This is a genomic window from Paraburkholderia sp. BR10936 (assembly GCF_040965735.1).
Taxonomy (GTDB): Bacteria; Pseudomonadota; Gammaproteobacteria; order Burkholderiales; family Burkholderiaceae; genus Paraburkholderia; species Paraburkholderia nodosa_A.
Window position 1 is genome coordinate 55,539 of sequence record NZ_JBFRCM010000008.1, and the last position, 114,562, is coordinate 170,100.

Annotated in this window: 93 protein-coding genes and 1 pseudogene (1 of these 94 running past the window's edge); 44 read left to right on the plus strand and 50 right to left on the minus strand. The window is 65.6% G+C overall.

The features are described 5' to 3' along the window. The 5 genes from secF to queA form a co-directional block, all read right to left on the minus strand. Window positions 1–801 carry the 5' portion of a protein translocase subunit SecF gene (gene secF / locus AB4Y36_RS18310; protein ID WP_069268461.1) on the minus strand. It extends 150 nt beyond the left edge of the window, so the window shows 801 of its 951 coding nt (coding positions 1–801); it begins with the start codon at window positions 799–801; its stop codon lies off the left edge, out of view. 15 nt (window positions 802–816) lie between these two features. Further along, window positions 817–2,880: a protein translocase subunit SecD gene (secD, locus tag AB4Y36_RS18315; protein ID WP_368683744.1), complete on the minus strand. Its 2,064-nt coding sequence runs from the start codon at window positions 2,878–2,880 to the stop codon at window positions 817–819. Between the two features lie 167 nt (window positions 2,881–3,047). Further along, window positions 3,048–3,377 (minus strand): preprotein translocase subunit YajC, encoded by a 330-nt coding sequence (yajC, locus tag AB4Y36_RS18320; RefSeq protein WP_042262488.1) that lies wholly within the window; start codon window positions 3,375–3,377, stop codon window positions 3,048–3,050. A 233-nt stretch (window positions 3,378–3,610) separates the two neighbouring features. Then, entirely contained in the window at window positions 3,611–4,810 is a 1,200-nt protein-coding gene (gene tgt, locus AB4Y36_RS18325; protein WP_368683745.1) for a tRNA guanosine(34) transglycosylase Tgt, read from the minus strand. Window positions 4,811–5,007: 197 nt separating this feature from the next. Further along, on the minus strand, window positions 5,008–6,081 hold the full coding sequence (gene queA / locus AB4Y36_RS18330; RefSeq protein ID WP_368683746.1) for a tRNA preQ1(34) S-adenosylmethionine ribosyltransferase-isomerase QueA: 1,074 nt from the start codon (window positions 6,079–6,081) through the stop codon (window positions 5,008–5,010). A gap of 237 nt (window positions 6,082–6,318) precedes the next feature. On the opposite strand from queA, the gene recG reads away from it, so the two are divergent. From recG to ubiA, 6 genes are all read left to right on the plus strand, one after another. Beyond that, a complete protein-coding gene (gene recG, locus AB4Y36_RS18335) occupies window positions 6,319–8,610 on the plus strand; it encodes an ATP-dependent DNA helicase RecG (RefSeq protein WP_368683747.1) in 2,292 nt (763 codons plus the stop codon). A 174-nt stretch (window positions 8,611–8,784) separates the two neighbouring features. Next, on the plus strand, window positions 8,785–9,744 hold the full coding sequence (locus AB4Y36_RS18340) for a hydrogen peroxide-inducible genes activator (RefSeq protein ID WP_368683748.1): 960 nt from the start codon (window positions 8,785–8,787) through the stop codon (window positions 9,742–9,744). A 387-nt stretch (window positions 9,745–10,131) separates the two neighbouring features. Next, the gene (locus AB4Y36_RS18345) at window positions 10,132–11,571 is read left to right on the plus strand and encodes a catalase (RefSeq protein ID WP_368683749.1); all 1,440 of its coding nucleotides are present in this window, start codon (window positions 10,132–10,134) and stop codon (window positions 11,569–11,571) included. Window positions 11,572–11,659: 88 nt separating this feature from the next. Further along, on the plus strand, window positions 11,660–11,836 hold the full coding sequence (locus AB4Y36_RS18350) for a hypothetical protein (protein ID WP_176732993.1): 177 nt from the start codon (window positions 11,660–11,662) through the stop codon (window positions 11,834–11,836). 170 nt (window positions 11,837–12,006) lie between these two features. Continuing rightward, complete coding sequence (locus tag AB4Y36_RS18355) at window positions 12,007–12,495, plus strand: Dps family protein (protein WP_042262475.1); 489 nt, start codon at window positions 12,007–12,009, stop codon at window positions 12,493–12,495. Between the two features lie 158 nt (window positions 12,496–12,653). Then, on the plus strand, window positions 12,654–13,517 hold the full coding sequence (gene ubiA / locus AB4Y36_RS18360) for a 4-hydroxybenzoate octaprenyltransferase (RefSeq protein WP_368683750.1): 864 nt from the start codon (window positions 12,654–12,656) through the stop codon (window positions 13,515–13,517). Window positions 13,518–13,589: 72 nt separating this feature from the next. Here the strand turns inward: ubiA and proC are convergent, their stop codons facing one another. The 6 genes from proC to AB4Y36_RS18390 form a co-directional block, all read right to left on the minus strand. Then, a complete protein-coding gene (proC, locus tag AB4Y36_RS18365) occupies window positions 13,590–14,405 on the minus strand; it encodes a pyrroline-5-carboxylate reductase (protein WP_368683751.1) in 816 nt (271 codons plus the stop codon). A 22-nt stretch (window positions 14,406–14,427) separates the two neighbouring features. Beyond that, window positions 14,428–15,126 (minus strand): YggS family pyridoxal phosphate-dependent enzyme, encoded by a 699-nt coding sequence (locus AB4Y36_RS18370; protein WP_368683752.1) that lies wholly within the window; start codon window positions 15,124–15,126, stop codon window positions 14,428–14,430. A 177-nt stretch (window positions 15,127–15,303) separates the two neighbouring features. After that, window positions 15,304–16,533 carry a glycolate oxidase subunit GlcF gene (glcF, locus tag AB4Y36_RS18375; protein ID WP_368683753.1) on the minus strand — a complete coding sequence of 410 codons (1,230 nt, stop codon included), beginning with the start codon at window positions 16,531–16,533 and terminating at the stop codon, window positions 15,304–15,306. A 14-nt stretch (window positions 16,534–16,547) separates the two neighbouring features. Further along, window positions 16,548–17,636 (minus strand): glycolate oxidase subunit GlcE, encoded by a 1,089-nt coding sequence (glcE, locus tag AB4Y36_RS18380; protein WP_368683754.1) that lies wholly within the window; start codon window positions 17,634–17,636, stop codon window positions 16,548–16,550. A 141-nt stretch (window positions 17,637–17,777) separates the two neighbouring features. Then, window positions 17,778–19,283 carry an FAD-linked oxidase C-terminal domain-containing protein gene (locus AB4Y36_RS18385; RefSeq protein ID WP_368683755.1) on the minus strand — a complete coding sequence of 502 codons (1,506 nt, stop codon included), beginning with the start codon at window positions 19,281–19,283 and terminating at the stop codon, window positions 17,778–17,780. A gap of 48 nt (window positions 19,284–19,331) precedes the next feature. After that, window positions 19,332–20,747, minus strand: coding sequence for an FAD-binding oxidoreductase (locus AB4Y36_RS18390; RefSeq protein ID WP_368606754.1), 1,416 nt, complete (start codon window positions 20,745–20,747; stop codon window positions 19,332–19,334). A 194-nt stretch (window positions 20,748–20,941) separates the two neighbouring features. On the opposite strand from AB4Y36_RS18390, the gene AB4Y36_RS18395 reads away from it, so the two are divergent. Next, on the plus strand, window positions 20,942–21,517 hold the full coding sequence (locus AB4Y36_RS18395; protein ID WP_368606753.1) for a cob(I)yrinic acid a,c-diamide adenosyltransferase: 576 nt from the start codon (window positions 20,942–20,944) through the stop codon (window positions 21,515–21,517). A gap of 261 nt (window positions 21,518–21,778) precedes the next feature. Beyond that, window positions 21,779–22,981 carry an NO-inducible flavohemoprotein gene (gene hmpA / locus AB4Y36_RS18400; protein WP_069267812.1) on the plus strand — a complete coding sequence of 401 codons (1,203 nt, stop codon included), beginning with the start codon at window positions 21,779–21,781 and terminating at the stop codon, window positions 22,979–22,981. Between the two features lie 119 nt (window positions 22,982–23,100). Here the strand turns inward: hmpA and AB4Y36_RS18405 are convergent, their stop codons facing one another. The 3 genes from AB4Y36_RS18405 to AB4Y36_RS18415 all read right to left on the minus strand — a co-directional run bounded on the left by AB4Y36_RS18405 (window position 23,101) and on the right by AB4Y36_RS18415 (window position 26,851). Continuing rightward, the gene (locus tag AB4Y36_RS18405; protein WP_342947677.1) at window positions 23,101–24,105 is read right to left on the minus strand and encodes a helix-turn-helix domain-containing protein; all 1,005 of its coding nucleotides are present in this window, start codon (window positions 24,103–24,105) and stop codon (window positions 23,101–23,103) included. Between the two features lie 321 nt (window positions 24,106–24,426). Further along, window positions 24,427–24,879, minus strand: a complete 453-nt coding sequence (locus AB4Y36_RS18410) for a GDP-mannose mannosyl hydrolase (RefSeq protein ID WP_342947678.1) — start codon at window positions 24,877–24,879, stop codon at window positions 24,427–24,429. Window positions 24,880–25,069: 190 nt separating this feature from the next. Continuing rightward, the gene (locus AB4Y36_RS18415; protein WP_368683756.1) at window positions 25,070–26,851 is read right to left on the minus strand and encodes a hypothetical protein; all 1,782 of its coding nucleotides are present in this window, start codon (window positions 26,849–26,851) and stop codon (window positions 25,070–25,072) included. 805 nt (window positions 26,852–27,656) lie between these two features. On the opposite strand from AB4Y36_RS18415, the gene AB4Y36_RS18420 reads away from it, so the two are divergent. The 7 genes from AB4Y36_RS18420 (at window position 27,657) to AB4Y36_RS18450 (ending at window position 37,739) form a co-directional block, all read left to right on the plus strand. Next, window positions 27,657–28,661 (plus strand): GlxA family transcriptional regulator, encoded by a 1,005-nt coding sequence (locus AB4Y36_RS18420; protein WP_028202002.1) that lies wholly within the window; start codon window positions 27,657–27,659, stop codon window positions 28,659–28,661. An 89-nt stretch (window positions 28,662–28,750) separates the two neighbouring features. Further along, complete coding sequence (locus tag AB4Y36_RS18425; RefSeq protein ID WP_069267808.1) at window positions 28,751–30,286, plus strand: mannose-1-phosphate guanylyltransferase/mannose-6-phosphate isomerase; 1,536 nt, start codon at window positions 28,751–28,753, stop codon at window positions 30,284–30,286. Window positions 30,287–30,329: 43 nt separating this feature from the next. Beyond that, a complete protein-coding gene (locus AB4Y36_RS18430; protein WP_069267807.1) occupies window positions 30,330–31,721 on the plus strand; it encodes an undecaprenyl-phosphate glucose phosphotransferase in 1,392 nt (463 codons plus the stop codon). A 62-nt stretch (window positions 31,722–31,783) separates the two neighbouring features. Continuing rightward, a complete protein-coding gene (locus tag AB4Y36_RS18435; RefSeq protein ID WP_069267806.1) occupies window positions 31,784–34,015 on the plus strand; it encodes a polysaccharide biosynthesis tyrosine autokinase in 2,232 nt (743 codons plus the stop codon). 98 nt (window positions 34,016–34,113) lie between these two features. Then, window positions 34,114–35,232 (plus strand): GDP-mannose 4,6-dehydratase, encoded by a 1,119-nt coding sequence (gene gmd / locus AB4Y36_RS18440; protein WP_342947976.1) that lies wholly within the window; start codon window positions 34,114–34,116, stop codon window positions 35,230–35,232. Window positions 35,233–35,236: 4 nt separating this feature from the next. Further along, the gene (locus AB4Y36_RS18445; protein WP_342947682.1) at window positions 35,237–36,196 is read left to right on the plus strand and encodes a GDP-L-fucose synthase; all 960 of its coding nucleotides are present in this window, start codon (window positions 35,237–35,239) and stop codon (window positions 36,194–36,196) included. 178 nt (window positions 36,197–36,374) lie between these two features. Further along, window positions 36,375–37,739, plus strand: coding sequence for a glycosyltransferase WbuB (locus AB4Y36_RS18450; RefSeq protein ID WP_368683757.1), 1,365 nt, complete (start codon window positions 36,375–36,377; stop codon window positions 37,737–37,739). A gap of 62 nt (window positions 37,740–37,801) precedes the next feature. Here AB4Y36_RS18450 and AB4Y36_RS18455 read toward each other — a convergent pair whose 3' ends face one another. Beyond that, window positions 37,802–38,458: a hypothetical protein gene (locus tag AB4Y36_RS18455; protein ID WP_368683758.1), complete on the minus strand. Its 657-nt coding sequence runs from the start codon at window positions 38,456–38,458 to the stop codon at window positions 37,802–37,804. Between the two features lie 225 nt (window positions 38,459–38,683). Here AB4Y36_RS18455 and AB4Y36_RS18460 point away from each other — a divergent pair, with 225 nt between their 5' ends. Next, window positions 38,684–39,385, plus strand: coding sequence for a putative colanic acid biosynthesis acetyltransferase (locus AB4Y36_RS18460; RefSeq protein WP_368683759.1), 702 nt, complete (start codon window positions 38,684–38,686; stop codon window positions 39,383–39,385). 96 nt (window positions 39,386–39,481) lie between these two features. On the opposite strand, the gene AB4Y36_RS18465 is transcribed toward AB4Y36_RS18460, so the two are convergent. Next, window positions 39,482–40,624 (minus strand): polysaccharide biosynthesis/export family protein, encoded by a 1,143-nt coding sequence (locus AB4Y36_RS18465; protein WP_256094969.1) that lies wholly within the window; start codon window positions 40,622–40,624, stop codon window positions 39,482–39,484. Between AB4Y36_RS18465 and AB4Y36_RS18470 the strand changes: the two genes are divergently transcribed. Continuing rightward, window positions 40,614–40,913 (plus strand): hypothetical protein, encoded by a 300-nt coding sequence (locus AB4Y36_RS18470; protein ID WP_342947686.1) that lies wholly within the window; start codon window positions 40,614–40,616, stop codon window positions 40,911–40,913. The genes AB4Y36_RS18465 and AB4Y36_RS18470 overlap by 11 nt on opposite strands. On the opposite strand, the gene AB4Y36_RS18475 is transcribed toward AB4Y36_RS18470, so the two are convergent. Both AB4Y36_RS18475 and AB4Y36_RS18480 read right to left on the minus strand, forming a co-directional pair. Then, entirely contained in the window at window positions 40,910–42,139 is a 1,230-nt protein-coding gene (locus AB4Y36_RS18475; RefSeq protein ID WP_342947687.1) for a glycosyltransferase, read from the minus strand. The genes AB4Y36_RS18470 and AB4Y36_RS18475 overlap by 4 nt on opposite strands. Beyond that, window positions 42,136–43,533 carry a hypothetical protein gene (locus AB4Y36_RS18480; RefSeq protein WP_368683760.1) on the minus strand — a complete coding sequence of 466 codons (1,398 nt, stop codon included), beginning with the start codon at window positions 43,531–43,533 and terminating at the stop codon, window positions 42,136–42,138. The genes AB4Y36_RS18475 and AB4Y36_RS18480 overlap by 4 nt, the downstream gene beginning before the upstream one ends. 313 nt (window positions 43,534–43,846) lie before the next feature. On the opposite strand from AB4Y36_RS18480, the gene AB4Y36_RS18485 reads away from it, so the two are divergent. Then, window positions 43,847–45,010 carry an acyltransferase gene (locus AB4Y36_RS18485; protein ID WP_069267800.1) on the plus strand — a complete coding sequence of 388 codons (1,164 nt, stop codon included), beginning with the start codon at window positions 43,847–43,849 and terminating at the stop codon, window positions 45,008–45,010. A 63-nt stretch (window positions 45,011–45,073) separates the two neighbouring features. Here AB4Y36_RS18485 and AB4Y36_RS18490 read toward each other — a convergent pair whose 3' ends face one another. Next, the gene (locus AB4Y36_RS18490; RefSeq protein ID WP_368683761.1) at window positions 45,074–46,387 is read right to left on the minus strand and encodes a glycosyltransferase; all 1,314 of its coding nucleotides are present in this window, start codon (window positions 46,385–46,387) and stop codon (window positions 45,074–45,076) included. A gap of 421 nt (window positions 46,388–46,808) precedes the next feature. Between AB4Y36_RS18490 and AB4Y36_RS18495 the strand changes: the two genes are divergently transcribed. Beyond that, on the plus strand, window positions 46,809–48,056 hold the full coding sequence (locus AB4Y36_RS18495) for an oligosaccharide flippase family protein (protein WP_368683762.1): 1,248 nt from the start codon (window positions 46,809–46,811) through the stop codon (window positions 48,054–48,056). A 29-nt stretch (window positions 48,057–48,085) separates the two neighbouring features. On the opposite strand, the gene AB4Y36_RS18500 is transcribed toward AB4Y36_RS18495, so the two are convergent. Beyond that, a complete protein-coding gene (locus AB4Y36_RS18500) occupies window positions 48,086–49,282 on the minus strand; it encodes a glycosyltransferase (protein WP_368606744.1) in 1,197 nt (398 codons plus the stop codon). A gap of 405 nt (window positions 49,283–49,687) precedes the next feature. On the opposite strand from AB4Y36_RS18500, the gene AB4Y36_RS18505 reads away from it, so the two are divergent. Continuing rightward, window positions 49,688–50,623: a glycosyltransferase family 2 protein gene (locus tag AB4Y36_RS18505; RefSeq protein ID WP_368616780.1), complete on the plus strand. Its 936-nt coding sequence runs from the start codon at window positions 49,688–49,690 to the stop codon at window positions 50,621–50,623. Window positions 50,624–50,679: 56 nt separating this feature from the next. On the opposite strand, the gene aroG is transcribed toward AB4Y36_RS18505, so the two are convergent. The 4 genes from aroG to AB4Y36_RS18525 all read right to left on the minus strand — a co-directional run bounded on the left by aroG (window position 50,680) and on the right by AB4Y36_RS18525 (window position 59,189). Next, complete coding sequence (gene aroG / locus AB4Y36_RS18510; RefSeq protein ID WP_069267830.1) at window positions 50,680–51,753, minus strand: 3-deoxy-7-phosphoheptulonate synthase AroG; 1,074 nt, start codon at window positions 51,751–51,753, stop codon at window positions 50,680–50,682. Between the two features lie 426 nt (window positions 51,754–52,179). Beyond that, the gene (gene tldD, locus AB4Y36_RS18515; RefSeq protein WP_069267797.1) at window positions 52,180–53,646 is read right to left on the minus strand and encodes a metalloprotease TldD; all 1,467 of its coding nucleotides are present in this window, start codon (window positions 53,644–53,646) and stop codon (window positions 52,180–52,182) included. A gap of 149 nt (window positions 53,647–53,795) precedes the next feature. Further along, on the minus strand, window positions 53,796–54,623 hold the full coding sequence (locus AB4Y36_RS18520) for a carbon-nitrogen hydrolase family protein (protein ID WP_069267796.1): 828 nt from the start codon (window positions 54,621–54,623) through the stop codon (window positions 53,796–53,798). Between the two features lie 87 nt (window positions 54,624–54,710). Next, a complete protein-coding gene (locus AB4Y36_RS18525; protein ID WP_368683763.1) occupies window positions 54,711–59,189 on the minus strand; it encodes a YhdP family protein in 4,479 nt (1,492 codons plus the stop codon). Window positions 59,190–59,373: 184 nt separating this feature from the next. Here AB4Y36_RS18525 and glnE point away from each other — a divergent pair, with 184 nt between their 5' ends. Continuing rightward, window positions 59,374–62,328, plus strand: coding sequence for a bifunctional [glutamate--ammonia ligase]-adenylyl-L-tyrosine phosphorylase/[glutamate--ammonia-ligase] adenylyltransferase (gene glnE / locus AB4Y36_RS18530; protein WP_368683852.1), 2,955 nt, complete (start codon window positions 59,374–59,376; stop codon window positions 62,326–62,328). Here glnE and AB4Y36_RS18535 read toward each other — a convergent pair. From AB4Y36_RS18535 to AB4Y36_RS18550, 4 genes are all read right to left on the minus strand, one after another. After that, complete coding sequence (locus AB4Y36_RS18535) at window positions 62,325–62,645, minus strand: type II toxin-antitoxin system RelE/ParE family toxin (RefSeq protein WP_069267793.1); 321 nt, start codon at window positions 62,643–62,645, stop codon at window positions 62,325–62,327. The two genes, glnE and AB4Y36_RS18535, sit on opposite strands and share 4 nt — an antisense overlap. Continuing rightward, a complete protein-coding gene (locus AB4Y36_RS18540; protein WP_069267792.1) occupies window positions 62,642–62,923 on the minus strand; it encodes a type II toxin-antitoxin system Phd/YefM family antitoxin in 282 nt (93 codons plus the stop codon). Before AB4Y36_RS18540 ends, AB4Y36_RS18535 begins: the two co-directional genes overlap by 4 nt. Before the next feature lie 100 nt (window positions 62,924–63,023). After that, a complete protein-coding gene (gene recN / locus AB4Y36_RS18545; RefSeq protein ID WP_069267791.1) occupies window positions 63,024–64,703 on the minus strand; it encodes a DNA repair protein RecN in 1,680 nt (559 codons plus the stop codon). Between the two features lie 95 nt (window positions 64,704–64,798). Further along, window positions 64,799–65,710 (minus strand): NAD kinase, encoded by a 912-nt coding sequence (locus tag AB4Y36_RS18550; RefSeq protein WP_069267790.1) that lies wholly within the window; start codon window positions 65,708–65,710, stop codon window positions 64,799–64,801. Window positions 65,711–65,970: 260 nt separating this feature from the next. Between AB4Y36_RS18550 and hrcA the strand changes: the two genes are divergently transcribed. From hrcA to pabB, 7 genes are all read left to right on the plus strand, one after another. Beyond that, window positions 65,971–66,990: a heat-inducible transcriptional repressor HrcA gene (gene hrcA / locus AB4Y36_RS18555; RefSeq protein ID WP_028202023.1), complete on the plus strand. Its 1,020-nt coding sequence runs from the start codon at window positions 65,971–65,973 to the stop codon at window positions 66,988–66,990. A gap of 193 nt (window positions 66,991–67,183) precedes the next feature. Next, complete coding sequence (gene hemH / locus AB4Y36_RS18560) at window positions 67,184–68,251, plus strand: ferrochelatase (protein ID WP_069267788.1); 1,068 nt, start codon at window positions 67,184–67,186, stop codon at window positions 68,249–68,251. 47 nt (window positions 68,252–68,298) lie between these two features. Next, complete coding sequence (locus AB4Y36_RS18565; RefSeq protein WP_069267787.1) at window positions 68,299–68,706, plus strand: RNA-binding S4 domain-containing protein; 408 nt, start codon at window positions 68,299–68,301, stop codon at window positions 68,704–68,706. Window positions 68,707–69,255: 549 nt separating this feature from the next. Continuing rightward, entirely contained in the window at window positions 69,256–69,843 is a 588-nt protein-coding gene (gene grpE / locus AB4Y36_RS18570) for a nucleotide exchange factor GrpE (RefSeq protein WP_368683764.1), read from the plus strand. 249 nt (window positions 69,844–70,092) lie between these two features. Further along, complete coding sequence (dnaK, locus tag AB4Y36_RS18575; RefSeq protein WP_069267784.1) at window positions 70,093–72,051, plus strand: molecular chaperone DnaK; 1,959 nt, start codon at window positions 70,093–70,095, stop codon at window positions 72,049–72,051. A gap of 294 nt (window positions 72,052–72,345) precedes the next feature. Beyond that, a complete protein-coding gene (gene dnaJ, locus AB4Y36_RS18580; RefSeq protein ID WP_069267783.1) occupies window positions 72,346–73,482 on the plus strand; it encodes a molecular chaperone DnaJ in 1,137 nt (378 codons plus the stop codon). A 53-nt stretch (window positions 73,483–73,535) separates the two neighbouring features. Then, entirely contained in the window at window positions 73,536–75,419 is a 1,884-nt protein-coding gene (gene pabB, locus AB4Y36_RS18585; RefSeq protein WP_368683765.1) for an aminodeoxychorismate synthase component I, read from the plus strand. Between the two features lie 92 nt (window positions 75,420–75,511). Here pabB and panB read toward each other — a convergent pair whose 3' ends face one another. The 6 genes and pseudogenes from panB to hda form a co-directional block, all read right to left on the minus strand. Then, window positions 75,512–76,327 carry a 3-methyl-2-oxobutanoate hydroxymethyltransferase gene (panB, locus tag AB4Y36_RS18590; RefSeq protein ID WP_069267781.1) on the minus strand — a complete coding sequence of 272 codons (816 nt, stop codon included), beginning with the start codon at window positions 76,325–76,327 and terminating at the stop codon, window positions 75,512–75,514. A gap of 65 nt (window positions 76,328–76,392) precedes the next feature. Then, window positions 76,393–77,085, minus strand: coding sequence for a deoxynucleoside kinase (locus AB4Y36_RS18595; RefSeq protein ID WP_069267780.1), 693 nt, complete (start codon window positions 77,083–77,085; stop codon window positions 76,393–76,395). Beyond that, entirely contained in the window at window positions 77,082–77,627 is a 546-nt protein-coding gene (gene folK / locus AB4Y36_RS18600) for a 2-amino-4-hydroxy-6-hydroxymethyldihydropteridine diphosphokinase (protein ID WP_342947698.1), read from the minus strand. The genes AB4Y36_RS18595 and folK overlap by 4 nt, the downstream gene beginning before the upstream one ends. Before the next feature lie 72 nt (window positions 77,628–77,699). Beyond that, window positions 77,700–79,334 (minus strand): polynucleotide adenylyltransferase PcnB, encoded by a 1,635-nt coding sequence (gene pcnB, locus AB4Y36_RS18605; RefSeq protein WP_342947699.1) that lies wholly within the window; start codon window positions 79,332–79,334, stop codon window positions 77,700–77,702. Next, the gene (locus tag AB4Y36_RS18610; protein WP_069267777.1) at window positions 79,331–80,017 is read right to left on the minus strand and encodes an HAD family phosphatase; all 687 of its coding nucleotides are present in this window, start codon (window positions 80,015–80,017) and stop codon (window positions 79,331–79,333) included. The genes pcnB and AB4Y36_RS18610 overlap by 4 nt, the downstream gene beginning before the upstream one ends. Window positions 80,018–80,658: 641 nt before the next feature. Then, window positions 80,659–81,336 (minus strand): annotated as a pseudogene (hda, locus tag AB4Y36_RS18615) (DnaA regulatory inactivator Hda); the annotation flags it as partial. Between the two features lie 283 nt (window positions 81,337–81,619). Here hda and purM point away from each other — a divergent pair. Then, a complete protein-coding gene (gene purM, locus AB4Y36_RS18620; protein WP_342947701.1) occupies window positions 81,620–82,693 on the plus strand; it encodes a phosphoribosylformylglycinamidine cyclo-ligase in 1,074 nt (357 codons plus the stop codon). Window positions 82,694–82,769: 76 nt separating this feature from the next. Here purM and kynA read toward each other — a convergent pair whose 3' ends face one another. From kynA to kynB, 3 genes are read right to left on the minus strand one after another with little or no spacing between them, the layout of a single operon-like run. Further along, window positions 82,770–83,738, minus strand: coding sequence for a tryptophan 2,3-dioxygenase (kynA, locus tag AB4Y36_RS18625; RefSeq protein ID WP_368683766.1), 969 nt, complete (start codon window positions 83,736–83,738; stop codon window positions 82,770–82,772). A 10-nt stretch (window positions 83,739–83,748) separates the two neighbouring features. Next, window positions 83,749–84,999 (minus strand): kynureninase, encoded by a 1,251-nt coding sequence (gene kynU, locus AB4Y36_RS18630; protein WP_368683767.1) that lies wholly within the window; start codon window positions 84,997–84,999, stop codon window positions 83,749–83,751. 34 nt (window positions 85,000–85,033) lie between these two features. Then, window positions 85,034–85,678, minus strand: a complete 645-nt coding sequence (kynB, locus tag AB4Y36_RS18635) for an arylformamidase (protein ID WP_342947703.1) — start codon at window positions 85,676–85,678, stop codon at window positions 85,034–85,036. Window positions 85,679–85,852: 174 nt separating this feature from the next. Here kynB and AB4Y36_RS18640 point away from each other — a divergent pair, with 174 nt between their 5' ends. Then, window positions 85,853–86,359: an Lrp/AsnC family transcriptional regulator gene (locus AB4Y36_RS18640; RefSeq protein WP_069267772.1), complete on the plus strand. Its 507-nt coding sequence runs from the start codon at window positions 85,853–85,855 to the stop codon at window positions 86,357–86,359. A 31-nt stretch (window positions 86,360–86,390) separates the two neighbouring features. Here AB4Y36_RS18640 and AB4Y36_RS18645 read toward each other — a convergent pair whose 3' ends face one another. Beyond that, complete coding sequence (locus AB4Y36_RS18645) at window positions 86,391–86,903, minus strand: flavin reductase family protein (protein ID WP_069267771.1); 513 nt, start codon at window positions 86,901–86,903, stop codon at window positions 86,391–86,393. Between the two features lie 191 nt (window positions 86,904–87,094). Here AB4Y36_RS18645 and msrA point away from each other — a divergent pair, with 191 nt between their 5' ends. Next, the gene (msrA, locus tag AB4Y36_RS18650) at window positions 87,095–87,643 is read left to right on the plus strand and encodes a peptide-methionine (S)-S-oxide reductase MsrA (protein ID WP_368683768.1); all 549 of its coding nucleotides are present in this window, start codon (window positions 87,095–87,097) and stop codon (window positions 87,641–87,643) included. A 41-nt stretch (window positions 87,644–87,684) separates the two neighbouring features. Here msrA and AB4Y36_RS18655 read toward each other — a convergent pair whose 3' ends face one another. The 3 genes from AB4Y36_RS18655 to pdxH form a co-directional block, all read right to left on the minus strand. After that, on the minus strand, window positions 87,685–89,097 hold the full coding sequence (locus AB4Y36_RS18655) for a DUF72 domain-containing protein (protein WP_368683769.1): 1,413 nt from the start codon (window positions 89,095–89,097) through the stop codon (window positions 87,685–87,687). A gap of 120 nt (window positions 89,098–89,217) precedes the next feature. Continuing rightward, window positions 89,218–90,432 carry a cyclopropane-fatty-acyl-phospholipid synthase family protein gene (locus AB4Y36_RS18660; protein WP_342947705.1) on the minus strand — a complete coding sequence of 405 codons (1,215 nt, stop codon included), beginning with the start codon at window positions 90,430–90,432 and terminating at the stop codon, window positions 89,218–89,220. A 183-nt stretch (window positions 90,433–90,615) separates the two neighbouring features. Beyond that, window positions 90,616–91,257, minus strand: coding sequence for a pyridoxamine 5'-phosphate oxidase (gene pdxH, locus AB4Y36_RS18665; RefSeq protein WP_368683770.1), 642 nt, complete (start codon window positions 91,255–91,257; stop codon window positions 90,616–90,618). A 176-nt stretch (window positions 91,258–91,433) separates the two neighbouring features. Here pdxH and tcdA point away from each other — a divergent pair, with 176 nt between their 5' ends. Next, window positions 91,434–92,306 carry a tRNA cyclic N6-threonylcarbamoyladenosine(37) synthase TcdA gene (gene tcdA, locus AB4Y36_RS18670; RefSeq protein WP_368683771.1) on the plus strand — a complete coding sequence of 291 codons (873 nt, stop codon included), beginning with the start codon at window positions 91,434–91,436 and terminating at the stop codon, window positions 92,304–92,306. A 90-nt stretch (window positions 92,307–92,396) separates the two neighbouring features. Here tcdA and AB4Y36_RS18675 read toward each other — a convergent pair whose 3' ends face one another. Further along, a complete protein-coding gene (locus tag AB4Y36_RS18675; protein ID WP_069267766.1) occupies window positions 92,397–93,131 on the minus strand; it encodes a Crp/Fnr family transcriptional regulator in 735 nt (244 codons plus the stop codon). Between the two features lie 743 nt (window positions 93,132–93,874). On the opposite strand from AB4Y36_RS18675, the gene AB4Y36_RS18680 reads away from it, so the two are divergent. After that, complete coding sequence (locus tag AB4Y36_RS18680) at window positions 93,875–95,413, plus strand: mannose-1-phosphate guanylyltransferase/mannose-6-phosphate isomerase (RefSeq protein WP_368683772.1); 1,539 nt, start codon at window positions 93,875–93,877, stop codon at window positions 95,411–95,413. Window positions 95,414–95,463: 50 nt separating this feature from the next. On the opposite strand, the gene trxA is transcribed toward AB4Y36_RS18680, so the two are convergent. Together trxA and AB4Y36_RS18690 are read right to left on the minus strand one after the other, a co-directional pair. After that, window positions 95,464–96,312, minus strand: a complete 849-nt coding sequence (trxA, locus tag AB4Y36_RS18685) for a thioredoxin (RefSeq protein WP_342947709.1) — start codon at window positions 96,310–96,312, stop codon at window positions 95,464–95,466. Between the two features lie 91 nt (window positions 96,313–96,403). Then, the gene (locus tag AB4Y36_RS18690; RefSeq protein ID WP_368683773.1) at window positions 96,404–97,285 is read right to left on the minus strand and encodes a pirin family protein; all 882 of its coding nucleotides are present in this window, start codon (window positions 97,283–97,285) and stop codon (window positions 96,404–96,406) included. A gap of 221 nt (window positions 97,286–97,506) precedes the next feature. On the opposite strand from AB4Y36_RS18690, the gene AB4Y36_RS18695 reads away from it, so the two are divergent. Further along, window positions 97,507–98,403 carry an EamA family transporter gene (locus tag AB4Y36_RS18695; protein WP_368683774.1) on the plus strand — a complete coding sequence of 299 codons (897 nt, stop codon included), beginning with the start codon at window positions 97,507–97,509 and terminating at the stop codon, window positions 98,401–98,403. 84 nt (window positions 98,404–98,487) lie between these two features. Here the strand turns inward: AB4Y36_RS18695 and AB4Y36_RS18700 are convergent, their stop codons facing one another. Continuing rightward, entirely contained in the window at window positions 98,488–100,035 is a 1,548-nt protein-coding gene (locus tag AB4Y36_RS18700) for an N-acetylmuramoyl-L-alanine amidase (RefSeq protein ID WP_342947712.1), read from the minus strand. Next, entirely contained in the window at window positions 100,017–100,607 is a 591-nt protein-coding gene (gene tsaE / locus AB4Y36_RS18705) for a tRNA (adenosine(37)-N6)-threonylcarbamoyltransferase complex ATPase subunit type 1 TsaE (protein ID WP_342947713.1), read from the minus strand. Before tsaE ends, AB4Y36_RS18700 begins: the two co-directional genes overlap by 19 nt. A gap of 137 nt (window positions 100,608–100,744) precedes the next feature. On the opposite strand from tsaE, the gene queG reads away from it, so the two are divergent. The 7 genes from queG to AB4Y36_RS18740 all read left to right on the plus strand — a co-directional run bounded on the left by queG (window position 100,745) and on the right by AB4Y36_RS18740 (window position 105,832). After that, window positions 100,745–102,004, plus strand: coding sequence for a tRNA epoxyqueuosine(34) reductase QueG (gene queG, locus AB4Y36_RS18710; RefSeq protein WP_368683775.1), 1,260 nt, complete (start codon window positions 100,745–100,747; stop codon window positions 102,002–102,004). 116 nt (window positions 102,005–102,120) lie between these two features. Further along, window positions 102,121–102,606 (plus strand): methylated-DNA--[protein]-cysteine S-methyltransferase, encoded by a 486-nt coding sequence (locus AB4Y36_RS18715; RefSeq protein WP_342947978.1) that lies wholly within the window; start codon window positions 102,121–102,123, stop codon window positions 102,604–102,606. Window positions 102,607–102,616: 10 nt separating this feature from the next. Continuing rightward, on the plus strand, window positions 102,617–103,591 hold the full coding sequence (gene xerD / locus AB4Y36_RS18720) for a site-specific tyrosine recombinase XerD (RefSeq protein WP_069267826.1): 975 nt from the start codon (window positions 102,617–102,619) through the stop codon (window positions 103,589–103,591). Window positions 103,592–103,633: 42 nt separating this feature from the next. Next, a complete protein-coding gene (ybaK, locus tag AB4Y36_RS18725) occupies window positions 103,634–104,125 on the plus strand; it encodes a Cys-tRNA(Pro) deacylase (protein WP_342947716.1) in 492 nt (163 codons plus the stop codon). A 200-nt stretch (window positions 104,126–104,325) separates the two neighbouring features. Beyond that, entirely contained in the window at window positions 104,326–104,946 is a 621-nt protein-coding gene (gene plsY / locus AB4Y36_RS18730) for a glycerol-3-phosphate 1-O-acyltransferase PlsY (protein WP_069267759.1), read from the plus strand. Window positions 104,947–105,027: 81 nt separating this feature from the next. Next, window positions 105,028–105,351: a helix-turn-helix transcriptional regulator gene (locus AB4Y36_RS18735; RefSeq protein ID WP_069267758.1), complete on the plus strand. Its 324-nt coding sequence runs from the start codon at window positions 105,028–105,030 to the stop codon at window positions 105,349–105,351. Continuing rightward, on the plus strand, window positions 105,344–105,832 hold the full coding sequence (locus AB4Y36_RS18740; RefSeq protein ID WP_368616806.1) for an SRPBCC family protein: 489 nt from the start codon (window positions 105,344–105,346) through the stop codon (window positions 105,830–105,832). Before AB4Y36_RS18735 ends, AB4Y36_RS18740 begins: the two co-directional genes overlap by 8 nt. An 84-nt stretch (window positions 105,833–105,916) precedes the next feature. Here AB4Y36_RS18740 and AB4Y36_RS18745 read toward each other — a convergent pair whose 3' ends face one another. Next, on the minus strand, window positions 105,917–106,402 hold the full coding sequence (locus AB4Y36_RS18745; RefSeq protein WP_028209548.1) for a YajQ family cyclic di-GMP-binding protein: 486 nt from the start codon (window positions 106,400–106,402) through the stop codon (window positions 105,917–105,919). 278 nt (window positions 106,403–106,680) lie between these two features. On the opposite strand from AB4Y36_RS18745, the gene murB reads away from it, so the two are divergent. After that, the gene (murB, locus tag AB4Y36_RS18750; protein ID WP_069267825.1) at window positions 106,681–107,736 is read left to right on the plus strand and encodes a UDP-N-acetylmuramate dehydrogenase; all 1,056 of its coding nucleotides are present in this window, start codon (window positions 106,681–106,683) and stop codon (window positions 107,734–107,736) included. Between the two features lie 42 nt (window positions 107,737–107,778). Here murB and AB4Y36_RS18755 read toward each other — a convergent pair whose 3' ends face one another. Then, on the minus strand, window positions 107,779–108,606 hold the full coding sequence (locus AB4Y36_RS18755) for an EAL domain-containing protein (protein ID WP_342947720.1): 828 nt from the start codon (window positions 108,604–108,606) through the stop codon (window positions 107,779–107,781). Between the two features lie 244 nt (window positions 108,607–108,850). Between AB4Y36_RS18755 and hmgA the strand changes: the two genes are divergently transcribed. Both hmgA and fahA read left to right on the plus strand, forming a co-directional pair. Beyond that, complete coding sequence (gene hmgA / locus AB4Y36_RS18760) at window positions 108,851–110,200, plus strand: homogentisate 1,2-dioxygenase (RefSeq protein WP_368683776.1); 1,350 nt, start codon at window positions 108,851–108,853, stop codon at window positions 110,198–110,200. Then, window positions 110,197–111,510, plus strand: coding sequence for a fumarylacetoacetase (gene fahA / locus AB4Y36_RS18765; protein WP_368683777.1), 1,314 nt, complete (start codon window positions 110,197–110,199; stop codon window positions 111,508–111,510). Before hmgA ends, fahA begins: the two co-directional genes overlap by 4 nt. A gap of 454 nt (window positions 111,511–111,964) precedes the next feature. Here the strand turns inward: fahA and AB4Y36_RS18770 are convergent, their stop codons facing one another. Together AB4Y36_RS18770 and AB4Y36_RS18775 are read right to left on the minus strand one after the other, a co-directional pair. Then, on the minus strand, window positions 111,965–113,122 hold the full coding sequence (locus AB4Y36_RS18770; protein WP_368683778.1) for an MFS transporter: 1,158 nt from the start codon (window positions 113,120–113,122) through the stop codon (window positions 111,965–111,967). A gap of 112 nt (window positions 113,123–113,234) precedes the next feature. Further along, the gene (locus AB4Y36_RS18775) at window positions 113,235–114,419 is read right to left on the minus strand and encodes an MFS transporter (protein WP_368683779.1); all 1,185 of its coding nucleotides are present in this window, start codon (window positions 114,417–114,419) and stop codon (window positions 113,235–113,237) included. Window positions 114,420–114,562: the final 143 nt, after the last annotated feature.

Consider the following 114,562-nt stretch of genomic DNA (forward strand, 5'->3'; position numbering starts at 1 on the left):
CGCCAGGGCGAAGTAGTGCAGCGTCGGGCCGCCGAAGAAGAACATCGAGAGCACCATCATCTGCGTACAGCCGTGGGTGATGATGGTTCGCGACATCGTACTGGTGATCGCGTGGTTGATGACTTCGGTCACGCTCATCTTGCGCTCGCGCCGGAAGGTCTCGCGAATCCGGTCGAAGATAACGACCGATTCGTTGACCGAGTAGCCGAGCACGGCGAGCACGGCCGCGAGCACCGAGAGCGAGAACTCCCACTGGAAGAACGCGAAGAAGCCCAAAATGATCACGACGTCGTGCAGGTTCGCGATCACGCCGGCCACGGCGTACTTCCATTCGAAGCGGAACGACAGGTAGATGACGATGCCCGCCACCACGCAGGCGAGCGCGAGCAGGCCGTCGGTGGCGAGTTCCTTGCCGACCTGCGGGCCGACGAACTCCACGCGCTGCAGCTGCACCTGCGGCTCAGCCGCCTTGAGCGTGGACATCACCTGGTCGCTCTGCTGCGCGGAACTGAGGCCCTGCTTGAGCGGCAGGCGGATCAGCACGTCGCGCGAAGTGCCGAAGTTCTGCACCTGGGCGTCGCCGTAGCCGATCTTCGTGAGCGAGTCGCGCAGCGGCTCGAGCGGCACCGCCTGCGGATACTGCACTTCAATGACCGTGCCGCCCGTGAATTCGATCGACAGGTGCAGGCCACGGTGGAAGAGGAAGAACACCGCCGCGATGAAGGTAAGAAGCGAGATCGCGTTGAAGATCAACGCGTGCTTCATGAACGGGATGTCCTTGCGGATGCGGAAAAATTCCATGTTCGTGACTCCGTATCAGCGGGACGAGCCGGTGTTGTTGCCGGAGCCGCCAGTGCCGCCCTGGGCATCGCGGCGGCGTACGACCGGTTTGGCGCGTGCGGCGCCCTTCGCGCCGGCCTTGGCCGGTTCGCGCCGGGCGGCGCCGGTGGTGGCCGCGACGGCGCGGCCCGTGTCCGTGCCGGCATCGGCGCCGGCGAGCGCGGGCGTGCCTTCATCCGGCTCCGGACGCCACACCTGACCCACCGCGAGCGACTTGAGCTTCTTCTTGCCGCCGTACCAGAGGTTCACGAGACCGCGCGAGAAGAACACGGCCGAGAACATCGACGTGAGAATGCCGATACAGTGCACGATCGCGAAGCCCCGCACCGGGCCCGAACCGAACGCGAGCAGCGCGAGACCGGCGATGAGCGTGGTCACGTTCGAGTCGAGAATCGTCGCCCAGGCGTGTGCGTAGCCGTTCTGGATGGCGAGCTGCGGCGGCGCGCCGTTGCGCAGTTCTTCGCGCACGCGCTCGTTGATCAGCACGTTCGCGTCGATCGCCATACCGAGCGCCAGCGCAATAGCCGCGATACCCGGCAGCGTGAGCGTGGCCTGCAGCATGGACAGCACGGCGACGAGCAGCAGCAGGTTCACCGACAGGCCGATCATCGAGATCGCGCCGAACAGCATGTAGTACGCGATCATGAACACGGCGATGGCGGCGAAGCCGTAGATCACCGAGTCGAAGCCCTTGCGGATGTTGTCCGCGCCAAGGCTCGGGCCAACCGTGCGTTCCTCGATGATGTCCATCGGCGCGGCAAGCGAACCTGCGCGCAGCAGCAGTGCGAGGTCGGCGGCGGCCTGCGGCGTGGGCTGGCCCGTGATCTGGAAGCGGTCGCCCAGTTCCGACTGGATGGTCGCCACCGTCAGCACTTCGCCCTTGCCCTTTTCGAACAGCACCATCGCCATCGGCTTGCCGATGTTGTCGCGCGAAACGGCGCGCACCGCGCGGCCGCCCGCCGAATCGAGGCGGATGTTGACCGACGGACGCTGATGCTCGTCGAAGCCCGCCGAGGCGTCGATGATGCGGTCGCCGGTGAAGATCACCTGCTTGCGCAGGAGCACCGGCGCGGCATTGCCTTGCGTGAAGAGCTCGTCGCCCGGCGGCACCGGCGCGTTCACGTCCGGATGCAGGCCCATCGGGTCGGCGAGGCGCGCTTCGAGCGTCGCCGTGCGTCCGATGATGTCCTTCGCCTTGGCGGTGTCCTGCACGCCCGGCAGCTCGACCACGATACGGTCGTCGCCTTGCTGCTGGATCACGGGCTCGGCCACGCCGAGTTCGTTCACGCGGTTGTGCAGCGTCTGGATGTTCTGCTTGAGCGCGGCTTGCTGAACCGCCGTCTTCACGGCCGGCGTGAACGTGCCGACGAGCTGTACGCCGCCTTCGGGGTTGTTCTGCGAGGACCACTGCAGTTCGGTGATGCCGCCCGAGCCCGCGAGGACCTTGCGCGCCTGCTCGGCCGTATCGGCGTCGGCGAAATTGACGACCACCGACTGGTTGACGCGGTTCACGCCGCCGTCGCGGATGTTCTTGTCGCGCAGGAGCGTGCGCACGTCCGAAGCGTCGGAGTCGAGCTTCTTGTTGAGCGCGCCGTTCATGTCGACCTGGAGCAGGAAGTGCACACCGCCGCGCAGGTCGAGGCCGAGGTACATCGGCAGCGCGCGCAGCGACGTGAGCCAGCGCGGCGAGGCGCTCTGCAGGTTCAGGGCGACGATGTACTGCGGGTCGTTCAGGTCGGTGTTCAGCGCCTTGTTCAGCGCGTCTTTCAGGCGCAGCTGCGTGTCCGTGTCGGCGACGCGCACGCGGATGTTCGCGTTCATCGACGAGTTGTCGAACGTCACGTCGGTCGCGCGGATATTGTTCGCGGCGACCGCGGCTTCGACCTGGGCGAGCGTGCCCGAGTCGAGCTTGACGGTGGCTTTACCGCTCGACACCTGGACCGCGGGCGCTTCGCCGAAGAAATTGGGCAATGTGTACACGAAGCCGATGACGAGCGCCACCAGCATCACGACATATTTCCAGAGGGGATAACGGTTCATTGGTTGACCCAACGGGGGAGGGGAATGGCCTTAAGCGCTGCGTGCGCGTCCGGCGTTGCCTTCGGGGCGTACCTGCATTGACGTTTGCCGGTCAGTGGCTGCGAGGGCGGGTCGGATGCGCGAGGCCGTTCTTTCGGAGGCAACGGCCTCGGGGAAACCGTGAAGCTTTACAGCGACTTGATCGTGCCCTTCGGCAGGATGGTCGAGACCGACGACTTCTGCACGGTGATTTCCGTGCCATCGGCGATTTCGACGCCGACGTAGGCTTCGCTGACCTTGGTCACCTTGCCGACGATGCCGCCGCTCGTGATCACTTCGTCGCCCTTGGCCATGGCCGCGAGCATGTTGCGATGTTCCTTCTGACGCTTCATCTGCGGACGGATCATGATGAAGTACAGCACGGCGAACATCAGAATGAGCGGCAGGAAGCTCATGAGGCTCGATTCGGCACCACCTGCTGCACTGCCTTGCGCGAAGGCATTGGAAATGAACGACACGTTGGTCTCTCCGTTTTTTACGATCAAAAAGCGAGCCGGTTATTCTACCACCGGCATTCATCGCGACGATGACGCAAAATTGGCTTTGCGATCAAGTGCTTATCGCGGATCCCGCCCCGACGCGACATGCATGCGCGTGAAAACCGGGGCGGCGCGAGCGGACCGCATGCCTTGTCCGCACCATTGTCGCGAAAGGTTATTGTAATATTTTGCGGGCGGCAGGTAACACCGTCTCAGTCCACGCCGCGTGCGCGCTGCTCGGCGAAGCGCTGGCGGAACGCCGCGAACGTCTTCGTCTCGATCGCCGCGCGCATCTCGCTCATCAGCTCCAGGTAGTAGTGCAGATTGTGGATCGTGTTGAGCTGCGCGCCGAGGATCTCGCCCACACGGTGCAGGTGGTGCAGGTAGCCGCGCGTGAAGTTGCGGCAGGTATAGCAGTCGCATTGTTCGTCGAGCGGGCGCAGCGAGTTGCGGTGCACGGCGTTGCGGATCTTGATGTCGCCAAAGCGCGTGAAGATCCAGCCGTTGCGCGCGTTGCGCGTGGGCATCACGCAGTCGAACATGTCGACGCCCGAGGCCACGCCCGCCACCAGGTCCTCCGGGGTGCCGACGCCCATCAGATAGTGCGGCTTGTCGGCAGGCAGCTTCGGCGCGATGTGTTCGAGCACGCGCATCATGTCTTCCTTCGGTTCGCCCACCGAAAGACCGCCGATCGCGTAGCCGTGGAACGGCATCTGCGAGAGGCCGGCGAGCGATTCGTCGCGCAGGTCCTCGAACATGCCGCCCTGCACGATGCCGAAGAGTGCATTCGGATTGCCGAGACGGTTGAACTCGTCGATCGAGCGCTGCGCCCAGCGCATCGACATGCGCATCGAATCCGCGGCTTCCTTGTGCGTGGTGGGCACGCCGTTGGTCGCGTAGGGCGTGCACTCGTCGAACTGCATGACGATGTCGGAGTTCAGCACCTTCTGGATCTGCATCGACACTTCGGGCGAGAGGAACAGCTTGTCGCCGTTCACGGGCGAGGCGAAGCGCACGCCGTCTTCCGAGATCTTGCGCAGGTCGCCGAGTGAGAACACCTGGAAGCCGCCCGAATCCGTGAGGATCGGCCGGTTCCAGCCCATGAAGCGATGCAGGCCGCCGTGCGCCTCGATCGTTTCCAGGCCCGGGCGCAGCCAGAGGTGGAAGGTGTTGCCGAGGATGATCTGCGCCTTCATCTCTTCGAGCTCGCGCGGCTGCGTGGCCTTCACGGTGCCGTACGTGCCCACGGGCATGAAGATCGGCGTTTCGACCACGCCGTGATTGAGCGTGACGCGGCCACGGCGGGCGAGGCCGTCAGTGCCGAGCAATTCGAATTTGAGGCCGTTCTGCGGGCGTTCGCCCAGATACGTGCCGTGTTCGGCGCGTGCGTTGCTTTGATGACCGTCGGTCATGCGGTTGACTCCTGTGCCACCGAAAAATGCTTTGCATGGGACCGGAGTATGCGCTAAAGCGCCAACTCCGGATCGCGTGCTTTGCATGGGACCGGAGTAAGCGCTAAAGCGCCAACTCCGGATCGCAAGTCCGGCGCAGATGGTGAAAGGCCGCCGCGCGTTGGTTGTGTCGCGCGGAGGCTTGGGAAGCGCAAGTGTTACTTGTTGAGCGCGTCGTCGGTTCGGGTCAGCAGCATGGCGTCGCCGTAACTGAAGAAGCGATACCGTTCCGCAATCGCGTGACGATACGCAGCGCGTATCGTTTCGATGCCCGCGAACGCCGAGACGAGCATCAGAAGCGTGGACTTCGGCAGGTGGAAGTTCGTCACGAGCCGGTCGACCACGCGGAATTTGTAGCCAGGCGTGATGAAGATATCGGTTTCCGCCTGCGTTGCCGCGAGTGCGCGGTTCTCGTTCGCGGCGGCGCGCGCGGCGGCTTCGAGCGCGCGCATCGAGGTCGTGCCCACCGCAATCACGCGGCCGCCGCGCGCACGCGTGGCCGCGATCTTGTCGACGAGCGATTGCGGCAGTTCGTACCACTCGCTATGCATCTTGTGCTCGGCGATGTTCTCCACGCGCACCGGCTGGAACGTGCCCGCACCCACGTGCAGCGTGAGCGTGGCGCGCTCGACGCCTTGCGCGTCGAGTTGCGCGAGCAAGGCGTCGTCGAAGTGCAGGCCCGCCGTGGGCGCGGCCACCGCGCCCGGATTTTGCGCGAACACCGTTTGATAGCGCGTTTCGTCGCTCGCGTCGGCGTCGTGCGTGATGTAGGGCGGCAGCGGCAGACGCCCGTGCTGCTCGATCAGCGTGAGGCAGTCGTCCGGAAAGTGCAGCGTGTAGAACTGATCGACGCGCTCGCCCACCGTCACGTCGAACGCATCGGCGAGGCGCAGCACCGTGCCGGGGCCGGGGCTCTTGCTCGCGCGGATCTGCGCGAGCGCCGTGCGCGCGCCGATCAGGCGCTCCACGAGCACCTCGATCTTGCCGCCGCTCGCCTTCTGGCCGAAGAAACGCGCCTTCAGCACCTTGGTATCGTTGAAGACGAGCAAGTCGCCCGGCGCAATGCACGCGGGCAGGTCGGAAAAGCGGCGGTCGGTCAGACGCGCAGGTTGGCCTGGCAACTGCGTCGTGTTATCGACCTCGAGCAGACGGCTCGCGCTGCGCTCGGGCAGGGCGGTCTGCGCGATCAGTTCCTCGGGGAGGTCGAAATCGAAATCGGAAAGCTTGAACATGCGGCCTGAAGTAACGGAAATGCGCCGGAGGCCCGGCGCGCGGCGGCTTCGCGGAGCCGAACCGTCAAGCGGTTGTGCCCCAAAAAGCGGCTGCAATGGCCGTTCGTGCGTGACGAAAGGCTATGATTGCGGGACGTGCGCGATAGCGATGCGCGCGGCGTGCCCGATGGCAGAGGCCGTCGCGCTGCACGCGCCGCGCCATACCGGAAAGCCGATATTGTACTTGCGAAGCTGCCCATGCCCCCATCCGTTAGCCGATTGATGTCCGAAGCCGATTCCGCGAGCGAGGCGCCCGACGACGCGCACAAGCCCGAGGACGGCGAGCGCAAGCGGCAAGCGGACGCGACGCAAGGGGCCGCAGCGCCCGCGCGCAAACGCGCCGCGAAGAAGTCCGCGGACAAGGCCGTGGAAGAAGCCGTAGAAAAAGCCGCGGCCAAAGACAAGCCCAAGCTCACCAAAACCGCCGACCGGCTCGCCAAACTCGGTCTGCGCAGCGACATCGATCTCGTGTTGCATCTGCCGATGCGCTACGAGGACGAAACCACGCTCACGCCCATCGGCGAACTGCTGCCGGGCGGCATCGCGCAAACCGAAGGCGTGGTGTTCGACAACGAGATCGCCTACCGGCCGCGCCGCCAGCTCGTCGTGAAGCTGGAGGATCACAACGGCGACCAGCTTCATTTGCGCTTCCTGAACTTCTACGGCTCGCAGGTCACGCAGATGGCGATCGGCAAGCGCCTGCGCGTGCGCGGCGACGTGCGCGGCGGCTTCTTCGGCATGGAGATGGTGCATCCGGCGGTGAAGGTCGTAGAGGGCGACGCGCCGCTGCCGCAGGCGCTTACGCCCGTGTATCCGTCCACGGCGGGCGTGAGCCAGGCGTATCTGCGCAAGGCGATCGACAACGCGCTGTCGCGTGCGCATCTGCCAGAACTGCTACCGGATGCGGTGGCGCAAGAATTCATGGAGCCGCTGAATCTGCCGCCCTTGATGGACGCCGTGAAGACGTTGCACCACCCGCCCGTGAACGCCGACGAGCACGAGCTGATCGACGGCACGCATCCCGCGTGGACGCGCATCAAGTTCGAGGAACTGCTCGCGCAGCAACTGTCGCTCAAGCGTGCGCACGAAGAGCGCCGCACCCGCGCCGCGCCCGCGATGGCGCGCCACGTCGCAGGCCGCAAGAGCGACGAGACGCTGCTCGCGCGGCTGCGCGGCGCGTTGCCGTTCACGCTCACCGGCGCGCAGGAGCGCGTGGTGGCGGAAATCGCGCACGATCTCGAACAGCCGCACCCCATGCAGCGTCTGCTGCAAGGCGACGTGGGCAGCGGCAAGACCGTGGTCGCGGCGCTCGCGGCGGCGCAGGCCATCGACGCCGGCTACCAGGCCGCGCTCATGGCGCCCACCGAAATCCTCGCGGAACAGCACGCGCGCAAGCTGCGCGGCTGGCTCGAGCCGCTCGGCGTGCAGGTGGCGTGGCTCGCGGGCAGCCTCAAGGCGAAGGAAAAGCGCGCGGCGCTCGAAGCCGCGGCGCTCGGCACGGCGCAGCTCGTGATCGGCACACACGCGATCATTCAGGAGGCCGTGGAATTCGCGCGGCTCGGCCTCGTGATCGTCGACGAACAGCATCGCTTCGGCGTCGAGCAGCGGCTCGCGCTGCGTGCCAAGGCGCAGAACGCGAAAGCGCCTGGCGAGACGCATCGCGAGTTCCAGCCGCATCAGCTGATGATGTCGGCCACGCCGATCCCGCGCACGCTCGCCATGACCTACTACGCGGATCTCGACGTCTCCACCATCGACGAGCTGCCGCCCGGCCGCACGCCGATCCTCACGAAGCTCATTTCCGACGCGCGCCGCGAGGAAGTGATCGCGCGCGTGCGCGCAGCGGCGCTCACGGGTCGTCAGGTGTACTGGGTATGTCCACTGATCGAGGAAAGCGAGACGCTGCAGCTGCAAACGGCCGTCGAGACTTACGAAACGCTGGTAGCCGCGCTGCCGGAGCTCACCGTCGGGCTCGTGCACGGCCGCCTCGCTTCCACGGACAAGGCCGCCGTCATGGATGCGTTCTCACGCAACGAGGTGCAGCTGCTCGTGGCGACGACGGTCATCGAAGTCGGCGTGGACGTGCCCAATGCGTCGCTGATGGTGATCGAGCACGCCGAGCGTTTCGGCCTCGCGCAATTGCACCAGTTGCGCGGGCGCGTGGGGCGGGGCAGCGCCGCTTCGGTGTGCGTGCTGCTCTATACCGGGCCGTTGTCGCTCACGGGCCGCGCGCGCCTGCAAACCATGCGTGAGACCACCGACGGCTTCGAGATCGCGCGCAAGGACCTTGAAATCCGCGGCCCCGGCGAATTCCTGGGCGCGCGTCAATCTGGCGCGGCGATGCTTCGCTTCGCGAACCTCGAGACCGACGCATGGCTCATCGAGCCTGCGCGCGGCGCGGCCGATCGGCTGCTGCACGAGTTTCCGCTCGTCGTCACGCAGCATCTGAATCGCTGGCTCGGCGCCCGCGAGCAGTATCTGAAAGCGTAAAAAGTTCAACTGCGAGTCCAACTGCGAGTCCATTGCGCGGAACCTGCGCGCGCCTACGCCGTCTGACCCTTTTGTCGTGATCACGCCCCGCATAGGGGTGTTGATTATTGGCGAATCACCGCCATAGGTGTATAACTACAAACTATTGATTCACCTTTTTTGATTGGTCCCCGAATGACGCTCACTGAATTGAAATACATTGTCGCGGTAGCTCGAGAGCGCCACTTCGGACGGGCCGCGGAAGCCTGCTTCGTGAGCCAGCCGACCCTTTCGGTCGCCATCAAGAAACTCGAAGACGAACTGAACGTGCAGATCTTCGAGCGCGGCACGAGCGAGGTGAGCGTCACGCCCATCGGCGAGCAGATCGTCACGCAAGCCCAGCGCGTGCTAGAGCAGACGCTCGCGATCAAGGAAATCGCCAAGCAGGGCAAGGACCCGCTCGTGGGGCCGCTGCGCCTTGGCGTGATCTATACGATCGGGCCCTACCTGCTGCCCACGCTCGTCAAGCAGATGATCAAGCGCGTGCCGCAAATGCCGCTGATGCTGCAGGAGAACTACACGCTCAAGCTCATCGAGCTGCTCAAGCAGGGCGAAATCGACGTGGCGATCATGGCGTTGCCGTTCCCCGAAACCGGCCTCACGCTGCGCCCGCTCTACGACGAACCGTTCGTCGTGGCGCTGCCGTCGGGCCACGCGTGGGAACAGCGCCCGAAGATCGACCCGGACGACCTCAAGCAGGAAACCATGCTGCTGCTCGGCAGCGGTCATTGCTTCCGCGACCACGTGCTGGGCGTGTGCCCCGAACTGATGCGCTTCTCGCAGAACGCCGACGGCATCCAGAAGACGTTCGAAGGCTCGTCTCTGGAGACCATACGTCATATGGTCGCGAGCGGCGTGGGCATTACCGTGCTGCCGCGCATGTCGGTGACCGAGGTGAAGCCGCACGCGGGCGGCGTGGATTCCGGGCTGCTGTCCTACGTGCCGTTCGACGAACCCGTGCCGGACCGCCGCGTGGTGCTCGCGTGGCGCAAGAGCTTCACGCGCATGCCGGCGATCGAGGCGATCGTCGACGCCATTCACGCCTGCGAGCTGCCCGGCGTGAAGAAGATCGAGGTGCCTGCCGAGGCTGCCTGACGTATCTCGCGCCGTGCGCTTTCGGGCTGCGCGGCGCGTTTTCCTTTCGAGCGCGGCATCCGCCCGCGCCGCCATCCCCAGCCTTACGTTCCTTGCGACCCTAATAATCAACGCCTATTCGATAGATTGAATAAATCAAATTACAGATATCGATAGTCGTTGATAGAGTTTCCTCTAACCGATCTCAACCGGAAACCCCTGGAGGAAGCGATGCAAACCACCACCCCGAACACCCCCAGCACCTCGGCACGCGCCCATTCTGGCCTTCGCACCGTGTGGTTCTCGCTGCTCGTCGACCGCGCGCTGTCCGCCTGACGGCCTCGCGCCATCCCGAAGCAGATTTCACCGAATTCCAGAACACACACGCAAGCAAGGAAGGAATCCAGCATGACCGACCGTACTCTCACCTCGGCAGCCGGCGCACCCGTCGTCGATAACCAGAACTCGCTCACCGCCGGTCCGCGCGGCCCGGTGATGCTCCAGGACGTGTGGCTGCTCGAAAAGCTCGCGCACTTCGACCGCGAAGTGATTCCCGAGCGCCGCGTGCACGCGAAGGGCTCGGGCGCGTTCGGCACGCTCAAGGTCACGCACGACATCTCGCGCTATACGAAGGCGAAAGTGTTCGGCGAAATCGGCAAGGAAACGCCGCTCTTCATCCGCTTTTCGACCGTGGCGGGCGAGCGCGGCGCGGCGGACGCCGAGCGCGATGTGCGCGGCTTCTCGATCAAGTTCTACACGGAAGAGGGCAACTGGGACATCGTCGGCAACAACACGCCGGTGTTCTTCATTCGCGATCCGCTCAAGTTCCCGGACTTTATCCACACGCAAAAGCGCGATCCGCGCACCAACATGCGCAACAACGTGGCCGCGTGGGACTTCTGGTCGCGTCATCCCGAGTCGCTGCATCAGGTGACGATCCTCATGAGCGATCGCGGCATTCCGAAGAACTATCGCCAGCAGCACGGTTTCGGCTCGCACACGTTCTCGTTCATCAACGCGAACAACGAGCGCTTCTATGTGAAGTTCCACTTCAAGTCGGCGCAGGGCGTGGAGAACTACAGCGATGCCGAAGCCGCGCAGGTGATTGCTCAGGACCGCGAATCGGCGCAGCGCGATCTTTTCAACGAAATCGAAAAGGGCAATTTCCCGAAGTGGCATTTCCGCATTCAGGTGATGCCCGAGGCCGATGCCGCGAAGGTGCCGTACAACCCGTTCGACATCACGAAGATCTGGCCGCACAAGGACTATCCGCTGATCGACGTCGGCACGATCGAGCTGAACCGCAATCCGGAGAATTATTTCGCCGATGTCGAGCAGGCCGCTTTCACGCCGGCGAACGTGGTGCCGGGCATCGGCTTCTCGCCGGATCGCTTGCTGCAGGGGCGTTTGTTCTCGTATGGCGACACGCAGCGCTATCGCCTCGGTGTGAACCATCACCAGATTCCGGTGAATGCGCCGCGCTGCCCGTTCCACTCGTTCCATCGCGACGGCGCGATGCGCACCGACGGCAACCTGGGCGGCAACGTGAACTATGAACCGAGTCGTTTCGGCGACTTCGCGCAGCGTCCGCAGGCGGGCGAGCCGCCGCTCGCGGCCGGTGCGGTCGATCACTACGATCACCGCGAAGACGATGACTACTACAGCCAGCCGGGCGCGTTGTTCCGGCTGTTCGATGCGGGCCAGCGCGAGCGGCTTTTCGCGAACATCGCCCGGCATATCAACGGTGTGCCGGCTCAGATCGTGGAGCGTCAGATCGAACACTTCCGCCGCGCCGATCCTGCGTATGCGCAAGGCGTGATCGACGCGATCGCGAAGCTGGCGAAGTAAGGACGCAGGCGCGGATTGTTGTCACGACGTCAAGACAGCGAGCCGCGCCTGAAGCAGGAATTCGAGGAACGACCACAGGAGCATGATCATGACCCGAACGATGACGATGACCCTCAAGACGATGGGACCGGGAAATGCGGCCGCGATGGCGCGCACGCGTGCGCAAGGCACGCAGATCGTGCGCCGGATGGTGGGCTTTGCGATCGTGGCGAGCGGCTTCGTGGCGATCGCCACGCAAGCCTTCGCGCACCTGGCAGGGCGCTGAACGAGCCGGGCGCGTTGCTGCACAGTAGGGCCGGATGAGCGGGCTTTCTGAACTTTCCAGGCTACACTGACGACCGATCGAGCGCTCGCGCGCCAGCTTTTTTTAAGGCGCAGGCGGGCACAACAGGATCGTCAAGCACGCGTAGTCTCACTGCTACACAAGGAGTCGTCATGGCCAAAAAAGCAACCGTACAGCACGTGAATATCGGCATCAGCGACAAGGATCGCAAGAAGATCGCGGAGGGTCTCTCGCGCCTGCTCGCGGACACCTACACGCTGTATCTGAAGACGCACAACTTTCACTGGAACGTCACGGGGCCAATGTTCAACACGCTCCACCTGATGTTCGAAGGGCAGTACAACGAACTCGCGCTGGCTGTCGACGCCATCGCCGAGCGTATTCGTGCGCTGGGCGTGCATGCGCCGGGCAGCTACAAGGAATTCGCGAAGCTCTCGTCGATTCCCGAAGCGGACGGGGTGCCGGCCGCGGAAGACATGATCCGCCAGTTGGTGGAGGGCCAGGAAGCCGTGGTGCGCACCGCGCGCGCGATCTTCCCGTCGACGGAAGCGGCCAACGACGAACCGACCGCCGACCTGCTCACGCAACGCATGCAGACGCACGAAAAGACCGCGTGGATGCTGCGCTCGCTGCTGGCCTGATGCCGATGCGGCGCCCGGGCGCTGCGCCTGAAGCGCGATTAGCACGATGAAAGGGCCGCCGGATGTCCGGCGGGCCTTTGTTTTTGCGCGGGCGCGGCTCGCGGCGACGGCGCGCCGCCCTGGCCTACAATAGCGGCATCGCTTTTCCCGCCCCGATCATGTTCGCCCGACTCCCGCTCTATTTGCGGCTCGTCCGCATGGACAAGCCGATCGGCAGCCTGCTGCTGCTGTGGCCGACGCTCAACGCGCTGTGGATCGCCTCGGACGGCCATCCGCCCCTCTCGCTGCTGATCATCTTCACGGTCGGCACCGTGCTGATGCGCTCGGCGGGCTGCGCGATCAACGACTACGCCGACCGCGATTTCGACCGCCACGTCAAACGGACGGCCGAACGCCCCATCACGTCGGGCAGCATTCGCGCCTGGGAAGCGGTGGCGATTGCCGCGGGCCTCGCGCTCGTGTCGTTCCTGTTGATCCTGCCGCTCAATGCGCTGACGAAGCAGCTTTCGGTCGTGGCGCTGTTCGTAGCGGCGTCGTATCCGTTCACCAAGCGCTTTTTCGCGATTCCGCAGGCGTATCTGGGCATCGCGTTCGGCTTCGGCATTCCCATGGCATTTGCCGCCGTGCAGGACCACGTGCCGGCGCTCGCGTGGATCATGCTGGCCGCGAACGTGTTCTGGTCCGTGGCCTACGACACCGAATACGCGATGGTCGATCGCGACGACGACATCAAGATCGGCATTCGCACCTCGGCGCTCACTTTCGGCCGCTTCGACGTGCTCGCGATCATGCTCTGCTATGCGGCCACGCTCGGCATTTACGTGTGGGTGGGCGTGACGCTGGGCTTCGGCTGGCTCTACTGGCTCGGCTGGGCGGCCGCCGTGGGCTGCGCCATTTATCACTACACCCTCATCAAGAACCGCGAACGCATGCCGTGCTTCGCCGCGTTCCGCCACAACAACTGGCTGGGCGGCGTGCTGTTCGTCGGGATTGCTGCCCATTACGCCGTCGCGGGACTCTGAGGCGAGATCGATGAAAAAAAGCGCCGGGTGCATGACGCACCCGGCGCTTTTTCTATCTGGACTGCGGTGCGCTTACTGCTTGCCGAATTCCTCGCCCATTTCCTTCGCGCGCGCATCGGCCGCGAGCGCGCCCTTGACGATGGCGGCCTTCACGCCCGAAGCGTCGAACGATGCCAGCGCGGCGGCGGTCGTGCCGCCCTTGGAAGTCACGCGCTCGCGCAGCACGGCGGGCGGCTCGTCCGATTGCAGCGCGAGTTGCGCCGCACCCGCGAATGTGGCGATGGCGAGCGCGCGGCCTTGCTGCTCGTCCATGCCGAGCTGGCGCGCCGCTTCTTCGAGCGCTTCGATGAGGTAGAACACGTAGGCCGGGCCGCTGCCCGAGATGCCCGTGACCGCGTCGATCTTCGCTTCGTCGTCGAACCAGACCGTTTGGCCGACTGCGCCGAGCACATCCGAAGCGAGCTGGCGGCCCGCTGCGTCCACGCCGCTGCTCGCGACGAGACCGGTAGCGCCCATGCCGATCAGCGCGGGCGTGTTCGGCATCGTGCGCACGACGCGCGCGTGGCCGTTCAGCCAGCGGGAGAGATCGTCGATGCGAATGCCGGCCATGATGCTGATGACGACCTGATGCGCACCAAGGTACGGTGCGATGCCTTCGGCCACGGCCTTGGCGATTTGCGGCTTCACGGCGATCAGAACGGCGTCGTACGACGCGAGCGCGGCGTCCGCGGCGGCGCCGGTGCGCACGCCGAACTGCTCGGCGCTGCGCTTGCGGGCGTCCTCGTTCGGATCGATCGCGTAGAGGTTGTCGGCGGGAACGCCCTTGCGGATCAGACCGCCGATGAGTGCGGCGGCCATGTTGCCGCCGCCGATGAAGGCAATTTTCATGGTGATGGAATCGTTCAGTGAATCAGTGAGAGTAGTCGCGCGCGCCGAAAATCGCGGTGCCGACGCGCACGATCGTCGCGCCTTCGAGCACCGCGGCTTCGAGGTCGGCCGACATGCCCATGGAGAGCGTGTCGAGCGCGAGGCCATCTGCGCGTAGCGCTTCGAACAGCTCGCGTAGCTGGCGGTGCGGCGCGCGTTGCCCCTCGAGTGAGGTTTCCGGCTCGGGAATCGACATGAGCCCGCGCAGGCGCAGGTTGGGCAGGGCGGCGATCTGGCGCGCGACCTGCCGCGCTTCTTGCGGAGTGACGCCGCTCTTGCTGGCTTCGCCGCTCACGTTGACCTGCAGGCAGACGTTGAGCGGCGCCATGCCGGCGGGACGTTGCGCCGACAGGCGTTCGGCAATCTTCAGACGATAGACCGAATGGACCCAGTCGAATCGCTCGGCTACAGGGCGTGTCTTGTTCGATTGGAGCGGCCCGATGAAATGCCATTCCATGCTCGCGCGCAAGTCGGCGAGCGCCTCGATCTTGTCCACGGATTCCTGCACGTAGTTTTCGCCGAACGCGCGCTGGCCGACAGCGTGAGCGGCGCGCACGTCTTGCGCAGGAAACGTTTTCGAAACCGCGAGCAGCTCGACGCTTTGCGGGTCACGGCCGGCGTTGCGGGCGGCGGCGGCAATGCGCTCGCGGACAGCTTCGAGATTGTGGGAGAGATCGGTCATCGGGCTGAACGCCGGCGCGTGAAATGGCGCGCGCCGCTGTTTGGATCCAAAACGAACAGAACGAGGGCCATTATACGGACTGCGCACGGCGCGAAACACTGGCCGGAAAGGCTATACCGAATGGCCGACTGTTGGCGCGCCGCGCGTCTCGTTACGCTGGTTCTGTTCCCGATGGACTCAATTCGTCACCAGCATATGTTCGACCAGCTCAATCCAGTGCGTGACCGGAATTGCCGTGCCGCTTTGCAGGTGCGTAATGCAGCCTATGTTGGCGGAGACGATCAATTGCGGCTCCAGCGCCTGCAGCCGGTCCACTTTCTGGTTGCGCAGCGTGTAGGAAAGGCGCGGCTGCATGATCGAATAGGTGCCCGCGGAGCCGCAGCAAAGATGGCTGTCGGCCGGCAACCGCACATCGAGCCCGAGCGCGGTGAGCAGCCGTTCCACGCCGCCGCGCAACTGCTGGCCATGCTGCAGTGTGCAGGGCGGATGCCACGCTACCGTCTTGATGCTACGGCGCCTCGTGTTGGCCACGAGCTGTTCCTCGAATGCGGGCAGCAATTCCGAGAGATCGCGGGTGAGTTCGACCACGCGGCGCGCCTTCTCCACATAGGCCGGATCGTCGCGCAGCAGGTGCGCGTATTCCTTCACCGTCGCACCGCAGCCCGAGGCGTTCATCACGATCGCTTCCGCGCCTTGCTCGATGTACGGCCACCAGGCGTCGATGTTCGCGCGCACGTCGTCGAGCGCGTCATCGGCGTAGCCCATATGCAGGCGGATCGCGCCGCAGCAGCCCGATTGCGGCGTGACGATCGTTTCGATGCCGAGCGCATCCAGCACGCGCGCGGTCGCGATGTTGATGTTGGGCATCATCGAGGGCTGCACGCAGCCTTGCAGCATGAGCATCTTGCGCGCGTGCTTCGCCGTGGGCCAGGCGAGCGAGCGCTGGCGCACGGGCACCTTGTCGCGCAGGCGCTTGGGCAGAAGCGGCCGCACCTGCTGGCCGAGGCGCATCGCCGGCGTGAAGAGGGCGCGGCGCGGCAGCACGCCCGCGAGCAGGCGGCGCATGATGCGCTGGCGCAGCGGCCGCTTCACCATCTGTTCGGCATGCTTGCGGCCTACTTCCACGAGGCGTCCGTACTGCACGCCGGAAGGGCAGGTAGTCTCGCAACTGCGGCATGTGAGGCAGCGGTCGAGGTGCGTGAGCGTGCTCTTCGTGACCGGCGCGCCTTCCACCATCTGCTTCATGAGATAGATGCGCCCGCGCGGGCCATCCAGTTCGTCGCCGAGCAACTGATAGGTCGGGCAGGTCGCGGTGCAGAAGCCGCAATGCACGCACTTGCGCAGGATCGCGTCGGCTTCGTCGCCGTCGGGGGTGTTGCGTATGAAGTCCGCGAGGTTCGTCTGCATCGCCGCGTGTGTCGTCAGAAGTCGGAATACAGCCGGCCGCGATTGAAGATGCGGGCCGGGTCGAAGGCGGCCTTCAGGCCGCGATGGATCCTCATGAGCGGCGCGGGCAAAGGCGTGAAGATGCCCGCGCTGCGATCGTAGTCGCGTCCCGTGCGGAACATCGTGGCGTGACCGCCGGCTTGCTTCGCGCTGATACGCACGGTTTGTGCGTCGGTTTCCGTGATCCACCAGCGCTGCGCGCCGCCCCATTCCATGAGTTGCGCGCCGGGCAATTGCAGGGGCTCCGCGATCGAGGGCAGCGCGAGGCGCCAGAGCGCCGCGTTGGGCGCAATCGACGCAAAGAACGGATCGGTCTGCTCGCGCAGGCCCGCCCAGAAGCGTTCGGCCTCCACGGCGTCCACCACTTCGCCGCCCAGGCTCGCGCGGGCCGTCTTCACCGCGGCTTCCGCGCCCGCGAGGCGTACCGCGAGCGTGCCGTTGCGCCAGGCGCTCGCCGTCATCGGCAGCGGGCGGCCGCCCCATTCGTTGAGCTTGCGCACGGCGTCCGTGCCGTTCATGTCGAACTTGAGCGTGGTTTCCGCTTGCGGCGTCGGCAGCACCTTCACCGAAAGCTCCAGCAGCAGCCCGAGCGTGCCGAGCGAGCCCGCCATGAGCCGCGAAACGTCGTAGCCCGCCACGTTCTTCACGACCTGGCCGCCGAAATGCAGCACCTCGCCGTGGCCGTTCATGAGCACCGCGCCCAGTACGAAGTCGCGCGGTGCGCCCGCGCTCGCCCGCCGCGGCCCGGCAATGCCTGCGGCAATGCAGCCGCCCAGGGTGGCCTGCGCGCCAAAGTGCGGCGGCTCGAACGCGAGCATCTGGCTGTGGGCCGCAAGCGCCGTTTCAATGTCCGCAAGCGGTGTGCCGGCGCGCGCCGTGATCACCAGTTCTGCCGGGTCGTACGCGATGATGCCGCGGTGTGCGCGCGTGTCGAGAATCTCGCCTTCGAGCGACTGGCCGTACCAGTCCTTCGTGCCCCCGCCGCGAATGCGCAGCGCCCGGCCATCGGCGCTCGCCGCCCGGATGCGTTCGGACCAGTCCGAGACGATGTCGTCCTCTTCCATGTCGTGATGGTCGCGCTCGTTCGTTATATGGTTCGTTCGATTGTACTGAGCGAACCCCGCCTGACAACCCGGAGCGGACCCTCATTCGGGTCACGCGATATGCATAGACTGCGCGGTGCCGGGTGCGTGTTTGCGCGTCCGTCAGAAGCGCGGCAACTCGGGGTGTGGCAGCAGATTCCCGCGCACATGCATGCGTCCGTACTCGGCGCAGCGCGCCCGGGTGGGGATCCCCTTGTCGGGGTTGAGCAGCCTGGCCGGGTCGAACGCGTGTTTCACCGCATGAAACGCGTCGCGCTCCTGCGGCGAGAATTGCACGCACATCGAATTGATCTTCTCGATGCCCACGCCGTGCTCGCCCGTCACGGTGCCACCCAGTTCGACGCAGGTCTCGAGAATATCCGAGCCGAAAGCCTCTGCGCGGTGCCATTCGTCGAGGTCGTTGCCGTTGAAGAGAATGAGCGGGTGCATGTTGCCGTCGCCGGCATGGAACACGTTGATGCAGCGCAGTCCATACTGCTTTTCCATCTCGTGGATGCGCGCGAGCAGCGGCCCGATCGCGCGGCGCGGCACGGTGCCGTCCATGCAGTAGTAGTCGGGCGAGATGCGGCCCGCGGCCGGAAACGCATTCTTGCGGCCCGACCAGAAGCGCAGGCGTTCTTCCTCGGTGCGCGAGATCTGGATGCGCGTGGCGCCATGCTCGCGCAGCACCGTGGTCGTGCGCGCAATCTCGTCGGCGACTTCCTCGGGCGTGCCGTCGGCTTCGCACAGCAGGATGGCGGCGGCGTCGAGGTCGTAGCCCGCGTTCACGAACTCCTCCACCGCGCGCGTGGCCGGCTTGTCCATCATTTCCAGGCCCGCCGGAATGATGCCGGAGGCGATGATGCCCGCGACGGCGTCGCCGCCTTTCACGACGTCGTCGAAGCTCGCCATGATGACCTGCGCGGTTTGCGGGCGCGGAATCAGTTTGACGGTCACCTCGGTCACGATCGCGAACATGCCTTCGCTGCCGATCATCACCGCGAGCAGGTCGAGGCCCGGCGCATCGGGCGCGAGCGAGCCGAATTCGACGATCTCGCCGTCCATCGTGACGGCGCGCACCCGCAGCACGTTGTGCACCGTGAGGCCGTACTTCAGGCAATGGACGCCGCCGGAATTCTCCGAAACGTTGCCGCCTATCGTGCAAGCGATCTGCGACGAAGGGTCTGGCGCGTAGTAAAGGCCGAAGGGCGCCGCCGCTTCGGAAACGGCCAGATTGCGCACGCCGGGTTGCACGGTGGCCGTGCGCGCATAGGAATCGACTTCGAGAATGCGCTTGAAGCGCGCGAGCGAAAGCACGATGCCATGCCGGATCGGCATGGCGCCGCCCGAGAGGCCGGTGCCCGCGCCGCGCGGCACGACCGGCACGTCGAGGCGCCGGCAGATCTGCACGATGCGTTGCACCTGCGACTCGGTCTCCGGCAGCGCCACGGCGAGCGGCAGCCGCCGGTAGGCGGCGAGGCCGTCGCACTCGTAGGCGACGGTGTCCTCCTCGCGATGCAGCAGGCAATGCGCCGGCAGCACGGCCATCAACGCCTGGACTACCTCGCGCTGGCGTTGCGCGAGCGCTACCGGGCTCAGCTCGGGCAAGTTCGCCTCGGGTGCGTTCATGTCTCCTCCCGTCTGTTGCGCATGTGTGCGCTTCTCAGCGCTTGTCGGTTACACCGCCCAGCTGAAGATCTTGCCCGGATTCATCAGGTTGTGCGGATCGAGTGCGTGCTTGATCGCGCGCATCGTGTCGATGGTGTCCGCGCCGTGCTCTTCCACGAGGAAATCCATCTTGTGCAGGCCCACGCCGTGTTCGCCCGTGCAGGTGCCGTCCATCGCGATCGCACGCTGCACGATGCGGTGATTCAGGCGTTCGGCCTCCTCGATTTCCTCGGGCTTGTTCGGGTCGATCAGGATCGCCACGTGGAAATTGCCGTCGCCCACATGGCCGACGATCGGGCAGGGCAGCGGCGAGGCTTTGAGGTCGGTTTCCGTCTCGATCACGCATTCGGCGAGGCGCGAGATCGGCACGCATACGTCGGTCGTCACGGCGCGGCAGCCGGGCTTGAGCTGCAACATCGCGAAGTAGGCGTTGTGGCGCGCGTTCCACAGGCGGCTGCGGTCCTCGGGGCGCGTGGCCCATTCGAAGCCTTCGCCACCGTGCTGCGCGGCAAGCTCTTGCACGAGCTGCGCCTGTTCCGCGACGCCCGCCTCGGTGCCGTGAAATTCGAAGAAGAGCGTGTGCTTCTCGCGCAGCGTGAGGTTCGAATGCTTGTTGATCGCGCGCACCGCGAGCGAGTCGATGAATTCCACGCGCGCGATCGGCACGCCGATCTGGATCGTCTCGATCACCGTGCGCACGGCCTCCGCCATCGAAGGGAACGCGCACACCGCCGCCGAGACTGCCTCGGGCTGCGGGTAGAGTCGCACCGTGATTTCGGTGATCACGCCGAGCGTGCCTTCCGAGCCGACGAAAAGGCGTGTGAGGTCGTAGCCCGCCGACGACTTGCGTGCGCGCGTGCCGGTTTTGACCACGCGGCCGTCGGCGAGCACGGCGGTCAGGCCGAGCACGTTCTCGCGCATCGTGCCGTAGCGCACGGCGTTGGTGCCCGAGGCGCGCGTGGCCGTCATGCCGCCGATGCTCGCATCGGCGCCCGGATCGATCGGGAAGAACAGACCCGTGTCGCGCAGCGCTTCGTTGAGTTGCTTGCGCGAGATGCCGGGCTCGACGGTCACGGTGAGATCTTCGGCGTTGATCGAGAGCACGCGGTTCATCTGCGAGAGGTCGATCGACACGCCGCCCTGCACGGCCAGCAAGTGACCCTCGAGCGACGAGCCGTTGCCATAGGGAATGATCGGCACGCCGTGACCGGCGCACAGCTTGACGATGGTCTGGATATCTTCGGTGCTCTGCGCGAACACCACGGCGTCGGGCAGTTGCGGATCGAAGGGCGATTCGTCGCGGCCGTGATGGGCGCGTACGGCTTCGGAGGTGGAGACGCGTTCGCCGAACGCGCTGCGCAGCTGATCGAGGAGTTCGGCGGGGAACGGGCGGCGTGCGAGGGCCGGCGGCGCGGGGTGATTCACGCGGGTGTCTCCTTCGTATGGGTATGACTTCTGGCTCAGACCATTTTACGCTGAACATCCGCGCCGCAAAGCCGCGCTCCGTATGCTGCAGTGCACGAAACCTATAATGGGGCCGGCAGGTGTGGACGCCGTACCCGGCGCCGGGTGCGCGTGATGCGCGACCTGCGCGAATTTACAGCTTTGGAGAGCACCAGATGGGCAATCGCCTGAGCAAGATTGCAACGCGCACCGGCGACGACGGTTCGACCGGCCTCGGCGACGGCAGCCGCGTACGCAAGGACGACGCGCGCATCGTCGCGATCGGCGACGTCGATGAGCTGAACTCGCAGATCGGCGTGTTGCTGTGCGAAACGCTCCCCGATGATGTGCGCGGGGCGCTCGTCGCAATCCAGCACGACCTGTTCGATCTCGGCGGGGAGCTGTGCATGCCGGGCCACACGCTCGTGACCGACGAACACCTCGCGCGGCTCGATGGCTGGCTCGAGCACTACAACGCCACGCTGTCGCCGCTCAAGGAATTCATTCTCCCCGGCGGCTCGCGGGCGGCGGCGCTCGCGCACGTGTGCCGCACCGTGTGCCGGCGCGCCGAGCGCGCGGTGGTCGCAGTGGGCGCGTCGGCGAACTCGGGTCCGCTGCTCGCCGATACGCCTCGCCGCTACGTCAACCGGCTCTCCGACCTGCTCTTCGTGCTCGCGCGCGTGCTCAACCGGGCCGCGGGCGGCAGCGACGTGCTCTGGCGGCACGACCGGGGCGCGGGCAAGCGCGAGTAAGGCATAAAAGGGCGCGAGCGCGCGGCGCCGTCCGGCCGACGTGCGCTCCGAGGTGGCGTCTAGCGTCCAACCGCACCGCCATCATCCGAAAAAGACTGTTTCCCGCACCGCAAAAACCCCGCCGAAGCGGGCTCCACGGCCATGCGCCGCGCGTCCCGGGCGACCGCAGTCGGGAAATTGCTGGGTGCGACAAAATGCCTGGGTCGGGCTGTCGCATTAAAGATGTATCGTGTGTGCATCTTTATCACGGAGAAGCCGTAAATGACTGCGCTCACCGCCGACCAGATGGCCCGCGTGAAGGCCACTGCGCCTGTTTTCGCCGAGCACGGCGCCACGATCACCAAGCATTTCTACAAGCGGATGTTCGCCGCGCACCCCGAGCTCAAGAACATCTTCAACCAGACGCATCAGCAAAGCGGCAGCCAGCCCGAAACGCTCGCCCGCGCGGTGTACGCGTACGCGGCGAACATTGACAATCTGGGCGCGCTCGGCGGCGCGGTCACGCACATCGCGCACAAGCATGCGAGCCTGAACATCCGTCCGGAGCACTATCCGATCGTCGGCCGCCATCTGCTCGGCGCAGTCGTGGACGTGCTCGGCGACGCCGTGGACCAGCCCACACTCGACGCCTGGGCCGTGGCCTACGAGCAGCTCGCGAACATCATGATCGGCACCGAGGCGAAGCTGTACGAAGGGGCTTCGTGGAGCGGCTTCCGTCCGTTCAAGGTGATGCGCAAGCAAGTCGAAAGCGACGAGATCACCTCGTTCTATCTCGCGCCGGCCGACGGTGCATCGGCAGGCGGCTTCGAGCCGGGCCAGTATGTGAGCGTCACGCGCTTCGTCGACAAGCTCGGCGTGGACCAGCCGCGTCAGTACAGCCTCTCGGACGCGCCGCACGGCAAATGGCTGCGCATCTCGGTGAAGCGGGAGGCTGGCCGCGGCGAAGCGCAGCCGGGCCACGTATCGAACCTCATGCATGACGGCGTGGAAGAAGGCGCGGTGGTGCACGTGAGCGCGCCGATGGGCGAGTTCACGCTCGATCGCAAGAAGACGTCGCCGGTCGTGCTGATGAGCGGCGGTGTGGGCATTACGCCGATGAAGTCGATGCTCTCCACGCTGATCGCCGAGCGTAGCGAGCGCAAGGTGACCTTCGTGCACGCATGCCGTAACGCGAAGGTGCACGCATTCCGCGACTTTCTGCGTCACGCGGTCTGCGAGTACCCGAACGTCAAGCGTGCCGTGTTCTACGAAGAAGTCGGTACAAACGACCGCCAGGGCGTTGACTACGACTTCGAAGGGCGCATCGATATCGGCCGCATCGAAGCGGATGCGTTGCTGCCCGACGCCGATTACTACCTGTGCGGCCCCGTGGCATTCATGCGCGAACAGCGCGAGGCGCTGATTGCCCGCGGCGTCGATGCTTCGCGTATCCACACGGAGATTTTCGGCTCCGGCATGCTGTAACGTTGCACACGAGGCGTGCCGAAATTACACGCTGAGTACGCCGAATGAAAAAGACGCCGCGCGTAAGCGCGGCGTTTTGCGTATGCAGCGGTAAAACATGTATCGAATTGCGACCGGGATCACTCACCCGAAGCCCGCCGGTTCACGGCGCGATACCCCGATGGCGAAATCGAGAGCCTGCGTCGGAAGATCCGCGCAAGACGCTCGCCGCGCGGCACGCCGCAGCGTTGCGCGATCTCGTCGATGGGAAGATTGGTTTGCGCGAGCAGGAGGCAACTGGCATCGAGCCGGGTACGCAGCAAATATTCGGACGGCGTGAGTCCCGTTTGCGTCTTGAAGTGGCGCAGGAAGTTTCGCATGCTCATCTGCGCGACGCGCGCCGCATCGGCCACCGAAATCGGCTGATGGTAGTTCTCGCGCAGCCAGTGCGCAGCCGAACTGATCTTGCCGTTCGCGCTGTCCGCTTCGCCATCGTCGAGCATGGGGCCGAGCCGCTCCCACGAGCCCGGCATCGAGTCCTCGGAGACGCGCTGCGCGAGCGCCACGCCGTGATTGCGCTTGACCACCTTGAGCGCGGCGACGAGCGCCTCGGAAGGCGTCACGACAGAAGCGCCGGCGTTGCGCGCTTCCAGCGCCCGGCGTAGCCGCTGCGCCGAGCTTGCCGTATTGCCGCCCGTGCGCAGGAAAGGCACATCGGCGGCGGCGAGTACGGCGCGTCCCTCGCCGAGTGCGCGGATGATTCGCACTTTCGGTGCGAGCATCTGCAGCCGCGTGATGAGCCGCGCGTTGTCGCGCGCTTGCATCGCACCAGGGCCGCCGGCGATGAACAGGGTGTCGAAGCCGCTGCGCAGCGGGCCATGCAGGCTCTCGGACCATATCCGCAGGCCGCAGCCGCTGGCCACGTTGCCGCCAGGCTCGGAAAGCATGACGATCGAATAAGCAGGAAGCGTGTCGGCGCAGGCATCGTTCGCGAGACGAAACACATCGGCGAGCAAGGTCACATCCCCGAGCGGGAAGCCCTCGAAAACCAGGATGCCGATGCGTTTGGCCACGTGTCCGAACTTCAAGTGAGCGCCGCGCGGCTGGAAAGCGGCTTGCCGGCAGACCACCCTGTCGATATACATGGCCGGTTCCTCGCGCAGAAAGGATTCGCAGGAGTACGTTGCGCTTTTGCGCCGCGTGCCCTGATCCGGCTGAGTGGGGCTGTTACATGCGGTCACATCACGCTCTCGGGATTCATGATAGGCCCGTGGGGTGCTGACGCACGCCGCAGTCTGAAAATGCCGAGAACTTGGCAGAATGGCTCGGTATGGTGGGCAAGGCGGAGCGGTCCTGGCGCGGCGTTGCACCGGGCTCCGCGGGCACATGCAAGCGTGCGGCGTGAGCTTGATGAAAGCCGCGTGGACCATGCATGAGACGCGCGTGTGCCTGCCAGTTGGCCGTTTTCAACAGAAATATTGTTTCGTATTGTTGTGCACGTCGGCGCGCGTGAGTAGCTCTTCGGGCCAGAGCCAAGCGTACTGGCTATGCTGGTCGAAGCGCCCAACGGGTACCGTGCTATCCAGCATGAACGCATAGGCAAGCACCACATAGTGCGTGCCGATGCCGTTCTCCGCCGCGAAGTTGTCGGGATAGTGGTGTTCGTATACGCCGACGAAGCGAGCTGCGGAGCGTTGCATGCTCGCAATGCCGAGTTCCGTTTCGACGATGCGGGTGAATGCAGCGTCCAGCCGTTCGTCCTTGCGGATGCGTCCGCCCGGAACGAACCAGGTGCCGCGTGCGGGGCGGTTGCGACGCTGGCCCACAAGCACGCGGCCGTCGGCGTCGGCGACGATCAGGTCCATCGCGATGAGCGGTGCGAGCCGCACCACCTCCAGGAATTCTGTAGGCGACAGCATGGACGAGCGTATCCGCGGGGTGTCGGTCGTTTCGATTAGATGGTCCGAAGCGCAGTCGCTGCGCACACGGCGCGTGTGAAGCACGCGGCACGTTCATCAGCAGTCTAGGCGGCTCAAAAACGCGTTGCACTGTCCAGAGCCGCCTAAGTCTCGCTATCGTGGGCCAAGATGCGAGCCCTGGCCCTCGCCCTCAAGGCTTCGGCGCGACGTAGCCCGCAGGCGTGACGGCATTCGATCTGGCGATCTCGGCGTTGTCCGACACTACGTATACAGGCGATTCGGTCAGGCGCAGCGGGAGCATGCCGTCGTTGTAAGTCATGGTGGTCGGGTTCCCCATCATGTCGAACACGCTTACCTTGCCCGAGCGCCCGCGCGCGTCCACCTGAAGCGTGTAGTTCGTCGCGCGCGTCGCGTCGTACCCGGTCTTCGCGCTCCAGCGCGCGTTGTCGTGGCTCCACAGCGCCGTGATTGCCTTGCCGCCGCCCGGACGCGCGAACGCGTAGGCGTAAACGCCTGCGGGCGTGCCCCGCAACGGCCCGAGTGTATACGTACCGTCGATCAGCCGCGTCATGGTCGCGACCGCAAGCGCGGCCGGCTTCGGGCTGATGTTCGAGGCGCCGTACATGCCCTTCGGATGCTCGAGTTCGAAAAACACGCCGTAGCCGGGTGTCGTCTCTGGCATGTCCGCGCCATAGAAGATGAACGTCGTGTCCGCGCCTTCGCCCAGCAGGATCAGATGCGAGCGCGCGACGACCGCGCCCTGCGCGTAGAGCGTTTGTGCGTCGGGATAGTTCGCTGCGTAATTCGTACCGATGTCGTAACTAATACCCGTTTCGGTCACGACGAGCGGGGCGCCCGGCTTGAGCAGGTCGCGCATCGTCGTGCGCAGCTCGCGCATGGCTTCGGGTAGCGAAAGCGTGCCTCTTTCGGGGGCGCCATACAGACGCTCCGGCGGATGCGAAGGGCTAGTGCCGAAATCGTAGTAGCCGTGGATCGTCACGCCATCGAGATATTTAGCAATCCCAAGCGGTGCGAACTTCTTGAGCCACTCGGTGTTGCCCTGCACGCCTGCATAGGTCGGGCCCATCACGATCGCCGCCGGGTCGGTGGCGTGTATGCCCTCGTAGACGGTCTTGTAGAGATCGACGAAATGCGCGTCCGTATCTTTCCATGGCAGCCCGCCGTCCTTGTCGGGCTCCCACGTGACCTGATAGTAGTCGTGCGTCTGGCGCGGGAAGACGCGTGCCCGGATGCGCGCGGACTCCGCGCCTACGCGCGACATGTATTCGCGCAACTGGGGTAAGGACGAAGGCACGTAGCTGTGGGTCTCTTCGCCGTTCGGACTCGCCCACCCGGGAAAGCCGTCGAGCGTGATCAACCGCATGATGTCGCCGGGCTTGAACTGTAGATCGAGCTGGGGGGAGGCCGCGTCGAACGTATTCGGACCCTTGGGTTCCATGACGTACCAGCCCCGCTTGTCGTTGGCCCACGCCAATCCCAGGTCGGTGTAGAGCGGACGCAGGCCATCACCGCCGCAGCAGTGCTGTCCGGGCGCGATATATGCTGAGCCTTGGCCACCGAAGCGGTGCAGGTCCTGGCGCGCGAAGGTGGGTGCGGGAAGTGCTGCACTCACGTCGGGCAGCAGGCCGAACGTGGTGATTCCGGCCGGCCGGGTGCCGCGCTGGGGCAAACCCGTAGAGGGCTGCGAAGCCAGCGACGCCGAAAACGCGAAGTAGCCCGCCTGCGGCAGCGTGCAGGTGAGCGACGTGACGCGCGGGCCGGCTGCCACCGTGAAATTGCCGCTTGCTTGCGGGCGGCTCCAGGTATCCGTGATCTGCCATTGCACCTTGTCGTCGCCCGTCGCGCGTGTGGTCACATCGATACGCACGCTCTTGCCGCGGGGAAAGAGGCGTGTGCCGTCGCTGCCGGGTGTATCGGCGGAGATAGGATCGTCGCCCGTGTCTGTTGCCATGCGGCTGGCCGCGCTCCTGCAAACGGGCGCGTCGGCGGCGTGACAATTCAGCACCGGGAGCAGCACGCCGAGGACGCTGAGCACGAGCGTGGCGGCCGGCACCCATGAAAAAGCGCGCGATCCGCGCGCCGGAGGAGGGTTCACAAGTGCAGATGCAAGGGCTGGTCGCAATGTCATTGGCAGGTTCCTCACAGCATGAAAGGGTAAGACTAGTTGTTCGAGCAAGTCATTTGACGCCAGCCTCCAGGCATTGTGCGCAATTTCTCCGGGAAGCGGCGCGACGGAGTTGTGCAGTGCTCGCGGAGCCCGATCATATAAAGCGGCTTTTTGTGAATTTTTTTATTGTGCGGCGCAAACAGGATTTAACGGGTTTAAAATGCGCCTGGCATGCTCGAAATCGGAACTCAAAGCTTCTTAAACATCATTTAATCAGACGAATAGACGCGCGGTCTTTAATTGCCCGTTTCGCTTCCATCCCGTGCGTACGCATCGATCGGAAGGCGTCAAACGATTTTGTAGTAACAAAGGCGAATATACCTGCCTGTAACGGTTATCAGGCACTTTTGGCCAATTCGATGTAATCGAACCAATTGCCTTTCACGTAGTTTGCTTTTTGTCATTTGATTTGGCGCCCAACCATCTAATCGGTCCTCGACCGGACTAAATGCGCCAATGTCTCGCCAGTTTCGGTCAGTCATCGTTGCGGGAATTTTTCTCTGCCTATGATGCACTGCACATGGAATGCTATCGAAATGCTATTACCGGGACTTTTCGCTTGGTACGGGGGATTGTTTAGGGGAAAAGCATGGCGTACGCAAGTCTGGATTTGCCGTCGTTCAGTCGCCCGCATCTAGTCACCGCGGGCATCAGTCGAGAGGTGCGTCATATCGCAATTCTGCTGTTCGATGGTTGTTCGCTCCTCGGCGCCGGTATCGTGGCTGAAGTGTTTCATGTAGCGAACGAGCTCTCGACAGACACCGCTCGTAGTTCGCCTTACGATGTAAGCATCCTTTCGGCCGACGGCGGCAACGTGACGTGCTCGTCGTCGGTACGGGTCTGGACAGATGGACTCGATGCGCGCCACTACGTCGGTTTCGACGCGCTGTTCGTGGCGGGTGGAAAGGGTGCCTTCGCGGCCGCCAACGACGAACGTCTCGTCGCATGGTTGCGTCGCGTGCATGCGAATACCGGCACTATTCGTCCGATTGGTGAAGGCCGTTCACTGCTCGAAGCAGCGAGTCTGTGCGGCCAGCGCACGCAGCACGAGTTCGGCTCGTATGCGATGCAAACGGGACGCGAGGAAGCGGGCGGTGACGCCGGCGACCGGCTCGAGTCGATGAAGAGCGCGCTCACGCTGGTCAAGCGAGACCTGGGCGTGGATGTTGCGCGCGCGGTGACTGAGCGGCTCATGCCCGATTCGGGCGGCAACCTGTTGCCATTCCTCGGCGATGCGCTGGGTAGTGCGCCAGCTGACAAAGTGCGTGCAGCTGCGCGCTGGCTGCAGGAAAACTGTCAGCGGGCCATTTCGATAGCGGACGCTGCGCAGGTTGCCGCGATGAGCGAGCGTAACTTTCTGCGCCGCTTCAAGCTCGAGATGGGCATCACGCCATCTGATTACTTACTGCATGCGCGGCTTGCGATTACCTGCAGCCTGCTCACCGATTCGGAATTGCCGGTCGACAAGATCGCGCGCCGCACCGGCATGGGCAATGGCGATCGCCTCGCCAAGATCTTTCGCAAACGCATGATGATTTCGCCCACCGAATACCGCGAGCAAAGCCGCCGCGAGGCCGGCGTCGCTGTATCGTAACGCCGCGGTAACAACGGTCGCACTTCGTTACAAACGGGGTCGCTGTTCGCGACCCGAGGTGATCCTGCCCGATATGAAGGAGTCCGAAGATGAATGAAAGGTCATCGATTCACGAAGGACAAAGTCAGGCCCGTGCGCAAAGCGAGCCGCGTCCAGCGCGCGAAGACGCCACACCTTGCACGCGCATCGTGCCCGTGGTACTGGCGGGCGGTTCCGGTACCCGCTTGTGGCCGATGTCGCGCGAACAATTCCCTAAGCAGCTAATTGGTGTGGTGGGCAGCGATACGCTGCTGCAGGCAACTGTGCATCGCCTCGACGGCTTTTCGTCAGAGTGGGAGGTCTCGAGTTCGCCAATCGTCGTATGTGGTGAAGAACACCGCTTCGTGATCGTCGATCAGTTGCGTGCATGTGGCATGGACGCGCGGCTCGTCGTCGAGCCGGCGCGGCGCGACACGGCGCCGGCGCTCACGCTCGCTGCGGCGCTTGCGTGCGCAAACGGCGACGACGCGATTCTCATCGTCATGCCGTCGGACCATGCGATCGCCGACGTGGACGCCCTGCAGCGCGCGCTCGAATGCGCAGCGCGCCACGCGCAGCGCGGCGCGATCGTCACGCTGGGCGTGCCGCCGCGTTCGCCTGAAACGGGGTTTGGTTACATCCGCGTCGGCGAGGCGCTTGCCGACGGCGCGCATCGTATCGACGGTTTCGTCGAAAAGCCCGCGCCGGAACTCGCTACGCAGTACATCGCGCAGGGCGGCTACTGGTGGAACAGCGGCATCTTCGTGATGCGTGCGAGCGTGTGGCTCGATTCGCTGCGCGCGCTGCAGCCCGATATGCATGCGGCGTGCCTTGCCGCGTTCGTCGATGGCCAGCAAGACGGCCCTGCGTTCCGACCGGCCGCCGATGCCTTCAAGCGTGCCCCGTCCGACTCGATCGACTACGCGGTCATGGAGCGGCTGTCGGCCAGCAACGGCTGGACGCCCGAGGGCGTGGTGGTCGCGCTCGACGCGGGCTGGTCCGACCTCGGCTCGTGGGACGCCGTATGGGCGGCAATGGAAAAGGACGAAGACGGCAACGTCGGACGCGGGCGCGTGGTATTCGAAGGAGCGGTCGCGACTTACGCGCACTCCGACGGCAGGCTCGTGGCTTGCGTGGGCACGTCCAACCTCGTGGTGGTCGAAACGGCAGATGCGGTGCTCGTCGCCGACCGCTCGAAGGTGCAGGACGTGAAGGGGCTGGTTGCACGAATCAAGGCGGAACACGCGCCCGAGGCGGCGTCGCATCGCAAGGTGCAACGTCCGTGGGGCTTTTACGATTCGATCGATTCGGGGGAGCGCTTCCAGGTCAAGCGCATCGTCGTCACGCCGGGCGCACGGCTCTCGCTGCAACTGCATCACCATCGCGCCGAGCACTGGACGGTCGTGCGTGGCACCGCGCTCGTCACTCGTGGTGAGGAATCCTTTCTTATGACGGAAAACGAGTCCACTTACATTCCGCTCGGTGTGCGTCACCGGCTGGAAAACCCGGGCAAGGTGCCGCTCGAAATCATCGAGGTGCAGTCGGGAGCGTATCTGGGAGAGGACGACATCGTTCGTCTCGACGATACGTACGGCCGCTGCGGTTGAGGCTGGCGGCACGGCTTGCAGGGAGAGAAAAAAGGGAGAAAGCATGCGCGAGCTACAAAACTTGATGGCGAGAGTGCTCGACGTATCTGCCGTAATGATCGGCGCGAGCGTGGCTTCGGAGATCCGCTTCGAAGATATCGTGCCGCGTGGCGTGAACGAAGCTTTCGTGCTGCTCTCCGCAGCCTTCGCGCTCGTGATCTTTCCGGCGTTCGAGCTTTACCAGTCGTGGCGCGGCCGCTCCAAAGCGTTGCTCGCGGGTCAGGTGTCGCTTGCCTGGCTCGTGGTGCAGGGTTGCGCACTGATCTCGATGTACTCGACGATGCACCATGTCGATGTCGTTTCGCGGCTGTGGTTCGCTTACTGGACTGCGCTTGCAGGCGGCTTGCTCATTACGTGGCGAGTTTTCGCGCACGGTGTGCTTGCGCACATGCGGCGCGCGGGCATGAACCTTCATCAGGTCGCCATTGCAGGTTCCGCGTCGCAGTGCGACGAGATTGTGCGGCGCATCGATGCGGAGCCGGGCTCCGGTTTTCGCGCGAGCGCGCTCTACAACACGATGCCGCAATCGGCGCGACCCGCGAGCGAGAAATACGCGCAGGTGTGCGAGACGATCGAGGCGTTTGCGCAGCACATCCGTGAGCATGACGTGCACGAATTGTGGCTCGCCCTTTCGCTTGCGGAGGAGCGCACGGTGGTGCGGCTCGTCAGCGAGTTTCGCAACGACCTCGTGAACATCCGCTTCATTCCGGATGTGCGCTCGCTGGCGCTGTTCGATACCAGTACGGTGATCGAGTTGCTCGGCGTGCCGGCGATCAACCTCGTTGCCTCGCCGCTGCCCGCGAGCGCGCAGTTCAAGAAGGCGTTGTTCGACCGCGTGTTCGCAGCGCTTGCGCTCGTGAGCCTCATGCCGCTTCTCATCGGCATTGCCATTGCGGTGAAGTGTTCCTCGCCGGGGCCGGTGCTGTTCAGGCAGCGACGCAAGGGCGCCGATGGCCGCGTGTTCACGATCTATAAGTTCCGTACGATGCGCGAGCACAAGGAGGCGCCCGGGACGGTGAGTCAGGCGACGCGCCACGACCCGCGCGTGACACGTCTCGGAGCGCTCCTGCGCCGCACGAGCCTCGATGAATTGCCGCAGTTCTACAACGTGTTGCGCGGCGACATGTCGGTGGTCGGACCCCGCCCGCATGCGCTCGAGCACGACGATCTCTATCAGAGCGTGGTGAAGGGTTACATCCATCGCTATCGCATCAAGCCCGGCATTACCGGCTGGGCACAGGTCAACGGATTTCGCGGCGAGACCGATCGCCTCGAAAAGATGGAAATGCGCGTAGCGCACGATCTTTATTACCTTGGCCATTGGTCGTTCTGGCTCGACATGCGCATCATCGCGGCCACGATCATTCACGGTCTGGTTGGCCGCAACGCGTATTGAGCGCAGCGGCGCATTCGAGCAAGCATCACCAGCAAGCAACACCAGGTTTCGGGAGAAGCAAGATGGCGATGAATTATGACGGCGCTTACTATGGCGCAGCAGGCGCCGACGAGCGATACCTAGGCGATTACCTGCAAACGATGGTGGCGAACTGGCGCGCCATCGCGATCGTGACGCTTGCCGTCACGCTGCTCGGCGCAGCCTATGCGTTTCTCGCCACGCCGACCTATCGGGCCGACGTGCTGTTCCACCTCGTCGACAAGGGCGACGCCAGCAAGAAGGAAAGCAGCCTGCCGCCGCTCACGGGCATGTTCGACGAGAAGTCGACCGCAAACGGCGTGATCGAAATGCTGAAGTCGCGCAACGTGACCGAGGAAACGGTGCGCAAACTGCACCTCGATATTTCGGCGCGGCCGCGCGAAATGCCCGTGATCGGCGGCATGCTCTCGGGCATCATGAGTGCGCCCTGGGCGCAGCACCTGCCCGGGTTCCTTCGGCCATCCGGCTACGCCTGGGGCGGCGGCGACATCAAGGTGTCGCGCTTCGATACGCCCGAGGCGATGTATGAGCGCGACTTCACGATCGTCGCCGGCGAAGAGCCCGGCACCTTCACGCTGCGCGACCCCGACGGCATTCCGCTCCTGCAGGGCCGCGTGGGCGAGGACGTGAGCGCGAACACGTCGGTCGGGCCGATCGCGCTGCACGTCGACAGTTTGAGCGGGCCGCCCGGAACGCCTTTCCTGCTCACGCGCGCCTCGACGCTCACCACCGTCGACCGGCTGGAGAATTCGCTGCAGATCCAGGAGGTCGGGCTGCAGTCCGGTGTGATCCGCGCGAGTCTCGAAGGCCACAACAGCAAGACGACGGCTGCGATCCTCAACAACGTGGCGCACGAGTTCATCAAGCAGGACATCGCGAGCCGTTCAGCGGAAGCGGAACACATGCTCGCGTTCCTCGACGATCAGCTGCCGCAATTGCGCTCGCAGGTCGATGCCGCCGAGCAGAAGTACAACAAGTTCCGTAACGAGCACGGCACCGTCGATCTCGGCGAAGAAAGCCGGCTGCTGCTCCAGCAGGTGAGCGACAACAAGATCCGTCTCGAAGACCTGCGGCAGCAACGCGCGGAACTCGCGCAGCGTTTCACCGAGCATCACCCGGCCGTTCAGGCGCTCGATGCGCAGATCGGCACGCTGCAAGCCGCACAGTCGCAACTCACGCGTAATGTGGCGCAACTGCCGGATACGGAACAGTCCGCCGTGCGGCTCTTGCGCGACGTGCATGTGAGTACGGAGCTTTACACGAGCCTCCTGAACAGCGCCCAGCAACTGCGTGTGGCGCGCGCGGGCCAGGTGGGCGACGTGCGCGTGGTCGATTTCGCCGAACCACCGGATGATCCCGTGCGTCCGAAGAAGCTGCTCGTGATCGCGATCGCGATCGGTGCGGGGCTCGTGCTGGGCGTGCTCGTCGCGTTCGTGCGCAAGTCGCTGTACGGCGGTGTGGAGCGTCCGGACGAGCTCGAAGCCGCGCTTGGCGTGCCGGTCTTCGCCGTGGTGCCGCGCAGTCCGCAGCAGCTGCGGTTGCAGCATCACGTGTCGTCGCGCCGGCGCGGACTGCACGTGCTCGCGCAGCAGAATCCGCAAGACGTCGCGGTGGAAGGCGTGCGCAGCCTGCGGACTTCGCTGCAGCTCACGCTCAACGACGCGCGCAACAACATCGTGATGCTTACGGGCTCACGGCCCGACATCGGCAAATCATTCCTCTCGGTCAATCTCTCCGCGCTGGTCGCCTCAGTGAACAAGCGCGTGCTGATCGTCGACGGCGACATGCGGCGTGGCGACGTGCACTCGCACTTCGGCATCGTGCACCAGCCGGGTCTCTCCGACGTGTTGCTCGGCGCCGATCTGGACCAGGCGATCCAGCACGAGGTGCTGCCCGGGCTCGACGTGCTCGCCAAGGGCTCGCTGCATTCGCATCCGTCCGAACTGTTGATGAGCCCACGCTTCGAGTCGCTGCTCGAAGAACTGGGGGCGCGGTATGACCTCGTGATCGTCGACACGCCGCCGGTGCTCGCGGTGACCGACTCGACGGTCATCGGGCGCTACGCGGGTACGACACTTCTCGCAATCCGCCATGGCCGCCACCCGATTTCGGAGCTCGAGGAAACGGTCAAGCGCCTGCGCATCGGCGGCGTGAATCTGCGTGGCGTGCTGCTCACCGACGTGCCGAAGACGGGCGCGTTCATCGGCGGCGGGTATCGCGGCGGTTACTACGGTTACGAAAGCATTGCAGGGTAGCAGCAGGTTGGCAGGAGATCCGCGGCCGGCCGGGGGGCCGCCGCGGATAGTGGAACCACCGAATCCCATTTCGCTCACGCGAGGAGAGAACGATGGCGATGGCTCGCAAGGTTGCGTTGATCACCGGTATCACCGGTCAGGACGGTTCGTATCTGGCAGAACTGCTATTGAACAAAGGCTACGAAGTGCACGGCATCAAGCGGCGCTCGTCGCTCTTCAACACGGACCGCATCGATCACCTGTATCGCGACGTGCACGACCCGGAACCCGGCATTCAGCTGCATCACGGCGAGCTGACCGATTCCACGGCCTTGCTGCGCGTGATCCAGCGCGTTGCACCCGATGAAATCTACAACCTCGCTGCGCAAAGCCATGTGGCGGTGTCGTTCGAGGAACCCGAGTACACCGCGAACGCGGATGGCCTCGGCACGCTGCGCATTCTGGAGGCCATCCGCATTCTCGGCCTCACGCAGAAAACGCGCTTTTATCAGGCATCGACCTCCGAGCTGTACGGGCTCGTGCAGGAAGTGCCCCAGCGCGAGACCACGCCGTTCTATCCGCGCAGTCCCTATGCGGTGGCGAAGCTGTTCGCGTACTGGACCACGGTCAATTATCGCGAGGCGCACGGCATCTACGCGTGTAACGGCATCCTCTTCAATCACGAGTCGCCGCAGCGTGGCGAGACGTTCGTGACGCGCAAGATCACGCGCGCCATCGCGCGCATCGCGGTCGGCCTGCAGAAGATGCTGTATCTCGGCAACCTCTCCGCCATGCGCGACTGGGGCCACGCACGCGACTACGTCGACATGCAGTGGCGCATGCTCCAGCAGGAGCAGCCCGAGGACTTCGTGATTGCAACGGGTGTGCAGTACAGCGTGCGCGACTTCGTGCGCGCGGCGGCTGAGGAGCTGGGCATCACCGTGCGTTTCGAGGGCAGCGGCGTGGACGAGGTCGGCATTGTCGACCATGTGGAATCGCGCGACATCCGCCTCGAACCGGGCGACGTAATTGTGCGCGTGGATCCTCGCTATTTCCGCCCGACCGAGGTCGAGACGCTGCTCGGCGACGCCTCGAAAGCCCAGGAGAAGCTGGGCTGGAAGCCGGTTACCACGTTCCAGGCGCTCGTCAAGGAAATGGTGCGCGCCGACTATCAGGCTGCCCGGCGCGACGCACTCGTCACGCTGGCCGGTTTCAGGGCCCTCGAACATCACGAGTGAACGCATGGACAAGAACTCCCGAATCTTCGTGGCTGGCCACCGGGGCATGGTGGGCTCGGCACTCGTGCGCGCGCTGCAGGCGAACGGCTACTGGAACCTCGTCACGCGCACACATGCCGAACTGGACCTCACGGACCAGGCCGCGGTCAACAGCTTCTTCGAAGGCGAGCACATCGACGCGGTGCTGCTCGCGGCCGCGCGCGTGGGCGGCATCCTCGCGAATTCGACGCAGCCCGCACAGTTCGCCTGGGACAATCTCGCAATCGAGACCAACGTGATCCGGGCCTCGTACAACGCGGGCGTGCAGCGCCTCGTGTTCTTCGGCTCGTCGTGCATTTATCCGCGCGAATGCCCGCAGCCGATCCGCGAAGACTATCTGCTCACTTCGCCGCTCGAGCCGACCAACGAGGCCTACGCGATCGCGAAGATCGCGGGCCTGAAGCTCTGCGAAGCGTACAACCGCCAGTACGGCACGCATTTCGTCTCGCTCATGCCGACCAACCTGTACGGCCCCAATGACAACTACGACCTCGGCAGCAGCCATGTGCTGCCCGCGCTGATCCGCAAGGCGCACGAGGCGCGCGGCAACGGCCAGCGCACGCTGACCGTCTGGGGTTCGGGCAGGCCGCGCCGCGAGTTCCTGCACGTCGACGATCTCGCCGATGCGACGATCTTCGTGCTCGAGCACGAGACCGGCGACGGCGTGTACAACGTCGGCGTCGGCGAGGACCTGTCGATCCGCGACCTCGCGCAGCGCGTGTGCGACGTGGTGGGCTTCGAAGGCGAACTGGTATTCGATTCGACCAAGCCCGACGGCACGCCGCGCAAGCTGCTCGACGTGTCGCGCCTGGGCGACCTGGGCTGGCACGCGCACATTGGCCTCCAGGAGGGGCTCGCCCGCACCTACGACGATTTTCTGCAAACCCATGCCGCGCCGGCGTACGAGGCGGGCATGCGGGCTTGACGTGGCCTGACGGGACCGATGGCTTTTAAACAATCGGCTCAACAGGACGAAAGGGAACAGGCGTCTGGTTGGTGGTGGGCGTCGTGCGCGGACCGGATGCACGACGCCCGCTTTTTTTCGCTCGGCGCGCGAGACGATTAAAAGCGGCACACAGCAGTTCAGGGACGGAAGCAACGCAATGAGAATCCTGATCTACGGACTTAATTACGCGCCCGAAGTCACAGGCGTCGGCAAATACACAGCCGAAATGGCGGAGCTGCTCGCGGCGCACGGCCACGAGGTGCGCGTGATCTGCGCGCCGCCTTATTACCCGCAATGGCGCGTGCATGAAGGCTATCGCGCGGGGCGTTATCAACGCGAAACGTTGCGCGGCGTGGGCGTCTCGCGAGCGCCGCTGTGGGTGCCGACCCGGCAGGGCGGCTTCAAACGCATCGTGCATCTGGCGAGCTTCGCGCTCTCGTCGCTGCCGCTTCTCGCGCGCCTCGCGGCGTGGCGGCCCGAGGCGGTCATGCTGATCGTGCCGACGCTCTTCTGCGCGCCCGGCGCCCTCATGCTCGCACGTGCCGTCGGCGCGCGCAGCTGGCTGCATATTCAGGACTTCGAAGTCGATGCGGCATTCGACCTCGGGCTGCTGCGCGGCGGCCAGGGGTCGCGTCTCGGGCGCGCGGCCCTTGCCGGCGAACGCTGGCTGCTGCGGCGCTTCGACGTCGTCTCGTCGATTTCGGAGCGCATGGTCGAGCGCGCCATCGACAAGGGTGTGGACGCCGCGCGCGCCGTGTGCCTGCCGAACTGGGTCGACACCCAGACGATCTTCCCGCTGCCGTATCCGAGCGCGTTCCGGCGTCGCCTCGGTATCCCGCAGGACAACACCGTCGTCCTCTACTCGGGGAACATGGGGGCGAAGCAGGGCATCGAAATTCTCGCGGACGTCGCAACGGCGCTCGCCGCGCGGCCCGACATCAGCTTCGTGTTCTGCGGCGACGGCGCGGCCAAGCGTGAGCTGATGGCGCGTTGCGAGCCGCTCTCGAACTGTCACGTGCTGCCGCTGCAGCCGTCTTCGATGCTCAACGAGCTGCTGAACGTGGCCGATATCCACGTGCTGCCGCAGCGCGCCGACGCTGCCGACCTCGTGATGCCCTCGAAACTCACCGGCATGCTCGCGAGCGGCCGTGCGGTGGTCGCCATGGCGCGGCCCGGCACGAGTCTCTTCGACGTGGTCTCGGACCACGGGATTGTGGTGCCGCCCGAGGATAGCGGGGCGCTCGCTGCGGCGATCGTCGATCTGGCCGGCGACCCCGCGCGCCGCGCCGAGCTTGGCCATGCCGCGCGTCGCTACGCGAAGCGCATGCTGTCACCGCAAGCGATCTTCGACGTGCTCGAAGCGAGACTTGCCGGGCTGGCAGGTGAAGTCGCCGAGCCGGCTGGCCAGACGCAGGTCGAGCCGCAGACCGCGGCAAGTGGCGCTGCATCGGCGCAGCAACCTGCGCGTCAGGCAGGCAAAGGCGGATCCACGTTGCCGGAGGTCGAGCAGTCCGATGTATGAGCGACTGCGCCCAAGGCCGCGATGATGGTGGCCTTGGGCTGTCCCGGACCGCTGGCGGAGGCTTACCAGGGCGACTTGTAGAGTTCGGAGTTGGACTGGTCCGGCGACCCGTACGGGCTGCCATACGGATTGCCATAGACCTGCGCAGTTGGCGAGGTCTGGCTGGCGCCGTAGTCATAGGCAGCCGTCGAGCGGCCTTTCCCCGCAGGACCCCCCGCACCGGCCCCAGCGGTGCTCCTCGCCACCGCATTGCCGGCGCGCGACATGCCGTTCGCGCCGATCCTGCCGTGGTTCGCGGCGCCCCTCCCGCCTGCGCTCGAAGTGCTGCTTCTGTCGCCCCTGCCACCGTTGGCGCTCACCGCGCTCGCCGCGTAATCGCCAGGCGTCACGACGTGCATGTGCTTTTCGTTCGTGAGCGCGTCTCGCGCGTCGTCTGGCGAAGCGCCATTGCTGCTGTAGGGGGTCACGCTGTACGGGTTGTCGGAAGTGCCCGGACCGCCGAGCAGGCGCTGTTCGTCTTGTTGCTGGCGCTGCACGGCGCCCGTGCGGGTGTCGCCCTGGCTGCCCTGGCGACTCTGGTCACTCGCGGTAGCGGGGGAGCCCCCGGCGCCGTACGGGGCGTTCTGCGCAAATGCCGCGTACGGCCAGGCGGCGCACGCAGCTTGCAGCGCGGCGGCGAGTACATAAGGCGCAAATCGATGATGAGAAAAACTGGACATGGCATTGATCCCGCGCGCCGCGAACGATGCGGCGTCAAGCCTTCATGTTGCCTACCGCGCGTCGCGCCGCTGCGCCAAAACCCCTGCCGTGTCGGCCACGCGTATGGGGCGATGCGGTGGCCGCCCGATAATGAAATCGTGGCCTGATGCGTCCCGTTATGCGGGCCGCCAGGCGCAATCCGCAGGAAGCCAACAGGAACCGACCCGGATGGGCAAGGAGCGTTCATGACGGAAGCGGTCGAAGGTCTAGGGGCCCGCAAAGGGAACGTCGGCGCGGCCGGCCGTAGGGATGGAGCGGGCGAAGCGCCGCCCGCAGGCGTCGTACCGCCACAAGCCGCAAACGACGCGCGAGCCGCGGAAATCCGCGTGATCGATTTGAGTCGTGCGGGCAAGGGCAACTTCGTCGCGCGCCGGGGCAAGCTCATGCAGGCCGCGTGGTATCTGGTCGAGGCCTGGGTGCTCGACAACCGTCTGCTGCCGCTCTCCGCGCTGCGCGTAGGCCTGCTGCGCCTGTTCGGCGCGAAGGTCGGCCAGGGCTGCCGCCTCGTCCATCCCATGCGCGTGAAGGCGCCGTGGAATCTGGAAATGGGCGACAACTGCTGGATCGGCGTGGACGTCTGGATCTACAACCAGGCGCCCATCCGCATCGGCTCGAACGTCTGCCTTTCGCAGGGCGCGTTTCTCAGCGCCGGCTCGCACGACATGCGCACGAACATGGACCTGCACGTCGCGCCGATCGTGATCGAGGACGGTGCGTGGGTCTCGTCGAAATGCGTGGTGCAGATGGGCGTGACGATTGGGCGCTCGGCGGTCGTGACGCCGCTCTCGGTCGTGCATCGTTCGCTGGAAGCCGGCGGCGTGTATGGCGGCAATCCGTGCCGCTTTATCCGCTGGCGTTTCGAGGAGGGCGAGCCGCCCAAGGCATAAGGGCCGCGCGAAGCTGGCTCGTTTCAAGCAGATTCATTCAACGCATGAGCAGGCCCGAAGGCCTGCTCATGCTCATACTCATACGAACCCCGCCGGCTAATATCCGCCGTAACCCACCGCCCGGCCCGCTGCGGCCGCCTGCGTACTCGGCAGGATCAGGTTGATGACGCGGCTCCACTTCACGAGCGCCGACGCGTCGACGAACACGACATCGTTCGGCTGCAACTCGAACTCGTCGGCCGTGGCCATGGCTTCCGGCGACGACGCGTCGAGGTGGAAGACCTGACGGTGTCCCTCCTTCTGCCCGCGCACGACGTACACCTGCGAGGCGTCGCCCGAACCCTGGCTGACGCCGCCTGCGTTGCCTAGCGCGTCGTTCAGCGAGAGGTGGCCGTTATCGAACGGCAAGGGCCCCGGGTGTCCGACTTCGCCGAGCACGAACACGCGGCTTTCGTTCGCCGAATACACGCGCACGAGGTCGCCGTTCTGCAGCAGGATCTTGTCCGGGTTCACGCCCTTCTTGATCATGTCGGGAATGTTCACCATGGTCGTCTTGTCGCCGCGCGTGACGCTAACCCGCGAGCGGTCGCCGTTCGCCGTGAAGCCGCCCGCGCGGTTGATCGCCTCGGGCAGCGACATCGTCATGTCGTTGAGCACCATGAGACCGGGCGTGCGCACTTCGCCGTCCACGTATACGCGCCGGCTGCGGTACGACTCGATGCGCAGCGTCACCTGGGGTTTGTTCAGGTAGTAGGCGAGCTTCTTCGACACGAGGTCGCGGGCTTGCATCTCGGTGAGCCCCGCCACGTGGATCGGACCCACGTACGCCACCTGGATCGCACCCGACGAGTCGACGGTATAGCCCGACTGCACCTGACTCGCGCTCTGGTCCTGCTGCCCGCTGCCACCGCCGCCGCCGCCGTTCGTCGGCAGATTCATCTCGGGGTGATCCCACACGACGATGCTCAGCACGTCGCCGGGCCCGAGCGTGTAGGGCTTGGGCGTGCCGAACAGCGTCTCGACGTTTGCCGGGACATTCGACGGTCTCGCTGCGGCTTCCTTCGCGACCAGTTCGTTGTTGATCTCGATGAGCGCGCCTGGCGGCGGTTGATCACCCTTTCCGCCTGAACGGGCGGCGTCGGTCGCGGCCTTCGCCTGCGTGACGCTCGACGGCGCCTGCATGCCAGGCGAGAGCGCGCAGCCCGCCAGCAGGGCCGCAGCCGTCACCATGGTCGCCATCGCCGCCAGGGCCGCCCGTGCGCGGCCCGCCGATAATCTGCGCAAACTGCGCGCGGGCTGCTTCACAGGCTGCGCCGCGGTTACGTCGACGGTCTCGCCGCCCGAACAATCAGGTCTGCTGTTTAACATAGTGTTGCCCCCTTACTCACAGGATTCGCACATCGCCACGAAAGTGCAACGCGGGTTCATCGTTCGACTCGTTATGACGCTTCAGCTGCGTTGCTTCGTCACCCCTGCCAATCCCTACCATTTCCGCTATCTGAATTTGATGCCGCTTTTTTCAATTTAATCAGCCTGTTCCGCGGGCTCGCCCTGCGCCATGGCGCTCATCGGGCGCCCTGGGCGAAATCGCGCGCCAGCGTGTAAAGGATGTTCCTGCAACAAGCCCAGCAGCGAGCGCACCATGCCATCCATCGCGAAGCGTGCGTCGAACGTGCGCCGGGCCTGAGCGCGCATCGCGTCGCGCGCGCGCTCGTCGAGCGCCCGCCATGAGGCAAAGTTGCGCTGCGTGCCGGCGACCGTGTCGGGCGCAACGAACCCGGCGCCGTCCTCGTCGATCTCGCGCCAGACGCCTACCTTGTCCGAAACCAGTGCGGGCAGTCCGCACGCCAGCGCCTCCGCCACGGAAACGCCGAAGTTCTCCTGGTGCGACGGCAGCACGAACACGTCGCTAGCAAAAAACGCGCCCCACTTCAGGTTGCCCTGCAGCATGCCCGGCCAGCTGATGCGATGTGCGATGCCGTGCGACTGCGCGATCGCCTGCAGCGCGGGTTGCCAGTTACCCTTGTCGGGCCCCGCGATCAGCAGATGCGCATCCGGCGTTTCGCGCGCATGTTCGGCGAACGCGTGAACCAGCACGTCGCAACCCTTCTTCGGGTGCAGACGCCCGAGAAACAGGACGATGCGCTTGTTGCGCAAATGCGGCGACTCCTGCAGGAAGGCTTCGCGCAACGTTTCCGGGTCCTCGCTGGGCGCATTGGTGCCGAACGGCACGACGCGCTCATTGGCGCGGTACAGCCAGAACGATTCGCGCGCAAGCAGGCGTTCTTCGTCGGTCGTGAAGATCACGGCGCAGGCGTCGCGCAGCACGCGGAAATCGGCCCATGGCCAGTACGCCCACTTCTTCAGATGCTTGACCGGATAGGTGGCCTTGAACCACGGATCGAGCATGCCGTGTGTGTACACGTAATACGGCACCTGCGCGTGGCGCAGCGCGCGCCACGCGCCGAAGCCGTGGTATTGCCAGAGTCCGTGCACGATCGCCGCGTCGAAGCGCGTCGCGTTCGCGCGCAGCCACGACACGTAGCCGGGGCAGTATCCGTAGTGCCCGCGGCCCGGCCCCAGCGCGTGCAGCGGGAGCGGAAATTCGCGCACATAGGGCGCGTCGATCGGATCGAGCGACGCCACTTCGATCTGGTGATCGAGCGCCGTCATCGCGAGACCGCTCTGGCGAACGCCCTCAATCGGGCCGCCCGAGCGGGGGTCGACCGTGGAAACGAGGTGCAGGATTTTCATCGGGGCTCCGGAGTCGCATACGTGTTGAGCGGCGCCGGCGCCGCCGCGGGCGCCGTGGGTTGGAAGGCCGGTTCGCGCCCGTAGGACGGATGCAGGCGCTGGCGCTTGCGTTGAAGGTCAATGCGGTAATGAAGCTGCGAATACAGCGCGACGATGAGCCCGAGCGCGAGGCCGTAGACGAGGCCCGAGAAACGCGTGCCGAGCGGATTGCCGCCGATCGACGCGCCCGGCAGCGCGGCGAGCACGAGCAGCGCCATGCTGAGCGGCATGAGCATCGGGTGACGCGGCGCGATGCGGCGCCAGCGTCTGAACGCGCGGCCCGCGACGATGAGCGCGACAATCACCGCAAGCGGCATGCAGCCTCCGAACACGATACCTTCGGCGTAGAGCTGGTAGACCCAGAAGTTGTGGCCCGCCACCCAGTCGCTGGTGTTGAAGTAATCGTCCTTGCTGAAGGTCTGGTTCACGTACTGGTAGTAAATCGGCGAGTAGCGGTAGAGGTGCCCATAACCCTTGCCGAACAGGACCGAATCCACCGATTCGGTGACCTGGTCGTACTGGTCGCGCATCTCCGCAATACGCGTGACCGTGGTCGGATCGCGGTCGGACTCCGCGTTCTGCGCGGCCGTCACGCGCTGCGTCCAGTGTTCGGTGATGGACGGGAAGAGCCACGCCGTTCCCACGCCCAGCGCGACAACGAACGAAAGCGCGATGCCCGTGCGGAAAAACGATTTGATCAGATGACTGAGCGACGGCGAGGCGAGCCACGCCGCAAACATGGCGAGCAGGATGGTCGCGATCAGCAAACTACGCGTGACGCTCAACAATTCGACGACGAGCGTGGCGAGGAACACGAGTACCATCGTCATGTTGAAGCGCCGGGCGACGATGAACTGGTGCAGCAGCATGGCCTGCAGCGCGAGCATGGTCGGCGAGACGATGCGAAACCGAATGTCGGCCAGCGGCCCGCCGACTGCCAGCAAGCCGAAGAAGAAGGTAAACACGAGGCCCATCACCATCGCGTAATAAAGCGCACGCTGCATCTGCATGACGCGCATGATGTGCCACGGGCGGCACATGGCCCAGTACCCGAGCGCGAACAGCAGGAACGGCAGCATCACGCGCAGGTACTGCCCGACAGGATTGTGCTGCAGCATTTGCGCAATGAGACTGCCGACGAGGCTGGCGACGAGCGCGCCCGTCACGAACGAGCGCAGCCGCGTCGGACGCGCGAAGCGCGGGCCGATCAACGCGAGAATGAGCGCGCCAGCCAGGGCCGGAACGACGGCCAGCCATTGCGCGCTGTGGCCGAACTGGGAGTCCGGTGCCTTATAGTCGAAAGCAAGAGGCACGAGGCACACCCAGAGCCAGAGTGCAGCATGTTTGTTTCGCATCGGCGTTTCTCCCGGTGCGGTGCATAGGGTCGCATACGTTGCGCAAAATACATGCGCGCCGCACGCGTTGGCTCGACTCAATATAAAACGCCGCAAGTGGCTTGCGCATGCGCGTGGCGGGAACCGGCAGGGTTGTGGCGGCAGGAAAAAAATTCTGATTTCACGTGTGGTTTCGCCCACACACCTGGCCGACAAGGAAGGGAACTTGGCGCACGCTGCACGGCGCCTGTGTCCATGATGGGGCCGGCAGGAGTAAATTTTTCATCGTCTGCCTTGCGTAAGAATCCGGCATGGACGTAGCGAGGGAAAGGTCATGAAGCTGCTACACGGAGTGCGACTGTCGACGAAAGGGCGTTCCGTCGAGCTCGACTTCGTGCGTGGCGTCGCGATCTTCGTCGTGATGGGCTATCACTTCCACACGGTGCACACGGGCCATCCCTGGGTGAAAGTGCTCGAGTACCCGCTGAAGAGCTTCGGCCACGAAGGCGTCAATCTATTCTTCACACTAAGCGGCTTCCTGGTGGGCGGGCTGTTGTTGCGCCAATATTCGCAAACGGGCCGCATAGGCGCGCGCCGCTTCATCGTGCGACGGATCTTCAAGATCTGGCCCGCGTATTACGCGCTGATTTTCTTTCACCTGCTTGCCGGCCGCCATCGGTCCGATACGTTCCTCTGGCAGAACCTCACCCACATGCAGAATTACTTCGGCACCTCCATCGCGCAAACGTGGAGCCTCGCTGTCGAAGAGCACTTCTATTTGTTCCTGCCCGCGCTCCTGATCCTGCTCGCGCACTTCCGGCTGCGCGCGAATGCGCTGATCGCCGTGATGGCCAGCCTCTGCGTAGTCGTCCTGAGCGCGCGTTGCATCGCGGTATCCCATGGCGACCTCGTTGGGGCGTTCAACTACACGCAGTACCGCATGGACAGCCTGCTCGTCGGCGTCATTCTCGCGACCGTCTACTGGATGAAGCCCGATCTCTGGCGCCTGCTCGTCGCGAAGAAGCGCTGGCTGTTCGGCGTGGTGGGGCTGCTGCTCGCCTGGCTCATCTTCGCGACGCCCGACGTCGCTCTGGACGAGAGCGTAGGCTACACGATACAGGCCGTGGGCTTTTGCGCGCTCATCATGCTCGTGCTCGAACATTCGGGCGGATTGCGCACGACGTGGGTGTATCGCGGGCTCGCGTGGCTCGGCGTGTACTCCTATGGCATTTACCTCTGGCACTCGCTCGCGCTCGCGCCCGGCGACTATCTGATCCACAAGGCAAGCGCGCTCGGTGTGCCGCCGCTCGCCGCCTGGCCAGTCGTGATCGTCGCGCAGTTCTTCATCGCCTCGGTGCTGGGCTATCTCACCACGCGAGCCGTCGAGTTCCCGTTCCTGCGTCTGCGCGACGCGATGTTCCCCGACATGCGCGGAGCCGTCCCCGCCGAGCGGCCCGACACGAGTGCGGCCGACAACAAGGTCGAAGGCATTGCGTGATCCTTCGTGACTGGATCGGACTGGTTCGGGTTGCTCAATATTTAACGGCGTTCCTGCGAGCGTTCACGCTATCGCGGCCTGCAGCGTGCGCTTGAACTGCTCGAGCGTATTGCACGAAAGGAGGTGTTCGCCGGTGGGCTGCACGGCGTTCGCACCTGCGCGCCAGCGCTCGGCGAGTACATCGAGCGCGCGTGCGATCGTGGCCGGCTCGAGGTCGTCGAGCAATGGGCCGAGCGCGCCGTCGCGGCAATACCAGCCGATCAGGCCGTCAGCGCTCGCCACCACGGGCTTGCGGAAGCGGTACGCCTGCACCAGCACGCCGCTCATGCCGTAGTGCTGCTTGTAGCCGAGCCACACGGCGTCGCAGGCGGAAAAGAGTTCGCGCTCCATCTCGTCGGAGATGAACTGGTTGTAGATCACCGGCGCGCTCGCGAGCCGCGGTGCGTGAGCGTCGATGAACGCGCGCGTTTCGTCGTCCTGCTGGCCCGCGATCACGAGGCACGGCGCGTCGGGCTTGTGCTCGAGCGCGAGCATCAGTTCGCGAATGCCCTTGCGTTCGCCGATCGCGCCGTACACGAGCAGATAGCGCGTATGCGCGCCGAGCTTCAGCTGCTCGCGCGCGAACACGGGGTCCATCGCTTCGATTTCGGGAAACGGGTCGGCCAGGTAGCTGAGCGGCGCCGCGCGCTGCGGCTTCGTGGTCGCGAACCAGTCGGGCAGCGTCGGGTCGATCGTGAAGAGTTTGCGCAGCCCGCGCGAGCGCATGGCACGGCGAAACAGCGCCGACTTGGCCAGGTCGACGAAGCGTCGGCGCGGCGTGCGCAAGCCGATGCGCGCCTGATGAAACGTCATGCCCATGACGATCGCGATCCACGGCGTCTCGCCGAATGGCGAGTCGAACCCCGCGAGCGTGTAGAAGAAGTAGTCGGCGTAGGGCGCGATGACGAGCCGCACGTGCATCGTTTTGCTCACCTCACGCAACGCGCGCGCATAGAAGTTGCGAAAGCGCATGTACACGCTCGCGGCGAAATGCGGGCCAGGCGGAACCGTATGCAGGTCGAGCAGCACGAGGCGCAGATCGGGCCGCGCTTCGCGCACGATGCGCTGCGCGAGCGGATGGTCCGCGTACTCGTTATCAGTGACGACGAGGCAGCGGTGCCCGGCTTCCACGCACGCCTGGGCGATCCACTCGACGTAGCGCCAGCGGTGCCCCGTGAAGTTCGGCTCGATGACGGCGATCCAGTCGCCGCCAACCGACGCACGGGTGTCCGCAGGCGCGGACGTCACGAGTGTATCGGCCTCGACGTCGCACAGTGCGGCGGAGTCCGGGCTGTTAGGGGCGGCATTGCGATATCTGGCGATCGACACGTTTTCCATGCGGGCGGCCCGATGAGCATTATTACGAACAAAATAGCAGCGGTGCGCAAGCGGCATGCGCCAGATTGCGGGGCAGAGTGGCCGAAAAAACCTGGGGATATGCCGATTGCCAGAAAATTCGTGAATTGCTGCCGCGCGCATTGGCTTTCCATGAGAGGCCGTCCCGCGGATAGCCGTCCCGCGGATAGCCGTCCCGCGGATAGCCGTCCCGCGGATGGCCGCCCCGCGGATGGCCGTCCCGCGGATGGCCGCCCCGCGGATGGCCGCCCCGTCTGATTCCACCTGGTAGATGGCGCGTCCTGTACGCCGCCGCGCGGTAAGGTCCAGAACGGGTGGCAAAAACGCGTTCCCAAACATGTTTAAAGGAACTGGGAAAAGGGGCGAAAGCTCCGACTCAGAGATCGACAACAGGAGAGGCATTTTGCGCGTAATGCGGCTGCCAGCCATACCGATCAAGGCCGGCTTCGGACCCGGCGCAGCAACCTGGGTGTTGCTGCAGCAGGTCGTCGTGCGCGGCCTCGTGGCCGTCAAGTTCCTCGTGATCGGGCGCATTCTTGGGCCGTCCGCAATCGGTCTCGCGAGCGTCGCGTTGCTCGCGGTCGCGATTGCCGAAGCGCTCTCCGATACCGGCCTCGCGCAGGCCGTCATACAGGGCCAGTCGCCGCCCACGCGCGCGGAGGCCGGCGCCGTCTGGACCACGCTTGCCACGCGGGGCCTGCTGATCGGTTTGCTGCTCGTCGCGAGCGCGCCGCTCATGGACGCGCAGTTCCACCTGGGCGGCGCGATCGGCCTCGTGCAACTCGCCGCGTTGCTCCCGCTCCTGCGCGGGCTCGCCTCGCCCGCGTATTTCATCACGCAGCGCGAGCGCCACTTCCAGCACATTGCGGCGATCGAAATCTCGTCCTCGTGTCTCGACTGCGCTTTCGGCATCGGGCTCGCACTCGCGGGGGCGGGTCCGTACTCGCTCTTGCTCGGCATGATGATCGGCGAGGCCTTCAAGAGTGTCGTCACGTGGATCGCGCTCTCGCCGCATCCGCCGATCCGGCTGCGCTGGTCGGGCATCGGCCATTACGTGGGCTTCAGCCGCTGGATCTGGGCGAGCAGCGTGATCATTCTCATCACCAACCAGTTCGACAAGGTGGTGGTGGGCAAGCTGCTCGGGCCGACGCAGTTGGGCGCCTGGCAGATGTCCTCGAAGCTCGCGCAAATGCTGCTCGCCGACGCCGCGCTCGCTCTGTCGCAGTATCTTTTCCCCACGTTCGCCGCGCATCATCGCGGCGGTCCGCAATCGGCCGCACGGCTTTTTCGTCTCTATCTCATGATCGCCGTGGCGGGGCTGGCGTGCGTGGTGATCGTACTGCGCTTCGCCGCCGAGCCGCTCTTTTCGCTCGTGCTCGGCGCCGCGTGGCTGTCGGCCGTGCCGCTCTTTCGCATCTTCGTCATCAACATGGCGATCAGCGCGCTCAACTCGGTGCTCGCTTCGTATCTGCGCGCGGTTGGCGACGCGCGCGCCGTCACGGTGGCGTCGCTGCTTCAGGTCGTGGCGCTCGTCCTGTCCGTGCCGCCTTCGTTGCACCTGTGGGGTGTGACGGGCGTTGCATGGTCGATGACCGTCGGGCTGGCCTCGTGCGCGGCATGGATGCTGTATCGCGTCTCGCGGCAGAAATAAGCCTGAGCGCAGAGGGACTCAAGCGGGATTCAGGCGCGCAGCGCTGCTTCGACGATCTCGGCGAGCTGATGTCCGAGCGTAGGCGAGTTGAGCTGGCAGTACACCGCGTGCGCGGCGGTCGCGGCTGCGCGCATTTCGTCGGGCGGCATGGACCAGATGCGCCGCAGCGTGGCGGCAAGCGCTCCTTTGCCGCCGTCGCGCGCGAAGAAAAAGCCGCTGCGGCCGTCCTCGACATAACCCGGCTCCGGGCCCATGTGCAGCGGCAGCCGGTCGTGCACGATGGGCGGCAGGCTCAACGCGAACATGTGCACGACGCTCAAGCCCGCCGAGCCGGGATAGCAGCCCACGCGGCAGCGCCGGCTGATGGTCGCGATGGCGTCGTCGTCGAACACCGCGCCATACCAGACCACGTAGTTGCGATCGCTGTACTTGCGTTTCAGGCGCTCGCCGTGCTCGCCGTCGCCGATCACGTGGAGCGTGATGTCGTTGCCATCGGCATGAAGCTGCCCGACCACGTCGATGAGCGGTTCGATCTCCGACCCTTCGCGCAGCCTGCCGATGAACAGCACGCCGCTCTCGGCGCCCGTCTTGGTGGCAGGCTCCACGCCGCACGAGACCGTGAGGGCATTGTTCGCGACAACGAGCTTCGCGAGCGGGCAGCCGATGGCAACGAGCGAGCGCCGTGAAGCCTCGGTATAGCAGACGTAGCGCACGGCGAGCGCGACCGCGAGGCGGTAGCAGACCGTGCGCACGAGCCCCGCGCTCTCGTGCCGGTAGAGCCCCTGGCCGTGAATGAGCACAGGCACGCGCATGACGCGTCCGGCGAGGAGCGCGAGCCACAGCGACAGATAGCGAACGTCTGCAAAGATCAGGACTGCATCGGGACGTTCGAAAACGATGCGGCTCAGCACGCGGCTTTGCAGGCGAATCCGCCGCGAGGGCAGGCCCGCGAAACTCGCGATATGCGTTTCGACGAATTCGTCGCACTCGGGCTTCTCACGCGAAAAGCCGTTGGCCTCCACGCCCTCGGAGCATGCGAACACCTTGACGGAGAAAAGACGGTTTAGCGACTCGATGACTTCGATGCGATAGCGCGCGATCAACGGCTGCACGTAGAAGACCACGGGGCGTTTGAGCCGCGCGCCGGATTCGGTTTCGCAAACCGTTGTCCCGGAAGAGATGATCTCGTGTTCCACTGGCTGGCTCTGACGTGTCGACGCAGTCATGTTGAGAGGATCTTTCCGGTGGGGCGGGCTAGTCGGTCATATTTGCGCGAATCTCTTTTAGCAGTTGTAGGCGAGTCTTATCAAAAGAGGAATCCGAAAATTGCTATTGGACGAATTTACCGTGGGGTGCCGCGCTATGGGTGATGCGTAATCGATAAATGCGCAGAAAAAGTGCAATAAATGCGGATTTTATTAACGGAAAAAAGAAGCGGTAAAAGGTTCGCCCGTACGCGGCCATGCAGACACGGCGCACTACGCCCCGCATGCGTGCTTGTTCACAAACAGTTGGAATCGGTCGTTGAATAGATCGTTTCGGACAACTTGAATCCGGCCCGACTGGCGGCGCGAAGGCCTCGTGCTAACCTCGGTTCGAGTCGAAACGACCACCGGAATGCGGAGAAACCGATGACAACGCTCGCTACCGATGATCTCGCGTCTTCCGTGGCCGCGAACGGCGCGAAGGCGCGCATGCGCGTCGCGGTGGTGATCGCGACCAAGGGCCGTCCAACCGCCACCGCATGGGTCGTGCGCCTGCTCGCGCGGCAAACCGTGCGGCCGGATCAGATCATCCTTTCGGGCAGCAGCGCAGACGACATCGGACCTTACGATGCCAACGGTCTGCGCGTGAACGAAATCATCGGCACGGCGGGTTCGAGCGTGCAGCGCAATCGCGCGCTCGACGCGCTTGCGCCGGACATCGACATCGTGATTTTCCTCGACGACGACTTCGCGCCCGAGTGTCACTGGATCGAGTTGTGCGTGGAGCTGTTCGAGAGCGACGCGAATCTCGTGGGCGTCTCGGGCCGCACGCTGCGCGACGGTGCGAACACGCAACCGATCGCATGGGAAGAAGCCATCGCGCTCGTGGATGGCGCGCAAGCCGAAGTGATGCGGCGTCCGCCGCTGCGGCCCTGCGTGGAACTGTATGGCTGCAACATGGCGTGCCGCGCGCAGGCCATCGCCGATCTGCGCTTCGACGAGCGTCTCGTGCTGTACGGCTGGCTGGAAGACAAGGACTTCTCGCGGCGCCTCGCGCGCCGTGGCGGGCTCGTGTACTGCGACTATCTGCTCGGCGTGCACCTCGGGCTGCGAGGCGGGCGCGTTTCGGGCCGCCGCTTCGGCTATTCGCAGGTGGTCAACGCGATGTACCTGTGCAACAAGGGCGTGATGTCGCGCAAGGAAGCGACCAGCAACATCCTGCGTGCGCTCAGCATGAACTGCGTGAAGTCGGTGCGCCCGGAGGCGCATCTCGACCGGCGCGGCAGGCTCATCGGCAACGTGATCGGGATTGCCGATCTGTGCATCGGCGCGGTGCGGCCCGAGCGCGCAGAGCGGCTTTGATTCACGCGCAGCGCGGCATTAAATGACCGCACCGCGCGCTCCGATGCGTGCGGCGCTCAGTTGCCCGAACCGCGCGCAATGCGACGCTGTTTCACCGCTTGCGCGAGCCCTTCGAGCACGCCCACGCTTTCGTCCCAGCCGATGCACGCATCGGTGATGCTCTGGCCATAGGTCAGCTCGCAGCCTTCCTTCAAGTCCTGGCGGCCCGCCACGAGGTGCGACTCCACCATCACGCCGACGATGCGCTCGTCGCCCCCCGCCACCTGGCGGCCGATGTCGGCGCACACCGGAATCTGGTTCTCGTGCTTCTTCGAGCTGTTTGCGTGGCTCGCGTCGATCATGAGTCGCGCGGCGAGACCCGCCTTGCCGATATCGCTGCACGCGGCGTTTACGCTATCCGCGTCGTAGTTCGGCGTCTTGCCGCCGCGCAGAATCACATGGCAGTCCTCATTGCCCGCGGTCGAGACGATGGCCGAGTGGCCGCCCTTCGTCACCGAGAGGAAATGGTGCGGCTGCGAGGCGGCCTTGATCGCGTCCACGGCGATCTTCACGTTGCCGTCCGTGCCGTTCTTGAAGCCGACCGGGCACGACAACCCCGAAGCCAGCTCGCGGTGCACCTGCGATTCCGTTGTGCGCGCACCGATCGCGCCCCACGAGATGAGGTCGGCGATGTACTGCGGGCTGATCATATCGAGATATTCGGTGCCGGCGGGCAGGCCCAGCTCGTTGATCGAGACGAGCAATTCGCGCGCGGTGCGCAGACCGTCGTTGATCTTGAAGCTGTTGTCGAGGAACGGGTCGTTGATGAGGCCCTTCCAGCCCACCGTCGTGCGCGGCTTCTCGAAGTACACGCGCATCACGATTTCGAGTTCGTTCTTGAAGCGCTTGCGCTCTTCGACGAGCTTCTTCGCGTAGTCGACCGCGGCCTTCGTGTCGTGAATCGAGCACGGCCCGATGATGACGATCAGGCGGTCGTCCATGCCGTGCAGGATGCGGTGCATGGCGCGGCGCGATTCGAAGATCAGCGTGGAGGCCGCTTCCGAGCAGGGGAATTCGCGGATCAGGTGAGCGGGCGGCGTGAGTTCCTTGAGTTCGCGAATGCGGACATCGTCGGTGTTGTGCGGGGGCATGGTCGTTTTCTCCTGATCCTGTGCGTAGCGTGCGTCGTTCGGACGGTGCTTCAAATTCGGTTAGATGAAGGTGCGGCTCGCAACTGTTGTCGAAACTGCGGGGCGAAAAAAAACCGCCAGGCTTGGCTGGCGGTTTCTCGTGTGTTCGGGGTCCTGCGCGTACTATCAACCCTCTCGATCCGCCAGCGGTCTGAGATACCAAAAGAAGTAAAAATAAAACTTCGTGGCGAACATGGCGGGTCTTGTCTGAACGTTCGTTACGTCGAAAGGGTGATTGCCTTTATAACCCGGCCGTCTCGTGGCTGGCAAGCAGGGTGCGGTAAAAAAGCGGACTATCTGCGCAAATAACGACTCATGTGCAGAAAATCCGCATAGCGATGCGGAATTCCCGCATCGCCGTGCATGGAATGCGTGCAGGCCAACCGCTTAAACCGTGCCGCCAACCGTCATGCGGTCGATGCGCAGCGTCGGCTGACCCACGCCCACCGGCACGCTCTGACCCTCCTTGCCGCACACGCCCACGCCCGAATCGAGGCGCATGTCGTTGCCGATCATGCTCACGTACTTGAGCGATTCCGGGCCGCTGCCAATGAGCGTCGCGCCCTTCACGGGGTAGGTGATCTTGCCGTTTTCGATCATGTAGGCTTCGGAGGCCGAGAACACGAACTTGCCGTTCGTGATGTCCACCTGACCGCCGCCGAAGTTCACGGCATACAGACCGTTCTTCACCGAGCCGATGATTTCCTGCGGGTCCTTGTCGCCGTTGAGCATGTACGTGTTGGTCATGCGCGGCATGGGCAGCGCGGCGTACGACTCGCGGCGCGCGTTGCCCGTCACGGGCATCTTCATGAGGCGCGCGTTCAGCGAGTCCTGAATGTAGCCCTTGAGAATGCCGTCCTCGATCAGCGTCGTGCACTGCGTAGGGTTGCCTTCGTCGTCGATATTGAGCGAGCCCCGGCGGTTGGGCAGCGTGCCGTCGTCGACCACGGTCACACCCTTCGCGGCTACCCGCTCGCCAATGCGCCCGGCGAACGCCGACGAGCCCTTGCGGTTGAAGTCGCCTTCGAGGCCGTGGCCGATCGCCTCGTGCAGCAGCACGCCGGGCCAGCCCGGGCCGAGCACGACGGTCATCGCGCCGGCGGGTGCCGGGCGCGCTTCGAGGTTCACCAGCGCAGCATGCACGGCGTCGTCCACGTACTTCGACAGGAGGTCGTCGGTGAAATAGCCATAGTCGTAGCGGCCGCCGCCGCCGCCGTTACCGATCTCGCGGCGGCCGTTCTGCTCGGCGATCACCGTGACCGAGACGCGCACGAGCGGGCGGATGTCGGCGGCGAGCGCACCGTCACTGCGGGCCACGAGCACCACGTCGTACTCGCCCGCGAGCGCGGCCATGACTTGCGTGATGCGCGGATCGCGCCCGCGCGCCATCTCTTCGATGCGCTCGAGCAGCTTCACTTTTTCGGTCGCGTCGAGCGAGCTCAACGGGTCGGAGGGCAGGTACAGATCGCGGCCCGTAATGCCCGTGAGCGACTTCGCCACCTGGATCTTCTGCTTGCCGCCGCCCGCCTTGGCGATCGAGCGCGTGGCGATGGCGGCCTGGCGGATCGCTTCGGGCGAGAGGTCGTCGGAGTAGGCGAAAGCGGTGCGCTCGCCCGACACGGCGCGCACGCCGACGCCCTGGTCGATGCTGAAGCTGCCCGACTTGACGATGCCTTCCTCGAGGCTCCAGGCCTCGCTGCGCGTGGTCTGGAAGTAGAGGTCGGCGTAGTCGATGCGATGCGTGAAGATCTCGCCGAGCGTGCGCGTGAGCACTGCCTCGTCGAGGCCGTAGGGCGTGAGGAGCAGGTCCTTCGCGGTCGCCAGATTGCGGATGCCGGGTTCGATGATGTTCATGCGCTCTGTGGGATCAACGATAAAGTCTGTCAATGGAGATTCGGGCGCGGTGCTGCTAAATCAAGCGCCTTAAACGGAGAACTCGCGTGGAATTCGATGGGGTTCATTCGCGGGGCCAGTCGTCGCGTGCGTTGCATGCGTTACGCGCGTCATGCGCAGTCGAGCACGCGGTGACGCCACGCCGGAAGGCTCGCGCGCACGCTGGCGATGCGCTCGAGGTCGATGTCGCCGGCCACCACGCCCGGGCCTTCGTCGCGCACGTCGACGATCTCGCCCCACGGGTCGACCAGCATGCTGTGGCCCCATGTGCGTCGGCCGTTCTCGTGCGTGCCGCCTTGCGCCGCGGCGAGCACGTAGCACTGGTTCTCGATCGCGCGGGCGCGCAGCAGGAGCTGCCAGTGGGCGCGGCCGGTGGTGTAAGTGAACGCTGAAGGCACGACCATCAGTGCGCAGTCTCCCATGCGCCGGTACAGCTCGGGAAAGCGCAGATCGTAGCAGACCGACAGGCCGACACGGCCAAACGGCGCCTCGAACGTGCGCACCTCGGCGCCGGGCCGGATCGTGCGCGCTTCGTCGAACGATTCGGCGCCTTTTTCGAAATTGAAGAGGTGGATCTTGTCGTAACGCGCGCGCTCCTCGCCGCTCGGGTCGAACACGAGCGTGGTATTGAGCACACGGGTTTCCTCGGGCGCATTCAGCGGCAACGTGCCGCCGATCACCCACACGTCATGGCGCCTTGCGGCATCGGCGAGAAAACGCTGAATGGGGCCGTCGCCGTGGGGCTCGCGGATCGCCAGTTTGTCGCTGTCCTTGTGACCCATGAAGCAGAAATATTCGGGCAGCAACACGAGGCGCGCGCCCGCGGCGGCGGCTTCGGCGATCAACTGGTCCGCTTCGGCGAGATTGCGCTCGCGCTCGGGCGTGCTGACCATCTGCAGCGCGGCGACGCGAAACGGGTCGAGGGGGGGAGCGCTCATCGGCAGATCTTGATTGGGTTCGGGATGCATGGCACGCATACCGCGTGCCCGCGACGCGGCGCACCTGGCGGCAACTCAGTGCGTAATTCAGTGCACTGCGGCCGGCGCCTGCGCGTCCATCTTACCCTGATCGCCATGCAGCCGCTCGATGTGCGGTTTGGCCCACGGGCCCGTAATCGCGAAGTCCATCGCGAAGGCGTGCTCGAGCGTTTGCGAGAGCACGACGTCGCCGATCAGCGCGCCGAGGCCGAAGAGCGGATTGATGATGGCCGCCGCGACCACGCCTGCGCCCGCGCTGACCGTCGGCACCACGTGCACGTGCAGGTCCTGGGTTTCGTGCGCGAGGTCGACGCTGCCCGCCATCGTCGCGCGCCCGGGGGCAGTGACGAGCTTGAAATCGTTGGTGCTGCCAATGCCGTTCTGGATCTGCGCGGTGGCCGTCGCGCTCGTGAAGGGCAGGCCTTCGCCGATGACGTCGCGGAAGTCCGTCGTGAGGAAGCGCGCGAGGCTTTGCAGGCTCAGCACGCCGAGCAGCCTTGCCACGCCCGGATCGACCTTGAGAATCTGGCCGTGTCGCAGGTCAAGGGTGAGGTTGCCGTTGAGCGACGGGAAATCGATGCGCGTGGGGCCGCCTTGCCATTCCAGGTTGCCCGCGAGCGTGCCCGAGCCGTTCTTGAGCACATGCGGCCGGCCGGCGCGTTGGAGCAGGGCGCCGGCGTCCTTGATGTCGAGATGGAAATCGAGCGCCGTGCGGCGCGCCGTTTGCATGCCGGCTGCGGCCGAATCCTCGCTGGCTGCCGTGTCGCCCACCGCGCGCCAGTTTTCCGTGGCGGTGAGGTGCGCGTCCGGGTTGCTGATGTCGAGCTGATCGAGCTGCCAGACCGGCACGCCGTTGTCGTCGAAGTTGTGCGCGTTGACCTGGAGACGGCCGAGGTCGCGATCGCGCACGATGAGCTGGTTCACGACGAGGTCGATCGACGGCATGTTCTGCGCGGGCTGCGACATCGCCTGGCCGAGCAGGTCATTTTCGGTGGCGGCGGGCACGGTGAGGCGCGCGAGCCGCGCTTCGAGCGTGCCCGGTGCGCCCGGCACGGCGCCCGGCTTCCACGAGACGTGGCCCGAGACCTGGTTGGAGGCGACGTTGGCCTGCCATTCGTTGCCGCGCTCGCCGGTGCGCGATGCGCCGAGCACGACGTTCTCCCAGTGGCGCTTGAGCAGCGTGAGCGTGCCGACGTGGACCGCGAAGCGCGAAGGCAGGAACTGGCCGACCGCGCCGTTGGGGGCGAGCGGCGACGAGGCGGCGGTTGGCGCGGCCGCCGTAGTGGCCGTAGTGGCCGATGCCGGGCTTTGCGGCGCGGCAGCCGCGGCGCTGGGCAGCGCAGATTCGGAGGTTGCGCCCGGGGCCGCGTCTTGATTTTGAGCCATCCGCTCGGCCGCTCGTTCTGCGGCGGTTCGCGGTGGGGGAACCGCCGCCCGCGCGCCGCTTGCCGCCGCGCTCGCAGGCGTCGCGCCCTGGGCCTGGGCCGCCGCGGTCCCGCGCAACTGCTGCACCACGGCGCGCCAGGCGTCGGCGTCGAAGGTGGGCAGGTCGACGGCGGCGGCCACGCCTTCCGAGGGGAGATCGGCCGGGCGGTTCATGCCGATCGCGCCGCGCACGACTTCCGGTACGTGACCCGGATGGCGGCGCATCACGTAACGCGCGGCGAGCGGCCCGAGCGTGAGTTCTGCATGTTCGAACGCGGCGTCGTCGGCCCTGGCATCGGCGCCGACGGCGGATTCGGCGGGCGTGCCCGTGCCCGGCTGCAATTCGAAGTTCAGCGGCATCGGCGTGCCGGCGGCCTTGCCGAACGGCGCGGGCAGGTCGAGCGCGAGGCCGGTGAGATCGGCGTTCGCCTTCACGTCGGGCAGGCGCCCGCGCTGGCCGGCTACCGAAAGCGAGTAGGGCGCCGCGCCCGACAGGCGCCCGAGCGCCGCCGCCGCCATGCCATGCAGGTTCAGCCCGCGCGCCGCATCGACCGCGACGTCGCCGGCCACGTCCACCTTATAGTGCCCGTCGTCGCGCATGCCGCCGCTCGCGCGCAGGTCGCCGCCGAGAAAGCGCGCCGTGAGCCGGTCGACATTGGCGCTGTGGTTCGTGAAGCGCACCTGCCCGGTGAGTTTCGAGACCGGCGGCACGTTCTTCGCGGTGAGCGTGTTGTTCTCGAAGCCGATGGCGCCCGCGAGCAGCACCTTCGGCATCGGATGGCGCGGGATCGTGAGTTTGAGTGCGAGCGTGGACTGCCCTTGCGCACGCACCTTCGCGGTGGCGTGCTTCGACATATAGCCGATCGAGCTGTTGTCCGCGTAGTCGAGCAGGTCCGCGAGCGGCCCGCGCCCGCTGCCCTCGATCACGATATCGGAGCCCTTGATGCCCAGTTCCTCGATGCGCCCGCTCACGTTGCGCAGCACGAAGTTGCGGTAGTGGCCGCGATCGACGTCGAAGCGCAGCTTGTTCTCATGCAGCTTGAACACGCCGTCGATGCCGTCGAACGCCGGCCAGACGTTCGGCGCGCCGTTGCGCATCGTGCGTGGCGGGAACGGCGACGGGTCGAAGCGGCCGCCCGTGAACGGCGCGACGATGCGGAACTGGCCCGCGTCGGGGTCGCGCGAGTAGGGGAATTTGGTGAGGTCGCCGTGGATCTCGATCGTCGCACCCTTCGACAGGCCCGCCTGCAGGCCGTGGCCGAGATAGATGCGCGTCTTCTCGCTGATGGCGGTGGGCAGGTAACGCGGGATGGCCTTGACCTTGGCCTCGTCGAAATGCGCGACGAGGTCGAGCGAGCCGCGTCCCTTGCCGGGGTTCGTGTAGTGCGCGGTCATCTTCGCGCGCGCGTCGGCGTTCTCGATGCCCAGGTTCGCGACATCGACGGTGAATGCCTTGAGCCGGTTGCCGGGCTCGCGCTCAGCGGCCACGGTCCATCTGGCCGCGCCCGAGAGCCGGTCGAACGTGAGGCGGGGATTGTCGAACACGCCAGGCAGCGTGATGGCGACGCTGTTCGTGTCGAGGTCGATGGTGCCGTGCGACTCGTCGGCGTCGATGTGCCCCCAGAGATTCTCGACCCCCGGCAGGCCCGCGCGCGGGTGGCCGCGCGGCGTGAGGCCCGGCCCCGGCTCCTGCGCATTCATGCTGATGCCCTGCAGGTCGCCCTTGAAGCGATAGTGGGTGACCGGCTCGACGCTGGTGGAGCGCTGCTCGGCAGCCGCTTCACCCGACTCGGGCTTCGCGCGCTCGAGGGATAGGTCGTAGTTCGCCACCAGCCCGCGCGGGTCGAAGCGCACGAGCGCGCCCTGCACGCGACCGGGTAGCGGCAGCGCGCGCATGAACTCGGCGAGGATGCCGAGATCGATGCGATCGCCGCGCACGCTCATGAGTTGGCCATGCTGGAGCGTTTGCTGGCGAAAGCGCGCATCGAGCGTCGTGAGCGCGAGCGAGCGCGTGAGCGGCGTGCCGTCGTCGAGCGGCGGCTGGCCCAGTTCCGCGTGCAAGTCGCGCAGCTTGAGTGCGTAGTCGTCGGGCTGGATGCCGAGGCTCCAGTGGAAGCTCGCGACCGGCATGTCGAGCAGCGGCTGCGTGGGCCGCGTGCGCAGCGCGATGTTTGCGCCTTCCAGCGCGCCGCTCGCTTCGAGGATGCGTCCGTTCGAAAAGTGCGCCCAGATCGAGTTGTCGATGCGCCCCGCGTAGGTGGCGATCGGGAAGTTGATGTAGCGCGCGAGCGTGGGCAGATCGACGGGGCCGGTCGAGAGATAGGTGTCGCCCGTCCAGCTGATCGGCTTGCCGGCCTGCGCGTAGTGCGCGTGCGTGAAGTGCGCGCGGAAGTCGAGCGGGCCGTGCAGCACGGTGCCCTCGGCCGGCGCCTGGAGCGCGACGCGGTGATCGTACCCGTCGTTGAGGATCGCGAGGCGGATGTGCGAGAACGCGAGGTCGGGCACGTCGCGCGTGGCGTCGTGCCAGCGCAGCGTGCCGCCGCGCAGCACGACGGCCTGCTGGCGCATGAGCCACGTCGTGAAGGTGGCGTTGCCCGTGTGTGCGGTGGGCACCGGCACGCCCGCCACGGTGAGCGTGCCGTCGTCCTCGCGCGCGATGTGCACGTCGGGCTGCTCGACCACGATGCTCGAGAGCAGCGGTTCGAGCAGCACGACCGAGCGCCACGACACAGAAGCCGTGGCGTGCGGCACGTCGAGCGCGATGTTGCCGTGGCGGTCGCGAATCGTCAGATCAGTGACGTCGATGCCGGGCTGGAAGCCCGACCAGTGCGGCGCGAGCTTGCCGATGCGCAATTCGGCGTGAATCTTCGAGGAGACGAGCTGCTCGATGCGCGGACGCACGTTGTCCACGTATGGCAGCACGACGTAGCGCAGACCGAGCAGCAGGACAGAGACAAGGAAATACAGGACGAGCGCGATGATCGCCAGCACGCGCAGTGTATGGCGCAGGACCGGGTGATGATGGTGCGGACCCCCTGGCTCGGTAGCCTGGCTGGCATGTCCAGATTGGGGTAGGCCGGCGTGATCGTTTCGCTCGGACATGCTGCGGCGGGTGGGGTATGGTAGCGTTGCGTTCTAACGACGAAATGTATCACAGAGGGCCGTCAGAAGGCCCATCCGGGGAAGCCGGGATGGCCGCTCGGCGCGTGACACGCATGATTTTTTGCACTGCAGTGGCGGCTATGCCGGACGCATCGGCGAGACGGACCGCGAGAGCCGGTGGGCGGTGCGCGCGTGGCGCGGGGCGAACCCTCGCGGTCGAACCGTCGAGATCGGCATCGTCGCATCGACACCGTCATCAACCCAGGCGCGCGCAGCGACACAACAGCGAACAGCGAGCCTTCCCGGCAAGCAGCACTTCATGACTGACATCCCTCTTCTGAGTTCCAGCTATTCCCGCTATGCAGCACGGGCTTACGCCGCGCGCCCTGGCCTCGCAGCGCAGGTCGAGGCGCTCGCCGCGGCACCGCTCTCGCGCGAACGCATCGTCGCGCGGCTCGACGCGTTGAGCGGGGAACTGCTCGCCGAAGCAAACGCCGCACCTGGCGCAGCGCTCAACGACGAGCAGTTGAAGAAGGTCCTGCGCCAGTTGCGCGTGGAAGTGATCTGCGCGGTGATGGAGCGCGATCTCGGCGGCGTGGCCGACGTCGCCGAAGTGACCGGCAGCATGACCGATCTCGCCGAAGTCACGATCCAGCGCGCGCTCGCCTGCGTGAGCGCCGACCTCGAAACGCTCTTCGGCGAGCCGCGCGGCCCGGGCGGCGAGCGCCTCACGCTCGGCGTGGTGGGGATGGGCAAGCTGGGCGGACGCGAGCTGAACGTTTCGTCCGACATCGACCTGATCTTCGTCTACGAGGACGACGGCGAAACCACGGGAGGCCAGCGCTCGCCCGTCGCCACGCAGGACTTCTTCACGCGCGTGGGCAAACGCCTGATCGCCGCGCTCTCCGACGTGACGGCCGATGGCTTCGTGTTTCGCGTGGACATGCGTCTGCGCCCGAACGGCGACTCCGGGCCGCTCGTGTGCAGCCTCGGCATGCTCGAAGAGTACTTCTACGTGCAGGGCCGCGAGTGGGAGCGCTATGCGTGGATCAAGGGGCGGCTCGTTTCCGAGGACGAGAGCGACAGCGCGCTGCGTCTTGCACGTCAGCTCGATTCGCTCGTGAAGCCATTTGTCTACCGGCGCTACCTGGATTTCGGCGTGATCAGCGCAATCCGCTCGCTGCACTTGCAGATTCGCCAGGAAGCGCAGCGGCGCGCCATGATGCGCCCCGACAAGGCCGACGACATCAAGCTCGGGCGCGGCGGGATTCGTGAGATCGAGTTCAGCGCCCAGGTGTTCCAGCTCATTCGCGGCGGTCAGGACGCGGGTTTCCGCGTGCGCCCGACGCTCGCGGTGCTCGGCTACGCCGCCGCGCGCGGACTGATCGCGCCGGAGGTGTGCGGCGAGCTCGCGCGCGCCTACAACTTCCTGCGCGACCTCGAGCATCGCCTGCAATACCGCGACGATGCGCAAACGCACGCCATGCCTGTCGACGCCGAGGAGCGCGCGGCGCTCGCGAAGTCGATGGGCTTTGCCGACTACGCCGCGCTGATGACGACGCTCGACGGCCACCGCGACAACGTCGAGCGCCAGTTCGTGCAGATTTTCTCCGACAAGATGGGCGGCGAGGGCGGCTGTGGCGCCTCGGAAGACGGCGCGGCGGCATGGGTCTGGAGCGGTGCGCTCATGGAAGAGGGCGCAGAAGACTCGTTGCTCGAACGTCTCACGGAACTGGGTATCGACGACCCGGCGCCGCTGCTCGCGCGCCTGCGCGGACTCTGGCAGTCGGCGCGTTACGCGGGGCTGCCCGAGAAGAGCCGCGAGCGCTTCGATAGCGTCGCGCAGCGCGCGCTCGAAGCTGCACGCACGCTCGAGCCGCGCGAGCGGCGCGGCGACACGCTCGCGCGCATGTTCGACCTGCTCGAAGCCGTGATCCGGCGCGGCGCGTATCTCGCGCTGCTCTGCGAATATCCGGATGCGCTCAGCCGCGTGCTCAAGGTGCTGGGCGGCTCTCGCTGGGCGGCGGGCTATCTGATCCGCCATCCGCAACTGCTCGACGAACTGCTCGACGACGAGGCAGTTGCATCGCCCTTCGACTGGCCTGAATTCTCGCGTCTGTTGCGCGCACGGCTCGCCGCGGCCGCCGACGTCGAACAGCAGATGGACCTGCTGCGTCACGCGCACCAGGCCGAGGTGTTCCGCATCCTGCTCAACGACCTGGCGGGGCGGCTCTCGGTGGAGCACGTGAGCGACCGGCTCTCGGAGCTTGCCGACGCCGTGCTCGACGTGACCATCGAGACCGTCTGGAAGCAGTTCGCCAAACGCCATCGCGAGGTGCCGCGCTTCGCGGCGATCGCTTACGGCAAGCTGGGCGGCAAGGAGCTGGGCTACGCGTCGGACCTCGACATCATCTTTCTGTACGAAGACGAGGACGAGCGCGCCTCGGAGATCTACGCGACCTTCGCGCGCCGCCTCATCACATGGCTCACCACGGCCACCGGCGCGGGCACGTTGTTCGACGTCGATCTGCGCCTGCGGCCGAACGGCGAGTCCGGGCTGCTCGTGACCGACCTCGATGCGTTCCGCCGCTACCAGCTGCGCGAGGGCGACGCCGCGAACACGGCATGGGTCTGGGAGCACCAGGCACTCACGCGTGCGCGCTTCTCGGCCGGGGACGTGGCGATCGGCAGCGCCTTCGAGGCGATCCGCGTGCAGGTGCTGACCACGCCGCGCGACGCCGCGCCGCTCGCGAAGGAAATCGTGGAGATGCGCCAGCGCGTGGAAGACGGCCATCCGAACCGCACCGAACTCTTCGACCTGAAGCATGACCGCGGCGGCATGGTGGACATCGAGTTTCTCGTGCAGTACTGGGTGCTGCTGCATGCGGCGCAGGACCCCGAACTGATCCGCAACACGGGCAATATCGCGTTGCTGCGCGAGGTGTCGCGCTTCGGGCTCATGAGCGAGGAGGAGGCCGAGACGATAGGCTCGGCGTACCGGCTGTATCGCAAGCTGCAGCATCAGTTGCGGCTCGACGGGATGGAGAAGGCGCGTGTCGATCCGGCGCGTGTGGAGCGCGAGCGCGAGGCCGTGCTGGCGTTGTGGAAGCGCGTGTTCGGGGAGCGCGGGGAGGCTTAGGGCCGCAGCAGAAGCCTGGCCAGAACGTCCTTCAGGTCTCTGCGGGTGTCGACGATCAAATGGATATAGATCATCGGATCGTCAATCTCGTAGATGATGCGGTTCATGCCGCTTACTATCTGCCGATAGTTCGTAGAGCCCAGTTCCGCGAGCTCAGGAGGAACGTGACCATTTCGGGGAAATGCCTCGAGTTGTTCAATATCGTCGCGAATCTTCGCCGATGTTTCACGCCAGGCCTTCGGGCCGAATTTGGCGATCACGTAACGTCGAATGTCTTGCATGTCGGTCCGCGCCGACTGGAGGAAGACGGCCTTCATGCAATACCGTCGTCCTTGTCCATCTGCTCCAGTTCAGTGAAAACATCACTCGCCGGAATGTAACGACCGGCTTCGATGTCCTTGCGCCCCAGCGTCAGAATCTTCAGAAGTGCTAACGTTTGTTGCATATCCTCGTAGGATTGTGCGTCCTGCACGACGACCCGGGCTTCACCGTTTTGGGTGATCAGCATCGGCTCGCCACTTTCCGTGATCTCGCGGACGATCTCAGCGGCGTGGCTCTTCAGATAGCTAATGGGCTTCACCTGGCTGGGCTTCATCTCCGTTCCTCGGGCTGGCATGTCAATAGGACTAAATATAGACCTAAATTCGGACTGATTGGAGGCAATATTTAGGGTTGTATCAACGAGGCAGGGAAGCTCAAGCCGCTAGCATCTCCTTCGCATGCCGCCTGGTCGTCGCGGTAATCTCCAGCCCGCCTAGCATGCGCGCGACTTCCTCCACCCGGCCGCCCCTGTCGAGCGGCGTGACGGCCGAGACCGTGCCGCCGTTGCCGTCGCCGGACTTCGCCACCTGGAAGTGGTGATCGCCGCGTGCCGCGACCTGCGGCAAGTGCGTCACGCACAGCACCTGGCGCGCGCGACCGAGCTGGTGCAGCAAACGTCCCACCACTTCGGCGACCCCGCCGCCAATGCCCGTATCCACTTCGTCGAAGATCAGCGTGGGCGTGGGGCTCGCCGCGCTCGCGATCACGGCAAGCGCGAGACTGATACGTGCGAGCTCGCCGCCCGAAGCGATCTTCGCGAGCGGGCGCAGCGGCACGCCGGCATGGCCCGCCACGCGGAATTCGATCTGCTCCAGACCATGGGCCCCGCCGATCGGCTCGCCGGTCGAGCTGCTGCCGAGCGCCACGAGCGCGACTTCGAAGCTGCCGCCGGCCATCGACAGTTCCTGCATGCCTTGCGTGACCGCCGAACCGAGCGCCTTCGCCGCCTTGGCGCGCGCCTTCGAGAGCTGGCGTGCCTGTGCGAGATAGGCTTCCTGCGCCTTCTGCTCGGCGGCGCGCAGGCCGTCGAGATCGGATGCGGCGTCGAGTGCCGCGAGCTGCTGGCGGCGCGACGCGTGTTCCTCAGGTAGCGTTTCGGCCGGCAGGCGGAACTTGCGCGCCGTCGAATGCAGCGCGTCGAGGCGCCGTTCGACCTGCGCGAGATGTTGCGGATCGAGATCGAGGCGTTGCGCGTAGTGCGAGAGCGAGTACGCCGCTTCCTGGATCTGGATCGCGGCCGGTTCGAGCGCGGCGAGGGCGTCGTTGAGTTCGGCGTCGACTTCGGCGAGGGAGCGCAGCTTCGAGACGATCGAGTTCAGCTGCGAGAGCATCGCCTCGTCGGATTCCGATAACGCCGCGAGCGCGCCTTGTACGCCTTCGATCAGGTTGGCCGAGTTCGAAAGCCGCACGTGCTCCGCGTTCACTTCCTCCCATTCGCCCGGCTGCGGCGCGAGCTTGTCGAGCTCGGCGAGCTGCCACGCGAGGCGCTCGCGCTCGAGCTGCAGCTCGCGGTCGCGCGACATGGCGCTCTGCAGGGCGAGACGCGCGTCGCGTGCCTCGCGCCACGCGCGCGTGACGGTGGCGGCGAGATCCGTGAGGCCCGCGTGCGTGTCGAACAGTTCGCGCTGCGCATCGGGGCGCATGAGCAGTTGGTGAGCATGCTGGCCGTGGATGTCCACGAGCATTTCGCCCAGTTCGCGCAGTTGCGCGAGCGTGGCGGGCGTCCCGTTGATGAAGGCGCGCGAGCGCCCGCCGCTGTCCACCACGCGGCGCATCATGACCGTGTGCTCGCCGTCGCCGTTCGTGAGCGCCTGCTCGTCGAGCCAAAGCGCGGCATGCGCGGGCACGTCGAACTCGGCGGTGATGTCGGCGCGGGCCTCGCCGGTGCGCACGACGCTCGCGTCGGCGCGCGTGCCGAGCGTGAGGGCGAGGGCATCGATCAGGATCGACTTGCCCGCGCCGGTTTCGCCGGAAAACACGGTGAAACCGCTATCGAATTCGAGGTCGAGCGCGGCGACGATCACGAAGTCGCGAATCGAGAGATGGCGAAGCATGGCGTCTGGTTCTGCTTTTTTGGGTTGGCTTTGATTACCGTGGGACTGCTGGCTGCATGGCAACGCACGCGCGCGCTTCACGCTAAGACGCGGGTTTAGTCCTCCGGATCGCCCTGCAGCGAGGGGTGCTCGTTCCAGTGCAGCTTCTTGCGCAGCGTGCGGTAGTAGCTATAGCCGACCGGGTGCAGGAAGGGCACCGTGTGGCGCGAGCGGCGCACCTCGATCACGTCGTTCAGCTCCAGCGCTGTGAACGACTGCATGTCGAAGTTCACGTTGACGTCGCGGCCCGCCACGATCTGGATGCTCACCTTGCAGTCGTCGGGCAGCACGATCGGGCGGTTCGAGAGCGCGTGCGGCGCGATCGGTACGAGCACGATGCCTTGCAGCTGCGGATGCAGGATCGGCCCCTGCGACGAGAGCGCGTAGGCGGTCGAGCCCGTGGGCGTCGCGACGATCAAGCCGTCTGAGCGCTGGTTGTACATGAAGCGGCCATCCACGTTCACGCGCAGTTCGGCCATGCCCGAAAAGCCGCTACGGTTCACGACCACGTCGTTGAAGGCGAGCGCGTGGTAGATCGGGTCGCCGTCGCGGGTGATGCGCGACTCGAGCAGCGAGCGCTCCTCGCGCTCGAACGAGCCCGCGAGCAGTTGCGGCACGACCTCCTGCATCTCGGAGAACGCGATGTCGGTAATGAAGCCGAGCCGCCCGTGGTTGATGCCGATGAGCGGCGTGCGGTAGGGCGCGAGCTGGCGGCCGATGCCGAGCATCGTGCCGTCGCCGCCGAGCACGACGGCCACGTCCGCGCGCGCGCCGATTTCGGACGGCTGCAGCGCGGGATAGCCTTGCGCGCCGATTTCCTCTGCGGTTTGCGCTTCGAACACGACCTCGAAGCCGCGCTTCGAAATGGTCTGGGCGAGCGCCGTCAGCGGCTCGGCAATGCCCGGCGTATTGCTGCGCCCAACGAGCGCAACCGTCTTGAACTGGCTCTGGATCTTCTGGATCTGCATGCCGGCATTACACCATAGTCAGGTCACGAAAAGAACCTGGCGCAAGCCGGGCGCGGCCCGCCAGGCCTTGCGCGCCGCGCCCTCCCGCCCTAAGCCGGTGACACGGCGATGACAACGCGCGATGTGCCAGACGATGTGCCATGCAACATGCCCGGCGGCAACGGGCGAAACCGGGCCGCCCCGCGCTGCGGGCCTGCCCGTCGGGCCCGACCTGGCGGCGCACTCGCGGCCAACCCGCCATTAGGCTAAAATTTTGAGTCATGCTAGATCCCCGCGCACAAACCCTCCTCAAGACGCTGATCGAGCGCTACATCGCCGAAGGTCAGCCGGTCGGCTCGCGCACGCTGTCGCGCTATTCCGGCCTGGAACTGAGCCCGGCGACGATCCGCAACGTCATGTCGGACCTCGAGGAGCTGGGTCTCGTGTCCAGCCCGCATACCTCGGCCGGGCGTGTGCCCACGCCGCGCGGCTATCGCCTGTTCGTCGACACCATGCTCACCGTCGAGCCCAGTTCGGACGACGACGCGCTCACGCGGGCGGTAAAGACCACGCTGCGCCCCGGCGAGCCGCAGAAAGTGGTGGCGGCGGCGGCCAGCGTGCTCTCGAACCTCTCGCAGTTCGCGGGCGTGGTGCTGACGCCCCGGCGCAGCCACGTGTTCAAGCAGATCGAGTTCATGCGCCTGTCCGACAAGCGCATCTTGCTCATCATCGTGACGCCCGAAGGCGACGTGCAGAACCGCATCATGGCGACGCAGCGCGACTTCACGCCTTCCGAGCTCATCGAAGCCTCGAATTACATCAACGCGCACTTCGCGGGCCTGTCGTTCGACGAGGTGCGCCGCCGCCTGCGCGAGGAAATCGACGCGCTGCGCGGCGACATGACCACGCTCATGCACGCGGCCGTAACCGCGAGCACCGAAGAGCCCGAAAGCGGCGACACCTTGCTCATTTCCGGCGAGCGCAACCTGCTCGAAGTGGCCGACCTTTCCTCGGACATGGCGCGCCTGCGCAAGCTCTTCGACGTATTCGACCAGAAAACCAGCCTGCTGCAGCTGCTCGACGTCTCGAGCCACGCGCAGGGTGTGCAGATTTTCATTGGCGGCGAGTCGCAACTCGTGCCGATCGAGGAAATGAGCGTGGTGACGGCTCCCTACGAGGTGAACGGCAAGATCGTCGGCACGCTCGGCGTGATCGGACCGACGCGCATGGCGTACAACCGCGTGATTCCGATCGTCGACATCACGGCGCGGCTGCTCTCGCTCACGCTCAGCCAGAACTGAGCGCCGCATCGGGCACCCCGGCCTTTCCGACGATCATCCCTCGAAAGGCGTGGTGCGCGCCATCGGCCGAATGGCCAACGCGCGGTGGTCACTCGCCGCGTCGCGGGTCCGGTTTGGCCCGCCAGGACCGCCCGCTATAATGCTTGTTTCATGCAACCGTTGCTGCGCATTCGCGCGGCGCCACTGATCGCCTATGCGTTTCGACCTGGAGCGGCCTTCGCAGTCCGCCGCGGCGCATCGCGTCGCCGTGCTGCTCATCAACCTGGGCACGCCGGACGCGCCCACGCCGCGCGCCGTGCGCCGCTATCTCGCGCAGTTTCTGTCCGATCCGCGCGTGGTCGAGATTCCGGCGCCGATCTGGCAGGTCATCCTGCGCACGCTGATCCTGCCGTTTCGCGGCCGGTCGTCGGCGAAGAAGTACGCGGCGGTCTGGACGCCCGAAGGCTCGCCGCTGCGCGTGCATACGCAGAAGCAGACCGACGGCCTGCGCCATTTGCTGCAAATCAACGACTACACGGTCCTCGTCGATTACGCGATGCGCTACGGCACGCCCGACATCCCGGCGATGCTGAACCAGCTCAAGCTCGCGGGCGCGGAACGCATCCTGCTCATGCCGATGTATCCGCAGTACTCGGCGTCGACCACGGCCACGGCGTTCGACGCGGCCTTCGCCGCGCTGCGCCGCATGCGCAACCAGCCGGAAATCCGCACGGTGCGCGGCTATCACGACCATCCGGCGTATATTGCGGCGCTCGCGGCCCAGGTGCACCAGTACTGGCACGCGCACGGCAAACCCAATTTCGCGGCGGGCGACCGCCTCGTGCTGAGTTTTCACGGGGTGCCGAGCCGTACGCTCGATCTGGGCGACCCGTACCACGACCAGTGCCAGCAAACGGCCGCGCTCCTCATGCACGCGCTGGAGCTAACGCCGGTCGAATGCCGGGTGACCTTCCAGTCGCGTTTTGGGCGGGCGCAATGGCTCCAGCCATACACGGCGCCCACGCTGCGGGAACTGGGCGCGGGCGGCGTGCACCGTGCGGACGTGTTCTGCCCCGGTTTCACGGCGGATTGCCTGGAAACCATCGAGGAAATCGGCATGGAAGTGCGCGACGAGTTCCTGCACGGCGGCGGCAAGGAGTTTCACCGCATAGCATGCCTGAATGCCTCGCCGGCGTGGATCGCGGCGCTGGGCGAGATTGTTGCGCAGCACCTGCAGGGCTGGCCCGTGCAAGCCGCGGCGCCGGCTGGCGCAGTGGCCTGACCCAGTGAACTGAGCGTGAACTGAGCGGCGCATCCGGAAAGCTTCTGATGAACTACAAGATTTCGACCGAACCTGGCGCGCGGCTGCGCATCGACAAATGGTTATGGGCGGCGCGTTTCTTCAAGACGCGCTCGCTCGCCTCGGACGCCGTGGGCAAGGGGCGCGTGCGCATTGGCGGCGACGCCGTGAAGGCATCGAAGGATGTGCGCGTGGGCGACCTCGTCGAAATCGAGATCGATCATGTGGTCTGGGAAGTGCAGGTATTGGGCATTTGCGAGATGCGCGGGCCCGCCAGCATCGCGCAGACGCTCTATGCGGAAACTGAAGCCGGGCGCGAGCGGCGCGCGGCGGAGCAGGACCGGCGCCGGCTCTTTCGCGAACCGGCTGCCGTGTTGCAGGGCAGGCCGACCAAGCGCGACCGCCGCACTATCGACAAATTTTCGCGTGAGGGTTGAAGAGCGCTTCCATCGTAGCGTGCACGCCCCCGTATTCCGTCGTGTTTTCGTTCACGGCGCCCGACATGCAGATGGTCGTAGTCCCGGCGATGAGTACCAGCGCGACCACCGATATGGCAAAGGTCAGTTTCACGGTACTCCCCTTGGGATCGCAGCAAAACAGCCAGTTTCGAGGCCCGGATAGCGTTTTTATGTGCGGTGCTGCTGCTAAAAAAGGTGCTGTCCGTGGGCCCATTCGGTGCGGTGCCGGGCTCAGGGTAAACGCGTCATGAGCAGCACCTGTTCCTGAGTGTAGGTCAGGGATGTCCCTTACTCAATTTCATTTTTGCGGCGCTGCAGTAATGATTGTTACGGGCGATTGCGCGGCTTGATTTTCTGTATAAAAAAGCCGCAAGCGCCTCTTGAAACAAGCGATCCGGCACCCATGTGCTCTCGCGATGTCCGAAGCCTCTGTCGCGTCGGCGCAACGGCCCAGGCGCAGTAGAGCGGCCGGCGTCATGGCGCCCGAAGCTTTGTTCCCTTTTTCACTATTCAACGACGTTCAGCGACATGGAAAACACGCAAGAGAACCCGACGAGCCAGAACCCCAAGCCCGCGGACGAGGCGTCGCAGGCAGCCCAGCCCCAGGCGGCTGAAGCGGCCGAGCAGGCAGCCCAAGGCGGCGTGGACCAGAACGCAGCGGCGCTTGCCGAGGCCGCACTGGCCGAAGCCCAAGCGAAAGTCGCCGAATTGCAGGACGCCTTCGTCCGCGCCAAGGCCGAGACCGAGAACGTACGCCGCCGCGCGCAGGAAGACGTCGCCAAGGCGCACAAGTTCGCGATCGAAAACTTCGCCGAGCATCTGCTGCCGGTGATGGACAGCCTCGAAGCCGCTCTCGCCCATAACTCGGACGACCTCGCCAAGGTCAACGAAGGCGTCGAACTCACGCTCAAGCAGCTCACCGGCGCGCTCGAGAAGGGCAAGGTCCTCGCCATCAACCCCGTCGGCGAGAAGTTCGACCCGCACCGTCACCAGGCCATCTCGATGGTCCCGTCCGAGCAGGAAGCGAACACGGTGGTCAGCGTGCTGCAAAAGGGCTATGTGATCGCCGACCGCGTGCTGCGTCCGGCGCTCGTGACCGTTTCGGCACCGAAGTAAGAAAGATGTAAGTAATGCGGTGGCCTGAAGGAACCCAAAGGAACCCAAAGGCCCTGCGATTAAAAAAAATGATGGAACGCATAGCCCAAACCCCTTGAAATCGCCGTAGCGGCACTTATTTGGGCAGTAGTTCCGTATTGAAGTGGACGCCAGCCGCGCACAAGGGAAAACGCGGCTCGAGCATGTAGTTACCTGCGCAGCGCGAAAGCGGCGTCCGCACAGCGACCAAATTCTGGAGATTTGACAAAAATGGGCAAAATCATTGGTATCGACCTCGGCACCACCAACTCGTGCGTGGCGCTGATGGAAGGCAATCAGGTCAAGGTGATCGAGAACTCGGAAGGCGCCCGTACGACGCCTTCGATCATCGCCTACATGGACGACAACGAAGTGCTGGTCGGCGCACCGGCCAAGCGCCAGTCGGTCACGAACCCGAAGAACACGCTGTACGCAGTCAAGCGCCTGATCGGCCGCCGCTTCGAAGAGAAGGAAGTGCAGAAGGACATCGGCCTGATGCCCTACAAGATCGTCAAGCACGACAACGGCGACGCCTGGGTCGAAGCGCATGGCGCGAAGCTCGCGCCGTCGCAGGTTTCGGCTGAAGTGCTGCGCAAGATGAAGAAGACCGCTGAAGACTACCTCGGCGAGCCGGTCACCGAAGCCGTGATCACGGTTCCCGCGTACTTCAACGACAGCCAGCGTCAGGCCACCAAGGACGCCGGCCGCATCGCCGGTCTGGAAGTCAAGCGCATCATCAACGAGCCGACGGCAGCCGCACTCGCGTTCGGTCTGGACAAGGCCGAAAAGGGCGACCGCAAGATCGCCGTGTTCGACCTGGGCGGCGGCACGTTCGATATCTCGATCATCGAAATCGCGGATGTCGACGGCGAAATGCAGTTCGAAGTGCTCTCGACCAACGGCGACACGTTCCTCGGCGGTGAAGACTTCGACCAGCGCATCATCGATTACATCATCGGCGAGTTCAAGAAAGAGCAGGGCGTCGACCTCTCGAAGGACGTGCTCGCGCTGCAACGCCTGAAGGAAGCCGCTGAAAAGGCCAAGATCGAACTGTCGTCGGGCCAGCAGACCGACATCAACCTGCCGTACATCACGGCGGACGCGTCGGGTCCGAAGCACCTGAACCTCAAGTTCACGCGCGCCAAGCTGGAAGCGCTGGTCGAGGAACTGATCGAGCGCACCATCGAGCCGTGCCGCATGGCGATCAAGGACGCAGGCGTGAAGGTCGGCGACATCGACGACGTGATTCTCGTCGGCGGCCAGACGCGTATGCCGAAGGTGCAGGAGAAGGTGAAGGAGTTCTTCGGTAAGGACCCGCGCCGTGACGTGAACCCGGACGAAGCCGTGGCCGTTGGCGCCGCGATCCAGGGACAGGTGCTCTCGGGCGACCGCAAGGACGTGCTGCTCCTCGACGTGACCCCGCTGTCGCTCGGTATCGAGACGCTCGGCGGCGTGATGACGAAGATGATCAACAAGAACACCACGATCCCGACCAAGCACGCACAGGTCTACTCGACGGCGGACGACAGCCAGTCGGCCGTGACGATCAAGGTGTTCCAGGGCGAGCGCGAAATGGCAGCGGGCAACAAGCTGCTCGGCGAGTTCAACCTCGAAGGCATTCCGCCCGCACCGCGCGGCGTGCCGCAGATCGAAGTGACCTTCGACATCGACGCGAACGGCATTCTGCACGTGGGCGCGAAGGACAAGGCCACCGGCAAGGAAAACAAGATCACCATCAAGGCGAACTCGGGTCTGTCGGAAGCCGAAATCGAGAAGATGGTGAAGGACGCCGAAGCGAACGCGGAAGAAGATCACCGTCTGCGCGAGATTGCCGACGCGCGCAACCAGGGCGACGCGCTGGTTCACAGCACGAAGAAGGCCGTGGCCGAGTATGGCGACAAGATCGAAGCCAGCGAAAAGGAAACGATCGAAGCCGCGCTGAAGGACCTCGAAGAAACGCTGAAGAGCTCGTCGGCCGACAAGGCGACGATCGAGGCGAAGGTCGAGGCGCTGTCGGCAGCGTCGCAGAAGCTCGGCGAGAAGATGTACGCGGACATGCAGGCGCAGCAGGCAGGCGCGGCCGGTGCCGCCGGCGCGGGTGCCGCAGGTGCCGGTGCGGCCGAGCAGGGCGCGCAGAACGACGCCGACGACGTGGTCGACGCCGAGTTCAAGGAAGTCAAGAAGGACTAAGCCGGTTCGTGGCGGTCATGACCGTTCTGCCTGATCAGCGAACGGTCGTGATCCGATGAAAGCGACTACGAAAGCGGCCGCATCGGTTACGATGCGTGTCAGCATTGCAGCGCCTGGCGAGCCATCCGGCTCTCCGGGCACATTTGTTTTATGGAGGCCGTTCTCTTTCAGGGGCCGCCGCGGCGTGATAAGCGCCTGTGCGGATGTTCAGGGGAACGGCAAACGGGTCACGAGATCCAGCATTCAAGAGGAGCCGGCGCGCGCCGTGAAGCGCGAGGCCGGCGTTGAACCGATATGGCGAAACGGGATTACTACGAGGTTCTGGGCGTCGCGAAGAACGCGAGCGACGACGAAATCAAGAAGGCGTATCGCAAGCTCGCGATGAAGTATCACCCCGACCGCAATCCGGACAACAAGGATGCGGAAGAGCATTTCAAGGAGGCCAAAGAGGCCTACGAAATGCTGTCGGACTCGCAAAAGCGCGCGGCTTACGACCAGTACGGCCACGCCGGCGTCGATCCCAACATGGGCGGCGCGGGCGCCCAGGGCTTCGGCGGGTTCGCGGACGCTTTCGGCGACATCTTCGGCGATATCTTCGGCCAGGCCGCTGGCGGCGGCCGCGGTGGCCAGCGCAGCGGCCCGCAGGTGTATCGCGGCGCGGACCTGCGCTACAGCATGGAAATCTCGCTGGAGCAGGCGGCGCACGGCTACGAGACGCAGATCCGCGTGCCGGGCTGGACCGGCTGTGAAGTCTGTCACGGCTCGGGCGCGAAGCCCGGCACGAAGCCCGAAACCTGCCCGACCTGCCATGGTTCGGGTTCGGTGCGCATGTCGCAAGGCTTCTTCAGCATCCAGCAGACTTGCCCTAAGTGCCACGGCACGGGCTCGTACATTCCTGAACCCTGCACGAACTGCCACGGCGCAGGCAAGGTCAAGGAAACCAAGACGCTCGAAGTGAAGATTCCGGCGGGCATCGACGACGGCATGCGCATCCGTTCGGCCGGCAACGGCGAGCCTGGCATCAACGGCGGGCCGTCGGGCGATCTGTATGTCGAGATCCACATCAAGCAGCACGCGGTGTTCGAGCGCGACGGCGACGACCTGCACTGCCAGATGCCGATTCCGTTCACCACGGCGGCGCTGGGCGGCGAGATCGAAGTGCCGACGCTGGCGGGCCGCGCCTCGTTCACGGTGCCCGAAGGCACGCAGTCGGGCAAGACGTTCCGTCTGCGTGGCAAGGGCATCAAGGGTCTGCGTTCGAGCATCGCCGGCGATCTGTATGTGCATGTTCAGGTGGAAACGCCGGTCAAGCTCACCGAACACCAGCGCGAGATGCTGCAGCAGTTCGAGAAGTCGCTCGTGGAAGGCGGTTCGCGCCACAGCCCGCAAAGCAAGAGCTGGTTCGACCGCGTGAAGAGCTTCTTCGACTGACGCGCTTTTCCGGCGTCACCATGCAGCAGGTAAGCAGCAGGTAGTGATCAGCAATGGCAGTCAATCCTGGCGGCGCGACTTTCGCGCTGCTCGACGATGGCGACTCGACGGCGGTGAGCCGCTCGAGCCGCCTCTATACGGGGTTCGTGCGCGAGCTTGCGTGCCAACGCGCGGCGGATCTCGACGCGGTGTGCGCGCAGGCGAATGCCGAACTGGGCAAGGGACTTCACGCCCTCGTGATCGGCGACTACGAGTTTGGACGCACGCTCGAATTCGCCAGGCGCGACACGACCTCATCCGACGAAACGCAGCACGGCCACGCCGCGCTGCGTTTTTTATTGTTCGAACGCTGCAAAACGCTCTCGCGCGAGGAAGCCGATGCTTGGCTCGCGGCGCAAGAGGGCGCTGAAGCGCCTGCGCCTGCAGGCGTGGCGGGCGTGACGATCGGTGTCGATCGCGAGCGCTTCGAGCATGACATCGCCGCCGTGCAGGATGCCTTGCGCGCGGGCGACTCGTATCAGATCAACTACACCTACCGGCTCGGCTTCGAGGCGTACGGTTCGCCGCTCGCGCTTTACAGGCGCTTGCGCGAGCGTCAGCGCGTGCGTTACGGCGCGCTGATCGCGTTGCCGGGCGACCGCTGGGTGCTCTCGTGCTCGCCGGAGCTGTTCGTGGAGAAGCGCGGCCAAACGTTGCGCGCGAAACCGATGAAGGGCACGGCCGCGCGCAGCGCCGATGCGGAGCAGGACGCCGCCGCCGCGCGTTTTCTCGCGAACGACCCCAAGAACCGCGCCGAGAACGTGATGATCGTCGACCTGCTGCGCAACGACCTCTCGCGCGTCGCGCAAACCGGCTCGGTGCGCGTCCCGGCGCTCTTCAGTGTCGAGCCCTACGCGTCCGTCTGGCAGATGACTTCGACCGTGGAAGCGACGCTGCGCGAAGGTACGACATTCGCCGGCGTCATGCGCGCGCTTTTCCCGTGCGGCTCGATCACGGGTGCGCCCAAGCACCGGACGATGGAGCTGATCGAAGCGCTCGAGCATGCGCCGCGCGGGCTTTACACAGGCACGATAGGCTGGCTCGAGGCGCCCTCGGCAGGCGAGGTTTGCGGCGACTTTTGCCTCTCGGTCGTGATCCGCACGTTGACGCTCGACGCGCCGTCCGGGGGCACGGGCGCCACTCGGCGCGGCGAAATGGGCGTTGGTGCGGGCATCGTGCTCGACAGCGTGGCTGCCGACGAATACGAGGAGTGCCGCTTGAAAGCCCGTTTTCTCACCGATGCCGACCCGGGCATCGAATGCTTCGAAACGATGTGCGCGACGCGCGCTGAGGGCGTGCGCCACGTGGAGCGTCACCTTGCGCGGCTCGCGGCGAGCGCGGCGTGGCTCGGCTTCCCGTGCGACGTTCAAGCGTTGCGAGCGCGCATCGACGAAAGCTTGGCCAAACTTGCTGACCAAAACGCGCCACACCGTTTGCGTCTCGCGCTCGGCAAGAGCGGGGCAGCGACGATTACCAGCGCACCGCTTGCGCCGCTCGCGCAAGACACCGTAGGCGTGCTGCTGGCATCGGACTACGGCTTTGCGCCGGTCGAATCCGCCGACGCGCTGTTGCTGCGCAAGACCACGCGCCGTGCAGAATTCGATCGTGCGTGGCGCGAGGCCGAAGCACAGGGCGGCTTCGACATGCTGTTCTTCAACGAGCGCGGCGAACTGACCGAAGGCGGCCGCTCGAACGTGTTCGTGAAGCGCGACGGCAAATGGTTCACGCCACCGCTCGCCTCGGGCGTGCTGCCGGGCGTGATGCGCGGCGTGCTGCTCGACGACGATGCATTCGGCGCACAGGAGCGCGTGCTCACGCGCGACGATGTGCTCGACGCCGAGGCCTTGATGCTCACGAACGCGCTGCGCGGCGCGGTGCCGGCGCGCTTGATTCGATGAAGCTCGCGTAGCGCACCACAGGCGCACCACAAAAACAAAGCGCGCTCCCAACGGAGCGCGCTTTGTTGATTCTGCGAAGCGAAGCTGCCCAATCAGAACACGTGCTCGGGCCCCGGGAACGTGCCCTCCTTCACGGCCTGCACATACGCGCGCACGGCCGATTCGATATCGGGCTGGCCCGTCATGAAGTCCTTCACGAAGCGCGGCCGCTTGCCGGGGAAAATGCCGAGCATGTCGTGCAGCACGAGCACCTGGCCCGAGCAGTCGACGCCCGCGCCGATGCCGATGGTCGGAATGCGCAACTGCTTCGTCACTTCCGCGCCGAGCGCCGCGGGCACGGCTTCGATCACCACGAGCTGCGCGCCGGCATCCTGCAGCGCCAGCGCGTCGCGAATCATCTGCGTCGCGGCCGCATCGCTCTTGCCCTGCACCTTGAAGCCACCGAACGCATGCACCGATTGCGGCGTGAGGCCGATGTGCGCGCACACGGGCACGGCGCGCTCCACCAGCATCTTCACCGTGGGCGCGAGCCATTCGCCGCCCTCGATCTTTACCATCTGCGCGCCGGCGCGCATGAGCTTCACCGAGTTCGCAAACGCGTCTTCGGGCGTGCCGAAGGTGCCGAACGGCAGATCGGCGATGATCAGCGCCTTGGTCTGCGCGCGCGCCACGCAGGCCGTGTGATAGGCGATGTCGTCGATGGTGACGGGCAGCGTCGTGGTGTGCCCCTGGAGCACGTTGCCGAGCGAGTCTCCGATCAGCACCGTATCGACGCCCGCGCGCTCGCACAGCGCCGAGAAGCTCGCGTCATAGCACGTCAGCATCGCGATGCGTTCGCCTGCATCGCGCATGGCCTGGAGTTTGGGCACGGTGACCGCGCTGCGGCTCGTTTCCTGCAGGTAAGTCATGGGAAATCCGTAGGGAAAGGGAAAACGGGGAGGGGCTGCGCCGCGCGATCGCGCCGATGAGGCGGTTATAGCGACGTGCCCTTGACGAAGGATTCCTTGCGGCCGCGCATCGTCTCGATACGTTCGGCGACGAGCGCGAGGTCCGCATCGGAACCTGGCAGATCCAGATGCTCCGCGCCGACGGTGAGCACCGGCGCATGATCGTAATGATAGAAAAAATCGTTGTAGCTGTCGCAGAGCGCCCGCAGGAACGCACTCGAAATAGCCAGCTCGCGCGGCAATGCCCGCTTCTGGATGCGCGCGTACAGCGCCTCGGGGCTCGCCTGCAGATAGACGACGAGGTCGGGCGTGGGCGCCGATGAGGTCAGACGCGAGGCGAGCGCGCGGTAGAGCGGCAGTTCGTCTTCGGCGAGTGTGAGACGTGCGAACAGATCGTTGCGTTCGGCAAGGAAATTCGTCACGAGCGGCACGCCCGCTTCGCGGCGCGCGGCGACGTCGCGCGAAAGTTGCTCGCGCTGCAAGGCGATATGCAACTGCGCCGCGAGCGCGTGCGACGAGGGCGCGGTGTCGCGATACACGCGTTCCAGAAACGGATTCTCGGCGTTCGATTCGAACAGCGTCTGCATCGACCAGCGTTCGGCCAGACGCGTCGCGAGCGTCGTCTTGCCCGCGCCGATCGGCCCTTCGATCACGATGTACTGGAGCGCGGCCGGTCGCGTGGCACGCGCGCTGACGACGGGCAGGGGTGTCGTGCTCATCGGCAGTTGCCGGAGCCGGAGGGCGGCGTGTCCGGTGCTGGCGCCACACCCATGCACTGGCACAACGGCTTGACCTTCTCGATGCGCTGGGCGGCCACGGCGGCGAGGAACGCGCTGGCGGGCCCCTGGCCCGGAATCACGAGTTCGGGATCGATCTCGACGAGCGGCACGAGCGCGAATGCGCGGCCCGTCATGCGCGGATGCGGCACGACGAGGTCGGTTTCGTCGATGGTGGCGTCGCCGTAAAGCAGGATATCGATGTCGAGCGTGCGGGGCGCGTTGCGAAAGGGGCGCTCCCGGCCGAAATGATGTTCGACGCGCTGGCACAGGCCGAGCAGCGCGTGAACGTCGAGACTCGTCTCGATCTTCACGACGCAGTTGTAATAGTCGTCGCCGCCCGCGTCGATGGGCGCGGTGCGGTACAGACTCGATTTGGCGACGACGGTGAGGGTGTGCTGTTGTGCAAGGCACACCACCGCGTCTTTGAGGGTTTGGCGCGCATCCCCCAGATTCGCGCCAATTCCCAGCCAGGCAACCGTCATGGCTTCACTTCCTGCGACTTTTGTTGCGGTTCGACGCATGTGCGCCGCGGCAAGCCGCGACGCCGCACGGCGTCAGTCCTCGTGCGGACCGGCGTGGCCGTCATAGTCCGCACTGCTGGCTTCATGCACATCACCGGCAGCGCCGGCTTCCGATACAGCACCTTCGCCCGTTCTGCGGCTCTTCGCGCCGCCGCGGCGGCGGCGTTTGCGCGGCGAGCGCTCCTTGCCGCCCTGCGCGAGAAGCGTCTCGCGCTCGGCGTTGTCGCCGGAAATGAAGTCCGTCCACCATTGGCCGACTTCGGCGTCCAGCTCGCCCGATTCGCAGCGCAGCAGGAGGAAATCATACCCCGCTCTAAATCTTTGGTGTTCCAGCAGCTTGATCGCGCCGCGGCCACGTTTTTCGAGGCGCAGCTGCAGGCCCCAGATCTCGCGCATATCCGACGAAAAACGACGGTGAATCGCCAGTTTTTCCGTTTGCGCGTCGATGACGTCGTCCATCGCGCGATGCAGCGCCGGCACGGGCAATTCGCCTTCGGCCGTGTATTGCTGCCAACGTTGCTGCACGTCGTGCCACAGCAGCGTGGCGAACAGGAAGCCCGGCGAGACCGGCTTGCCTGCACGTACGCGCGCGTCGGTGTTCGACAGCGCGAGCGTGATGAAGCGCTCGCCTTGCGGCTGTTCGAGCACCACGTCGAGCAGCGGCAGCAGGCCGTGATGCAGCCCTTCCTTGCGCAACCACTTGAGGCACTCGAGCGCGTGGCCCGAGAGCAGCAGCTTGAGCATTTCGTCGAAAAGACGCGCGGCCGGTACGTTGTTGATGAGGTCCGCGAGCTTCACGATGGGGTCGCGCGTGTGCTCCTCGATCTCGAAGCCGAGCTTCGCCGCGAAACGCACTACGCGCAGCATGCGCACCGGATCTTCGCGATAGCGCGTGGCCGGGTCGCCGATCATGCGCAGCAGGCGCGCGCGCATGTCGGCCATGCCGTTGTGGTAATCCAGCACGGTTTGCGTGGCCGGATCGTAGTACATCGCGTTGATCGTGAAGTCGCGGCGCGTGGCGTCTTCGTGCTGCTCGCCCCAGACGTTGTCGCGCAGCACGCGGCCGCTCGCATCGACGTGGTGCGTCTTGCGGTCGAGCTCGTCGCGGCGCATGCGCTTTGCGGGCGCCGGAGCGGGCGCTTCGGCGTCCGCAGGCGGCGCATCCACGAGCGCGCGGAACGTCGAGACCTCGATGATTTCCTGGCCGAACTGCACGTGCACGATCTGGAAGCGCCGGCCGATGATGCGCGCGCGGCGGAACAGCTTCTGCACCTGGTCGGGCGTGGCGTCGGTGGCGACGTCGAAGTCCTTGGGCGCCACGCCGAGCAGCAGATCGCGCACCGCGCCGCCGACGATGAACGCGCGGAAGCCCGCCTGCTGCAGACCTTCGGTCACGCGCACGGCATTGCGCGAGATGAGCGCGGGATTGATGCCGTGGACGTCGGCGGAAAGGATGACGGGCGTGGCCGGATCGGGCGTGCCCTTGCCGGCGCGCGGCTTCGAAGTCTTCTGCGCGCTGGCCGGCTTGCGGCGCGCGCGGGTGCTGCCGGCGAGCGCGGTTGCGCCTTCATGCGAGGCCGTGTCCGGATCGGCGGCGGGGGCTTCGGTGTCTTGCGCCGCTTCGGCGTCGTCCTGGCCGAACAGCTTGCGGATGAGTTTCTTGATCACTGGGCTTGGAACAAATCGAGAATGCGCCAGCCCGCTTGTTGCGCGTGAGCGCGCAGGGTGTCGTCGGGGTTGGTGGCGATCGGGTCGGTGACGTTTTCGAGCAGCGGAATGTCGTTGTGCGAGTCGCTATAGAAGTAGCTGTGCTCGAAGTCCGAAAAGCGCTTGCCGAGCGAGGCGAGCCATTGCTCGACGCGCACGATCTTGCCTTCGCGGTAGCTCGGCGTGCCCGTCGGGCGGCCGGTGAAGGCCGAGGCCGGATGGCCGTCCACGGTTTCGACTTCGCACGCGATCAGCTTGTCCACGCCGAACACCTCGGCGATGGGCGCCGTGATGAATTCGTTGGTGGCCGTGACCACGCAGCAGAGGTCGCCCGCTTCCTTGTGCTTTTTCACGAGCTCGACTGCGCTTGGCAGGATGGTCGGCTTGATCACCTCGTGCATGTACTGGTCGTGCCATTCCTTCAACTGCGCGCGCGAATATTTTGCGAGCGGCGTGAGCATGGCGACGAGGTAAGCGTGGATGTCGAGCTTGCCGGCCTTGTAGTCGGCGTAGAAGCGGTCGTTTTGCTCCGCAAAGCGCTCGCCGTCGACAATGCCGAGCTTCACCATGAAGCGGCCCCATTCGTGGTCGCTGTCGGTGGGGATCAGGGTGTGATCGAGATCAAAAAGTGCAAGGTTAGCCATGGGCGCTCATTTTACTTGAAGCGGGAGACGCCGTTGCCGCCGCCGGCGGGCGGCGTCGGCGCGGCGGGGTCCGCGGGGGATTCGGGGCCTGCAGGCGCGTCGTTCTGGGCGGGCGCGTTGTTCCCTTGCGATGGCGATGTATCGGACGCATCGGGCGTCGACGGTGTCTGTCCCGGCGTCTCGCCCGGGTTTGTCTCGGGTGCAGCGGTGCCGGCGGGCGGATCGAGGTCGCCGCGCAACTCGCCGGTCATCTCGTTGCTCACGTCGGCATCGACTTCGCCCTTGAGTTCAGTGCCCAGTTCCTTGTGGACGACATGACGATATTTGGCCCCCAATTCGCCTTCGACGTTGTCGGTCGGCTTGTCGAAAGGCACGGGCGTTGGCGGGCGCGCCTGCAACGCCGGCGGTTTCGGCGCCTCATAGGGCTGGGCGTCGTCGGGCCCGGCGGCGGGGGCTTCCGGCTCGCTCGGGAAGAGCGACGGCTCCTCGCCTTCTGCGGAGGGCGTGGAGGCCACCGCGTTGCCGCTGGCCTCATCTTCGCCCGCGTCACTCGCGTCGTCCGTTTCTGCCGGCTCTTCGGCGGACAATTCTTCGTCCGTCGGCAATGCGCTCGCGACGCTCACCAGATCGCCCACGCCCTTCGCGAGCATCGCGCGCAACAGCGGCAGCGTCACCGCGCGCTTCTGTTCGAGCGAGAAGCGGTCGAGCGCGTCGAGCAAGCCCATCAGGCTCGGCATGTCGCGCCGGAAATGCGTGAGCAGGTAGGCGGGCACGTCGTCGGCGAGCGCTATGCCGCGCTCGCGCGCCGCGAGCTTGAGGATGGCCGCCTTGCCTTCGTCGGAAAGCGGCGCAAGGTGGAACACGAGGCCCCAGCCGAGGCGCGTGCGCAGGTCCTCGCGCACGGCGAGACCCATGGGCGGCGCGTTGCCCGTCGCCACGAGCGCGCAGGCGGGGTAAGAGCGCACCTCGTTGAACAGGTTGAAGAGCGCGATCTGCTGCGCGCCCGAGAGCGAATCGCAGTCGTCCACCGCATAGATCGTCACGCGCGGATCGAACGTGAACGCCGCCAGCGCGCTTTGCGGGCCCAGATACCGCACATGGCCCGGCGGCGCTTCGTCGGCGAGTGCGTGCAGCAGGTGGCTGCGCCCGTTGCCGGGCTCGCCCCAGACATAGAACGTGCGATCGGCGATCGGGCCCGCCGTGAGCGCCGCGTCCAGACCGCGCAGGCGCGCGACCAGCTCGGCGTTGGCGCCGATATGGAAGTTGTCGAAGGTCGATGGCGGCGGGGTGCCGAGATCGAGCGTTAACTGTCGCTGCACGGTGTGTCTGGACGGAGTCGGTTCTAGTAAAGCGTGCTCTCGTGAGAACCACGGAGATCACTGGGCCGCGGCCGCCGCAGCACGATGTCGAAGGCGAGCGCGATCCCGGTCCCGATAACGGCCCGACGCTGGTACGGTGCGTAATACGGTGTGTTGTGCGGCAAAACTCGGTTTCCGGTTGTGGGGCACAGGCGAGGCGCGTTCCAAATCTCGCTCCACCCGCGGCGGCGGGGCGCCGTCAATCGGTTAAAATCGCATTTTACCGACCTTCTGGCGCTTCCCCATGAATCAACCGAAATCCGGCCCCGCTAATCAGGCACAGTCGCAGGACCAAGGCCTCTCCTACGCCGACGCTGGCGTCGACATGGTCGCGGGCGACGCGCTCGTCGATCGCATCAAGCCGTTTGCGAAGAAGACCCTGCGCGAAGGCGTGATGGGCGGCATCGGCGGATTCGGCGCGCTCTTCGAAGTGCCGAAGAGGTACAAGGAGCCCGTGCTCGTCTCGGGCACCGACGGCGTGGGCACCAAGCTGCGCCTCGCGTTTCATCTGAACAAACACGACACGGTCGGCCAGGATCTCGTCGCGATGAGCGTGAACGACATCCTCGTGCAGGGCGCCGAGCCGCTGTTCTTCCTCGACTACTTCGCCTGCGGCAAGCTCGACGTCGATACGGCGGCCACGGTCGTGAAGGGCATCGCGCAAGGCTGCGAGCTGTCGGGCTGCGCGCTGATCGGCGGTGAAACGGCCGAAATGCCGGGCATGTACCCCGACGGCGAATACGATCTCGCCGGCTTCGCGGTGGGCGCGGTCGAAAAGAGCAAGATCATCGACGGCAGCACGATCGCCCCGGGCGACGTGGTGCTCGGTCTCGCCTCGAGCGGCATTCACTCGAACGGCTTCTCGCTCGTGCGCAAGATCATCGAGCGCGCGCAGCCGGACCTCGCCGCCGACTTCGACGGCCGTTCGCTCGCCGACGCGCTGATGGCGCCCACGCGCATCTACGTGAAGCCGCTGCTCAAGCTGATGGAAACCATCACGGTCAAGGGCATGGCGCACATCACGGGCGGCGGCCTCGTCGAGAACATTCCGCGCGTGCTGCGCGAAGGCCTCACGGCCGAACTGAACCACGCGGCATGGCCGCTGCCGCCGCTCTTCACGTGGCTGCAAAAGCATGGCGGCGTGGCCGATGCGGAAATGCACCGCGTGTTCAACTGCGGCATCGGCATGGCCGTGGTCGTGGCGGCGGATCAAGCCGACGCCGCTGCCTCGCTGCTGGCCGCCGCGGGCGAGCAGGTGTGGAAGATCGGCGTGGTGCGCGAAAGCAGGGAAGGCGAAGCGCAGACCGTGGTGGTCTAAGCCTCACGCGTTGCCGCGAAAAAAATGCCCGCCATCGACTGGCGGGCATTTTAGCTTTTCGGCGCCGCGTTTGGCGTTACAGCACCGTGCGCACGTGCCACAGCTCGGGAAAGAGCACGACATCGAGCATCTTGCGCAGATACGGCGCGCCATTCGTGCCGCCCGTGCCCTGCTTGAAGCCGATGATGCGCTCGACCGTCGTCACGTGGCGGAAACGCCACTGACGGAACGCGTCTTCGAGATCGACGAGCTCTTCGGCCATCTCGTACAAATCCCAGTACTCCGAAGGATTACGGTAAACCTCCAGCCACGCCGCCTCGACCGTCGCGTCGTGTTCGGTCGGCAGGGTCCAGTCGCGGTTCAGGCGCTCGGGCGCGATCGCAAAGCCGCGCCGCGCGAGCAGGCGAATCACTTCGTCGTAGAACGAGGGTGCTTCGAGCGTCGCTTTCACCTGCTCGAAAATCTCGCCCCGATGCTCGTGCGGCTTGAGCATCTGCACGTTCTTGTTGCCGAGCAGGAACTCGATCTGCCGATATTGATACGACTGGAAGCCCGACGACGCACCGAGATACGGCCGCATGGCCGTGTATTCGGAGGGCGTGAGCGTCGAGAGAACGCTCCACGCCTGCACGAGCTGCTCCATGATTCGCGAGACGCGCGCGAGTTGCTTGAACGCGGGCGGCAGCGCGTCGCGGTGCACGTTGGCGAGCGCCGCGCGCAACTCGTAGAGCGCGAGCTTCATCCACAGCTCGCTCGTCTGATGCTGCACGATGAACAGCATCTCGTTGTGGTCGGGCGAGAGCGGATGCTGCGCACCCAGCACCGCGTCGAGCGCGAGGTAGTCGCCGTAGCTCATCGACTTCGAGAAGTCGAGCTGTGCGTCGTGCCAGCCTTCGCCTTCGCCTTGTGCCGCGGGCGCTTGCGCAGCGGAAGCGGGCGCGGCGGCGCCGTGTCCGAACGGGCAGCCGCCGCGTGCTGCGCTGTGGGTTTCACTCGTGGTTTCACCCGCGTCGGGCATGCCCGGGATTTGCATGTGATCGTTCATCTGCCGCTCCTCAGGTCACCGCGCCGCGCTCGGCGAATTCGGGCTTGCGCCAGGACTCGGTGGCGAGCACGTCACGCAGCGTTTCCACGGCGTCCCACACATCGACGTAACGCAGATACAGCGGCGTGAAGCCGAAGCGCAGCACGCGTGGCTCGCGATAGTCGCCGATCACGCCGCGCGCGATCAATGCCTGCATCACCTCATAGCCGTGCGGATGCTCGAAGCTCACGTGCGAGCCGCGCTCCGCGTGAGCGCGCGGCGTGACGAGCGTGAGGCCGTATGCCTTGCAGCGCGTCTCGACCAGTTCGATGAAGAGATCGGTGAGCGCGAGCGACTTGCGGCGGATCGCCTGCATGTCGGTTTGCAGGAACACGTCGAGACCGCACTCGACGAGCGCCATCGAAACGATCGGCTGCGTGCCGCACAGATAGCGGCCGATGCCGTTGTCCGGACGATAGACGGGGTTCATCTCGAACGGCGACTTGTGGCCCCACCAGCCCGAAAGCGGCTGCGAGAACGCATCCTGATGGCGCTTGGGCACCCACACGAAACCGGGCGAACCGGGGCCGCCATTGAGGTACTTGTACGTGCAGCCCACCGCGTAGTCGGCGTTCGCACCGTTCAGGTCCACGGGCACGGCGCCCGCCGAATGCGCGAGATCCCACAGCGCGAGCGCGCCCTGCGCGTGAATATGCTCGGTGAGCGCGCGCATGTCGTGCATCTCCCCCGTGCGGTAGTTCACGTGCGTGATCATCGCGACGGCCACGTCTTCGCGGATCGCGGCACGCAACTCGGACGGATCGTCGACGAGGCGCAGTTCATAGCCGCGGTCGAGCTGCTCGATGAGGCCTTGCGCGATGTACAGGTCGCTCGGAAAGTTCGAGCGCTCGGAAACGATCACGCGACGCTTCGGGTCGCGGGCGTTCTGCACGCGCAGCGCGGCGGAGAGCGCCTTGAAGAGGTTGATGGAGATGGTGTCGGTGACGACGACTTCGTCGTCGGCCGCGCCGATCAGCTTCGCGAGCTTGTTGCCCAGACGCTTGGGCATGGCGAACCAGCCCGCCGTGTTCCAGCTGCGGATCAGGCCTTCGCCCCATTCGCCGCCGATCACGGCCTGCGCGCGCGCCGCCGACGCCGAAGGCGGCACGCCGAGCGAGTTGCCGTCGAGATAGATGGTGCCGGCCGCGAGCGTGAATTGCTCGCGCAGGGCGGCGAGCGGATCGGCGCGATCGGCTGCCTGGGCTTCGTTGCGGTCGTTCATGTCTACGTTTCTGTGTCTGGCTAATTGAGGGGGTTCAGTTGTCGGCGGCCGCAGGCAGTTCGCGTAGCACGGCGCGCACGGGGCTGGCGTCGAGCGTCGCGAACTTCAGCGGCAGTGCAATGAGTTCGTAGTCGCCGGGCGCGATGTCGTCGAGCACGACGCCTTCGAGGATCGCCATGCCATGGGCGCGGATACGGTGATGCGCGTCCATCGTCTTCGATTCCTGCGGGTCGAGCGAAGGCGTGTCGATGCCGATGAGACGCACGCCGTGCGCGGCGAGCAGATCGATCGTTGCCGGCGCGACGGCGCAAAACTTGCTGTCCCAGCGGTCCTGCGGCGCGTGCGCGTAGGTACGCAGCAGCACGCGCGGCGGGATGCCGGGCAACGCGCCTTCCACGTGTTCGGGCAGCACGAGCGGCGCGGCGCCCACGCAATGAATGACGCGGCACGCGCCGATATACGTGTCGAGCGGCACTTCGCCGATCGGCGCGCCTTGGGCGTCGTAGTGCAGCGGGGCGTCGGTGTGCGCGCCGGTGTGTGGCGACAGCGTCACGCGCGCGACGTTGACCGGCGAGCCCGCCTCCATGCGCCACACGCGCTCGACGCCAACGGGCGTATCGCCGGGCCAGACGGGCGTTTCGGGGTGAATCGGCGGGGAAATGTCTTTGATCTTGGTCATGTCAGTGGCGTCTTGCGTTTGCTTTGTCTCCTGTCGGCCGCACTCAGTGCGGTCCCAAGCAAGGCTGATGCTTCGAATGATAGGCAACCCTGCGCGAAATGTGCTTGCAAAAAAACGCCGCAAACTTCGGTTGTTGGCACATAATTTGGCTTAAGACGGGAATGGAGACCAAATATGAACGCAATCTCGCTTGATGCTACCGATTGCCGTATTCTCGCCGTGCTGCAGAACGAGGGGAGGATCAGTAATCTCGATCTGGCGGAGCGTATTTCGCTTTCGCCGTCGGCGTGCCTGCGCCGTTTGCGGCTGCTCGAGGAGCAAGGTGTGGTGGAGCGCTACCGCGCGAGCCTGAACCGCGAGATTCTCGGCTTCGAGATGGAGGCGTTCGTGCAGGTGTCGATGCGAAACGACCAGGAGAGCTGGCACGAGCGCTTCGTCACGGCGCTGCGCGACTGGCCGGAGGTGGTGGGGGCGTATGTGGTGACGGGCGAGACGCACTACCTGTTGCGCGTGCTCGCGCACAACCTCAAGCACTACTCGGACTTCGTGCTCAACAAGCTGTACAAGGCGCCGGGCGTGATGGACATCCGCTCGAACATCGTGCTCACGACGCTCAAGGTGGAAGTGGGCGTGCCGGTGGACCTGATCGCGCAGCGCGAGCCGAAGAGCGCGTCGGCATAATCGGGAAAGACGGGGCGCGCGCCGCGCCGTATCAGAGCGACTGGAGCTGGTGGAACGCGCCGCCGTGGAACACGAGCGGCGAAGCGTCCGTGCCGTCCTCGCGCACGCCGCAGCGCTCCACTTCCCCGACGAAGATCACGTGGTCGCCTTCGTCGTAGCGGCTGCGGTTGTGGCACTCGAACCACGCGATCGCGCCGTCCAGCACGGGCATGCCGGTGTCGCCGGCCGCGTGCGAGACGCCCTCGAAACGGTCGCCCTTCACCGTCGCAAAGCGCTTGCACAGGTCGAGCTGCGACGCAGCGAGCACATTGATCACATAATGGCTGTTCGAGCGGAACACGGGCATGGATGCCGAGCGCGTGGCGAGGCTCCACAGCACGAGCGGCGGATTGAGCGAGACGGAGTTGAACGAGCTGGCCGTGATGCCGATGAGCGTGCCGTCGGGCGCGCGCGTCGTGATCACGGTCACGCCGGTGGCGAACTGGCCAAGCGCGCGGCGGAATGCGCCGTCGTCGAAATTGGGCGGGCTGGCGCGGCGGGTCATCGGTGCTGGCCTTCACGGGCCGCGCGCGTGGCGGCGGGAGCGGGAATCGGGATCAACGTCATGTGGAAATTCGGCGAATTGTCACAATTTTAGCGGAAGCGGCCGATGGCGGGTCGCGCGGGCACCGGGCAGTGGTGTCCGCAATGAGGTCCGCAATGGCGTCCGCAGTCACGATCAAAGGAGCGAACAGCATGAGTCAGACAGTCGAAACGGCCACCCTGGGCGGCGGATGCTTCTGGTGCCTGGAGGCGGTGTATCTGCGCGTGGAGGGTGTGAGCGCGGTGGAGTCGGGCTACGCCGGCGGCCACTTGGCGAACCCGAGCTACGAGCAGGTCTGCGACGGCGACACCGGCCACGCCGAGGTCGTGAAGGTGGACTTCGATCCGGCGAAGATCACGTATCGCGAGATTCTCGACATCTTCTTCGCGATTCACGATCCGACGCAGCTGAACCGCCAGGGCAACGACGTGGGCACGCAGTACCGCTCGGCGATCTTCACGCACTCGGAGGCGCAGCGCGAGACGGCCGAGCAGGCGATCCGTGAGCTGGCCGCTGAAGGCGTGTACGACGGCAAGATCGTCACTCAGGTGCTGCCGCTCGACGGCAACTATTTCCCCGCCGAGGCGTATCACCAGAACTACTTCGCGCAGCACCCGAACCAGGGCTATTGCTCGTTCGTGGTGGCGCCGAAGGTCGCGAAATTCCGCCAGAAGTTCGCGCACCGGCTCAAGGCTGAATAAGCTTCAAGTGGCGCGCGGCGGTTTCGTTGCCGTTGCGCGCCTCAGTCTTCCTTTTCTTCTTCTGTTTGCGCGCCGGGCGGCGTTTCCTCCGGCGTCGCATCACATGCGGCGTGCGGCGCCAATTCCCCGCGCAAGCGTTCCATCTCGTCCGCAATCGCCCGCGCGAGCTTCGCGCAGGTGAGCGGCGCCGATCCCTCCGCCTTGTTGTTCGTCGTGATCAGCACGGGCTGGCCGGCCATCGCGTAGCGCGCGGCCAGTTCCGCGAGCGTCACGCGCGTGTGCGGGTCTTCGTCCACCAGCTTGTCGAACGGCTCGTAGCGCGCCTTCGCCTGCTCGTACTTGAAGCCGCTGTGCAGGCTCCAGCGCACGATCAGCGGGCCGGCCGGGGTTTCGCCGTCCATCAGCGCGAGCGCGGCGGCCTGGCGCAACGGGTCCGGCATGCGGGCGTGCAGGCCTACGCAGTAGCGCACGCCCGCGGCGCGCAGTGTGCGCACGAAGCGCGGCGTGAGCAGGATGGCGTCGCGGATCTCGATGGCGTAGCAGGGACCGTCGCCGGCTGCGGCCGGATCGGTCGTTTGGGGCAGCGGCGGCAGCGCGGCGAGGAAGGCGGTTAGCCGCTCGACGAACGCCGCTGGCTCAGCCAGCAACTGATCGGGCAGCGGCGGGAACTGGAACACGAGCGCGCCGGCCTTGCTGCCGAGGCCCGCAAGGCAAGGCTCGACGAATTCGCGCGCGGCCAGTTCCGCGTTGAGAAAGCACGGGTTCGCGGAAACAGGTTCGCCACGCTCGCCGCGCACGCTGGCGTCGGTGACGAGCGCCGGCGCCTTCACGATGAAGCGGAAGTGGTCCGGCACCTGCTGCGCGTAGCGCAGGTAATCGGTGACGGTGAGCGGCGCATAGAACGAGCGGTCGATGCTCACCGAGCGCAGCAGCGGATGCGCGCCGTAGGCCGAGAGGCCGTCACGGGCAAGTTTCGACTGGCTGTAATCCTCTCCGTAGACGATGCCGCGCCACCCCGGAAACGACCACGACGAGGTGCCAAGGCGCACGCTCGCAGGCAGCGCGGCGGCGACGTCGAGCGTGTCTTGCGTGGCTACGGCGGGCAGCACACCGCGGCCGCGGCGTTTGGGAGCGTCGGCGTTGGGCGTGGGCTTTTTCCGCAGTTTTTCGCGCGGTACGCCATCTTCGCGCGCTTCGATTTCGCCGTCGTTCTCGCGCGTGGCGCGGGCAGGGCGCTGGGTAGCAGGCTTCGTCGCAGGCGCGCTCGCCGGCGCCGCGAAGCCGAACAAGTCAGGCTGCGGTTCGGCTTCGGCTTCGGCTTTCGGCGTGTTGCGGCGCGCAGCCGGGCGGGCGGCCAGATGCGCGCCCGGCTGGGCCGCGTTGGGGCTGGGGTCGTTGGCCGACCCGCGTGTGCTGTCGCCAAACAGGTCGTGGCCTTCGTCGCGTTCGTTCATGCAGTGGCGTCGCGCTGTGGCGTCGTGATGGCGGTCGTTGGGGCGAAGCCGCCCGGGCCGTGCGCAACTGCGGGAACAGTCGATATGCCGGCGGCGCGGCAAACCGCGCCGCCGCCTGCGTCAGAGCGGCTTCTCGTACATATACCGGCGCGACCACGGCAGCGTGCTCGCGCTGCGGCCGGCCTTGCGGCAGACGATCTGGAAGATCGACACGTCGTCGTGCTCGAACGCGTACGCGCAACCCGCCAGATAAACGCGCCAGATGCGGAACTTTTCGTCGTCGACGAGCTGTTTCGCTTCCTCGGCGCGCGCCTCGAAATTCTCCGCCCACAAATCGAGCGTGTGCGCATAGTGACGGCGCAGGCTTTCCACGTCAACCGCTTCGAGGCCGCCGTGCTGCGCCGCCTGGAGCGCAAGGCCGATGTGCGGCAGCTCGCCGTCGGGGAACACGTAGCGGTCGATGAACTCGCCGCCGCCCAGCGCCGTTTCGCCGGATTCGGCGTCCGACGAGGTGATGCCGTGGTTCATGGCGACGCCGTCGTCGGCGAGCAGGTCGTGGACCTTGCGGAAATAGCCCGGCAGATTCTTGCGCCCGACGTGCTCGAACATGCCCACGCTCGTGATGCGGTCGAATTCGCCCTGGATGTCGCGATAGTCCTGCAGGCGGATCTCGATACGGTCTTCGAGGCCGGCCGCCTTCACACGCGCCGTCGCGAGATCGAACTGGTTCTGCGAGAGCGTTACGCCCACGCAGCGCGCGCCGAACTTCTGCGCCGCGCGCAGCACGAGCGCACCCCATCCGCAGCCGATGTCGAGCAGCGTGTGACCTTCCTTCACCTGGATCTTGGTGAGGATGTGGTCAATTTTCTTGAGCTGGGCGGTGGCGAGGTCTTCGTCGCCGTTTTCGAAGTACGCGCACGAATAGACCATGTTCTCGTCGAGCCAGAGCTGGTAGAACTCGTTCGAGACGTCGTAGTGGTACTGGATGGCCTGCTTGTCCGTGGACTTCGAGTGCGTGAAATAGCGGCGCACGCGTGCGAGCTTGCTGGCGCTCGTGACGGTGTTGCGCGCGAGCGAATAGCTGATGTTGATGATGTCGGCGAGCTTGCCTTCGATGTCGATCTTGCCCTTGACGTAGGCCTCGCCCAGGTTGTCGAGGCTCGGCGTGAGAAGAAGCGGCAGCGCCGACGCGCTATTGACCTTGAGCGTGACCCGAGGCGCGGCGAAGTGGCCGAAGTCGTATTGCTGGCCGCTCCAGAGCACGAGGCGGGCGGGCAAGTCGGCCTTGCTGCGTACTTCTTCTACCCACTGTGCGAGTTTTTTCTCCCAGAACATGCGTTTCTCTCCATGTCAGATGAACGATTGAAGCCCAACGACAAAAGCGAATTGCGATGCAGGTTTTTTGGCAACAGCGTTACGGCGACAGCGAAGTACTGAACGACATACAACGAAAGCGGTGAGACGAAAACCCGACGGGGGCGGCGTAAGTGCGGTAAGCGTGTCACGCCGCGCATGCGCTCAGGGCGCGAGACGCTCGATGCGCCAGGCCACATTCGCGTTCTCACGCGTGTAGCGGATACGGTCGTGCAGGCGCGACGGGCGGCCTTGCCAGAACTCGATGGCCTCCGGGACGAGCCGGTAACCGCCCCAATGCGGCGGGCGCGGCGGCGTCTCGCCATACTGCGCGGCGATTTCGCGCTCGCGCGCTTCGAGCGTCTCGCGGTTCGCGATCACCGTGCTTTGCTCCGAGGCCCAGGCGCCAATGCGCGAGCCGAGCGGGCGCGAGTTGAAGTAGGCGTCGCTTTCCTCTGCGCTCGTGAGTTCGACCTTGCCCTCGATGCGGACCTGGCGCTCCAGCTCGATCCAGTGAAAGAGCAGCGCCGCATGCGGATTCGCGCTCAGCTCGCGGCCCTTGCGGCTCTCGTAGTTCGTGAAGAATACGAAGCCGCGCTCGTCCACGCCCTTGATGAGCAGGATGCGCGCGGCGGGGCGGCCTTGTGCGTCGACTGTGGCGACCGTCATGGCGTTGGGCTCGGGCAGCTTCGCGTCGAGCGCCTGGGCGAACCAGGTCTGGAACTGGCGGATCGGATCGGGATCGACGTCGGCGGCGTCGAGCGAGCCGAGCGAATAGGTCTTGCGGAGATCGGCGAGGGAGGTCATCTTTTATGCAGACGCTTCAATGCGGACAAGTATATCGAAGAGACAGGAAGCAGGGGCCCGGCCAGGGGTGCCCGGCTGGGGCCTCCGGGCCTCATTCGGCGCGATCAGGCAAAATACGGGTCTTGCGAGGACCGCGACAGCAGCGTGCGACCGGTCCGCTTACGATTGCTACCGTCATGTCCAGTACCCCGATTTCCCCTGCCGCCGGCTCTGTCGATCTTACCCCGAGCCCCGCCGACGATGTTGCCGATCGCGCCCGCCGATTCGGCGGAATCGCGCGGCTTTATGGCGCACCCGCGCTCGACGCGTTCGAGCGCGCCCACGTTGCCGTGATCGGCATTGGCGGCGTGGGCTCGTGGGCCGCCGAGGCGCTCGCGCGCAGCGCGATCGGCACGCTCACGCTGATCGACCTCGACAACGTGGCCGAGAGCAACACCAACCGCCAGATCCACGCGCTCGACGGCAACTACGGCAAGCCCAAGGTCGAGGCCATGGCCGAGCGCATCAAGCTCATCGACCCGGCCTGCGACGTGCGTCTCGTCGAGGATTTCGTCGAGCCGTCGAACTTCGATGCGTTGCTGGGCGGTGGCTTCGACTACGTGATCGACGCCATCGACAGCGTGCGCACCAAGACCGCGTTGATCGCCTGGTGCGTGGAGCACCGCGTGCCGCTCATTACGGTGGGCGGCGCGGGCGGGCAGCTCGACCCCACGCGGATTCGCATCGACGACCTCGCGCTCACGATCCAGGACCCGCTGCTCTCCAAGGTGCGCGGCCAGTTGCGCAAGCAGCACGGCTTTCCGCGGGGGCCGAAGGCGAAATTCAAGGTGAGCGCGGTGTATTCGGACGAGCCGCTCATCTATCCCGAGGCGGCTGTGTGCGATATCGACGCCGAGGCCGAGCACGTCACCACATCGCCGGGGCATCACGGTCCGGTGGGGTTGAACTGCGCGGGCTTCGGTTCGAGCGTGTGCGTGACGGCGAGTTTTGGTTTCGCGGCGGCCTCGTACGTACTGCGAGCGTTGGCGCATCAAGCCAGCGGGCGTTGAAGGCGAGCGCCTGGAACGCAAGAAAGCGTGCCTTTTAGGCACGCTTTCGTATCGAGGTGGAAAGCGAACGAACCGCGCGCGTCGGCCGCCTTATTCGACCGCTTCCGCTTCGTGCAGGCGCGGCAGCAGACGATCGAACTCGCGGCGCACGAGACCGTAGCACTCGCATGCGCGCGCTTCGAGGCGCTTGCGATCGAGTACGCGGATCTTGCCGCGGCTGTGATGGATCAGACCTTCGTCATGCAGCTTGCCGGCTGCTTCCGTGACGCCTTCGCGGCGCACGCCGAGCATGTCGGCGATCAGTTGCTGCGTCACGCTCAGATCGTTGGAGTCGACGCGATCCACTTCGATCAGCAGCCACCGGCACAGCTGCTTGCTCAGCGAGTGGTGGCGGTTGCAGGCGGCCGTCTGTGCGACCTGCGTGAGCAGCGCGTGCATGTAAAGCAGCGTAACGCGACGCAGGAGGTCCGAGCGCGCAAACTGCTGCTTGAGCGCCTGTGCGCTGATGCGGTACGCGAAGCCCGAACTTTGCACCTGCACGCGGTTCGGCATCGTTTCGCCGCCGGTCAGCACAGGCACGCCGGTCATGCCTTCCCGGCCCACCGCTGCAATTTCGACGGAACTGCCGTCTTCCATTGTCGTGAGCATCGAGATGACGGCGGTCGTCGGAAAGTACACGTGATGAATACGCTGGCCGCAATCGCAGAGCAGCTGTTCAGTGCGCAGTTGAACGAGTTCAAGATGCGGCGCCAACGCCTGCCACTCGTTTGACGGAAGTGCGCCAAGCAGATGATTGCCGTGCAAATCGGATTGAAGGGTCAACATGATCGGTCCTCGCGTAAAGCGGCGTGTGCCGCCTCCTGTTTTTTCTGCTTCCGGCTGCCGAATTTTTTGTTATCGCCGCTACCCGTTCGGCTATACGTTCGTTGCGCCGGCCCCATAAGCCCCACTAGCGTTTTGCGATCTCGTTTGTCGGCATCTACGCCAGTGCGGTGAACTCTACTTAGCAGGGGTTGTGCCAGCAGCCGCGAAAGTGAGGACGCTTGCGGCCTGGCGTTGCGCCAGCTATTTCCAGGGCGACGCAAAGCCGCATTATTGTTTCAGTTCTGTACTGCGCCCGCGCGGCGCCGTTTGCGAAGTCGCTAGAGTTTGTTGTTGCCAACGCCTTGATTTATATAGCGACTTTCGCTCGTCAGACGGATGCGCGGAAATGAGTCCTCGCTGAAACATCGTCGGGCCATCGCCGCGAACGCGTTGTGCGCCTGCCTTTGTTGCGCTGCGGTGTTGATCCACTTCTGTTGGGGGGCTACCGACACTGTCGCAAAAACGTTCGGATGTGAAACATCACCTTGCGCGGCCATCTTCGCGCTTCGTGCGTTGCCGCACATAACGATGACTGCGCGATGACTGCGCGATGACCAGACCTGCGCCGCAAGGAAAAAATTCCTGGCGCACCGAGCGCTCAATGTGGCTGCGCGTACAGATTCGCGCGATACGTATTGTTCAAATGTCACCCGTACGCCAACCAATAACGAGACTCGGTGCATGACTTCGGGGGAGTGACACAAATGAACAACGATGTGACATCTGCCAGCCTGATAGCCGCGATCAGCGAAGGTGACGCTGAACTCGTCGTTCAGCCCGTCGTGCTGGCGGGCGGTTCCGGCACGCGGTTATGGCCGCTTTCGCGCGAACACTGTCCCAAGCAACTGATCGATCTGCTCGATGGCGAGTCGCTGCTCGAGGCGACTGTACGGCGCCTCGACGGCATGTTCCTGCACGCCGGCGCCCCGCTGCCTGAAGCGCACACAGCGGTTCGCAAAGCTGCGCCATTCGTCGTGAGCAGCGAGGACTTGCGCCATCTGACCGCTGACCGTCTTGGTCGCAGCGGCTTGGCCGCTCGCTTCGTGCTCGAACCGCTCGCGCGCAACACGGCGCCCGCGCTGACGGCGGTAGCACTCGCCGCGAGCCGCGACGGCGACCCCGTGCTCGTTGCCATGCCCGCTGATCATCTGATCGCCGATGGCGCCGCGTTTGCTGCCGCGCTCGAAGAAGCCGTGGCACACGCGGCGCGCGGCGCCATCGTCACACTTGGCGTGCCGCCGCAGCGCGCCGAAACGGGCTACGGCTACATCGGCGCGGGTTTGCCGCTCGGCAGCAGCGGCGCGCGCAGCATCGAGCATTTTGTCGAGAAGCCGGACGCCGAGCGCGCTGTGAGCTATGTTGCTTCGGGGAACTATCTTTGGAACAGTGGGATTTTCGTTGTGCGCGCATCGGTCTGGCTCTCGGCGATCGCGCACAGCCGGCCGCTCATCGCGGCGCAGTGCGCGGCGGCCTTCGAAAATGCCTCCGTCGACGCTGACGGCACCGTCCACTTGAACCGCGATGCACTCGCCGCCTGTCCGTCCGATTCGATCGACTACGCGGTGATGGAGTCGGTCGGCGTGAACGCGCGGCTCGCGGGCGTGGTCGTACCGCTTCGTTCGGGCTGGTCGGACGTCGGCGCGTGGGATGCCCTGTGGCAAGTCTCGGAGAAGGACGAGAAGGGCAACGTCGCGCGCGGGCGCGTGCTGTTCGAGGATGCGACGGATACCTTCGTGCATTCGGACGGGCGACTCGTTGCCTGCGTGGGCGTGCGGGGCATGGTGGTGGTCGAGACGGCGGACGCCGTGCTCGTCGTCGCGAAGGACCGCGTTCAGGACGTCAAGGCGGTGGTCACGCGGCTCAAGGCGCAACACAGTGAGGTGGCGCGGCAGCACCGGCGCGTCGAGCGCCCGTGGGGCTGGTACGACTCGGTCGATCAGGGCGAGCGCTTTCAGGTCAAGCGCATCGTTGTCAAGCCGGGCGGCCGGCTTTCGTTGCAGATGCATCACCACCGCGCGGAGCACTGGACCGTGGTGCGCGGCACGGCGCGCGTGACGCGTGGCGACGAGGTGCTCCTGCTTTCCGAAAACGAATCGACCTATATCCCGCTTGGCATGACGCACCGGCTCGAGAATCCGGGCAAGACCGCGCTCGAGATCATCGAGGTGCAGTCGGGCTGTTATCTCGGTGAGGACGACATCGTGCGCTTCGACGACCAGTACGGTCGGGTTCAGCAGGCGTAGCCGACTGAACGCAGGGCGAGGACGCCCGCGGCGTCCTCGGCCGCTCGATATCAGTTCAGCGTTGCACTGAGCCTGCGCCGCCACTCGCTCACGAGCTGCGGCTGATGCGCCGCGAGATCGAACACGGAAAGCATGGTCTTGCGGCCCACGTCGTCGCGGAAGGCGCGGTCGCGCTTGACGATCTCCAGCAGATGCTCGAGCGCCCCCGCGTATTTGCGGCGCGCGATCAGCGCGTTCGCCAGATCGAAGCGCGCTTCGAGGTCGCCGGGGTTGGCGGCGACCTGGGCTTCGAGCGCATCGGTGGGCGGCAGGTCGGCGGCGGCGTCGAGCGCATCGAGGCGCGTCTTGAGCGCATTGAAGCGCGCGTCGATGCCCTGCGTGGTCTTGGGCGAGAGCAGCTCGACTTCCTTTTGTGCGTCGTCGGCGCGGTTGTCGGCGAGCAGCATCTCGATCAGGTCCATGCGCACTTCGTCGTTGCCCGGATCGAACGCGAGCGCGGCCTGTAGCGCTTCATAGGCTTCGTCGCGGCGGCCCTCGGCCAGCGCTTCCTGCGCGGCGCGGCGCGCAGCGTCGGCGCCGTCGGGGATCAGCCCGTCGAGGAACTGGCGCAGTTGGCCTTCGGGCAGCACGCCCACGAACTGATCGACCGCCTGACGGTCCGCGAACGCCACGACGTGCGGAATGCTGCGCACGCCGAAGTGCGCGGCGAGTTCCTGATTCTCGTCGACGTTCACCTTCACGAGCTTCCATTTGCCCGCGTACTCGGCCTCGAGCTTTTCGAGCATCGGGCCGAGGCTCTTGCAAGGGCCGCACCAGGGCGCCCAGAAGTCGACCAGCACCGGCGCTAGCGCCGACGCTTCGATCACGTCTTTTTCGAAAGTGGCGAGAGTGGTGTCCATTGCGTCCTCGTTGAGATAACCGTTATGTCGCTAGTTGGGGACGAAACGCCCTGGTTTCAATCATCCTCCGAAAGCGGCGAGCCGTTAGTCTTTAGCGCGGCTTCTTTTCCGGCAGCGGAATCCATTCCGTTTCGCCGGGAACATGCCCCATTTCCTGGCGCGTCCAGGCCTCCTTCGCGGCTTCGATCTTTTCGCGCGAGCTTGCCACGAAGTTCCATTCGATGAAGCGCTCGCCTTCGAGCTTTTCCCCGCCGAGCAGCATCACGCGTGCCCCGTTCGCACTCGAGAGGGTGGCGGTTTCGCCCGGCACCAGCACGGCCATGGTGTGCTGTTCGAGCGGGGTGCCGTCGATCGCCAGATCGCCTTCCACGAGATAGACGCCGCGCTCTTCGTGCTCCGCGTCGAGCGCGAATGCGCTGCCCGGCGCGAAATCTGCGGCGACGTAGAGCGTGCCGGAAAAGGTCTCGACCGGCGAGGTCACGCCGAACGCCGTGCCCGCGATCACGCGCATCGTGACGCCGTTGCGCTCGATTTCGGGCAGCGTGGCGGCGGTGTGATGGAAGAACGACGGTTCGGTGTCTTCATGATCGAGCGGCAGCGCCACCCAGGTCTGGATGCCGTGCATGGTGAGGCCGGTGGCGCGGTCCTCGTCGGGCGTGCGCTCCGAGTGGACGATGCCGCGCCCGGCCGTCATCCAGTTCACGTCGCCGGGCACGATCTTCTGGCTGGACCCGATGCTGTCCCGATGCATCAGCGCGCCGTCGAAGAGATACGTGACCGTTGCGAGCCCGATATGCGGGTGCGGGCGCACATCCACGCCCGAGCCTGGCGCGAGCGTGGCGGGGCCCATGTGGTCGAAGAAGATGAACGGACCGACGAGGCGAGCGGCGAGCGCGGGCAGCACGCGCCGCACATAGAGATTGCCGATGTCGCGTTGATGGGGCTTGAGAACCGCTTTGATCGATGAGGACATGATGCTTCCTGGATGAGTCGTACGGCGCGGGTTATCGTCGAAGTCGGCGCGCGGGCACGCCGCGCGCGAGGCTGGCGCTCATTCTAACGCCGGCTTTCCCGGCGTGCGGCCAAGGCAACGGCCCGGCGCTGGCGGCACGGCGCGGGGCGTCACGAAGTGGCGCGAGGCGGTAAGATCGCCGCTTCGAAGAACAGGCATGACGCAAAGAGGGGGGGAAAGGGATGTCGCCGAAGGACTTGTTGCTCGCACTGGTGGTGGTGCTCGCGTGGGGCGTGAATTTCGTCGTGATCAAGGTGGGGCTGCACGGCGTGCCGCCGCTTCTGCTCGGCGCGCTGCGTTTCATGCTGGCGGCTTTTCCCGCGGTGCTGTTCGTGAAGCCTCCGCAATTGCCGCTGCGCTGGCTGCTGGCCTACGGCGCGACCATCTCGCTCGGCCAGTTCGCGTTCCTCTTCACGGCCATGTATGTGGGCATGCCCGCGGGTCTCGCTTCGGTCGTGCTGCAGGCGCAGGCGTTCTTCACGCTCGGTTTTGCGGCGGTGTTTCTGCGTGAGCGCTTTCACGCGCAGAACGTCATCGGCTTGTTGATCGCTGCAGGCGGGCTCGCACTGATCGGCTTGCAGTCGATGGGCGGTGGCGCTCAGGGGATGACCATCGCCGGCTTCGTGCTCACGCTGGGTGCGGCCTGCATGTGGGCGCTCGGCAATATCGTCACGAAGAAGGTGGGCAAGGTGGATCTCGTCGGCCTCGTGGTGTGGGCGAGCCTCGTGCCGCCGCTGCCGTTTCTCGTGCTCTCGTACTGGATGGAAGGCCCGCAGCGCATCGTCGCCGCGCTCTCGGGCATCGGCATGACGTCGGTGGGCGCGATCTTTTATCTCGCGTTCGTGGCGACGCTCATCGGCTATAGCCTCTGGAGCCGCCTGCTCTCGAAGTATCCCGCCAGCCAGGTGGCGCCGTTCTCGCTGCTCGTGCCGATTGTCGGCCTCGCCTCGGCGTCGCTGCTGCTCGGCGAGCAGTTGACCGCGGCCGAGATCGGCGGCGCCGTGCTCGTGATGGGCGGTCTCGCCGTCAACGTGTTCGGGGGCTGGGTCAAGCAGCGCCTCGGGGCCGTGCGCTCGTAACCATCCTGCTCCGAATGAAAAACGCCGCGCGAGCCCGAAGGCTTGCGCGGCGCTGCTGAAGCCGCCAGATGCCTCACGCGGCGCTCAGGTCATACGGCTCTTCGCAAGCGGCGGATTGGCCGCGAAATAGCGCCTGATGCCCTTGAGAATCGCGTTCGCCATCTTGTCGCGATAGGCGTCGTCGTTGAGCCTGGTCTCTTCTTCGGGATTGCTGATGAAAGCCGTTTCCACGAGGATCGACGGAATGTCGGGTGCCTTGAGCACCGCGAAGCCCGCCTGCTCGACCGAGCCCTTGTGCAGCTTGTTGATCTCGCCGACCTCGTTGAGCACGTAGCCGCCGTAACGCAGCGAGTCGCGGATCTGCGCCGTCGTGGACATGTCGAAGAGCGCGCGGTTCACCGCGGCGTCGGCCGTTTGCACGCTGATGCCGCCGATCTGGTCCGACGAGTTCTCCTTGTTCGCCATCCAGCGCGCCGCGGCGCTCGTCGCGCCGTGCTCCGACAGCGCGAACACTGACGAGCCGCGTGCCTCCGGCGTGGTGAACGCATCGGCGTGGATCGAGACGAACAGGTCCGCGCCCACGCGGCGCGCCTTCTGCACGCGCACGTTCAGCGGCACGAAGAAGTCGGCGTCGCGCGTCATCATCGCGCGCATGTTGGGCTGGGCGTCGATCTTCGCGCGCAGCTTCTTCGCGATGTCGAGCGCGACGTGCTTCTCGTAGGTGCCCGCGCTGCCGATCGCACCCGGGTCCTCGCCGCCGTGGCCCGGATCGATCGCGACCGTCAACAGGCGCGTGGTGCCGCCCCTGGTGGACTTCGGCGCGGTGAAGCCGTAGTTGTCGTCGGCGCTGGCATTGTCGTCGTCGCTGTTGCGCTGGGCGACGACGGGCGGCTTCGGCGCAGCAGGCTTCGGCGCACGCGGCGCAACCACGGGGGGCGCGGAACGCGGCGTGCTCGGCGCGGCGCCCGCGTCGTTCTGCGCGTAACGCTCGAAGAATGCGTCGCTGTTGTCGTGCGCGGGCGGCGTGTTAGGACCCGCGAGCGTGGGCGGCGTGGAAGGCGGCGCGCTGTCCTTCATCGCTTCGTGCGCGTCGAGCTGCTGCTGCTTGCGCTCGGTTTGCGCGAGCAGGTCCATGAGCGGGTCGGGCGCGACCGCCGGATAAAGGTCGAACACGAGCCGGTACTTGTACGAGCCGATAGGGGCAAGCGTGAACACCTGGGGCTTCACACCGCCCTTGAGGTCGAACACCATGCGCACCACGTGCGGCTGGTACTGGCCCACGCGCACGGCCTGGATCTGCGGATCGTTCGGCGTGATCTTGGAGACGAGGTTCTTGAGCGCGTCGTCGAGATCGAGTCCGGTGAGATCGACGACGAGACGATCGGGGCCCTGCAGCAACTGCTGCGTGTTCTGCAGCGGCTGGTCCGATTCGATCGTGACGCGGGTGTAGTCGCGCGCGGGCCACACCCGTACGCCGACGACCGACGTGGCCCACGCGAGGCGCGGTACGGCAAGACCGAGCACGAGCGTGGAGGCGCCCGCCTTCAGAATCTGCCGGCGACGCCAGTTGTGCGTGGCGGTGGCGGCCGATTCGATCGAGCGGAACGGTTTGATTAACATCTTTCTAGACATGCCTTTCCTGATGCGCTGTATGCGTATGCGGTGAGCACGCGGCCTTCGCCGCTTGCATCCGGCTCCAGCGAGAACACGAGATCGGGTATGCCAAGCAGGCCGCCCGCGCGTTGCGGCCATTCGACGAGGCACACCGCATCTTGCGCGAAATATTCGCGAAAGCCCGAGTCGGCCCATTCGGCCGGATCGCTGAAACGGTACAGATCGAAGTGATAAAGCTGGAGTTCCCCACAGGGCGTTGTAACCGTGTACGGTTCGACGAGCGTGTAGGTGGGGCTGCGCACGCGGCCCGTGTGGCCGAGCGCGCGCAACGTGGCGCGCACGAGCGAGGTCTTGCCCGCGCCGAGGTCGCCGTGCAGCTGCACGTGCAGACCGTGAAAGGGCGGTGCGTCGCGATTTTGCGCGCTCGTTTGTGCAACTTTTGCACGCAGCGAATCGAGCGCGTGCGCAAAGCGTGCGCCGAAGGCGTCGGTGGCGTCGGCGTCTGCGAGATCGAAACGGCGTTCGAGGAGAACGGCGGCGGATGGATCAAGCGAAAGCGGCGCGTGGTCGTGACCGGGGCTGTCGGGCATTCTCGTAAAATGGCGTAATGAACCCCAAGCATTCCCCTTCCAACTCCGCGCAGGATGCGCGCGCGTCTTCGGAGGCGTTCGACCCAACGTCCGTTCAGGCGCCGCGAGATTCGACTGCGCCTGCTGCCGGGCAGGCCATGCCGCTCGATGAGGCGGCGCTCGCCGCGCTCGCGGCGCGCATCCGGACGTGGGGGCGCGAGCTGGGGTTCGGTGCGATCGGTATTAGTGACACCGACCTTTCCCATGCCGAGGCGGGCCTCGCCGCGTGGCTCGAAGCAGGCTGCCACGGCGAGATGGATTATATGGCCAAACATGGGATGAAACGCGCGCGGCCCGCCGAGCTTGTGGCCGGCACGCGACGCGTGATTACCGCACGCATGGCCTATTTGCCCATCGATACGCTCGCGCCGAATGCAGCGGGAAAGACGCACGAAAGTGCTTCGCAAGGCGGCTCGGATCGCAGCGGGAGCGCTGGTGCTGCGGTTGGCAACGAAGTTGGCACGGACGTTGCCCACGAGAGCATTCACGCCGACTGGCGTCTGCGCGAGCACGCGCGTCTCGCCGACCCGCACGCCGCCGTCGTGTCGATTTACGCGCGCGGCCGCGACTATCACAAAGTGCTGCGCGCGCGGCTGCAGCAGCTTGCCGAGCGCATCGAGGCCGAGATCGGCCAGTTCGGTTTTCGCGTGTTCACCGACTCCGCGCCGGTGCTCGAAGTCGAGCTTGCGCAGAAGGCGGGCGTGGGCTGGCGCGGCAAGCACACGCTGCTCCTGCAGCGCGATGCGGGCTCGCTCTTCTTTCTCGGCGAGATCTACGTGGACGTGCCGCTGCCTGCCGACGCCGACGACCCGGCCAGGGCCGCGCCCGAAACACCTGGCGCGCATTGCGGCAGCTGCACGCGCTGCATCGACGCGTGTCCGACGGGCGCGATCACCGGCCCGTATCGCGTGGATGCGCGCCGCTGCATCTCCTATCTCACGATCGAACTAAAGGGCAGTATTCCCCTGGAACTGCGCGAGCTGATCGGCAATCGTGTGTATGGCTGCGACGACTGCCAGCTCGTGTGCCCATGGAACAAGTTCGCGAAGGCCGCGCCCGTGGCCGATTTCGACGTGCGCCACGGGCTCGATCGCGCGAGTCTCGTCGAGCTGTTCGGCTGGAGCGCGGCGCAGTTCGACGAGCGCATGCAGGGCAGCGCGATACGGCGCATCGGCTACGAAAGCTGGTCGCGCAATATCGCGGTGGCGATGGGCAATGCGCTGCGCGCCACGCATGAAGGTGCGGATAGCGCCCGCGACGCCGCGCGCGCTGCGATCGTGCAGGCGTTGCGCGGGCGCGAGCATGACGAGTCGGCGCTCGTGCGCGAGCATGTGCTCTGGGCGCTCGAAGCGGCTTGATGCGGATGAAAACGGCAGAGGCTGGCATGGACCTGAAACTGAACGACGGCGCGCTGGAAATCGCGCGCACAACGCGGCACCATGGCGTGCAACGTTCGCGCACGAAGGAGACGACGATGTTCAACGCAGTGATCGACGCGCCATTCGGCAAGGTCGGCATCCGCACCGTCGGGCCAGCGCTGCGCGAGATCGTCTATCTGCCGGGACAGACGGCGAGCGTCGAGCCCGATTGTGAGCTTGCTTCCCGCGCGGCCGTTCAGATCGAGCAGTATTTCGAGGACGCCGACGCCGGCTTCGACCTGCCGCTCGCACCGCTCGGCACCGAATTCCAGCGGCGCGTGTGGGACGGCATCTGCGCAATCGAAGCGGGCGAAGTCTTGACCTACGGCGAACTCGCGAAGCGCATCGGCGGCGTGAGCCCGCGCGCCGTAGGCCAGGCGTGCGGCGACAATCCCTTTCCGCTGGTGATTCCGTGTCATCGCGTGGTGTCGGCGAGCGGTCTCGGCGGCTTCGCGCATCACGGCGGCGAAGGCTTCTTTCGCGACGTGAAGCGCTGGCTGCTCGCCCACGAATGCACATCGAACCGATTTCAACTGCGCTGACACGATGACGATGACGACGAATCCGCCGCCGCTTGACTCAAGCGATGCCGCCGACGAAGTGGAGCAGGCGCTCGGCCCCGCCGCCGCCGAAGCGCTGGCATCGAGCCTCACCGCCATCGACACGTTCTGCGACGCCATGTGGCTCGAGCACGGCCTCTCGCGCAACACGCTCGACGCCTACCGGCGCGATTTGCGCCTCTTCGCGCAATGGCTCGCGAGCGAGCGCTCCAATTCGCTCGATACGACCCACGAAGACGATTTGCTTGCCTATAGCGCGCGTCGCAAGGACGATAAATCCACTTCGGCGAACCGGCGCCTTTCGGTGTTTCGCCGCTACTACGGCTGGGCGCTGCGCGAGCAGCGCGTGCATACGGACCCGACCGTGCGCATCCGCTCGGCAAAGCAGGCGCCGCGTTTTCCGTCGACGTTGAGCGAGGCGCAAGTCGAGGCACTGCTGGGCGCGCCCGATGTCGAGACGCCGCTCGGCCTGCGCGATCGCACGATGCTGGAGCTGATGTACGCGAGCGGCCTGCGCGTGACCGAACTCGTCACGCTCAAGACCGTCGAGGTGGGCCTGAACGAAGGCGTCGTGCGGGTGCTCGGCAAGGGCTCGAAAGAGCGGCTCATTCCGTTTGGCGAGGAGGCGCACGCGTGGATCGAGCGCTACCTGCGCGAGTCGCGGCCGGCGCTGCTCGGCGCACGCACGGCCGACGCGCTCTTCGTGACCGCGCGCGCCGAAGGCATGACGCGCCAGCAGTTCTGGCACATCATCAAGCGCCACGCGGCGGCGGCCGGCGTGCATGCGCCGCTCTCGCCGCATACGATGCGCCACGCGTTCGCCACGCACCTGCTCAATCACGGCGCGGACCTACGGGTCGTGCAGCTTCTGCTCGGCCATAGCGACATTTCCACCACGCAGATCTATACGCACGTGGCCCGCGAGCGGCTGCGTCTGTTGCACGAGAAGCATCATCCGCGCGGGTGAGGTTGAAGCGATCGTTGCAGACCGTGCGATTACAATGCGTCGATGAGCAAAACGAAACACGTGTCCGAAACGCCCGCCACACAAATGCTGCGCCGCGCGGGCGTCGCGTTCGGCGAGCATCCCTACGAGTATGTCGAGCATGGCGGCACGGAAGAGTCCGCGCGCCAGCTCGGTGTGGACGAGCATCGCGTCGTCAAGACGCTCGTGATGGAGGACGAGCACGCGAAGCCGCTCATCGTCCTGATGCATGGCGACCGCAAGGTGTCGACGAAGAATCTCGCGCGGCAGATCGGCGCGAAGCGTATCGAGCCCTGCAAGCCCGACGTCGCGAACCGTCATTCGGGGTACCTGGTGGGCGGCACGTCGCCCTTCGGCACCAAGAAAGCCATGCCTGTGTATGTCGAATCGACCATACTCGAACTCGACGAAATCTGGCTCAACGGCGGCCGTCGCGGCTATCTCGTGAGCCTCGCCCCGGCAGTGCTCACGACGCTCCTGAACGCGAAGCCGGTGCAGTGCGCAAGCGTCGAATAGCGCACGGCGAACGGTGACTGGACGCTTCTGTCCGTTCCCGTTGCTTCCCTGATTTACCCTGGTTCGTGCGTGCTTATGCCGCCTGCGCGGGCAGGGCGCGCCCGCGCTTCGGTAGAATGAGCGCCGTCGCGCGTTGCCGGGCGGCGATGACCATCGCTAGCTCCCGGCGCGCATCGTTCCACTTCCTCCGGGTTTCGTGCATGTACAACCTGTTCGTCGCCGTTCTTGCCTATCTGATCGGCTCGGTTTCGTTCGCCGTGATCGTGAGCGCCTTCATGGGCCTCGACGATCCGCGCTCCTACGGCTCCGGCAATCCCGGCGCGACCAACGTGCTGCGCAGCGGCAACAAGAAGGCCGCGATCCTCACGCTGATCGGCGATGCGTTCAAGGGCTGGCTGGCCGTCTGGCTCGTCGCGCACTTCGGCCCGCGTTACGGTCTGGGCGACGCCGCCGTCGCGCTCGCCGCGATCGCCGTGTTCCTCGGCCACCTGTATCCAGTGTTCTTCCGCTTCAAGGGCGGCAAGGGCGTCGCCACCGCGGCCGGCGTCCTGCTTGCCGTGAATCCGATTCTCGGTGTCGCCACGCTTGCCACCTGGCTCATCGTCGCGTTCTTCACGCGTTACTCGTCGCTCGCGGCGCTGGCGGCTGCCGTGTTCGCGCCGCTCTACTACGTGTTCATGTTCGGCCCGCGCATCGTCGCGCTCGCCATCCTCGCCATGAGCGTGCTGCTGTTCTGGCGGCATCGCGCGAACATCTCCAAGCTCATCGCGGGCAAGGAAAGCCGCATCGGCGAGAAGAAAGCGGCCGGCGCCGGCAAGTAGGCCGGGTGCGACGGGAGAAGACGGCGCTGCGGCGCCGTTTTTTCACCTTGACATGCAACCATACGGTTGCATAATCAATGCATGAACGACGACGCCGTATTCCGCGCGCTGGCGGACGCGAGCCGCCGTCAACTGCTTGACCGCCTCCACGCAAAAAACGGCCAGACGTTGACCGATTTATGCGAAGGGCTGGCCATCTCGCGTCAGGCCGTTACGAAGCATCTCACGGTGCTGGAAGAGGCGAACCTCGTCGCGACGCAGCGGCATGGGCGCGAGAAGCGGCATTTCATTAATCCGGTCCCCATCGGCGAGATTGCCGCACGCTGGATCGGCAAGTTCGAGCACGAGCGCGTGGGTGCGCTCGTCGACCTCAAGCGATCACTCGAAGGAGGCAGCCATGAGTAGCGACAAGCACACGCAAGGCAGTGCGGCCGGCGACTCGACGTTCGTCTACGTCACGTTCATCCGCACCACGCCGGAAGCGTTGTGGACGGCGCTCACGAGCCGCGAGTTCACCGAGCGCTACTGGTTCGGCATGCATCACGAATGCGACTGGCAAACGGGCTCGCCCTGGTCGCTGCGCTTCGCCGACGGCCGGATCGCCGACTCGGGCGCGGTGGTCGAAGCCGATCCCCCGCGCCGGCTCGTGCTGCGCTGGCGCAACATGTTCCTGGCCGAACTCCATGCCGAGGGCGATTCGCTTTGCACGATCGACATCGAACCCGTGGAGCACGCGGTCAAGCTCACGATTACGCACCACATGGCGCGGCCGGGATCGGTCTTCATCGAGAAGGTGTCGGGCGGCTGGCCGCGCATCCTCTCGAATCTCAAGACACTGCTGGAAACCGGCGAGGTGCTCATGCCGCTCGTGGTGACGGCGGACTGAGCGCGAGAAAGCGAGCGCGCGCGGCGACGTGTGAAACGAAACGGGGCGGCCCGAGCCGCCCTGCAATACGCTGGACTTGCCGCCTTAGTCGCGGAAGTTGTTGAAGTCGAGCGGCGTGTCGGTCACGTCCTTGCGCAGCATGGCGATCACGCTTTGCAGGTCGTCGCGCTTGGCGCCCGTCACGCGCACGGCGTCGCCCTGGATGCTCGCCTGGACCTTGATCTTGCTGTCCTTCACGAGCCTCACGATCTTCTTCGCGAGGTCGCCCGACACACCCTTCTTCACGGTGATGACCTGCTTGACCTTGTCGCCGCCGATCTTCTCGATCTTGCCGTAGTCGAGGAAGCGCACGTCCACATTGCGCTTGGCCATTTTCGACACGAGCACGTCCTTCACCTGGCCGAGCTTGAAGTCGTCGTCGGCGAACGCGGTCAGCTCGCGCTCTTTCTGCTCGACGCGCGAATCCGAGCCCTTGAAGTCGAAGCGTGTGGAGATCTCCTTGTTGGACTGCTCCACGGCGTTCTTTACTTCGATCATGTTGGCTTCGCTGACGACGTCAAACGATGGCATTGCTTTCTCCAAAAAGTACGAGGTGCGCAAACGGCGGTGCAAAAACCATGCAAGCCAAATGCCCGCGGGTCGCAGCTGTATTCCGCAGCCCACAGACGCATTTTCAGGCAGCGGTTCGCGCACTCGCTATAATCACGGACCGACGCCATTCTACCGGCGCCGTTGCGTTTGCCCAAGGCGGCTTGCCGCCGCCCGGAGGCGAGTCAGCAGTGCGCAGGTGCCTCCCGGCGGCCTTTCCGGCCATTTTTCGTCTGCTGTCCGTGTTCCGTTCTTTCTCGATGCCCGTCGTCCAAACGCCCGTTACAACGTCACCTGTGTGGTTCGCCGCCGGCTTTGCGCTGCGCGCGCACAACACATTTGGCTTCGACGTGCGTGCGCGCTACGCGTGCCGCGTCGAAAGCGAGGCCGACCTTGCTGCCGCGGTGCGCGACCCGCGCGCCCAAGGCTTGCGTACGCTCGTGCTGGGTGGCGGCAGCAACGTCGTGCTCACGCGCGACTTCGACGGTCTCGTGCTGCTCATGGCGCTGACCGGCAAGCGCGTGGCCTACGAAGACGGCCACGCCTGGTACGTGGAAGCGGCTGCGGGCGAGAACTGGCACGATTTTGTGTCCTGGACGCTCGAAGCGGGCATGCCGGGCCTCGAGAATCTGGCGCTGATTCCGGGCACGGTGGGCGCGGCGCCCATTCAGAACATCGGCGCCTACGGGCTCGAGATGGCCGAGCGCTGCGTGTCGGTGCGGGCCATCGAAATGGCGACCGGCAAAGCCGTGGAGTTCGACGCGGGCGCCTGCCGCTTTGGCTATCGCGACAGCTTCTTCAAGCGCGAAGGGCGCGATCGTTTCGTCATCACGTCGGTCACGTTCCGCCTGCCGAAGGTGTGGCAGGCCAACGCGGGCTATGCGGATCTCGCGCGCGAGCTGGCCCAGCACAACGCCGGCGAGGCGCCGCATGCGCGTGCCGTATTCAACGCTGTGGTCGCGGTGCGGCGCGCGAAGCTGCCTGACCCGCTCGAACTCGGCAATGCGGGTAGTTTCTTCAAGAACCCCGTGATCGAAGCGCAGCAGTTCGATACGCTCGTCGTGCGCGAGCCGCAGATCGTTTCGTACCACCAGGCCGACGGGCGCGTGAAGCTCGCGGCGGGCTGGATGATCGACCGGTGCGGCTGGAAGGGCCGTGCGCTGCGGGCCGCGGCGGTGCACGAGCGTCAGGCGCTCGTGCTCGTCAATCGCGGCGGTGCGACCGGCGCGGACATTCTCGAACTCGCAGAGGCGATCCAGCGCGACGTGCTCGCGCGCTTCGGCGTGGAGCTGGAGCAGGAACCCGTCAGCCTCTAAGGCCGCACAGGCGCCGCCCGGCGCCTTGCTTGCCTCACATCGTCAAACCACCTTGTCCTGGGCCGCGAACACGGGCCCCTGCACGAAGCGTACGTCGTACTGCTGCAACTGCTCGAACTGCGCCGCATCGGTCACGCGGTTGAAAATCAGCGGAATGCGCAGCCGCGCCGCATAGCTCACGAGCGGCTTGACCATCGAATCGCGCAGCGCGGACGCCGCATCCATCTTCACGAAGTCGGGCCGAGGCACGTCCGACACCGAAAGAATCTGCCCGGCATTGGGCAGATTGCCCGCCACCTTGAACCCGTACCGCTGATAGCTCTTCGTGAGATAGCCGAGGAACGTGCGGTGCGCGACCGCCGCCGGCGGCAGCTCGATCACGATGCGTCCGGGGTTCAGCCCGAACGACACCAGCACGTTCGAGAAATGCCTTCCATGGTCGTACTTCACGCTCTTCAGGAGGCGCTCGTGCACGCGCAGGAAGAGCAGCCCGTGCTGCTGGCCACCCAGAAAATTGATGGCGTGCAGCGCGCGGACCATGCGGTCGACCGCGACGAGGTCAGGATCGTCGAGCGTATCGCTGAATGCGTCGCAGGGCGCGAGCTGGCCGTCCTGTTCGCGCAGCGTGACCGCCTGGTAGCCTAGCTCGTCGCCAAAGCGCGAGGCCATCGCGAGATCGGCGGTGAGCGACTGCGCCCCGCTGTGCACGCTGATGTCGTAAATCGGCTCGTAGGCGCTCAATAGCTCCACGCCGCGCCGCCGCGCCACGGCCTCTTTAGCGTGCGCGCCAGTGCCCATCGCCAGGTGCTCGCCGAGAAACGGATGGTCGGCGGCGCGGGCAACGAGCTCGGGAATGGTGGGAGCAATCATGTGATGTAGCGGGAAGCGGATGAGAAGTGCGAACCCACACGGGGTCGCATGACCCGATGGTAGCAGCCCGCAGCCGCCCCGGATGGACTGTTTGGTCATAACGTTATCGACCATTCGCCCACATTCTGGAGGCCACCGACTGTCCGTCAGGGTATACGCCTAATTTCACTAATCGTAATTGGTTTTACCATCCGTAAATCGCGTGACGTCATGTCACGGCTCGAGAACGTGGAGAGACCAAGCAATGAACGCACCTTTGCGTGACCCAACCGAAGTCCAGCACGGCTATATGAGCGGCTTCGCGAACGAATTCGCGACCGAGGCGCTGGCGGGCGCGCTGCCCGAAGGCCAGAACTCGCCGCAGCGCTGCGCCTATGGCCTGTACGCCGAGCAGCTCTCGGGCACCGCGTTCACCGCGCCGCGCTCGCACAACCGCCGCACGTGGTTCTACCGGATCCGTCCGGGCGCCGTGCATCGGCCGTTTGCGCCGGTCGCCTCGCGCCTCGATGTGAATGGCGCGCCGCGCCTCGTCGCCGATTTCGGCGACGTGCCGCCCACGCCGCCCAACCAGCTGCGCTGGGACGCGCTGCCCATGCCCACGGAGCCGACCGATTTCATCGACGGCTGGGTGACGATGTTGGGCAACGGCTCCGCGGCCTCGATGAGCGGCTGCGCGATCCACCTGTACGCGGCGAACCGGCCGATGGTCGACCGCTTCTTCTACAACACCGACGGCGAGCTGCTGATCGTCCCGCAGCAAGGGCGGCTTGCCATCCGCACGGAGATGGGCCGGCTCGATGTCGAGCCCTTCGAGATCGTCGTGATCCCGCGCGGCGTGCGCTTCACGGTGGATTTGCCGGATGGCGAAGCACGCGGCTATATCTGCGAGAACTTCGGCGCGCTCTTGCGTCTGCCGGATCTCGGCGTAATCGGCTCGAATGGCCTCGCGAATCCGCGCGACTTTCTCACGCCCGTCGCCGCCTATGAAGACCGCGAAGGCGAGTTCGAGCTCGTCACGAAGCTGGGCGGCCAGCTCTGGCGCGCCGACATCGGCCACTCCCCGCTCGACGTGGTGGCATGGCACGGCAACTACGCGCCCTACAAGTACGACCTGCGCCGCTTCAACACCATCGGCTCGATCAGCTACGACCACCCCGATCCGTCGATCTTCCTCGTGCTGCATGCGCCCACGGACACGCCGGGAGTCGACTCGATCGACTTCGTGATCTTCCCGCCGCGCTGGCTCGCGGCCGAGAACACGTTCCGACCGCCCTGGTATCACCGCAACGTGGCGAGCGAGTTCATGGGCCTCGTGCACGGCGTGTACGACGCCAAGGCCGAAGGCTTCGTGCCGGGCGGCGCGAGCCTGCACAACTGCATGTCGGGCCATGGCCCGGATGCCGAGACCTTCGAAAAAGCCTCGAACTCCGACACGACCAAACCGCACAAGGTCGGCGACACGATGGCCTTCATGTTCGAGACCCGCACGCTGATCCGTCCGACGCGCTACGCGCTCGAAACGAGCCAGCTGCAGGCGCATTACTACGAGTGCTGGCAAGGCCTCACGAAACACTTCAATCCGGAGCAGCAATGAACAGCACCATGACGGACGAACTCAAGGCGACGCTCGACGCGAAGCGCAAGAGCTGGGTCGAGAGCGCGAACGACGCCCAGTGCGATTTCCCGATCCAGAACCTGCCGTTCGGCGTGTTCAGCGATACCGGCAACGCAACGGCGCGCGTGGGCGTCGCGATCGGCGACCTCGTGGCCGACCTTGCGGTGCTGCACGAAGCCGGGCTGCTGCGTCTGCCCGCGAATGCGCAGCAAGACGTCTTTGCGCGTGCCGCGCTGAACGACTTCATCGCGCTTGGCCGCGAGACGTGGCGCAGCGTGCGCGTGCAGCTTTCTTCGCTGCTCGCGCGCGAAACGGCCACGCTGCGCGACGACGCGGCGTTGCGCCAGCGCGCCTTCCTGAAGCTCGCCGACGCGAAACTGCATCTGCCGGTGCAGATTCCGGGCTATACCGACTTCTACTCGTCGAAGGAACACGCGACGAACGTCGGCTCGATGTTTCGTGATCCGAAGAATGCGCTGCTGCCGAACTGGTCCGAGATGCCGATCGGCTACAACGGCCGCGCGTCGTCGGTGGTGGTGAGCGGCACACCGGTGCGCCGCCCGAGGGGCCAGTTGAAGCTGCCCGATCAGGATCGTCCCGTGTTCGGCGCATGCCGCAAGCTCGATATCGAGCTGGAAACGGGCTTCATCGTCGGGCGCGGCAATGCGCTCGGCGAGCCGATCGCGTGCGAAGACGCCGAGGACCACATCTTCGGCATGGTGCTGCTCAACGACTGGAGCGCGCGCGACATCCAGCAATGGGAATACGTGCCGCTCGGGCCGTTCAATTCGAAAGGATTTGCCACGACGATTTCGCCGTGGGTCGTCACGCTCGACGCGCTGGAGCCGTTCCGCGTCGCGCAGCCGGTGCAGGAACCGCAGCCGCTCGAATACCTGCGTCACGAGGGCGACCACGCGTTCGACATTGCGCTCGAAGTGCGGATGCAGCCCGAAGGCGCGGCCGAGGCGACGACCATCGCGCGCACGAATTTCCGCCACATGTACTGGTCGATGGCGCAGCAGCTCGCGCATCACACCGTGGCGGGGTGCAACACGCGCGTGGGCGACCTGATGGGTTCGGGCACGATCTCGGGCCCGACGCCGGACTCGTTCGGCAGCCTGCTCGAGCTCACCTGGAACGCGAAGAATCCGCTCGAACTGAAGGGCGGCGGCACGCGCGGCTTCATCGAAGACGGCGACGAACTCACGCTCGCGGGCTGGTGCCAGGGCGATGGCTATCGCTTGGGGTTGGGTGCCTGCGTTGGCAAGATTTTGCCTGCGGTGAAGTGATTTTTTTGGGGCTGCGTGTGGCGTTGGCCTTTCCTTGTGTTCGCGTCGGTATGCCTGGGTTGCCCCTGTGCGGGGCGGCACCTACTTTCTTTGCGGCGGCAAAGAAAGTAGGCAAAGAAAGCCGCTCAAACCGCTAGCGCCTGCCACAGTTCGCATCTCGACGTAAATGGTGAATGGCTCCGGAGCGTCTGTCACCTCGCACCTTCCAGGTTAGTGACAAGGCGCTCATACATCCGGCGGCGCTGCGCGCGCCGAAGGGCATAACCCAACACCGTTGAGACGCGTGCATTATCGCGAAGCCTGAATTGCCTTTTGGTTTCCCATGCAGACCCAACCGCAGCGAGCGTAGCGAGCAGCGGGATGAATGACTGCTTTGTCTGCAAAGAAAAGTAGGTGCGGCCCCGCACAGGGGCAAACGCTGGCATACCGACACGATAACAAGTAAGCCACCCGCTTATGCACGCACCGCCGCCAGCCCGCGCGACCGCTCCCACCGCAGCGCGCCGAGAAACACCAATGCCCCCGCAAACAGCACCCACAGCATAGCGTCTTGGCCCGCGTGCTCCATCAGCGCGCCGGTGACGATCGGGCCGGCGAAGCTCGCCGCGCTCCACGCCGCGCTCACGAGCGCACTCGCGGAAACGAGCGCGACGCCCGCGAAACGCTCGCCGCAGGCCACGATAGCGAGCGTATAAATGGAGCCCGCCGCCGCGCCCAGCACGAAGAGGAGCGGCCAGCGCAGCCAGGGCGTATCGACGACGAAGGGCAACAGCGGCAGCAGCACCGCGACGATCACGCCCATGAGCGCATGCACGCGCTCGCGGCCGAGCCGGTCGGCGAGCCAGCCGATGGGAAATTGCATGGTCGTGTCGCCGAGCAGCACGACTGAGGCGAACAGCACGGCCACTTCGGTGTCGATGCCGTGACCCATCGCGAAGAGCGGCAACAGCGAGAGCGCGAGCGTGTCGAATAGCGCGAAAAACCCGGTGGCGACGATGAGCGCTGGCATCTTCGGCATTACGTGACGCCAGCTTCCGTGCGGCTCGTGCATGTCGGTTTGCTGCGGATTCGAACGGATCGCCGCGAGCATCGGCAGCGCGATGAGAAAGATCGCGCCGCAGATCGCGAAGCGCCACGCCGTATAGCCCGCGATCTGGCTCACCAGCACCGGGCCCGACATCTGGAACAGCGTGAACGTGGTCGCGTAGACGCCCACCACGCGGCCGCGGTTCGAGTCGTCGGCGAGTTCGTTGACCCAGGCTTCGCCGATCGTGAAGAGCAACATGAGCGCCGCGCCGCAGAGCATGCGCAGGAGCGCCCAGAGCCACAGATTGGCGCTGGTTTGCATCAATGCGGTCGCGACGGCCACGGTCAGCACCGAGCCGACGATCACCTGGCGCGAGCCGAAGCGTGTCGAGATCCATGCCGTGAACGGCACGACGGCAAGGCCCCCCAGCGCCTGGGCGGCAGTGAGCAGGCCGACGATGGCGGTGCCATAGCCGGCGTCGGTGAGGGCGAGGGCGGTGAGCGGAAGCGTCGCGCCGGAGCCGAGACCGACCACGGCCACGCTCAGGATCAGCGCGAGAAAGTCGCGGGTGAGGACGGTTTTCATCGGGCGTGATGCTACTACGTGCGCATGAAAATCGCGGCGCAGGCGTGCATCAGGTTGAGCGCGCGCGCCTCAGTGCAACACGCACCCGCCTGTGCCCGCATCGAGCAAAGCATCAAGCGCAGGAAGTCGGCCCCGAAATCGCCACACGGCGGCGCGCGCGCCGGTCGATCTGTGCCGAAACCAGCGTGAGCGCGAGCGCTGCGAAAGCCGTGACCACGCCCACCCACGGCAGCGCCGTGAGCGGTGCGCCTGCGCTGATTGCTAAACCCCCAATCCAGGCGCCGCCTGCATTGCCGAGATTGAATGCGCCCTGGTTGAGCGTGGAGGCGAGGTTGGGCGCATCGCTCGCGCGGTTGACAATCAGTATCTGCAGCGGCGGCACGATCGCGAACGCAAGGATGCCCCACACGAAGATCGTCGCCATGGCCGCGATCGGGTCGTGCATGGTCAGCGAGAACGCGGCGAGCACCACGGCGATCATGGCGAGAAACGTGAGCAGCGAGCGCATGAGCTTCCAGTCGGCGAGCTTGCCGCCCAGCGTGCTGCCTACCGTGAGCCCAAGGCCGAACAGCAGCAGCACGAACGTGACTTCATGCGGCGAGAAGCCGGTCACGTCTTCGAGAATCGGCGTGATGTAGGTGAACACCGCGAAGAGGCTGGCCGAGGCCAGCACGCTCATGCCGAGCACCATGAGCACCTGCGGGTTCTTCAGCACGCCGAACTCATGCACGAGGCTCGCCTTCTGCATTTCGATCTTCGCGGGCAGGCACACCTGCAGCGCCGCCGCTGCGAGGATGCCGATGGCCGTCACGGCCCAGAACGTCGTGCGCCATCCTGCGATCTGGCCGAGCGCTGTGCCGAGCGGCACGCCCAGCACGTTGGCGAGCGTCAGGCCCGTGAACATCAGCGCGATGGCCTGCGCACGGCGGTTCGGCGCGACGAGGCCGGCCGCGACCACCGAGCCGATGCCGAAGAAGGCGCCGTGGCAGAACGCCGTGACGATGCGCGCGGCCATCAGGATCGAGTAGTTCGGCGCGAGCGCACACAACAGGTTGCCGACGATGAAGATGCCGATCAGGCGCATGAGCGCCTGCTTGCGCGGCACATTGGCAATGGCGATGGCGACGATGGGTGCGCCGATCGTCACGCCGAGCGCATAGGCCGAGACGAGCATGCCCGCCGCCGGGATCGAGACGCTCAGGTCGCGCGCGACGTCGGGCAGCAGACCCATGATGACGAATTCGGTGGTACCGATACCAAAAGCGGCAACGGCAAGGGCGAGAAGAGGCAGGGGCATGGCGTGGGGTCGGCGCAGGACGGCGACGGGCATTGAGCGCGAAGCCGTTTTATTTAAGTCAACGCGGAATTGTACTGAAACCCGACACAACGCATACGGCACGCTTTTCAAAGCTGTTGGGAAAACAACAGCTTTTCTTGCCG

Bases quoted from the DNA above. Each gene is read 5' to 3' on its own strand.
- secD (WP_368683744.1), bottom strand. From the start codon at position 2,880: ATGAACCGTTATCCCCTCTGGAAATATGTCGTGATGCTGGTGGCGCTC.
- tgt (WP_368683745.1), bottom strand. From the start codon at position 4,810: ATGACCGACGGTCATCAAAGCAACGCACGCGCCGAACACGGCACGTAT.
- queA (WP_368683746.1), bottom strand. From the start codon at position 6,081: ATGTTCAAGCTTTCCGATTTCGATTTCGACCTCCCCGAGGAACTGATC.
- recG (WP_368683747.1), top strand. From the start codon at position 6,319: ATGCCCCCATCCGTTAGCCGATTGATGTCCGAAGCCGATTCCGCGAGC.
- AB4Y36_RS18340 (WP_368683748.1), top strand. From the start codon at position 8,785: ATGACGCTCACTGAATTGAAATACATTGTCGCGGTAGCTCGAGAGCGC.
- AB4Y36_RS18345 (WP_368683749.1), top strand. From the start codon at position 10,132: ATGACCGACCGTACTCTCACCTCGGCAGCCGGCGCACCCGTCGTCGAT.
- AB4Y36_RS18350 (WP_176732993.1), top strand. From the start codon at position 11,660: ATGACCCGAACGATGACGATGACCCTCAAGACGATGGGACCGGGAAAT.
- AB4Y36_RS18355 (WP_042262475.1), top strand. From the start codon at position 12,007: ATGGCCAAAAAAGCAACCGTACAGCACGTGAATATCGGCATCAGCGAC.
- ubiA (WP_368683750.1), top strand. From the start codon at position 12,654: ATGTTCGCCCGACTCCCGCTCTATTTGCGGCTCGTCCGCATGGACAAG.
- proC (WP_368683751.1), bottom strand. From the start codon at position 14,405: ATGAAAATTGCCTTCATCGGCGGCGGCAACATGGCCGCCGCACTCATC.
- AB4Y36_RS18370 (WP_368683752.1), bottom strand. From the start codon at position 15,126: ATGACCGATCTCTCCCACAATCTCGAAGCTGTCCGCGAGCGCATTGCC.
- glcF (WP_368683753.1), bottom strand. From the start codon at position 16,533: ATGCAGACGAACCTCGCGGACTTCATACGCAACACCCCCGACGGCGAC.
- glcE (WP_368683754.1), bottom strand. From the start codon at position 17,636: ATGGAAGAGGACGACATCGTCTCGGACTGGTCCGAACGCATCCGGGCG.
- AB4Y36_RS18385 (WP_368683755.1), bottom strand. From the start codon at position 19,283: ATGAACGCACCCGAGGCGAACTTGCCCGAGCTGAGCCCGGTAGCGCTC.
- AB4Y36_RS18395 (WP_368606753.1), top strand. From the start codon at position 20,942: ATGGGCAATCGCCTGAGCAAGATTGCAACGCGCACCGGCGACGACGGT.
- hmpA (WP_069267812.1), top strand. From the start codon at position 21,779: ATGACTGCGCTCACCGCCGACCAGATGGCCCGCGTGAAGGCCACTGCG.
- AB4Y36_RS18405 (WP_342947677.1), bottom strand. From the start codon at position 24,105: ATGTATATCGACAGGGTGGTCTGCCGGCAAGCCGCTTTCCAGCCGCGC.
- AB4Y36_RS18410 (WP_342947678.1), bottom strand. From the start codon at position 24,879: ATGCTGTCGCCTACAGAATTCCTGGAGGTGGTGCGGCTCGCACCGCTC.
- AB4Y36_RS18415 (WP_368683756.1), bottom strand. From the start codon at position 26,851: ATGGCAACAGACACGGGCGACGATCCTATCTCCGCCGATACACCCGGC.
- AB4Y36_RS18420 (WP_028202002.1), top strand. From the start codon at position 27,657: ATGGCGTACGCAAGTCTGGATTTGCCGTCGTTCAGTCGCCCGCATCTA.
- AB4Y36_RS18425 (WP_069267808.1), top strand. From the start codon at position 28,751: ATGAATGAAAGGTCATCGATTCACGAAGGACAAAGTCAGGCCCGTGCG.
- AB4Y36_RS18430 (WP_069267807.1), top strand. From the start codon at position 30,330: ATGCGCGAGCTACAAAACTTGATGGCGAGAGTGCTCGACGTATCTGCC.
- AB4Y36_RS18435 (WP_069267806.1), top strand. From the start codon at position 31,784: ATGGCGATGAATTATGACGGCGCTTACTATGGCGCAGCAGGCGCCGAC.
- gmd (WP_342947976.1), top strand. From the start codon at position 34,114: ATGGCTCGCAAGGTTGCGTTGATCACCGGTATCACCGGTCAGGACGGT.
- AB4Y36_RS18445 (WP_342947682.1), top strand. From the start codon at position 35,237: ATGGACAAGAACTCCCGAATCTTCGTGGCTGGCCACCGGGGCATGGTG.
- AB4Y36_RS18450 (WP_368683757.1), top strand. From the start codon at position 36,375: ATGAGAATCCTGATCTACGGACTTAATTACGCGCCCGAAGTCACAGGC.
- AB4Y36_RS18455 (WP_368683758.1), bottom strand. From the start codon at position 38,458: ATGTCCAGTTTTTCTCATCATCGATTTGCGCCTTATGTACTCGCCGCC.
- AB4Y36_RS18460 (WP_368683759.1), top strand. From the start codon at position 38,684: ATGACGGAAGCGGTCGAAGGTCTAGGGGCCCGCAAAGGGAACGTCGGC.
- AB4Y36_RS18470 (WP_342947686.1), top strand. From the start codon at position 40,614: ATGGTCGCCATCGCCGCCAGGGCCGCCCGTGCGCGGCCCGCCGATAAT.
- AB4Y36_RS18465 (WP_256094969.1), bottom strand. From the start codon at position 40,624: ATGGCGACCATGGTGACGGCTGCGGCCCTGCTGGCGGGCTGCGCGCTC.
- AB4Y36_RS18475 (WP_342947687.1), bottom strand. From the start codon at position 42,139: ATGAAAATCCTGCACCTCGTTTCCACGGTCGACCCCCGCTCGGGCGGC.
- AB4Y36_RS18480 (WP_368683760.1), bottom strand. From the start codon at position 43,533: ATGCGAAACAAACATGCTGCACTCTGGCTCTGGGTGTGCCTCGTGCCT.
- AB4Y36_RS18485 (WP_069267800.1), top strand. From the start codon at position 43,847: ATGAAGCTGCTACACGGAGTGCGACTGTCGACGAAAGGGCGTTCCGTC.
- AB4Y36_RS18490 (WP_368683761.1), bottom strand. From the start codon at position 46,387: ATGGAAAACGTGTCGATCGCCAGATATCGCAATGCCGCCCCTAACAGC.
- AB4Y36_RS18500 (WP_368606744.1), bottom strand. From the start codon at position 49,282: ATGACTGCGTCGACACGTCAGAGCCAGCCAGTGGAACACGAGATCATC.
- AB4Y36_RS18505 (WP_368616780.1), top strand. From the start codon at position 49,688: ATGACAACGCTCGCTACCGATGATCTCGCGTCTTCCGTGGCCGCGAAC.
- aroG (WP_069267830.1), bottom strand. From the start codon at position 51,753: ATGCCCCCGCACAACACCGACGATGTCCGCATTCGCGAACTCAAGGAA.
- tldD (WP_069267797.1), bottom strand. From the start codon at position 53,646: ATGAACATCATCGAACCCGGCATCCGCAATCTGGCGACCGCGAAGGAC.
- AB4Y36_RS18520 (WP_069267796.1), bottom strand. From the start codon at position 54,623: ATGAGCGCTCCCCCCCTCGACCCGTTTCGCGTCGCCGCGCTGCAGATG.
- AB4Y36_RS18525 (WP_368683763.1), bottom strand. From the start codon at position 59,189: ATGTCCGAGCGAAACGATCACGCCGGCCTACCCCAATCTGGACATGCC.
- AB4Y36_RS18535 (WP_069267793.1), bottom strand. From the start codon at position 62,645: ATGAAGGCCGTCTTCCTCCAGTCGGCGCGGACCGACATGCAAGACATT.
- AB4Y36_RS18540 (WP_069267792.1), bottom strand. From the start codon at position 62,923: ATGAAGCCCAGCCAGGTGAAGCCCATTAGCTATCTGAAGAGCCACGCC.
- recN (WP_069267791.1), bottom strand. From the start codon at position 64,703: ATGCTTCGCCATCTCTCGATTCGCGACTTCGTGATCGTCGCCGCGCTC.
- AB4Y36_RS18550 (WP_069267790.1), bottom strand. From the start codon at position 65,710: ATGCAGATCCAGAAGATCCAGAGCCAGTTCAAGACGGTTGCGCTCGTT.
- hrcA (WP_028202023.1), top strand. From the start codon at position 65,971: ATGCTAGATCCCCGCGCACAAACCCTCCTCAAGACGCTGATCGAGCGC.
- hemH (WP_069267788.1), top strand. From the start codon at position 67,184: ATGCGTTTCGACCTGGAGCGGCCTTCGCAGTCCGCCGCGGCGCATCGC.
- AB4Y36_RS18565 (WP_069267787.1), top strand. From the start codon at position 68,299: ATGAACTACAAGATTTCGACCGAACCTGGCGCGCGGCTGCGCATCGAC.
- grpE (WP_368683764.1), top strand. From the start codon at position 69,256: ATGGAAAACACGCAAGAGAACCCGACGAGCCAGAACCCCAAGCCCGCG.
- dnaK (WP_069267784.1), top strand. From the start codon at position 70,093: ATGGGCAAAATCATTGGTATCGACCTCGGCACCACCAACTCGTGCGTG.
- dnaJ (WP_069267783.1), top strand. From the start codon at position 72,346: ATGGCGAAACGGGATTACTACGAGGTTCTGGGCGTCGCGAAGAACGCG.
- pabB (WP_368683765.1), top strand. From the start codon at position 73,536: ATGGCAGTCAATCCTGGCGGCGCGACTTTCGCGCTGCTCGACGATGGC.
- panB (WP_069267781.1), bottom strand. From the start codon at position 76,327: ATGACTTACCTGCAGGAAACGAGCCGCAGCGCGGTCACCGTGCCCAAA.
- AB4Y36_RS18595 (WP_069267780.1), bottom strand. From the start codon at position 77,085: ATGAGCACGACACCCCTGCCCGTCGTCAGCGCGCGTGCCACGCGACCG.
- folK (WP_342947698.1), bottom strand. From the start codon at position 77,627: ATGACGGTTGCCTGGCTGGGAATTGGCGCGAATCTGGGGGATGCGCGC.
- AB4Y36_RS18610 (WP_069267777.1), bottom strand. From the start codon at position 80,017: ATGGCTAACCTTGCACTTTTTGATCTCGATCACACCCTGATCCCCACC.
- purM (WP_342947701.1), top strand. From the start codon at position 81,620: ATGAATCAACCGAAATCCGGCCCCGCTAATCAGGCACAGTCGCAGGAC.
- kynA (WP_368683766.1), bottom strand. From the start codon at position 83,738: ATGAACGATCACATGCAAATCCCGGGCATGCCCGACGCGGGTGAAACC.
- kynU (WP_368683767.1), bottom strand. From the start codon at position 84,999: ATGAACGACCGCAACGAAGCCCAGGCAGCCGATCGCGCCGATCCGCTC.
- kynB (WP_342947703.1), bottom strand. From the start codon at position 85,678: ATGACCAAGATCAAAGACATTTCCCCGCCGATTCACCCCGAAACGCCC.
- AB4Y36_RS18640 (WP_069267772.1), top strand. From the start codon at position 85,853: ATGAACGCAATCTCGCTTGATGCTACCGATTGCCGTATTCTCGCCGTG.
- AB4Y36_RS18645 (WP_069267771.1), bottom strand. From the start codon at position 86,903: ATGACCCGCCGCGCCAGCCCGCCCAATTTCGACGACGGCGCATTCCGC.
- msrA (WP_368683768.1), top strand. From the start codon at position 87,095: ATGAGTCAGACAGTCGAAACGGCCACCCTGGGCGGCGGATGCTTCTGG.
- AB4Y36_RS18655 (WP_368683769.1), bottom strand. From the start codon at position 89,097: ATGAACGAACGCGACGAAGGCCACGACCTGTTTGGCGACAGCACACGC.
- AB4Y36_RS18660 (WP_342947705.1), bottom strand. From the start codon at position 90,432: ATGTTCTGGGAGAAAAAACTCGCACAGTGGGTAGAAGAAGTACGCAGC.
- pdxH (WP_368683770.1), bottom strand. From the start codon at position 91,257: ATGACCTCCCTCGCCGATCTCCGCAAGACCTATTCGCTCGGCTCGCTC.
- tcdA (WP_368683771.1), top strand. From the start codon at position 91,434: ATGTCCAGTACCCCGATTTCCCCTGCCGCCGGCTCTGTCGATCTTACC.
- AB4Y36_RS18675 (WP_069267766.1), bottom strand. From the start codon at position 93,131: ATGTTGACCCTTCAATCCGATTTGCACGGCAATCATCTGCTTGGCGCA.
- AB4Y36_RS18680 (WP_368683772.1), top strand. From the start codon at position 93,875: ATGAACAACGATGTGACATCTGCCAGCCTGATAGCCGCGATCAGCGAA.
- trxA (WP_342947709.1), bottom strand. From the start codon at position 96,312: ATGGACACCACTCTCGCCACTTTCGAAAAAGACGTGATCGAAGCGTCG.
- AB4Y36_RS18690 (WP_368683773.1), bottom strand. From the start codon at position 97,285: ATGTCCTCATCGATCAAAGCGGTTCTCAAGCCCCATCAACGCGACATC.
- AB4Y36_RS18695 (WP_368683774.1), top strand. From the start codon at position 97,507: ATGTCGCCGAAGGACTTGTTGCTCGCACTGGTGGTGGTGCTCGCGTGG.
- AB4Y36_RS18700 (WP_342947712.1), bottom strand. From the start codon at position 100,035: ATGTCTAGAAAGATGTTAATCAAACCGTTCCGCTCGATCGAATCGGCC.
- tsaE (WP_342947713.1), bottom strand. From the start codon at position 100,607: ATGCCCGACAGCCCCGGTCACGACCACGCGCCGCTTTCGCTTGATCCA.
- queG (WP_368683775.1), top strand. From the start codon at position 100,745: ATGCCGCTCGATGAGGCGGCGCTCGCCGCGCTCGCGGCGCGCATCCGG.
- AB4Y36_RS18715 (WP_342947978.1), top strand. From the start codon at position 102,121: ATGTTCAACGCAGTGATCGACGCGCCATTCGGCAAGGTCGGCATCCGC.
- xerD (WP_069267826.1), top strand. From the start codon at position 102,617: ATGACGACGAATCCGCCGCCGCTTGACTCAAGCGATGCCGCCGACGAA.
- ybaK (WP_342947716.1), top strand. From the start codon at position 103,634: ATGAGCAAAACGAAACACGTGTCCGAAACGCCCGCCACACAAATGCTG.
- plsY (WP_069267759.1), top strand. From the start codon at position 104,326: ATGTACAACCTGTTCGTCGCCGTTCTTGCCTATCTGATCGGCTCGGTT.
- AB4Y36_RS18735 (WP_069267758.1), top strand. From the start codon at position 105,028: ATGAACGACGACGCCGTATTCCGCGCGCTGGCGGACGCGAGCCGCCGT.
- AB4Y36_RS18740 (WP_368616806.1), top strand. From the start codon at position 105,344: ATGAGTAGCGACAAGCACACGCAAGGCAGTGCGGCCGGCGACTCGACG.
- AB4Y36_RS18745 (WP_028209548.1), bottom strand. From the start codon at position 106,402: ATGCCATCGTTTGACGTCGTCAGCGAAGCCAACATGATCGAAGTAAAG.
- murB (WP_069267825.1), top strand. From the start codon at position 106,681: ATGCCCGTCGTCCAAACGCCCGTTACAACGTCACCTGTGTGGTTCGCC.
- AB4Y36_RS18755 (WP_342947720.1), bottom strand. From the start codon at position 108,606: ATGATTGCTCCCACCATTCCCGAGCTCGTTGCCCGCGCCGCCGACCAT.
- hmgA (WP_368683776.1), top strand. From the start codon at position 108,851: ATGAACGCACCTTTGCGTGACCCAACCGAAGTCCAGCACGGCTATATG.
- fahA (WP_368683777.1), top strand. From the start codon at position 110,197: ATGAACAGCACCATGACGGACGAACTCAAGGCGACGCTCGACGCGAAG.
- AB4Y36_RS18770 (WP_368683778.1), bottom strand. From the start codon at position 113,122: ATGAAAACCGTCCTCACCCGCGACTTTCTCGCGCTGATCCTGAGCGTG.
- AB4Y36_RS18775 (WP_368683779.1), bottom strand. From the start codon at position 114,419: ATGCCCCTGCCTCTTCTCGCCCTTGCCGTTGCCGCTTTTGGTATCGGT.